At 62.7% G+C, this 111,865-nt stretch carries 113 protein-coding genes, 1 tRNA gene, 1 other RNA gene, 2 pseudogenes and 1 riboswitch (1 of these 118 cut by a window edge); of the genes and pseudogenes, 65 read left to right on the forward strand and 52 right to left on the reverse strand.

The window, feature by feature from the left end; translation table 11 throughout:
- Window positions 1-121 (reverse strand): annotated as a pseudogene (locus ASH00_RS16680) (IS3 family transposase); the annotation flags it as partial.
- A gap of 33 nt (window positions 122-154) precedes the next feature.
- On the opposite strand from ASH00_RS16680, the gene ASH00_RS09300 reads away from it, so the two are divergent.
- Genes ASH00_RS09300 through ASH00_RS09310 form a run of 3 tightly spaced genes read left to right on the forward strand, consistent with a single transcriptional unit; the run spans window position 155 to window position 1,171 of the window.
- Window positions 155-499 carry a helix-turn-helix domain-containing protein gene (locus ASH00_RS09300; RefSeq protein ID WP_056547870.1) on the forward strand — a complete coding sequence of 115 codons (345 nt, stop codon included), beginning with the start codon at window positions 155-157 and terminating at the stop codon, window positions 497-499.
- A complete protein-coding gene (locus tag ASH00_RS09305) occupies window positions 496-735 on the forward strand; it encodes a hypothetical protein (protein WP_056547874.1) in 240 nt (79 codons plus the stop codon). The genes ASH00_RS09300 and ASH00_RS09305 overlap by 4 nt, the downstream gene beginning before the upstream one ends.
- Before the next feature lie 28 nt (window positions 736-763).
- A complete protein-coding gene (locus tag ASH00_RS09310; protein ID WP_056547877.1) occupies window positions 764-1,171 on the forward strand; it encodes a hypothetical protein in 408 nt (135 codons plus the stop codon).
- 16 nt (window positions 1,172-1,187) lie between these two features.
- Here ASH00_RS09310 and ASH00_RS09315 read toward each other — a convergent pair whose 3' ends face one another.
- Window positions 1,188-2,003 (reverse strand): hypothetical protein, encoded by an 816-nt coding sequence (locus tag ASH00_RS09315; RefSeq protein WP_056547880.1) that lies wholly within the window; start codon window positions 2,001-2,003, stop codon window positions 1,188-1,190.
- 578 nt (window positions 2,004-2,581) lie between these two features.
- Here ASH00_RS09315 and ASH00_RS09320 point away from each other — a divergent pair.
- Window positions 2,582-3,055, forward strand: coding sequence for a hypothetical protein (locus ASH00_RS09320; protein WP_157359077.1), 474 nt, complete (start codon window positions 2,582-2,584; stop codon window positions 3,053-3,055).
- Between the two features lie 2 nt (window positions 3,056-3,057).
- Here the strand turns inward: ASH00_RS09320 and ASH00_RS09325 are convergent, their stop codons facing one another.
- On the reverse strand, window positions 3,058-3,300 hold the full coding sequence (locus ASH00_RS09325) for a hypothetical protein (RefSeq protein ID WP_056547886.1): 243 nt from the start codon (window positions 3,298-3,300) through the stop codon (window positions 3,058-3,060).
- 140 nt (window positions 3,301-3,440) lie between these two features.
- Between ASH00_RS09325 and ASH00_RS09330 the strand changes: the two genes are divergently transcribed.
- Window positions 3,441-3,827 (forward strand): hypothetical protein, encoded by a 387-nt coding sequence (locus ASH00_RS09330; protein WP_056547889.1) that lies wholly within the window; start codon window positions 3,441-3,443, stop codon window positions 3,825-3,827.
- A gap of 5 nt (window positions 3,828-3,832) precedes the next feature.
- Here the strand turns inward: ASH00_RS09330 and ASH00_RS09335 are convergent, their stop codons facing one another.
- The 12 genes from ASH00_RS09335 to ASH00_RS09390 all read right to left on the reverse strand — a co-directional run bounded on the left by ASH00_RS09335 (window position 3,833) and on the right by ASH00_RS09390 (window position 11,617).
- Window positions 3,833-4,768 (reverse strand): L,D-transpeptidase, encoded by a 936-nt coding sequence (locus tag ASH00_RS09335; protein WP_056547892.1) that lies wholly within the window; start codon window positions 4,766-4,768, stop codon window positions 3,833-3,835.
- A 10-nt stretch (window positions 4,769-4,778) separates the two neighbouring features.
- Complete coding sequence (locus tag ASH00_RS09340; protein ID WP_056547896.1) at window positions 4,779-5,906, reverse strand: hypothetical protein; 1,128 nt, start codon at window positions 5,904-5,906, stop codon at window positions 4,779-4,781.
- 67 nt (window positions 5,907-5,973) lie between these two features.
- On the reverse strand, window positions 5,974-6,297 hold the full coding sequence (locus ASH00_RS09345) for a glutaredoxin domain-containing protein (RefSeq protein ID WP_056547898.1): 324 nt from the start codon (window positions 6,295-6,297) through the stop codon (window positions 5,974-5,976).
- Window positions 6,298-6,421: 124 nt separating this feature from the next.
- Window positions 6,422-6,775 (reverse strand): hypothetical protein, encoded by a 354-nt coding sequence (locus ASH00_RS09350; protein ID WP_056547902.1) that lies wholly within the window; start codon window positions 6,773-6,775, stop codon window positions 6,422-6,424.
- A gap of 48 nt (window positions 6,776-6,823) precedes the next feature.
- Window positions 6,824-7,171: a hypothetical protein gene (locus ASH00_RS09355; RefSeq protein ID WP_056547905.1), complete on the reverse strand. Its 348-nt coding sequence runs from the start codon at window positions 7,169-7,171 to the stop codon at window positions 6,824-6,826.
- A gap of 39 nt (window positions 7,172-7,210) precedes the next feature.
- Window positions 7,211-7,729, reverse strand: coding sequence for a hypothetical protein (locus ASH00_RS09360; protein WP_056547908.1), 519 nt, complete (start codon window positions 7,727-7,729; stop codon window positions 7,211-7,213).
- A gap of 146 nt (window positions 7,730-7,875) precedes the next feature.
- Window positions 7,876-8,460: a hypothetical protein gene (locus tag ASH00_RS09365; RefSeq protein WP_056547910.1), complete on the reverse strand. Its 585-nt coding sequence runs from the start codon at window positions 8,458-8,460 to the stop codon at window positions 7,876-7,878.
- Between the two features lie 145 nt (window positions 8,461-8,605).
- The gene (locus ASH00_RS09370; RefSeq protein ID WP_056547913.1) at window positions 8,606-9,148 is read right to left on the reverse strand and encodes a hypothetical protein; all 543 of its coding nucleotides are present in this window, start codon (window positions 9,146-9,148) and stop codon (window positions 8,606-8,608) included.
- A 141-nt stretch (window positions 9,149-9,289) separates the two neighbouring features.
- Window positions 9,290-9,772, reverse strand: a complete 483-nt coding sequence (locus ASH00_RS09375; protein WP_056547916.1) for a hypothetical protein — start codon at window positions 9,770-9,772, stop codon at window positions 9,290-9,292.
- Window positions 9,773-9,810: 38 nt separating this feature from the next.
- Window positions 9,811-10,134 carry a hypothetical protein gene (locus ASH00_RS09380; RefSeq protein ID WP_056547919.1) on the reverse strand — a complete coding sequence of 108 codons (324 nt, stop codon included), beginning with the start codon at window positions 10,132-10,134 and terminating at the stop codon, window positions 9,811-9,813.
- 44 nt (window positions 10,135-10,178) lie between these two features.
- Window positions 10,179-10,730: a hypothetical protein gene (locus ASH00_RS09385; protein ID WP_056547921.1), complete on the reverse strand. Its 552-nt coding sequence runs from the start codon at window positions 10,728-10,730 to the stop codon at window positions 10,179-10,181.
- Between the two features lie 32 nt (window positions 10,731-10,762).
- Window positions 10,763-11,617 carry a competence protein CoiA family protein gene (locus tag ASH00_RS09390; RefSeq protein WP_056547924.1) on the reverse strand — a complete coding sequence of 285 codons (855 nt, stop codon included), beginning with the start codon at window positions 11,615-11,617 and terminating at the stop codon, window positions 10,763-10,765.
- Window positions 11,618-11,848: 231 nt separating this feature from the next.
- Between ASH00_RS09390 and ASH00_RS16685 the strand changes: the two genes are divergently transcribed.
- From ASH00_RS16685 to ASH00_RS09405, 4 genes are all read left to right on the forward strand, one after another.
- The gene (locus ASH00_RS16685; protein WP_157359078.1) at window positions 11,849-11,986 is read left to right on the forward strand and encodes a hypothetical protein; all 138 of its coding nucleotides are present in this window, start codon (window positions 11,849-11,851) and stop codon (window positions 11,984-11,986) included.
- Window positions 11,987-12,416: 430 nt separating this feature from the next.
- On the forward strand, window positions 12,417-15,125 hold the full coding sequence (locus tag ASH00_RS09395) for a DNA methyltransferase (protein WP_200954786.1): 2,709 nt from the start codon (window positions 12,417-12,419) through the stop codon (window positions 15,123-15,125).
- Complete coding sequence (locus ASH00_RS09400; RefSeq protein ID WP_056547928.1) at window positions 15,122-17,110, forward strand: DEAD/DEAH box helicase; 1,989 nt, start codon at window positions 15,122-15,124, stop codon at window positions 17,108-17,110. The genes ASH00_RS09395 and ASH00_RS09400 overlap by 4 nt, the downstream gene beginning before the upstream one ends.
- Window positions 17,107-18,303, forward strand: a complete 1,197-nt coding sequence (locus ASH00_RS09405; RefSeq protein ID WP_056547931.1) for a GIY-YIG nuclease family protein — start codon at window positions 17,107-17,109, stop codon at window positions 18,301-18,303. Before ASH00_RS09400 ends, ASH00_RS09405 begins: the two co-directional genes overlap by 4 nt.
- Window positions 18,304-18,331: 28 nt before the next feature.
- Here ASH00_RS09405 and ASH00_RS09410 read toward each other — a convergent pair whose 3' ends face one another.
- Together ASH00_RS09410 and ASH00_RS09415 are read right to left on the reverse strand one after the other, a co-directional pair.
- Window positions 18,332-19,153 (reverse strand): hypothetical protein, encoded by an 822-nt coding sequence (locus ASH00_RS09410; RefSeq protein WP_082566029.1) that lies wholly within the window; start codon window positions 19,151-19,153, stop codon window positions 18,332-18,334.
- 300 nt (window positions 19,154-19,453) lie between these two features.
- Window positions 19,454-20,830 (reverse strand): recombinase family protein, encoded by a 1,377-nt coding sequence (locus ASH00_RS09415; protein ID WP_056547935.1) that lies wholly within the window; start codon window positions 20,828-20,830, stop codon window positions 19,454-19,456.
- Window positions 20,831-21,011: 181 nt separating this feature from the next.
- Here ASH00_RS09415 and ASH00_RS09420 point away from each other — a divergent pair.
- The 16 genes and pseudogenes from ASH00_RS09420 to ASH00_RS09490 all read left to right on the forward strand — a co-directional run.
- Window positions 21,012-21,317, forward strand: a pseudogene (locus ASH00_RS09420) (CpaF family protein); the annotation flags it as partial.
- The gene (locus tag ASH00_RS09425) at window positions 21,314-22,171 is read left to right on the forward strand and encodes a type II secretion system F family protein (protein ID WP_056547939.1); all 858 of its coding nucleotides are present in this window, start codon (window positions 21,314-21,316) and stop codon (window positions 22,169-22,171) included. The pseudogene ASH00_RS09420 and the gene ASH00_RS09425, both read left to right, overlap by 4 nt.
- Window positions 22,171-23,100, forward strand: coding sequence for a type II secretion system F family protein (locus ASH00_RS09430; RefSeq protein ID WP_056547941.1), 930 nt, complete (start codon window positions 22,171-22,173; stop codon window positions 23,098-23,100). Before ASH00_RS09425 ends, ASH00_RS09430 begins: the two co-directional genes overlap by 1 nt.
- Before the next feature lie 23 nt (window positions 23,101-23,123).
- Entirely contained in the window at window positions 23,124-23,342 is a 219-nt protein-coding gene (locus ASH00_RS09435) for a hypothetical protein (RefSeq protein WP_157359079.1), read from the forward strand.
- Between the two features lie 25 nt (window positions 23,343-23,367).
- Complete coding sequence (locus ASH00_RS09440; RefSeq protein WP_056547943.1) at window positions 23,368-23,757, forward strand: TadE/TadG family type IV pilus assembly protein; 390 nt, start codon at window positions 23,368-23,370, stop codon at window positions 23,755-23,757.
- A complete protein-coding gene (locus tag ASH00_RS09445) occupies window positions 23,738-24,193 on the forward strand; it encodes a hypothetical protein (RefSeq protein ID WP_056547945.1) in 456 nt (151 codons plus the stop codon). The genes ASH00_RS09440 and ASH00_RS09445 overlap by 20 nt, the downstream gene beginning before the upstream one ends.
- Window positions 24,190-24,654 carry a pilus assembly protein TadG-related protein gene (locus ASH00_RS09450; RefSeq protein ID WP_235563254.1) on the forward strand — a complete coding sequence of 155 codons (465 nt, stop codon included), beginning with the start codon at window positions 24,190-24,192 and terminating at the stop codon, window positions 24,652-24,654. Before ASH00_RS09445 ends, ASH00_RS09450 begins: the two co-directional genes overlap by 4 nt.
- Before the next feature lie 37 nt (window positions 24,655-24,691).
- Entirely contained in the window at window positions 24,692-25,807 is a 1,116-nt protein-coding gene (prfB, locus tag ASH00_RS09455) for a peptide chain release factor 2 (protein ID WP_056547947.1), read from the forward strand.
- Window positions 25,808-25,969: 162 nt separating this feature from the next.
- Window positions 25,970-26,680: a cell division ATP-binding protein FtsE gene (ftsE, locus tag ASH00_RS09460; RefSeq protein ID WP_056547950.1), complete on the forward strand. Its 711-nt coding sequence runs from the start codon at window positions 25,970-25,972 to the stop codon at window positions 26,678-26,680.
- Entirely contained in the window at window positions 26,677-27,588 is a 912-nt protein-coding gene (ftsX, locus tag ASH00_RS09465) for a permease-like cell division protein FtsX (protein WP_056547953.1), read from the forward strand. Before ftsE ends, ftsX begins: the two co-directional genes overlap by 4 nt.
- 28 nt (window positions 27,589-27,616) lie before the next feature.
- On the forward strand, window positions 27,617-29,152 hold the full coding sequence (locus ASH00_RS09470) for a peptidoglycan DD-metalloendopeptidase family protein (protein WP_082566030.1): 1,536 nt from the start codon (window positions 27,617-27,619) through the stop codon (window positions 29,150-29,152).
- Window positions 29,153-29,280: 128 nt separating this feature from the next.
- Window positions 29,281-29,754, forward strand: a complete 474-nt coding sequence (smpB, locus tag ASH00_RS09475) for an SsrA-binding protein SmpB (protein ID WP_056547956.1) — start codon at window positions 29,281-29,283, stop codon at window positions 29,752-29,754.
- Window positions 29,751-30,122, forward strand: a complete 372-nt coding sequence (locus tag ASH00_RS09480) for a hypothetical protein (RefSeq protein WP_056547960.1) — start codon at window positions 29,751-29,753, stop codon at window positions 30,120-30,122. Before smpB ends, ASH00_RS09480 begins: the two co-directional genes overlap by 4 nt.
- Window positions 30,123-30,239: 117 nt before the next feature.
- Window positions 30,240-30,607, forward strand: a transfer-messenger RNA (tmRNA) gene (ssrA, locus tag ASH00_RS16435).
- A gap of 118 nt (window positions 30,608-30,725) precedes the next feature.
- Window positions 30,726-32,957 (forward strand): S8 family serine peptidase, encoded by a 2,232-nt coding sequence (locus ASH00_RS09485; protein WP_162252851.1) that lies wholly within the window; start codon window positions 30,726-30,728, stop codon window positions 32,955-32,957.
- A gap of 47 nt (window positions 32,958-33,004) precedes the next feature.
- A complete protein-coding gene (locus ASH00_RS09490; RefSeq protein ID WP_157359080.1) occupies window positions 33,005-33,229 on the forward strand; it encodes a hypothetical protein in 225 nt (74 codons plus the stop codon).
- A 1-nt stretch (window position 33,230) separates the two neighbouring features.
- Here ASH00_RS09490 and ASH00_RS09495 read toward each other — a convergent pair whose 3' ends face one another.
- A complete protein-coding gene (locus ASH00_RS09495) occupies window positions 33,231-34,370 on the reverse strand; it encodes an ROK family transcriptional regulator (protein ID WP_056547969.1) in 1,140 nt (379 codons plus the stop codon).
- Window positions 34,371-34,500: 130 nt separating this feature from the next.
- Between ASH00_RS09495 and ASH00_RS09500 the strand changes: the two genes are divergently transcribed.
- The 5 genes from ASH00_RS09500 to ASH00_RS09520 are packed head-to-tail and all read left to right on the forward strand — an operon-like array spanning window position 34,501 to window position 41,449.
- On the forward strand, window positions 34,501-36,660 hold the full coding sequence (locus ASH00_RS09500) for an alpha-galactosidase (RefSeq protein ID WP_056547971.1): 2,160 nt from the start codon (window positions 34,501-34,503) through the stop codon (window positions 36,658-36,660).
- A 10-nt stretch (window positions 36,661-36,670) separates the two neighbouring features.
- Window positions 36,671-37,948, forward strand: coding sequence for an ABC transporter substrate-binding protein (locus tag ASH00_RS09505; RefSeq protein WP_082566031.1), 1,278 nt, complete (start codon window positions 36,671-36,673; stop codon window positions 37,946-37,948).
- On the forward strand, window positions 37,945-38,835 hold the full coding sequence (locus tag ASH00_RS09510; RefSeq protein ID WP_056547976.1) for a carbohydrate ABC transporter permease: 891 nt from the start codon (window positions 37,945-37,947) through the stop codon (window positions 38,833-38,835). The genes ASH00_RS09505 and ASH00_RS09510 overlap by 4 nt, the downstream gene beginning before the upstream one ends.
- Complete coding sequence (locus tag ASH00_RS09515) at window positions 38,835-39,728, forward strand: carbohydrate ABC transporter permease (protein WP_056547978.1); 894 nt, start codon at window positions 38,835-38,837, stop codon at window positions 39,726-39,728. The genes ASH00_RS09510 and ASH00_RS09515 overlap by 1 nt, the downstream gene beginning before the upstream one ends.
- Window positions 39,725-41,449 (forward strand): alpha-glucosidase, encoded by a 1,725-nt coding sequence (locus tag ASH00_RS09520; RefSeq protein ID WP_056547981.1) that lies wholly within the window; start codon window positions 39,725-39,727, stop codon window positions 41,447-41,449. The genes ASH00_RS09515 and ASH00_RS09520 overlap by 4 nt, the downstream gene beginning before the upstream one ends.
- 4 nt (window positions 41,450-41,453) lie before the next feature.
- Here the strand turns inward: ASH00_RS09520 and ASH00_RS09525 are convergent, their stop codons facing one another.
- The 7 genes from ASH00_RS09525 to ASH00_RS09555 form a co-directional block, all read right to left on the reverse strand.
- Window positions 41,454-42,554 carry a carboxylate-amine ligase gene (locus tag ASH00_RS09525; RefSeq protein ID WP_056547984.1) on the reverse strand — a complete coding sequence of 367 codons (1,101 nt, stop codon included), beginning with the start codon at window positions 42,552-42,554 and terminating at the stop codon, window positions 41,454-41,456.
- Window positions 42,555-42,626: 72 nt separating this feature from the next.
- Window positions 42,627-43,025, reverse strand: a complete 399-nt coding sequence (locus tag ASH00_RS09530) for a fluoride efflux transporter FluC (RefSeq protein WP_056547989.1) — start codon at window positions 43,023-43,025, stop codon at window positions 42,627-42,629.
- Entirely contained in the window at window positions 43,022-43,420 is a 399-nt protein-coding gene (locus tag ASH00_RS09535; protein WP_056547992.1) for a fluoride efflux transporter FluC, read from the reverse strand. Before ASH00_RS09535 ends, ASH00_RS09530 begins: the two co-directional genes overlap by 4 nt.
- Entirely contained in the window at window positions 43,417-44,142 is a 726-nt protein-coding gene (locus ASH00_RS09540) for a metal-dependent transcriptional regulator (RefSeq protein ID WP_056547995.1), read from the reverse strand. Before ASH00_RS09540 ends, ASH00_RS09535 begins: the two co-directional genes overlap by 4 nt.
- A 1-nt stretch (window position 44,143) precedes the next feature.
- Window positions 44,144-45,022, reverse strand: coding sequence for a metal ABC transporter permease (locus tag ASH00_RS09545; protein WP_056547999.1), 879 nt, complete (start codon window positions 45,020-45,022; stop codon window positions 44,144-44,146).
- The gene (locus tag ASH00_RS09550; protein WP_056548002.1) at window positions 45,023-45,799 is read right to left on the reverse strand and encodes a metal ABC transporter ATP-binding protein; all 777 of its coding nucleotides are present in this window, start codon (window positions 45,797-45,799) and stop codon (window positions 45,023-45,025) included.
- Window positions 45,796-46,707 carry a metal ABC transporter substrate-binding protein gene (locus ASH00_RS09555; RefSeq protein ID WP_082566032.1) on the reverse strand — a complete coding sequence of 304 codons (912 nt, stop codon included), beginning with the start codon at window positions 46,705-46,707 and terminating at the stop codon, window positions 45,796-45,798. Before ASH00_RS09555 ends, ASH00_RS09550 begins: the two co-directional genes overlap by 4 nt.
- 152 nt (window positions 46,708-46,859) lie before the next feature.
- Between ASH00_RS09555 and ASH00_RS16880 the strand changes: the two genes are divergently transcribed.
- Window positions 46,860-47,024, forward strand: coding sequence for a hypothetical protein (locus tag ASH00_RS16880; protein ID WP_200954787.1), 165 nt, complete (start codon window positions 46,860-46,862; stop codon window positions 47,022-47,024).
- Here ASH00_RS16880 and ASH00_RS09560 read toward each other — a convergent pair.
- The 7 genes from ASH00_RS09560 to ASH00_RS09590 form a co-directional block, all read right to left on the reverse strand.
- Entirely contained in the window at window positions 47,021-47,779 is a 759-nt protein-coding gene (locus ASH00_RS09560; protein ID WP_056548005.1) for a class I SAM-dependent methyltransferase, read from the reverse strand. The genes ASH00_RS16880 and ASH00_RS09560 overlap by 4 nt on opposite strands.
- A gap of 92 nt (window positions 47,780-47,871) precedes the next feature.
- Complete coding sequence (locus tag ASH00_RS09565) at window positions 47,872-49,170, reverse strand: aminotransferase class V-fold PLP-dependent enzyme (RefSeq protein WP_082566051.1); 1,299 nt, start codon at window positions 49,168-49,170, stop codon at window positions 47,872-47,874.
- Between the two features lie 95 nt (window positions 49,171-49,265).
- A riboswitch (SAM riboswitch) is annotated at window positions 49,266-49,380 on the reverse strand.
- 68 nt (window positions 49,381-49,448) lie between these two features.
- Window positions 49,449-50,273: a histidinol-phosphatase gene (hisN, locus tag ASH00_RS09570; RefSeq protein WP_056548009.1), complete on the reverse strand. Its 825-nt coding sequence runs from the start codon at window positions 50,271-50,273 to the stop codon at window positions 49,449-49,451.
- A 210-nt stretch (window positions 50,274-50,483) separates the two neighbouring features.
- The gene (locus ASH00_RS09575) at window positions 50,484-50,687 is read right to left on the reverse strand and encodes a cold-shock protein (RefSeq protein WP_026545912.1); all 204 of its coding nucleotides are present in this window, start codon (window positions 50,685-50,687) and stop codon (window positions 50,484-50,486) included.
- Window positions 50,688-50,861: 174 nt separating this feature from the next.
- Window positions 50,862-51,983 carry a ribosome small subunit-dependent GTPase A gene (gene rsgA / locus ASH00_RS09580; protein ID WP_056548012.1) on the reverse strand — a complete coding sequence of 374 codons (1,122 nt, stop codon included), beginning with the start codon at window positions 51,981-51,983 and terminating at the stop codon, window positions 50,862-50,864.
- A complete protein-coding gene (gene aroA / locus ASH00_RS09585; protein ID WP_056548015.1) occupies window positions 51,980-53,314 on the reverse strand; it encodes a 3-phosphoshikimate 1-carboxyvinyltransferase in 1,335 nt (444 codons plus the stop codon). Before aroA ends, rsgA begins: the two co-directional genes overlap by 4 nt.
- Window positions 53,315-53,319: 5 nt before the next feature.
- On the reverse strand, window positions 53,320-53,868 hold the full coding sequence (locus ASH00_RS09590; RefSeq protein WP_056548018.1) for a DoxX family protein: 549 nt from the start codon (window positions 53,866-53,868) through the stop codon (window positions 53,320-53,322).
- Between the two features lie 308 nt (window positions 53,869-54,176).
- Here ASH00_RS09590 and ASH00_RS09595 point away from each other — a divergent pair, with 308 nt between their 5' ends.
- Window positions 54,177-54,854: a sigma-70 family RNA polymerase sigma factor gene (locus ASH00_RS09595; protein WP_235563265.1), complete on the forward strand. Its 678-nt coding sequence runs from the start codon at window positions 54,177-54,179 to the stop codon at window positions 54,852-54,854.
- Window positions 54,851-55,111 carry a mycothiol system anti-sigma-R factor gene (rsrA, locus tag ASH00_RS09600; protein ID WP_056548021.1) on the forward strand — a complete coding sequence of 87 codons (261 nt, stop codon included), beginning with the start codon at window positions 54,851-54,853 and terminating at the stop codon, window positions 55,109-55,111. Before ASH00_RS09595 ends, rsrA begins: the two co-directional genes overlap by 4 nt.
- A gap of 82 nt (window positions 55,112-55,193) precedes the next feature.
- Here rsrA and ASH00_RS17230 read toward each other — a convergent pair whose 3' ends face one another.
- The gene (locus ASH00_RS17230; RefSeq protein WP_369299106.1) at window positions 55,194-55,268 is read right to left on the reverse strand and encodes a 50S ribosomal protein bL37; all 75 of its coding nucleotides are present in this window, start codon (window positions 55,266-55,268) and stop codon (window positions 55,194-55,196) included.
- 194 nt (window positions 55,269-55,462) lie between these two features.
- Here ASH00_RS17230 and ASH00_RS09605 point away from each other — a divergent pair, with 194 nt between their 5' ends.
- Entirely contained in the window at window positions 55,463-56,434 is a 972-nt protein-coding gene (locus ASH00_RS09605) for a zinc-binding dehydrogenase (protein WP_056548024.1), read from the forward strand.
- Between the two features lie 45 nt (window positions 56,435-56,479).
- Here the strand turns inward: ASH00_RS09605 and ASH00_RS09610 are convergent, their stop codons facing one another.
- Both ASH00_RS09610 and ASH00_RS09615 read right to left on the reverse strand, forming a co-directional pair.
- Window positions 56,480-57,079 carry a GDSL-type esterase/lipase family protein gene (locus ASH00_RS09610; RefSeq protein WP_056548027.1) on the reverse strand — a complete coding sequence of 200 codons (600 nt, stop codon included), beginning with the start codon at window positions 57,077-57,079 and terminating at the stop codon, window positions 56,480-56,482.
- Between the two features lie 129 nt (window positions 57,080-57,208).
- Window positions 57,209-61,063 (reverse strand): multifunctional oxoglutarate decarboxylase/oxoglutarate dehydrogenase thiamine pyrophosphate-binding subunit/dihydrolipoyllysine-residue succinyltransferase subunit, encoded by a 3,855-nt coding sequence (locus ASH00_RS09615; protein ID WP_056548030.1) that lies wholly within the window; start codon window positions 61,061-61,063, stop codon window positions 57,209-57,211.
- Between the two features lie 233 nt (window positions 61,064-61,296).
- Here ASH00_RS09615 and ASH00_RS09620 point away from each other — a divergent pair, with 233 nt between their 5' ends.
- From ASH00_RS09620 to ASH00_RS09645, 6 genes are all read left to right on the forward strand, one after another.
- Window positions 61,297-62,745: a GuaB1 family IMP dehydrogenase-related protein gene (locus ASH00_RS09620; RefSeq protein ID WP_056548034.1), complete on the forward strand. Its 1,449-nt coding sequence runs from the start codon at window positions 61,297-61,299 to the stop codon at window positions 62,743-62,745.
- Between the two features lie 390 nt (window positions 62,746-63,135).
- On the forward strand, window positions 63,136-64,485 hold the full coding sequence (locus ASH00_RS09625; protein WP_056548350.1) for a hemolysin family protein: 1,350 nt from the start codon (window positions 63,136-63,138) through the stop codon (window positions 64,483-64,485).
- Window positions 64,482-65,582 (forward strand): hemolysin family protein, encoded by a 1,101-nt coding sequence (locus ASH00_RS09630; RefSeq protein WP_056548036.1) that lies wholly within the window; start codon window positions 64,482-64,484, stop codon window positions 65,580-65,582. Before ASH00_RS09625 ends, ASH00_RS09630 begins: the two co-directional genes overlap by 4 nt.
- 147 nt (window positions 65,583-65,729) lie before the next feature.
- Entirely contained in the window at window positions 65,730-66,701 is a 972-nt protein-coding gene (locus ASH00_RS09635; protein WP_056548038.1) for a metal ABC transporter solute-binding protein, Zn/Mn family, read from the forward strand.
- Window positions 66,702-66,745: 44 nt separating this feature from the next.
- On the forward strand, window positions 66,746-67,576 hold the full coding sequence (locus ASH00_RS09640; protein WP_200954788.1) for a metal ABC transporter ATP-binding protein: 831 nt from the start codon (window positions 66,746-66,748) through the stop codon (window positions 67,574-67,576).
- Window positions 67,573-68,454, forward strand: coding sequence for a metal ABC transporter permease (locus tag ASH00_RS09645; protein WP_056548040.1), 882 nt, complete (start codon window positions 67,573-67,575; stop codon window positions 68,452-68,454). Before ASH00_RS09640 ends, ASH00_RS09645 begins: the two co-directional genes overlap by 4 nt.
- Here ASH00_RS09645 and ASH00_RS09650 read toward each other — a convergent pair.
- Entirely contained in the window at window positions 68,451-68,882 is a 432-nt protein-coding gene (locus tag ASH00_RS09650; protein ID WP_056548042.1) for a Fur family transcriptional regulator, read from the reverse strand. The genes ASH00_RS09645 and ASH00_RS09650 overlap by 4 nt on opposite strands.
- A gap of 151 nt (window positions 68,883-69,033) precedes the next feature.
- Between ASH00_RS09650 and ASH00_RS09655 the strand changes: the two genes are divergently transcribed.
- Complete coding sequence (locus tag ASH00_RS09655; protein WP_056548043.1) at window positions 69,034-69,696, forward strand: MBL fold metallo-hydrolase; 663 nt, start codon at window positions 69,034-69,036, stop codon at window positions 69,694-69,696.
- A gap of 10 nt (window positions 69,697-69,706) precedes the next feature.
- Here the strand turns inward: ASH00_RS09655 and ASH00_RS09660 are convergent, their stop codons facing one another.
- Window positions 69,707-71,389 carry an alkaline phosphatase D family protein gene (locus ASH00_RS09660; RefSeq protein ID WP_056548044.1) on the reverse strand — a complete coding sequence of 561 codons (1,683 nt, stop codon included), beginning with the start codon at window positions 71,387-71,389 and terminating at the stop codon, window positions 69,707-69,709.
- A gap of 158 nt (window positions 71,390-71,547) precedes the next feature.
- Between ASH00_RS09660 and ASH00_RS09665 the strand changes: the two genes are divergently transcribed.
- The 3 genes from ASH00_RS09665 to ASH00_RS09675 are packed head-to-tail and all read left to right on the forward strand — an operon-like array spanning window position 71,548 to window position 73,919.
- A complete protein-coding gene (locus ASH00_RS09665) occupies window positions 71,548-72,381 on the forward strand; it encodes a sulfurtransferase (RefSeq protein ID WP_056548046.1) in 834 nt (277 codons plus the stop codon).
- A 54-nt stretch (window positions 72,382-72,435) separates the two neighbouring features.
- A complete protein-coding gene (locus tag ASH00_RS09670) occupies window positions 72,436-73,497 on the forward strand; it encodes an NAD(P)-dependent alcohol dehydrogenase (RefSeq protein ID WP_082566034.1) in 1,062 nt (353 codons plus the stop codon).
- Window positions 73,494-73,919 carry an HIT family protein gene (locus tag ASH00_RS09675; protein ID WP_056548050.1) on the forward strand — a complete coding sequence of 142 codons (426 nt, stop codon included), beginning with the start codon at window positions 73,494-73,496 and terminating at the stop codon, window positions 73,917-73,919. The genes ASH00_RS09670 and ASH00_RS09675 overlap by 4 nt, the downstream gene beginning before the upstream one ends.
- Window positions 73,920-74,000: 81 nt before the next feature.
- On the opposite strand, the gene hrpA is transcribed toward ASH00_RS09675, so the two are convergent.
- Genes hrpA through ASH00_RS09690 form a run of 3 tightly spaced genes read right to left on the reverse strand, consistent with a single transcriptional unit; the run spans window position 74,001 to window position 79,692 of the window.
- On the reverse strand, window positions 74,001-77,927 hold the full coding sequence (gene hrpA, locus ASH00_RS09680; protein WP_056548052.1) for an ATP-dependent RNA helicase HrpA: 3,927 nt from the start codon (window positions 77,925-77,927) through the stop codon (window positions 74,001-74,003).
- A gap of 37 nt (window positions 77,928-77,964) precedes the next feature.
- Window positions 77,965-78,651, reverse strand: coding sequence for a DNA alkylation repair protein (locus tag ASH00_RS09685; protein ID WP_056548054.1), 687 nt, complete (start codon window positions 78,649-78,651; stop codon window positions 77,965-77,967).
- A 33-nt stretch (window positions 78,652-78,684) separates the two neighbouring features.
- Window positions 78,685-79,692 (reverse strand): helix-turn-helix transcriptional regulator, encoded by a 1,008-nt coding sequence (locus ASH00_RS09690; protein ID WP_056548056.1) that lies wholly within the window; start codon window positions 79,690-79,692, stop codon window positions 78,685-78,687.
- A 190-nt stretch (window positions 79,693-79,882) separates the two neighbouring features.
- On the opposite strand from ASH00_RS09690, the gene ASH00_RS09695 reads away from it, so the two are divergent.
- On the forward strand, window positions 79,883-80,359 hold the full coding sequence (locus tag ASH00_RS09695; protein ID WP_327019688.1) for a DinB family protein: 477 nt from the start codon (window positions 79,883-79,885) through the stop codon (window positions 80,357-80,359).
- On the opposite strand, the gene ASH00_RS09700 is transcribed toward ASH00_RS09695, so the two are convergent.
- From ASH00_RS09700 to ASH00_RS09740, 9 genes are all read right to left on the reverse strand, one after another.
- A complete protein-coding gene (locus ASH00_RS09700; RefSeq protein WP_056548058.1) occupies window positions 80,337-80,855 on the reverse strand; it encodes a hypothetical protein in 519 nt (172 codons plus the stop codon). The two genes, ASH00_RS09695 and ASH00_RS09700, sit on opposite strands and share 23 nt — an antisense overlap.
- A gap of 8 nt (window positions 80,856-80,863) precedes the next feature.
- Window positions 80,864-82,240 carry a DUF58 domain-containing protein gene (locus ASH00_RS09705; protein ID WP_082566035.1) on the reverse strand — a complete coding sequence of 459 codons (1,377 nt, stop codon included), beginning with the start codon at window positions 82,238-82,240 and terminating at the stop codon, window positions 80,864-80,866.
- Complete coding sequence (locus tag ASH00_RS09710) at window positions 82,230-83,207, reverse strand: AAA family ATPase (RefSeq protein ID WP_056548061.1); 978 nt, start codon at window positions 83,205-83,207, stop codon at window positions 82,230-82,232. The genes ASH00_RS09705 and ASH00_RS09710 overlap by 11 nt, the downstream gene beginning before the upstream one ends.
- Window positions 83,204-83,707 (reverse strand): hypothetical protein, encoded by a 504-nt coding sequence (locus ASH00_RS09715; protein ID WP_056548063.1) that lies wholly within the window; start codon window positions 83,705-83,707, stop codon window positions 83,204-83,206. The genes ASH00_RS09710 and ASH00_RS09715 overlap by 4 nt, the downstream gene beginning before the upstream one ends.
- Entirely contained in the window at window positions 83,704-84,477 is a 774-nt protein-coding gene (locus ASH00_RS09720; RefSeq protein WP_056548064.1) for a DUF4129 domain-containing protein, read from the reverse strand. The genes ASH00_RS09715 and ASH00_RS09720 overlap by 4 nt, the downstream gene beginning before the upstream one ends.
- A gap of 78 nt (window positions 84,478-84,555) precedes the next feature.
- Window positions 84,556-84,628, reverse strand: a tRNA-Arg gene (locus tag ASH00_RS09725).
- A gap of 99 nt (window positions 84,629-84,727) precedes the next feature.
- Window positions 84,728-86,239, reverse strand: coding sequence for an FAD-dependent oxidoreductase (locus ASH00_RS09730; RefSeq protein ID WP_056548065.1), 1,512 nt, complete (start codon window positions 86,237-86,239; stop codon window positions 84,728-84,730).
- The gene (locus ASH00_RS09735) at window positions 86,240-87,109 is read right to left on the reverse strand and encodes an FAD:protein FMN transferase (protein WP_056548066.1); all 870 of its coding nucleotides are present in this window, start codon (window positions 87,107-87,109) and stop codon (window positions 86,240-86,242) included.
- Complete coding sequence (locus tag ASH00_RS09740) at window positions 87,106-87,570, reverse strand: FMN-binding protein (RefSeq protein ID WP_056548068.1); 465 nt, start codon at window positions 87,568-87,570, stop codon at window positions 87,106-87,108. Before ASH00_RS09740 ends, ASH00_RS09735 begins: the two co-directional genes overlap by 4 nt.
- Before the next feature lie 174 nt (window positions 87,571-87,744).
- Here ASH00_RS09740 and argS point away from each other — a divergent pair, with 174 nt between their 5' ends.
- From argS to ASH00_RS09785, 9 genes are all read left to right on the forward strand, one after another.
- Window positions 87,745-89,385, forward strand: coding sequence for an arginine--tRNA ligase (argS, locus tag ASH00_RS09745; protein ID WP_056548069.1), 1,641 nt, complete (start codon window positions 87,745-87,747; stop codon window positions 89,383-89,385).
- Between the two features lies 1 nt (window position 89,386).
- Entirely contained in the window at window positions 89,387-90,847 is a 1,461-nt protein-coding gene (lysA, locus tag ASH00_RS09750; protein WP_056548070.1) for a diaminopimelate decarboxylase, read from the forward strand.
- An 8-nt stretch (window positions 90,848-90,855) separates the two neighbouring features.
- The gene (locus ASH00_RS09755) at window positions 90,856-92,190 is read left to right on the forward strand and encodes a homoserine dehydrogenase (protein ID WP_056548071.1); all 1,335 of its coding nucleotides are present in this window, start codon (window positions 90,856-90,858) and stop codon (window positions 92,188-92,190) included.
- The gene (gene thrC, locus ASH00_RS09760; protein WP_056548073.1) at window positions 92,190-93,320 is read left to right on the forward strand and encodes a threonine synthase; all 1,131 of its coding nucleotides are present in this window, start codon (window positions 92,190-92,192) and stop codon (window positions 93,318-93,320) included. Before ASH00_RS09755 ends, thrC begins: the two co-directional genes overlap by 1 nt.
- Before the next feature lie 13 nt (window positions 93,321-93,333).
- The gene (gene thrB, locus ASH00_RS09765; protein WP_235563255.1) at window positions 93,334-94,284 is read left to right on the forward strand and encodes a homoserine kinase; all 951 of its coding nucleotides are present in this window, start codon (window positions 93,334-93,336) and stop codon (window positions 94,282-94,284) included.
- 350 nt (window positions 94,285-94,634) lie between these two features.
- Window positions 94,635-96,815, forward strand: coding sequence for a transcription termination factor Rho (gene rho, locus ASH00_RS09770; RefSeq protein ID WP_056548076.1), 2,181 nt, complete (start codon window positions 94,635-94,637; stop codon window positions 96,813-96,815).
- A gap of 102 nt (window positions 96,816-96,917) precedes the next feature.
- Window positions 96,918-97,994 (forward strand): peptide chain release factor 1, encoded by a 1,077-nt coding sequence (gene prfA / locus ASH00_RS09775; RefSeq protein WP_056548352.1) that lies wholly within the window; start codon window positions 96,918-96,920, stop codon window positions 97,992-97,994.
- Between the two features lie 15 nt (window positions 97,995-98,009).
- On the forward strand, window positions 98,010-98,858 hold the full coding sequence (gene prmC / locus ASH00_RS09780; protein ID WP_056548077.1) for a peptide chain release factor N(5)-glutamine methyltransferase: 849 nt from the start codon (window positions 98,010-98,012) through the stop codon (window positions 98,856-98,858).
- Window positions 98,859-98,875: 17 nt separating this feature from the next.
- Window positions 98,876-99,694 carry an L-threonylcarbamoyladenylate synthase gene (locus ASH00_RS09785; RefSeq protein ID WP_082566052.1) on the forward strand — a complete coding sequence of 273 codons (819 nt, stop codon included), beginning with the start codon at window positions 98,876-98,878 and terminating at the stop codon, window positions 99,692-99,694.
- On the opposite strand, the gene ASH00_RS09790 is transcribed toward ASH00_RS09785, so the two are convergent.
- From ASH00_RS09790 to ASH00_RS09800, 3 genes are read right to left on the reverse strand one after another with little or no spacing between them, the layout of a single operon-like run.
- Entirely contained in the window at window positions 99,645-100,589 is a 945-nt protein-coding gene (locus ASH00_RS09790; protein ID WP_056548080.1) for an NAD-dependent epimerase/dehydratase family protein, read from the reverse strand. The genes ASH00_RS09785 and ASH00_RS09790 overlap by 50 nt on opposite strands.
- Window positions 100,586-101,551, reverse strand: coding sequence for a glycosyltransferase (locus ASH00_RS09795; RefSeq protein WP_056548081.1), 966 nt, complete (start codon window positions 101,549-101,551; stop codon window positions 100,586-100,588). Before ASH00_RS09795 ends, ASH00_RS09790 begins: the two co-directional genes overlap by 4 nt.
- 3 nt (window positions 101,552-101,554) lie before the next feature.
- On the reverse strand, window positions 101,555-102,454 hold the full coding sequence (locus tag ASH00_RS09800; RefSeq protein ID WP_056548083.1) for a glycosyltransferase: 900 nt from the start codon (window positions 102,452-102,454) through the stop codon (window positions 101,555-101,557).
- A 177-nt stretch (window positions 102,455-102,631) separates the two neighbouring features.
- Here ASH00_RS09800 and ASH00_RS09805 point away from each other — a divergent pair, with 177 nt between their 5' ends.
- The 11 genes from ASH00_RS09805 to atpD form a co-directional block, all read left to right on the forward strand.
- Window positions 102,632-104,494 carry a polysaccharide biosynthesis protein gene (locus ASH00_RS09805; protein ID WP_056548085.1) on the forward strand — a complete coding sequence of 621 codons (1,863 nt, stop codon included), beginning with the start codon at window positions 102,632-102,634 and terminating at the stop codon, window positions 104,492-104,494.
- Between the two features lie 2 nt (window positions 104,495-104,496).
- Entirely contained in the window at window positions 104,497-105,504 is a 1,008-nt protein-coding gene (locus tag ASH00_RS09810; protein ID WP_056548087.1) for a UDP-phosphate glycosyltransferase, read from the forward strand.
- A 104-nt stretch (window positions 105,505-105,608) separates the two neighbouring features.
- A complete protein-coding gene (locus tag ASH00_RS09815; RefSeq protein WP_056548089.1) occupies window positions 105,609-106,106 on the forward strand; it encodes a hypothetical protein in 498 nt (165 codons plus the stop codon).
- Entirely contained in the window at window positions 106,099-106,425 is a 327-nt protein-coding gene (locus ASH00_RS09820) for a hypothetical protein (protein WP_056548091.1), read from the forward strand. The genes ASH00_RS09815 and ASH00_RS09820 overlap by 8 nt, the downstream gene beginning before the upstream one ends.
- Before the next feature lie 85 nt (window positions 106,426-106,510).
- Entirely contained in the window at window positions 106,511-107,335 is an 825-nt protein-coding gene (atpB, locus tag ASH00_RS09825; RefSeq protein ID WP_056548093.1) for a F0F1 ATP synthase subunit A, read from the forward strand.
- Between the two features lie 75 nt (window positions 107,336-107,410).
- Window positions 107,411-107,614, forward strand: coding sequence for an ATP synthase F0 subunit C (gene atpE / locus ASH00_RS09830; RefSeq protein WP_056548095.1), 204 nt, complete (start codon window positions 107,411-107,413; stop codon window positions 107,612-107,614).
- Window positions 107,615-107,664: 50 nt separating this feature from the next.
- Complete coding sequence (locus ASH00_RS09835) at window positions 107,665-108,216, forward strand: F0F1 ATP synthase subunit B (RefSeq protein ID WP_056548097.1); 552 nt, start codon at window positions 107,665-107,667, stop codon at window positions 108,214-108,216.
- On the forward strand, window positions 108,216-109,031 hold the full coding sequence (locus ASH00_RS09840) for a F0F1 ATP synthase subunit delta (protein WP_056548098.1): 816 nt from the start codon (window positions 108,216-108,218) through the stop codon (window positions 109,029-109,031). Before ASH00_RS09835 ends, ASH00_RS09840 begins: the two co-directional genes overlap by 1 nt.
- Window positions 109,032-109,137: 106 nt before the next feature.
- A complete protein-coding gene (gene atpA / locus ASH00_RS09845; protein ID WP_056548099.1) occupies window positions 109,138-110,772 on the forward strand; it encodes a F0F1 ATP synthase subunit alpha in 1,635 nt (544 codons plus the stop codon).
- Window positions 110,773-110,860: 88 nt separating this feature from the next.
- Complete coding sequence (locus ASH00_RS09850; protein ID WP_056548101.1) at window positions 110,861-111,754, forward strand: F0F1 ATP synthase subunit gamma; 894 nt, start codon at window positions 110,861-110,863, stop codon at window positions 111,752-111,754.
- 83 nt (window positions 111,755-111,837) lie between these two features.
- Window positions 111,838-111,865, forward strand: the 5' portion of a protein-coding gene (gene atpD / locus ASH00_RS09855; RefSeq protein WP_056548102.1) for a F0F1 ATP synthase subunit beta. The gene runs 1,436 nt beyond the window's last position; only the first 28 of its 1,464 coding nucleotides appear in the window; it begins with the start codon at window positions 111,838-111,840; its stop codon lies beyond the right edge, outside the window.

Here is a 111,865-nt window from a genome sequence, read left to right on the forward strand (position 1 = left end):
AGGTTGCCTCGGTGACCTGCAGCTCCTTGATGACCTCGATCATCGGCTTGCCGTCATTTAGCATTTTCTGCCCCTGCCGGACCTTCGCGACGACCTGATCCGGGGTATGCCTACGTGCCATAATCTGTGAATTTCCTCCTGCACCCATTATCGGATGCGAAACTCACACAGTCACCGGACTCCTACCCGGGGACCCAACCAGCTCGACCAAGCGATCGACACGTCGACGTCTGCCGGCAAATTTGCGCTACAGATCATCGGTGCGACGGCTGAATTCGAGCGTGCGATGATCAGTGAGAGAACCAAGAGTGCCATGGCGGGGCGGGCGCGCGGCCGGAACGGCGGCAGACCGAAAGCACTCTCTCCGAAGGCTCAGTCACGAGCCCAGGACCTCTACGACGCCGGCCACATGACTGTAAAGGAAATTGCCGCGGCCGTCGGGGTCAGCCAAGCTACCCTTTATCGAGAGCTCAATACGAAAATCGGAGCCACAAAATGAGTGCAGGTGCTGAGCAAACCCAGGCCAGCGACTTCGTCCGTGTCTACTTCCACGCAATCACCGGCTGGGAGTTGACCGACACAGGATGCAAAACATGCTGGGACGAGGTGGTCCTCATGTTCAACTCCATGTCGACGCCGGCTGAGATCCTGGCATCCCCACACGAGTGCGAGGCGGACTGGAACTGTTCACAGATCCTCGCACAGGAACTCATCGACCACCCCGAGAAGTGGTAGCCGAACCGCGGCGCCTGTCAGCACGACCATGCCCCGGCAGGATGATCGAGAGGCTGAGCGGACCCTGTACCTCGCAGTACAACAGATGCGGCGGGAACTAGAGAAGGGTGACCCGGAGTTCGCGCTCCGCATCCTCGTCGAAGTGATCCGCCAGCTTTCGGCGGCCGACGACCTGAGTGAAGCCACCCAGCCGCCTTCTATGGGGTCAGCGAAATGGGATGCGCTGATCACCGCAGCCGTGAGATATGCCTGCCGGATCAGCGGCCAGGAGACACCCGTCTGGACTCAGCCCAAACGGTTGCCCGCGGAGTGGTTCCCTTACGACTTCCGACCACTCAGCGAGGCCTGGAAAGACCTATCCCGGCGTGAGACTCCGCCAGAGTTCGCCGAGGTCCGCATTTCTATTCGCGAGCGATCACTGCACGGCGCAGGGTAGACGCTTGTGACAGGCCCTATCCGCCGATCCAACGGAAGGCGCATCCTTCCACCGTAAATCCTGCGGCATCGGCGGGCACAACGATCGTGAACTGCGGGGCGACGGATATGAAGTTGTTCGCAAGGATGTTCCCGGAGGCGTCCGAGACCTCCCAGTAGCAGTCCTCAACTTTCGGTCCCTGTGACTGCCAGGTGCCTGGCTGCGCTTCGCTGCCGATGAGGTACGAACCGGATGTGACGAACTTGCCGGTTGCCCGGTCAGCCTCAATCGCTTCCTGCTCCCTGCCGGCGGCCCTTGCCTTCTCGATGTTAGCTTGAATCTGGGCGACCTTCGGGTGCTCCGGACACAGAAGGATCGCTCCTGCGGCTTCATCGGCTTGGCCTGTGCTCACTATGTCGTCTACGGGTATCCCAACGGTGGAGGCACAAATTCCGTAGAGGTACTTGAGCGAGTCCTCCTCGGCGTCGGGGCCATAGGCGACCTCCAAGGCCTTGCGATCGTTGTCCAAAACCTCTCCGCCAGTCTGGTTGACCTCGCAGTTGTCATAGGCGACATCCCATGCTGCCTGGAAGGTGTAGTAGGTTTCGATACTCGATTCCGCCTCCGAGTAGCAGCTGTACTTGAACTGTGCCGCTTCAGGCGTGGGCGAAGGAGTAGGCGTGGGTGTGGGCGTGGCTGATCTTGTCGGCGTCGGCTTCGGTGTCGCCTTCTTCGTCGTGGGTGTGGCTGACGGCGAACTGGACGTGGATTCTGCGCTAGGAGCGGCGTCGGCGCCACATCCCGTCACGAGCAGCAGCGCAGAGAGCAGAGCAATAGAAGCCAGCTTGTTCATTGGGTCCCCCATATTCGGATGTATGGAGAGAATTCTAAGCGGAAGACGGACCTTTTCAGGACGCGCGCAGCCGGGTGATGACCCCGTAGCTGGCGGCGCGGTTCCGCCTGCCTGGCGAGGCTAAACCTGGTCACACTTGCTTGTGCGCGGCGGCTGTCGGACCGAACAGAGATCCGCGCTCCACCCCTTACACTCCTCCTATGGGGGATGGACTATTCGGTAAGAAATCATTCAACGTTCTTGTGGCTGTATGTACCGTCGTCATCCTGCTCTGCGGGGCCGTCATCCTCTACGCATCCAGCCGCGGCAATAGCCCGGAGCCGACGACTGCCGTCTCGGCTACCTCGCCCGAGACGGAGGATGAGGCAGTTCCTTCCCTTTCGCCGACTCGAACGCCGTCACATGGCAAGACAGAGCCCAGCCAGGGCACCGCGCCCCAGGCCCGTGCACCCTCACCGGCCGCGAATCCCGTGCCGGCCGTCGAGGAACCTATGACGGCACCAGCTATTGCATCGCCTTGGGCTCCCGCGCCTTCCTCAGTTCCTGCGCCACAATCACAGCCACAGCCTTCCGAGCAGGTGCGTCAACCCGACGTTGAGCCGGAGATTGTCTGCCCAACCGGCCATCTGTCTGTTTCACTCGACGAAGCCCGTCTCGGACCAAGTGGCGGCTTCCCAGGCCGCCGGCCAGTCGACATGAGCGGCGTAGTTCGAAACGATGCCAGTGTCGCCGTGGATGTCTGGTTAAGTACCGCCGTCAACGTCGTCGGGATCAATTCGGCTGGTGAGGTTGAGAAGAGTTACTGGCTCGACTTGGAATATACGCCGCCGACGGGCGACATCCGTCCCTATCAAATATCTCTAGCACCCAAGCAAGCGCTGCGATTCAGTCTCAGCGAAGTCAGCGACCACCCAGATTGGGCGAACATAAAATACTGGTTAGTCGATCCTCAACACACGCTGCTCCTTTCGCATTTCACGGAAATCAGCCTTGATTGCGACACCTCGGCCCAGATCAAAATCCTGAACGACCCGATTCCGAACCGTCCTTAGCCTCAGTCTTCGGCCAGCAGCACCCGGATCGTGTGCAGGACGAGCTCGCGCTGGCGGGTGTTCAGCCGGTTCGCGGACTCCGGCAGCACGAACGGCTCCAGCTCCCCTGTCGGCAGCCCGGCGGCCGCACGCAGCTTCGTCATGGGAATGCCCAGGGCGACCGAGAACGCCTGGAGGATTTTCTCGCTGGGTTCCTCTGGCACCGCGCGCAGGTATTTCGAGATCGACGTGTTCGAGACGACCACACCTTTCGACGCTGCAACTTCTGTGATCCGTCGGGGCGGACAGCTGCTCAGTGTTCGAATCGTTCAGCAGGTCGGACAGCGCGCTCATGGGTTAGAGCCTAGCTACCAGTCCATGCTGGTGATGCGAGTACATTCTCAGAATGGACCTTCCCGAGCACAAGCCACAAGCCACTGGGACTGCCTGGAACGAGATAGAGGCGGAGTTCGGACTGCTCACCGGAGGTGAAGTCGCCCGCCTGCTGGGTGTCAGGTTGGAAGGGCATGACGCCGCACAACTGATTAGCGTCCATCGTGGCGACGCTCTCCTTTACCCAGGCTTCCAATTCGACCTGGATGAAGGGAAAACCCTGCCTGTCATGGCTGGGCTACTAGAGGTCGCCGGCAAGTACGGCAAGACGCAAGAGGGGCTAACCCACTGGTTGTGCTCCCGCACCGGGCAGCTCATTAATGAGCGGCCAGTGGATCATCTGCACGAGCCTGAGCGGGTTCTGGAGGCGGCAGAGAACCACTACGGGGTCGAGTGGTGACGTAGTCACCGGACGGTGACCGGTGTGCCATCCGGGACGAGCTCCAGTAGCCGCGGAATGTCCCATTCGTTGGCGATAATGCAGCCTGGTGTGGCCGCGGTGTAGCCCGAGATGCTGCGGCAGTCCTCCGAGAAGGCGTGGATTGCTTGGACGGCGGTTGGCTGGTCGATGTAACCGTCGACGCTTTCGCTCTGTGCCGAGAGGGCCATCATGGGTTGGGCCGAGCAATTCTGCGAGATCGCCGTCGAGTAGCGGCCCGTGACGAAGGACCGGCCACGCGCAGTCTCATCCCCACCGCTAATGGATACGGGAAAGACGTCCAGCACGGCTGCTCCGTCGGCCACGGTGATTGTCCTGGCCGTCAGATCCACGTCGACGGTGACGTTCGAGGACTTGGTGAGGACATCGGATGCCAGGACCCAGCCGGTGGCACCATTCACGGGATCACCGGAAGAAGGCAGATTGCGCCGGGCAGGCAGGAGCACCTGCAGCCATTTGCCGTCAATGGGTCCGATGGCCGGCATCCAGGTTCGGTCCGAGCCTTCCGAATCGATGACACGGGCCGGGATCATCCCGACAGCATCCGCGCCTGGGGACACGTAGACGAGGAGTCCATCAGCCTTCGGCGCCACCAGGAGGCCGCTGTAGGGCGCTCCGTTATCTGCAGGGGCAGCCGGGAAGACAGCATCAGCGGTGATCCACCGCAACGGGGCGGTGGTCTCTTGGGGTGTGCGTTCAGAGGAGGGTGCAGGCGCCCCTCTGGCGGGCTCGGGGAGGACTTCCGGTGCCGCGGTGAGTGCCGGATTGTTGGGCTGAGCGGTGCTCACTGCGACAACCTGGGCGGTCACCTGCGTGGGCACGACCATGGCCGCTGGGCCCGTGAAGAGCACAGCGGCCATGACACCGACGGAGGTGAGACCCTTTCGGATCCCGGTCAGCATCGTGAGGTCCTTACTTGCCGCTGGTCTTGCTGTTCAGTCGACGGGCCAGGAATCCAGCACCGATAGCCGAGGCAGCCGAAACCGCACCGGAAACCAGCACGCTTGGGCCGGCGAGCAGGGCCAAGGCCAGGAATGCCGGACCGGCGAGCAAGGCGGTGGCAACCGCGCCGGATGCCAAACTCATGTCCTCTGCTTCGTTGGAGACCAGCGCTGCCTGTGGCTGAGGGCGGACCGGAGCCGGCGGGACGGATGTCTCTGTCTCAACCGTTTCAACGGTCTTGGGCACGTCCACCGTCACCTCCAGCTTGGGCTCCGGGAGCTCCTCCTCGATGGGCTCGGGCTCCACCGGCGGTTGCGGACCCGTTTTGAAAGGAACGAGGACGGCCGAGTAGTAGCCGCCGCTCTGCGTTCCGTGGACCTCGATCAGCGTCTCGCCTGGGAAATCATTGGCGAGCTCGTCGAAGTTGCTCGAGGTTCCATCGGCGGATGCGAACCGGCTCGGGTGAGGAGCGCCGTTCGCGGTGATGGCCAGTTCCTCGCCCGGGTACCAGCCCACGAGCGTCCCCCAGGTATCGCCCTCGGAGATGTACGCCGGGGTCACTTGCACCAGGACTCCCTCAGTCGCGTGCTGGGAGAGCGCACCGGTGGCGCTGAGCATGATGCCGTTGCCGACGGTATTGTATCCGGGAACTGACCACTCATAGCGGAAGGATCCGGTGTCATCAGCCACCGTTGACAGGTTAAACCTGCCTTCTGCATCTGCGATGGAGACCTGCTCGCTGGGCTCGAAACCGGAGCCATCAAGCAGCACGGGCTTCCCTACGGTCGTTTCGGCCTGCGTGATGGTGAGTTGCGGTCGGAAGCAGCCGACCCACTGTCCGTCGCTGCTGGTGGGTGCGCATCCGGGCGCCTGCGGAGGATCGAACGGATAAGTATCACCTACTGGTCCACCGTGAACGGGTGTGGGGTCGAATGGGGCGGAATCGATTGGAACGGGCACACCGTAAGTTGGTTCCAGGGGCGGGACGGGGGCACCGATTGCCATGTCGCCGGCGTGCGCCGGCATCAGGCCGGCCGAGAGCAGTGCAGCGAGGATCAGGGACGCTCCGGTGGACTTGATGACGCGGTTTGCTTTCATGATGCTTCCTGAGAGTGGTTGAACTGGCGGTAGGTCAGTAGGTGGAGGGATGCCGGGCTGTGTGGCGTTATGCGGCCAGTTCGTGCCCTCCCGTCGGGACTCGCACGACCAAGGGGTCGTTCTTGAGCTCGTTGACCTTGTTCGGGTTGAAGCCGGACCAGCTGTCGGTAATCTCACCGTTCTGATAGACCACGGTGACCGGTGCCTGCATGTAGCCCAGGTCGATGCAGAGCTGGCGATTCTCGGCCGTAGTGGCGTCCAGCTCGTTCACCAGAACGTCGGTCTTGGCGATGGCACGCTTCATGGCGTCACACTGAACGCACTGAGACTTGCTGTACATGACAACCGTCTTAGGCGACGGAAGGACGGTTAGTGAGGGGTTTTCGGTCATTCGGATTCTCCTTGGCGGATGGTAAACGCAACGCTTACGTTGCGTAATGTCAGACTATCGGGATTGCCACATCTTTGCAACATAGCTGCTGCAAAAACGCGAGGCGCAGGGACACGTGGCTGCCCTAGAGGTCCCAGGCTTCCGGTTCCTCATCGGGGCCCATTACGAAGCTGCTTGGGGTCAAATCCGCGCGCCGTGTGCGCCATGTATCTGCGCCCCGCGCTGGCTTGTCCTTCTTGGCCGTGAGGTAGCCGTATCGGTGGCGCTTGCCGTTTCGCAGAACAACCTTGCCGACGCCCACGACGTTGACGACTGTGGTCTTGCCGTTCTTCAGCGTGACGGTCACTGGGCCCACGTTGACGAGGTCCTCGAGCCCTTCAACCACCCACTCCTTGTTGTCCGCATCTGTGCAGCGCGGCTTGAAGCGGACGAAGGAGGTTTCGGTGGAGCCAGGACGCTCGATCGTTTCAGTGCTCACGGTGCTCCCACTTCGTGCAGCGGCGGACTTGCGGACGTGGACGTTGACCTACCAGGTGTGGTGGTCCTCCTCATCAGGGGCTGGCACAAAGTCGGCCGGCGGGAAATCCAGATCCGACTCATCCGCGGAAGGTGCGGCCGCAGTTGCGACAGGTGCCGGCTTATCCTCTTTGGCTCGGTACCCGTACCGCTGCAGGATGCCGTCCTTCTCGAAGCTCTTGCCGACGTCCACGATGTTGACGACTTTGGTCTTGCCGCTCTTCAGCGTGACGGTCACGGAGCCCTCGGCGACGATCTTCTCGGGGCCGAGGATTACCCATTCACCTTTGGCGGTCTTGTGGAAAGTGGCGCAGGGGGCTTCGGTGGGTGCGGGACGTTCAACGATTTCGGTGCTCAAGGTGTTCTCGCTTCGTGGGGCTTGCTAGTGGGCGGATTATTAGCGGACGGCCGGGATGACGTCGCTGGCGGATGGGAAGACGGTGAAATTTTTCGTTACTTCAGCGGCAACCTGCATGTTGCGGAAAGGGCCGTTGTCGGCCTTACCGTGAAGCGCTGCCATCAGAAGGCAGAGCAGTTCTTCCGGGGTGACACCTTGGTGCGCACTGGTGCGAGTGCAACCGACGCTGCAGGCGCCGTGCATGCGGGCTTCGTGTGTGCGGAAACTGCGACCGCCGCTAATGGCAGCGCTTTCGATGCGGCTCCCGATCTCCCGCTTGGCGTCATCGACGAGGCTGCCGGACTTTGACATAAACGCCATACCGAGCTCATCCAGTAGTGACAGCTTGGCGCCGGTGTGTTCTGTGATGCCCTCGGTCAAGGTCAACTCGACCAGCGAATCGAAGTTCTCGACTAGCTTGTCGAATTGCGCCAGCGGGGCGAGACACAGGAATTCAACGACCGCAACCCTTCGATTGGTTTTCGCTCGGCCGTTGGTCTGGGTAGTTTCGGTGCTCACGGTTTTCTCGATTTCGTTCAGTGGCGGATTGCTGGTGGTGGGTGATCCTTGGATTCAAGGGATCCCAGGCGGCAGGTGAAAGAGGAAAAGTCCTGCCGCCCAGGAACGCTTGACGCGTTCATTCCGGGCACCGCCCCGGAAGATCGTTAGGCCGCGATGGAGAGTGGTGTGACGGGCCTCTTACCCCAGCTGGGGTTTGCCGGTTCGTAGACGCAGAAGATGGTGAACCCTTCGGTCATTTCGACGGCAATCTTTCGGTTGCGGGAAGGGCCGTTGTCACCCTGGCCGGCGACTGTCGACATGAGAAGGCAGAGCAGGTCTCCTGCGTTCGGGGCCGTCTCCCCGCGGAAGGCCTGGACTGCGTATGCAGCTGCAGTGGCGATCCTCTTTCCGATCCTGACCTCGTAGTCATCGATCTCGGAGTCATCGGGTCGTGCCAGGGCGGCGGCCATGAATGCCGTGCTCTTTTCCTGCAGCAGGGTGGCCATCTCGGGAGTGCGGTCCGTGATGTCCTCGTTGTGGAGCGACTCGGTCAGGGCTCCGAAAGACTGGGTGTGGGCTACGAACTGCGCAGTCAGATCGAGCTGCACGAACTCAGCGACCGCGATGTCTGCCCGGTCGTAATCATTCTCAAGTTCGTCGAGGTACTCGGACTTATCCCATGCTTCAGCTTCAGCGTCGATCTGGGCCTGGGTGAGGGTGGAAACGAGAGTCAGGGTGGGAGCACTCATGGGGATCCGATCTGTGAGGGTGTTGCTGGCGGATGGGTTAAGCCTTCAGATTCAAGGGCTTCCAGGCAGCAGGTGAAAGAGGAGAAAAGTCCTGCTGCCCAGGAGCGTTTGAATGTTCATTTCCGGGCACCACCCCGGAAGAGAGTTAGGCCGCGATCGGAGCTGCCTCGTCTTCCGCGTCCTCCTCTTCCCAGCTGGGAGAGACCGGGCCGTAGCAATCGAACATCGTGAAGTTCTCGGTAGCCTCAGCGGCGATCTTCATGTTGCGCAGAGAGCCGCCATCGCCCTGGCCGTTCACCACCGCGATCACGAGGCAAAGCAACTCTGCTGCCGTGGGAGGAGTCTGTCCTCGCAGGGCGCGGACACCGTGTGCCACTGCAGTGTCGATGGCGGTTCCGTACTTGACCTCGTCGATCTGCTGGGCGGGCCCGTCCATGAACGTCCAGCTCAGCTTCTCTGCTCGGTGCAGCATTTTGACGGTGCGTGACGTGATTCCTTCGTCCGCGGTCGTCTCACCCCAGGCTGTGAAGGACTGCGAGAGGGCTGCGAATTTGCTGTGTGGGCCGACCTTCTCGAATTCAGCGAAGGTCATGCCTGCCAGGGGGATCAGGTCGAGCTGGTAGCCCACCTTGTCGTAGTTGAGCTCAGCTTCTGCGGCGGCCTTCAAGATCTTGGTTGAGGTGCTCATAGTGTTCCAATCTGTGGCGGATGAAAACGGTAAATCTTTCAGCGAATCGTTGCGTAATCCGCTAGGCAATATGATGCCATCATACAACATAGAAGGCAAGTCGAGGCACGTGTAACCATCTGAAGGGCCGGGTGCCGTTTCTTAGAAGATCTCCGGAAGCTCGGCGCCGACCCGGTTGCGATAGTTCGGATCCTGAAGAACGGTTCGCAGGACGGTCAGGTAGGCGGTGCGGAAATCGCTAGTTGTGCAGTTCTTCGAAATGCCTCGCAGCTCTGGGGTCGTCCAGAGACTGCCGGATGCGTGGCGGTCGGCGGCGAACGCTGCCTCTGCCTCGATCGCTTCAGTGACCACGCGGTCTACCCCTGCTGTTTGCAGTGCCTCAATGACCAGGTGGGAGGGGATAGAGGGGTCTGGGACGAATATCAGGTCTGAGCCTTCCCTGGTGTACAGGTGGCCGTGTCCGAATGCTTCCTGCACTCGGATAGCGAGGCCGTGGTCCCTCAATGGCTGGTAGACCACTCGGTTGAGGTAGCCCTGCGGCAGGGGTGTAGTAGCGAAGGCCAGCTTCATGCCGGTGAGCTCTTCTGGGTTAGCGAGGCCGTGGAAGCGTGTGTCGGTGATCATGGTGAATCTCTTTTCTACGGGTGGTGATGGTTGGCGATTTAGAAATCCATGTCGATGGACCGGAAAGCTTCCAGGGCGTGGGCCCGCCAGTTGTCCGGGTGGACACCGGCGAAGGTGAATTCGTTCGCGTACAGCCAGGTCAACCAGCGCTTACCGAAGCTTTTCGTGCGGAAGCCGGCGGCCTGGCCCGGGAGGGTGGAACAGCGGCACAGGGTGAGTACGCCGGCTTCCTCCTCGGACACGGCCCAGTAGAAAGTGCCGTCGGTGTCGCGGGTAACCCTGGATATGGTCGTACGGGTCGGTGCCGGGGGCCGGACTGTGGCCTGCCGGTTCGTGATGCGGGGCGCTGTCATGGTGTTCACGGTGCGTTCCTTCGGTCGGTGCTGCATGGCTGGGTGGTAGCGGTTCAGAAGTCGTAGTCGGTTCGAGCCTGAGCGCGCGGCCGGCGGGCTTCGGGTTTAGGCTCGGTGCCCATTGCTGCGGCTTTCCCCACGATGGACAGGCCCAGGGGGTCGGACTCACGGAGGGCCGCCGGAAGGACCAGGAAGCCCTGGGACTCGGCCTCGGTGAGGAAGTCCACGACGTCCTGCATAATCTCCGTGAAACCCAGGAACCGGCCGTCGTGCACGCCGCAGTGGTCCATGGTGTACGCCTCGGCCGTGCCGGGCTCTACCAGGGTGAGGAGCCCAGGGCCGTCGACTGCCTCGAAGCCGAGTTCGCACAGGGCGGCGGGGGCGTGCTGCTTCGTGTCTTCGTAGCGCCGGACCAATTCCCGGCGCAGGGCCGCGAGTCCGCCCCGCTGCACGCCACTGTTGGCCGAGTGGGCACCGTCGTCCAGCTTCTCGGCCGTCGTCCCTGCCTGCAGCCGACGCTGGACTGCCAGCATGGCGGCGTACACGAGATTCGTAACGGGGCAGGGGTAGGCGACGGGGCGCAGGGCGTGAGTGGTGGTGTTCATCGGTATTTGCTTTCCGGTCGTGGTTTGGAGGTTTAGGCGGCCTGTGTGGTGGGCTGCCACGCAGGGACGATCTTCTTGACGCGGCGGGTTGGTGCAGCGTCCAGTGCGCGGACGTCGGCGACGAGCTCTGCCGGGATCTCCCGCGGTCGGTCCTTGCCCGCAGCAAAGATGCGGAGCGCCTCGATGCGGATTGTGTCTGCAGTGAGCCGTATATCGGCGGTGCGGCGCCCCTCTGCGTCGTGGCCAATCTCGGCCCGGTCGATAATTCGGAGAGCTTCCCCTCCACCGAGATGGCGGCGGTCCCTGTAGATCATGACGGTGCACGGGTAGTTGTCCGGGGTGTTCTGGCAGGCCTCGAAAAGATCGATGACCCACTGCGTGAGGATGATGGTGCCGTCGCGGGCGATGTCGGCGGAGTTGATGACCCAGACGGTCCCCATGATGCCGGCGGTCTGGTGGGCGGCGTGCCGGCGAAGAACGGTCTCCTTGGCGATTGGCGAATGCTGGATCTCGATGGCGACATTTTTCTTGGACCCGATCCGCTGCACGATGGCATCGGCACGGGCACCAGGTACAGAGAATTCGTGGGCGAAGGCTGGACCGAAGACGTCGTATTGCAGGTAGCGGTGGAACTCACCAGCGGAGCCGCCTGTGGTGGCGCAGTCGTTGGCGGTTCCCGCCGCGTGGTACCAGTGCGGCCTGCAGTTGGGGGGTGAACGGAAGAAGATCGGTGCATCGCAGTGGATCTCTTCGCAGCGCAATTCGCCTGCTGCAGCCAGGTCGTGGGCTTCAGTGCCGTTCACCCGCGTCACTGATGCTGCCTGGATGTCCGTGGCGCCAGGGAGCGCGATACGTGCGGAACGATCTGCAGTCATAGTGGTGAACATGTGGAAGAATCCTTCTCTGCCTGGTGATGAAATCTGATTCCATCATACAACAAGACGCAATTTTAGGCACGCTCTGCCGGAAATTGGTTTGGGGAGTCTCCGTGGCACCAACACCTATCTACAACGTCTACTGCTCCGGCGAGGCGGATCTTCGAACAGATCGGTATTGGCGTCTAAGGTTCAACTATGAGCGGCTTGAATGATTCTCTTAGTGGCGTTGAAGGACACAATGTGAACTTGCGGCAAGCCGCCGAACCGGAGGCGGGAGGGTTGGGGCCATTCGTCCTGCCTGAATCGGCGGACGGGCTGAAAACACGGGAACGTGAGCTGGTCCTGCATATGATCCGGGTGCTGCTCGACGAGGACTGACGCTTCCTGCGTCTGTCGGAGGTGCCGCCGAGGGTGATGGACTCGGTCCATTCACATCGAAGGCGAACGTGGAGGTCCGGGAAGCTGTCTTGGCGGCCGCTCCGTCGCCGGAGCTCTATCGTTCGGCTCCGCTGCACCAGCTATTGCCGCCTACTACCCGGCCGTCACCGCTCACACTCCATTGCTGTGAGATCCTGATGGGCAATTCATTGGGCAAGAGACACGTTGCCATGATGATTTCGCGCGGGAAAGCGCCAGCACATTCACGGATAAAATTACGTGGAAGCAACGCGCCAGCCCGAAAAATTAAAAGGAGCCCAAGCGTGTTTGAATCGTGGTCGTCGGCCGACGGCGTTTCTGCCTCCCACGGAGGCCGTCGGATGCTCTCGGCGAACTGTAACGGGACCCCAAACTTGAGGAAGGCTCTTCCGTGGTGAAGCTCAACCTGAAGGCTGTCGAGGAGCGCGTTGCCCCGCTTGGCGGTCGCGAATCCTACGATCGAGAGTTCATTTTCAGCCTTTTGCTGGCGTACGGCAAACCGCAGGGTAACGTAACGCGGTTGCGTAACGGATCGCTCAATGTTGCCGGTGACCCCCAGTCCGAAGTCGCCCAGAAGAACGTCGTCTATTTCAAGGAGACAACGGGCGACCCTCTCGCGGTCATCGACGAACTGAAGACTTCACCCTTGGTCGTCAGGTACAACACACGCTTCGTGATTGTCACCGATTATTCGGAACTGCTGGCCATCGACACAAAGACCGGCGAAAACCTGATGATCCCAATCCGGGACATCGCCCAGCACTTCACATTCTTCCTGCCTTGGGCCGGAATGGAGAAAGCGCAATACGTCGCCGAGGCCCACGCGGACGTCAAGGCTGCCGAACGGATGGGCAAACTGTTCGACGAGCTGCTGGCAGCGAACCCCGCGATCTTCGATATGGCGCACGGGCGTCATGCGCTCAACGTGTTTTTTACCCGCCTCCTGTTCTGCTTCTTCGCTGAAGATACTGGCATCTTCGAGGAGGGCGCCTTCACCAACGCCGTCGGCTCGCATACTCAACTCGACGGATCAGACGTCGCTGAGTTCCTCACCGAGGTGTTCAAGGCGCTCGATACGGACGACGCCAGTGAGAAACCCTCACACCTGGCTCGGTTTCCGTACGTCAACGGCCGGTTGTTCACGATGTCCTCTGAGCACGTCGTTCCGGTTTTTACGAAGAAGGCCCGTGATCTGCTGATTGAATCGGGCAGACTCATCTGGCGCGACATCAACCCGGACATCTTCGGATCGATGTTCCAGGCGATCGTCACCCCGGGAAAGCGCAGCGACTTGGGCCAGCACTACACCTCGGTGCCGAACATCCTTAAAACCATTGAGCCGCTGTTCCTTGATGACCTTAAGGAGCAGTTTGATGCGGGGTTCGACTCCGTCAAGAAGCTTGAGGCACTGCTCGAACGAATCAGCGCGATCAAGGTTTTCGACCCTGCGTGTGGATCTGGCAACTTCCTCATCATTGCGTACAAAGAATTGCGTCGGCTCGAGCACGCGATTCTTGAACGCCTTTTCGAGATCGATCCGAAGCACCAAATGCTATACGCCGAGTCAAGGATCAGCATCGAACATTTCTATGGACTGGAGATCGACGATTTTGCCGTAGAGGTGGCAATTCTTTCCCTCTGGATCGCCAAGCACCAAATGAACGCTGAGTTCAAGGAAAAGTTCAACCTCGCCATCCCACTGATCCCCCTCAAGGAGATAGGGCAGATCCAGGCCGGAAACGCCATCACTCTCGACTGGCATGCTGTTTGCCCGAACGATGAAGCAACTGAAATCTATGTCCTAGGCAACCCGCCTTACTTGGGGAGCCGGAAGCAGTCTGCAGAGCAGAAGCGCGATCTGGCTACGATAACTGCAAAGTACAAGAGCCTCGACTATGTCTCTGCATGGCTGATCAAAGGTGCGAACTTCATACGCGGCACGGCGGCGAAGCTGGCGTTCGTCACGACAAATTCGATCACCCAAGGCGAGCAAGTCGGGATTCTTTGGCCACAGGTTCTCGGTGAAGAACTAGAAATCGACTATGCCTACACCTCCTTCAAATGGTCCAACCATGCGAAGAATGTCGCCGGAGTCACTTGCGTGGTCGTCAGCCTCCGCAACCGCTCAACTGAACCCAAATACATCTACACAGGCGACATACGTCTTAGTGCAAAACGTATCAACCCATATCTGGCTGACGCTCCGGACATCTGGATCAGCAGACGCAGCAGTCCTCTTTCTTCTTTGCCCAGGCTCGGGTTTGGCTCGATGCCGAACGATGGCGGCAACCTGATTCTCAGCGACGCAGAGAAGGAGGAACTGCTTGCAGTAGCACCGCAGGCCAGTGCATTCATCAGAGGCTTCAGCGGGGCTGATGAATTCATCAAGGGCAAGACCCGGTGGTGTCTGGTAGTTCCGGATCAAGCGGTCGAAGAAGCTTCTAAAATATCGGTAGTCGCACAGCGATTGGCAGAGGTGCGAGTACATCGCCAGAAGAGCACGGAGAAGTCGACCAGGGCAAAAGCGGCAGTGCCGAACCAATTCTACTTTTGGGCGCATCAGGACACCAACTCAATCATTGTCCCGTCAACTTCTTCAGAAAACCGAGAATATATACCGATCGGCTATCTAGATGGAGGAACCGTCGTTTCGAACCTGGCGAATGCTGCATATGACGCCGAGCCGTGGGTGTTTGCTCTTCTGACATCTGCGACTCACATGGTGTGGGCACGCGCTATAGGAGGTCAGCTGGACACTCGATTGCGCTACACGAACACTATTGTCTATAACAACTTTCCGGTCCCTCCGCTCAGGGAGTCCATAAAAGAGGATTTGACCGAAGCAGCCTTGCGTGTCCTAGACGTTCGCGAGTACCACTGCGAACAGACGCTGTCAGAGCTCTACAATCCTGATCTAATGCCTGAGGATCTTCGCGCAGCTCATGCAGCAGTCGACGCGCTGGTCGAATCGATCTATTTCAAACGTGGCTACGAGACCGATGAACAGAGGCTCTCGGACCTGTTTGCAATGTATGAGGCAATGGCCGCCGAGGCAGCTCGGGATTTACGTGAGAAGAAGACAAAGAGGGTGCGGAAATGAACACGATCAAGAAGCCGATGAACGTTGTCGACGTGACCTACGCCCGCACGAAAGCGTCTGTAAACACCGATGCTTTAGGTATGCGAGAGATGCAGCAGCGTGTGTTCGCCAGGAGAGACGCCCAGCACCTTCTTGTCAAGGCTCCGCCGGCATCAGGCAAGTCGAGAGCGCTGATGTTCGTTGCTCTCGATAAGCTCTATAACCAAGGCCGGAAGAAGGTCATCGTCGCCGTGCCTGAGCGATCCATCGGAGGCTCCTTCTCTTCGACGAAGCTCACCTCGAATGGGTTCTTCGCGGACTGGGAGATCAAAGAGGAACGCAACCTCTGTGATCCGGGTTCCTCGCAGGGCAAGGTCGGAGCATTCATCGACTTCCTAGATAGCTCGGACGCAACGCTGGTCTGCACGCATGCGACACTGCGGTTCGCGTTTGAGAAGCTCGCCCCGGAGGCGTTCAACGGCACAGTGCTGGCGATCGACGAATTCCACCATGTCTCCGCTGATACTGAAGCCAACCGCCTCGGCGCCCTCCTGCGCGAAGTCATGAACGGCTCGGACGTGCACATCGTCGCGATGACCGGCTCTTACTTTCGCGGCGACTCGGTCCCTGTGCTGTCTGCTGAGGACGAGGCACGGTTCACGCCTGTTACGTTCAACTACTATGACCAGCTCAACGGGTACGAGCACTTGCGCTCGCTCGGCATCGGACATCACTTCTACCAGGGCCGCTATACGGACGCTATCGGTGAAGTCCTGCATCTGGACAGGAAGACGATAGTTCACATTCCGAACGTCAACTCTGGCGAGTCCACCAAGGACAAGATCGAGGAAGTCGGATTTATCATCGACGCCATCGGCCATGTCGAGAGCACTGACCCCGATACCGGGATCATCAGCATTCGCCATAAAGACACCGGTGCGATACTTCGGGTCGCTGATCTCGTGGATGACACGGACCAGAAGAAACGCGCTGACACGCTCCACTATCTTTCCCGTGTCGCCTCCAAAGAGCGCGAGGGTGTGGACATCATCATCGCCCTGGGCATGGCAAAGGAAGGCTTCGACTGGCCCTTTGCCGAGCACGCCCTTACCGTCGGCTACCGCGCCTCGCTGACCGAGGTCATCCAGATCATCGGTCGTGTCACCCGCGACAGCCCCGGCAAGGAGCATGCCCAGTTCACGAACCTGATCGCTGAGCCCGACGCCACCCAGGGCGAAGTGAAGGTCTCGGTGAACAACATGCTGAAGGCCATTACAGCGTCGTTGCTGATGGAGCAGGTGCTTGCACAGAATTTCACTTTCAAGACCAAGAACACTGGTGACGATGATGTCAACCCACCGGGCGTCATTAAGATCAAGGGCTTCAAGGAGCCCTCCTCGGAGCGAGTCAAGCAGATCGTCGAGACGGACCTGAACGACCTTAAGGCCACAATCCTTCAAGATGACACCTTCGCCAAAGCGGCTGCCGGCTCGGTCGATCCCGAGACGACGAATAAGGTTCTGATCCCGAAGATCATCCGCGAGCGGTACCCCGATCTGGATGAAAACCAGGTTGAGGAGCTTCGTCAGCAGGTGGTGGTCGACTCCGTCATCAAAAACGGCGAGGTTCGCGAGGTCGGTGACAAGCGCTTCATAAAGATGTCCGAGAAGTTCGTCAACATCGATGACATCAATATCAACCTCATCGACTCGGTCAACCCCTTCCAGCGGGCCTTCGAGGTCATCTCGAAGTCCGTAACGCCGTCCGTACTGCGCATCATCCAGGACACCATCACCGCCACACGGGTGGAAGTCACGGAGGAAGAGGCTTTGGCGCTGTTCCCCAAAATTCAGAATTGGGCCAAGGTTGCAGGACGCCGACCGAACGTGCGCTCCGAAGACTCGACAGAGAAGCGGTATGCCGAGGTGTTGCTGTTCCTGCAGCGTAAAAAGCAGGAGCATCAGGCCGCCCAGCGGGCAATGGAGATGGTGGGGGAGGACACATGAGCGAGACGGAGATCATGGATTCAGGGGCTTCTGCCCGCCTTGCCAGTTTGCAAGAGCTGTTCGATGCGGATGCTGGCGAGCTCCTCGACGCACCGGAAGAGACAAAGAAGGTCACCTCAGCCGATCGGCTGGAACGCGCTTTCCTGGAAGTCGTGGAGTTCCGTCGTTCCCATGACCGCATCCCGAGTTCGACGACGCGGGAAATCGCTGAGCGAAAGCTTGGTGCCAGGCTCGATGGCATTCGCGCTAACGAGGAGAAGATTGCAGCTTTGAAGCATCTCGACGAGTTCGGGTTGTTGGAGGTCCACGAGGCTCCTGCCTCCCTTGATGACCTCCTCGCGGGGGATGAGCTGGATCTGCTTGGTGATGAATCCGGGTTGCTTGATGTCTCGGATCTACCGATACGTAAAGCACCGAATTCCCCTGACTCCGTAGCCAAGCGGAGGAAGAACGTTGACTTCGACCAGTTCGAACACCTTTTCAAGACTAAGCACGCCGAACTTGCCGAAGGCGCAGTGACTCTGGCTGCTTTCAAGGGGTTGCCGACAGTGCAGGAGGGGCGGTTCTTCGTCCTGAACGGAATCATGCTGTTCGTAGCGGAAGTTGGCGAAACCAAAACGATGATTGTCGGCGGCAAACCGGAGCCAAAGCAGCGCCTGCGGGTGATCTTCGAAAACGGCACCGAGTCCTCGATGTACCGGCAGTCCCTTTCGATACGGCTCCACGAGCAGGAAGGCCAAGCGATCGTTCGCACCGGCGTCGGAGATGACGAAATCTTTGACGCCGACAGGGAAAGCGGTCACATCTACGTACTTGAGTCGTTGAGCGACGATCCGCAGATCGCCGGGATCGAAGACCTGCATAAAATCGGGTTTTCGACCACGAGCGTGGAGCAGCGAATCAAGAACGCTGAGAAGTCGCCGACTTATCTGATGTCCCCAGTGAAGATTGTGGAGAATTACCGGACCTACAACCTGAAGCCCTCGGCCCTGGAACACCTCCTACATCGCGTTTTCGCCGAGGTGCGGCTTGACCTTACCCAAATCGATCGCAAGGGCCGCCATTACGATCCTTCGGAGTGGTTTATTGCGCCACGAAAGGTGATCAACCAGGCCATCCATATGATCATGTCCGGCGAAATCGTCAGCTACGTCTACGATGCGCAACTCAAGAAGCTCGTCGAGCGTGAATAAGCTCCGAGTTCGCTGAGAAGGACGTTTTCTACGCTCTGTCCTTCGCCCACCATAAGAATTCGGCAGCGTGCTGCTGGTGGCGGAAGCCATCACCCAAAAGAGCACGCAGCAGATTGTTGCTCCACAGGATGAGGCGTCCTTTGGTCCAGGTGGTGCTCTCGGGTGCGGGCAGTTCGAGGCCCCAGAGCGACCGGGCGATCTCCCGTTTACCTGCAACGCCGGTGTACATGAGGATTGTCAGGTACTCCTCCGGATATGCGATGCACAAGACCTTCGTGAGTAGTGACTCTTTGAAGCCCCTCATCGCATTCGGTGTGGCGTCGTTTATGAGCGCAGTAAGGCGGTCTTCCAACGCGGAGGGCGACGTGCCGCGAAGCAGATACTCGATAGTTCTGCGAACTTGGGCAGCGGCGACCTCGGTGCCCATCTCATTCCACGCTTCATTGAAGACAGACATGTTCCCTGGGTTCGCACCAACGCTCGAGTTGGCGAAGTTCTTAAGATCCTGAGGGTCCGCCGTGGGTAGACCCTCGGCGCTGAACACCCACTGGTATTTTTTCCAGTACGGCGCGACGTTTGGCACAGGTTCGGGTTCGCGCCGGAGGAAATCAGCCTTAAGTTCGTCGACCCGTGCAAGCTTCACCGGGTCGACATCCCCGGGCTTCGGGAAACGCTTCTTAATCTCGTCCAGAGTGGGCGATGATCGGGCTTGCCGGGCCGGTTCACCCCGAAGCCACTCGTCTCCGCAATTTGTGCACTTGAGCTTCTTCTGGGTCCCGGTCAAGCGTTCAGCTAGCTCCACATGTTCGTCCGTCAGACAGTTGCCGCATTCGAGGAGATCAATTGCCATGTGGACTTACCTTCCGGAGACGGGTAGATCTGCCTTCAAAACGTTAGCAGTCCTTGCCCTGACCCACACTGGGCTGCCCATTGACGGTCCCAAGTGGAGGGGCTGCCTTGCGAACGCAAAATGACCGCTGCCAAGCCCCGGTCCGCATAGAGCTTCCATGGCAGAAAATATCGCTTCCGAATGGGTTCGTTCAACGAGGACCGCGCAGGGGCTCCCTCCTGTGATCGTCAGCACGCAGGTACACGCTCGTGCCCTCACATCCATAGATCGTTCCAACGCTTGTGCAAAGCAAGAGGCCGCCTAGCTTCGCCACTCTGGTACGAGGCGAGTTTCGTCGAAGACTTTTGCACCGGTAACTATATTTCGCGGAGTGACGGTGATCTTCACAAAGACCTGGTCGAGAAGGGCTCTTTTGACGGAGGTTTCCATCTCGGGCCAGGCCGCCGCGAGCTCTGCGCCGGTCTGCCGTTGTCGGGTGCTTTTGGGTCGTGGCTGGGGGAGCGCTTCCAGTTGTTCTCTGATGGCCTTCAACCCCGTTGTCAAGGCGTCTTCGTCGATTTCATCCGCGACGAACAGTTTCGTGAGTTGTGCTTTTCGTTCTTCGAGGCGTTTGCTTTCCGCGACATATCTCGCCCGCTCTGCTTCACCCGCGTCCTCCTGTTGCTGCTCAATCGCCCTATCGAAGGCTGCAAATAGGGCGCTGGCCACAAAATCCTCTGTTGCCTTCAGATTGATCGATATGCGGCCGCAGCTTCTACTGCCCTCGTTCTTCCCACATCTGTACACGGGAGTCCGAGCGGTACCTGCGAACCCGCGCTGCAACGGGCCTCCACACTTTCCGCAGACCAGTAACCCGGAGAGAAGGTGCTTTCGTGGCCCTCCAACAGGGCGGCCCTCTGCGCGACCCTTGGCGAGCCGCTTACGCAACAAAATCGATGTCTCCTCATCGACAATCGCTTCCCACGCACCTCTCTTGGTGATGACACCGTGGTGTTCCCGATTGCCCGCAATTCGCGCCGAGCGGGCGATGCCCACGATGGTCGTAGCTCTCCAGGCAGCTCCTCTCAGCGTCGGGATGCCTCGAGAATTGAGGGAGTTGGCGATGGCGTTCAGCCCCTCACCACCAAGCACCCTTTCCGCGATCTCCTTGATCACTTCAGCTTCGTGAGGAACGATGCTGGCGTCGTTCGTATAGCCGTATACCCGCTGGCCCGGCCATCTCCCTTCTTCCGCATTGGCCCGCGCCTTCCGCAGTTGTCTCTCCGATGTTTTTTCTCGTTCAGCAGCGCCCAGGGCGCCGATGATGGTGGCCACCATACGCCCGTCCGCTGAGGCTAGGTCAACCTTTCCAGCGACGACCGATTCAATAGCCGTGCCGGTGTCATTCGAGAGCTCAATGTACTCGGCGAGCTCCCTCATATTGCGATGCAAGCGGTCCATCGCATAGACGAGGACGACATCGACGCCGCGGTCGGCCATGAGGTCGCGAAGCTTCAAATACTCGGGGCGGGTCTTAAGGCCAGAGGCGGAAATGTTGTTGTCCGCAAGCTCCTCAACTACCTCGTAGCCTTTTTCCTTTGCGTAATCCCGACAGTCCGCGAGCTGCCGAGCTACGCCGAGACCCATGGCTTCCATGTCCTTTGAGATGCGCGTGTAGATGACGGCCCGCTTGTGCATGACTTAAACCTAGGGAGAGGGGACACATATTGTGTTAGCCCAAGTGGCGTGTCGTTGCGTGCTTTACCTGGCACCGGAGCAATGAGCATTCTCCGACGTTTGTGCGTCCAAGATCACAGCGTAGAGGAACAAACTTAGGAAAAAGGGCGGGAAAGGTATACGTCTTTTGTGACGTGTCCCTGATGCGGTGACCAAGATTTGTACGCTGCCTTTATTGGCGGGCGCTAACATCTCCAGCGCGTTCGTGGTGCCGACCGTTGCCTCCTGCATCGATCTGGTGGTGCATTGCGTTCGCGAGCGATCCGGGCAGCGGCGGGTGGCGGAGATCGTTGCACTGGGGCGCCGTGTCGAGAACGGTGTGATCGAGACCTCGACCTTGTTCAAACGAACCGAAGGTGAGCTGCGTGCCACCGCGTCGAACATGCCCGCCGAGGAGAAGTTCGCCGCTGCAGGCTACACCGTCGCCTCGCTCCTGAGCCCATCATGACCGTTGCAGTCGGCGTGGCCCTGGGGGCCGGCCTGTTCCTGATCTGGTGGTCAACCTGGGCGGTGCCTCCACGTCCCGCAAGGGTCCGGCGTGGTGCCGGCAAAGTGGAGGAACTGCTCCTGCGAGCTGGCGTCGAGCGGGTATCAGCGAGCGGTCTGCTGGCAGCCAGCGGGATTGCCGCCCTCTTCGTGTTCCTCTTTGTCTTTGTCTTTACGGGTACGCCGGCCATAGCGGCCTGCTTCGCAATCTTCGGCGGGCTGTTGCCGGTCATGCTGGTCCGCTGGCGTGCGCGGAAGCGCACAGCCTCGTTGCGGGAGCTGTGGCCTGATGTCGTGGACCACCTTCGATCCGCCATCCGCGCCGGCTTGTCCCTGCCGGAAGCGCTGATGCAGTTGGGTGTGAAGGGACCGGAGGAATTACGGCCGGCTTTCCGAGAGTTTGCGGGAGATTACCGATCAGGCGGACAATTCGATCAGTCCCTCGATCGGTTGAAGGACCGGCTGGCTGATCCTGTGGCCGACCGTATCGTGGAGGCACTGCGCCTCACCCGCGAGGTCGGAGGCACCGATCTGGGCAGGCTACTGGGCACCCTCGCGGAATTCCTGCGTGACAGCGCAAGAACCCGAAGCGAGCTCGAGGCGCGCCAATCGTGGACCGTCAACGCCGCCCGGCTAGCCGTGGCAGCACCATGGATCGTGTTGGCGCTGCTCTCGACCCGTCCCGAAGCCGTCGCGGCGTACAACACACCGGGCGGTGCGGTGGTGCTCATCGGAGGACTGCTGGTCTCAGCGTTCTGTTATTGGATCATGCTGCGGATCGGCGCGTTGCCCGACGACGAGCGGGTGCTGAGCTGATGGAGTTTGCACTGGCGGCGCTCGTGGGTGCGTGTTTGGGCTCCGGGCTCTGGCTGATATTCGTCCGGCTGCCGATCATGCGTCAGCCGCGGTTCGTTGAGCGCATCGCTCCCCAACTCAAGTCCGTGGACGTGAGCTCCAGACTCCTGCATTCCCAAACCGTGACCCCCTTTGGACCGCTGGAACGAATCATCCGCCCAGTGGCGCGCGACGCCGTCACCTGGCTCAACAGGTTCAGTCCGGCGTCGTCTGTTCTCGCGCGAAGGCTGGAGCAGGCGGGCCGCACACAATCCGTCCTCGACTTCCGTGCAGAGCAGATCATCTGGGGGAGCATCGGGCTCGCGGCATCGACAACAATCCTCCTCACGTTGGCGGCCTCCGGCAGTTTCAACGTAATGCTCGCGATCCTCATCGTCTTCGGCAGCGCCGCCGGCGGCTATCTCCTGCGCGACTACCTGTTGGGCGCGCAGATAAGGAAGCGGGAGAGCCGCATCCTCGCGGAATTCCCAAGCCTCGCCGAGTTGATGGCCCTCGCCGTCAGCGCGGGCGAGAGCGCTACCGGCGCCCTGGAACGCATCTGCAGGACAGGCCACGGCGAGCTGACCAAAGAATTCGCACGCGTTCTTGCCGAGACCCGAGCCGGAACGCCCCTGATGCAGTCGCTTCAGAACTTCTCCAACCGCACTCAACTGGCGCCGCTCGTTCGGTTCGTTGACGGTATCAGTGTGGCAGTAGAGCGGGGAACCCCGCTCGCCGATGTACTCCGCGCCCAGGCTCAGGACGTAAGGGACCTCTCAAAGCGCGAACTCATGGAATCTGCCGGACGCAAGGAGATCGCCATGATGGTACCCCTCGTATTTGGCGTCTTGCCGCTCACCGTCTTGTTTGCCGTCTATCCGGGCATTGCCCTCATCAACCTCGGACTCTAACTACCTAAAAGAAAGGAACCAGCATGCGTAACCGCTTCATCGCACGCTTTCTGTTCACCACGACCCTTCTTCGAATCCGCGGGCACTTCACGCACACAGCGGACCACCCCGAGCGCGGTGACGTGCCTGGGTGGGTGATGATCACGCTGATGTCAGCCGTCCTGGTGGCCGCACTTCTGGCTATTGCCTCACCTGCGCTGGAGGGACTGTTCAACGAGGCGATCAACCGCGTCAGTCCATAACGCGGTGACTCTCCTCTCCCCGGGCATGGACAACCGGCACCGGCACCCGAATGAACGGGGCGCCGCAACGGTCGACTTCGCTCTCATCGGCGGCCTGCTGACGATCATCTTCATTGCGATCGTTCAGCTCACGCTGGTACTCCATGTGCGAAACACCCTGATCGACGCAGCCTCTTCCGGTGCTCGCTACGGCACTCTCGCCGACCGCTCACCAGCGGATGCAGCAGCGCGCACAAGTTCACTCATCGCCGACGCCATCAACAGCGCCTACGCACAGGACGTGTCCGTGAGCCGGGTCAATCGGGGCGGCTCTGCCGTCCTTCAGGTCACGGTTCGGGCTCCGATTCCCGTGATCGGGCTGATTGGTCCGTCCGGAACCATGGAGATCAGCGGACATGCTGCGCTTCCTTCCTGAGCGGGTCTGCGCAGCTTGGCAAGACAACGACGACGACGGCAGCGCAGTTCTCGAATTCACATTCCTTGGTCTGCTCCTGCTGGTGCCCCTCGTCTACCTCGTGCTGACTGTGGGCTCATTGCAGGGGGCGTCATTCGCCGTCGTTGGTGCTGCCGACCAGGCAGCCAAGGTTTTCGTTGACTCGGAAAGCCCAGAGGAGGCTTATGCCCGCGCTGAACAGGCTGTGGAGCTCGCCATCAATGATTTCGGATTCGCACCCGAAGACGCGGCGGTGACGATTACGTGCGCGGGCACCTGCCTGGAGCCCGGGTCGAGCGTCACCGTCGCCGTCGATCTGAGGGTTCCCCTGCCGCTGATCCCCACAATGCCCGGCCTCAACACGTCAGCAGCCACGGTCGATTCAAGCGCAACCCAGCTCGTGGAGCGTTTCGGATGATGTTCCCTGACCGAAAGGTGGACCAGCATGATGACGAACAGGGGCAGATCACGGTTCTGATCATCGGATACATTCTGCTTTCGCTCCTGGTGGTTGCGGTTGTCACAGCGGTTTCGGCCGTCTACATCGAGCACAAAAAGCTGCTATCGGTAGCGGACGGAGCGGCATTGAGCGCAGCCGATACTTTCTCGGTCGCCTCCATAGATTCAGGCGGCGGGGAACCGGCACCGGAACTTGAGAGCGACTCGGTCTCGCGAGCAGCAGCCGCCTACCTTGAGCGGTCGGGCGCGCCGGCGCGGTTCAACAGCCTGAACCTGGATCCGGCGACAGGAGCACCGGACTCGCGAACCGCCCGGGTGGTTCTCACCGCCGTCGTTCACCCGCCGATCGTGAACTTCCTGGTTCCAGCCGGCATCCCTATCGCCGCGACGGCTGATGCGCGGGCGGACCTGACCCGTTAGCTCCGACTGCAGGACCATGACGTAGTCTTGAAACACCATGGCAGCTATTGATTTTTCCGCGGAGATCCGCGCCCTTCGTGCAAAATACGACTCCATCGTGGCAGTGACGGACGTCGAGGCGATCCGGACGGAAATCGCCGAACTCAGCGAGCAGGCCGGCGAACCCAACCTGTGGGATGACCCTGCCGCCGCACAGCAAATAACCTCCAGGCTGTCCCACAAGCAGACCGAACTCGACCGCTTGGCCAAGCTGACCGCGCGCATTGATGACCTCGAAGTCCTCGTCGAACTGGCGCAGGATGAGGACGACGAAGAGTCTCGCGTCGAGGCCGTGAAGGAGCTAACGTCCCTGAGCAGGGCGCTGGATGACCTCGAAGTCGTCACACTTCTCGCGGGGGAGTGGGACGAACGCGAAGCCGTCGTCACCATCCGCTCGGGCGCCGGAGGAGTGGATGCCGCAGATTTTGCGGAAATGCTCCTGCGCCTGTATCTCCGCTGGGCGGAACGCCGCGGTTACCCGACTCAGGTGCTCGACACGTCCTACGCCGAAGAAGCGGGCCTCAAGTCAGCTACCTTCGAGGTCAAGGCCCCGTACGCGTTCGGCACCCTGTCCGTCGAAGCAGGTACCCACCGCTTGGTGCGTATCAGCCCCTTCGACAATCAGGGCCGGCGCCAGACCTCCTTTGCGGCGGTCGAGGTGATTCCCCTGATCGAGCAGACTGACTCCATCGACATTCCTGACAATGAGATCCGCGTTGACGTCTTCCGGTCATCCGGCCCCGGCGGCCAATCGGTCAACACCACGGACTCGGCAGTTCGGCTGACGCACATTCCCACGGGCACCGTCGTCTCCATGCAGAACGAGAAGTCGCAGATCCAGAACCGGGCCGCGGCACTGAGGGTTCTTCAGTCCCGGCTTCTCCTGCTCAAGAAGGAGCAGGAAGATGCAGAGAAGAAGGCGCATGCCGGGGACGTCAAGGCGTCCTGGGGAGACCAGATGCGGTCTTACGTACTAAACCCGTATCAGATGGTGAAGGACCTGCGCACCGAGCATGAGGTGGGCAATACGTCCGCAGTGTTCGACGGCGAGATCGATGACTTCATTGACGCGGGAATTCGCTGGCGCGCCAACAACCGCAACAGCGGAGAGTGAGCCGGCGGCGCTGTTCGGCACGATGCCGCCCGTTATGGATCTGCGACACACCGTGATGGTGCCTGCCGCAGCGCGCAACTGCTGCCTATAGTCGAGAAGGCCGGTCTCCCTTCCCCCACCCATGCCCATGTACCGGCAGTGTTATGTGGGCGCAGAGTAGTCATGATCAGATTCGAGCAAGTTACCAAGGTCTACGACCACAAATCGAAGCCGGCACTGGACAGTGTCAGCCTTGATGTCGACCGTGACGAGTTCGTTTTTTTGGTCGGCGCATCCGGCTCCGGTAAGTCGACGTTCATCCGCCTGGTGCTCAAGGAAGACCGGGCAACCCGCGGCGCTGTGTACGTGGCCGGCCAGAACGTCGCCAATATCCCGAGTTGGCGCGTTCCGCGACTGAGGCGCGGTATCGGCGTCGTCTTCCAGGATTTCCGGCTGCTGCCCAACAAATCCGTGTTCGCTAACGTGGCTTTTGCCATGCAGGTCATCGGAAAGAGCCGGGCCGTGATCCGTGAAACCGTCCCGGAAGTGCTGAAGACGGTGGGCCTCGAAGGCAAGAACAACCGCATGCCGCATGAACTTTCCGGCGGCGAGCAGCAGCGTGTGGCTATTGCCCGCGCGATCGTGAACAAGCCCGGAATCCTGCTTGCCGACGAGCCCACCGGGAACCTGGACCCGACCACCTCCATGGGCATCATGAAGGTGCTCGACAAGATCAACCAGAACGGCACCACAGTGGTGATGGCAACCCACGACGACGACATAGTGAACACCATGCGCAAGCGCGTGGTTGAACTTCGGGACGGCTCCGTGGTCCGCGACGATGCGCAGGGCATCTACATCGGAGAAACGACGACGACGGCGGCTGCCGGATGAGATTCGCTTTCGTTCTCGGGGAGATCGCTTCAGGGATGCGACGAAACCTCGTGATGGTGGTTTCGGTGGTGCTGGTCACTTTCATCTCGCTCACCTTCGTGGGCGCGGCGGGGCTGCTGCAGCTGCAGATCAACCAGATGAAGGGGTACTGGTATGACCGAGTGCAGGTGGCCGTGTTTCTCTGCGTTGAGAACTCCACCTCGGAGAGCTGCGCATCAGGCCCCGTCACTGATGAGCAGCGCAGCGCCATTGAAGCGAAACTGAACTCGCCCGAACTGAGTACTTATGTGGACACAGTGGAGTACGAGTCGCAGGATCAGGCGCTTGTCCACTTCCGTGAACAGCTCGCAAACTCGCCGATCGTGGAGGCCGTGACGGCCGATCAGCTTCCGGAGTCCTTCCGCGTTGGTCTCGTCGACCCGGAAAAGTACGAGGTCATCAGCGAGGCTTTCTCCTCTGAACCAGGGGTGGATATCGTTAGCGACCAACGCGAGTATCTCGAGGAGATCTTCGGCTACATCAATATCGCCTCGCTCGTCGCCTTGGGTATTGCCGTAGTGATGAGCGTTGGTGCCATCCTGCTGGTTGCAACCACAATTCGTCTCTCGGCGTTCAGCCGAAGACGGGAGACGGGCATCATGCGTCTGGTCGGCGCAAGTAAGGCGATCATCCAGCTCCCCTTCGTTCTTGAGGGAGTCATCGCCGCCATTCTGGGAGCTGCCATCGCTTCGGGGACGCTCTGGGCTGTTCTGCGCTACGGCGGGGAATGGCTGTCACGGGAGTATCCGCAGATGGGCTTCATCTCCACGCAGGAGCTTCTGCTCGTGGTTCCTGCACTGTTCCTCCTGGGTGCATTGCTGGCAGGCGCTTCATCGCTCCTAACCCTCAGACGCTACTTGAAGGTTTAGGGTAGGTTCTTGTGAGAAATGAGACTGTATGCGCAGCGTGAACTTATGTTCGCTTCATTGGATTCCCCGCCCACCGGCGTTCAAGACGCTGACTGCTCTGTCGCTGGCCGCCGTGGCCGGTCTGACGTTGACGTTGAGCGGTCCCGTCCACGCTGATCAGCTCGAGGACCGCAAGTCCGCCCTAGAGGAGCAGATCGCTGAAGTTCAGCAGTCGATCGAGTACCTCGACGAGGACATCACTGAAACCATCGCCCAGCTGAAGGTGTACCAGGGTCAGCTCCCGGGTGCGCAGCAGTCGCTTGCGGATGCGCAGGGTCGCGTTGAAGCAGCAACGAGCGAGGTCAACGCCCTCGCGCAGCGGGTGCAGTTGGCGCAGGAAACCAAGAACAAGATCACCGAACAGCTGAAGCAGGACGAAGCCGAGATGGCTGAAACCCGGAAGGTGATCGGCCAGATCGCGACGCAGGCGTACAAGAGCGGGGGAGTGCCGACTGGCCTCTCGCTGATGCTTGGGAGCAACGGTTCTGATGGCTTCGCATCCATGGAGCTCGTGGAGCAGGCACTCCGTAACCAGAATTCCGCCCTCGAGCGCATGGCGCAGCAAAACGCCACCAACGTGAACTCGCAGGCGCGGCTGGTCGCGGTTGAAGAGGAGATCGTTGACCTGAAGGCGAAGGCCGAGGCGGCACTCGCGGCGGAACAGGTTGCCAGGGATGAAGCCGCTGCCGAGAAGGCAAAGGTCGACAAACTCATCTCCGACACGTCAACGCTGTCCGAGAAGCTGCAGAAGCAGAAGCCGGTGATCGAGGCAAAGCTCGCCGAAGTCGAAGAGGCGCACCAGCAGGTCGTGGTCGACATAGCGGAACGCCAACGCAGGCTGATCGAAGAAGCCCGCAAGCGGGAAGAGGCCAGGCTCAAGGCCGAGGCCGAGGAGCGGGCACGAATCGAGAATGAGCGACGCGCAGCGGCGGCAGCGGAGGCCAACCGCCGCGCGGCAGCAGAGGCAGCGGAGGCAAACAGGCGTGCAGCGGAAGCAGCGGCAGCCGCCAATCGCCCGAAACCGCCGCCCGTCGTCGTGCCTGCCCCGGTAGTCCCGAAGCCGGTTGCGCCCGTGATTGTTCCGCCGCCGGCGTCCAGCCCATCGGCTTTCGGGCTGCGTTCTCCCGTGAGCGGCCCGATCACCTCCGGCTACGGCTGGCGTCCCACTCCGTTGGGCACCATCGATTTCAATGGCTCCGGCGGCTACACCCACACCGGAATCGACTATGGGGTGACCTGCGGAACACCGCTGTATGCCCCGGCGGCCGGCGAAGTCTGGTACGCCGATTCCAACGCCCTTCCAGGGGCCGGCAACCGGATCGTGCTGAATCACGGCGTGGTCGGAGGCAACGCGCTGGCTACCAACTTCTACCACTTGGCGAGCTACCTGGTGGGCCCCGGGCAGCGCGTGAGTGCAGGCCAGCTGATCGGTTACACCGGCACCACCGGGAACTCGAACGGCTGTCACTTGCACTTCGAGACCGTACTCAACGGCAGTCTGGTTGATCCGATGGGTCTGCTTTAGCACTGCGATGCGGTGAACGGCAGCCGGCTGTGGACAACCACAGCGCAGGGCCAGCCTAACGCCGTAGACTAGGACGCGTTGCTCGTCTACAGTCTTGAAGCGCACCGCACTATTGAAGGAGTTGAACCGTGCCCAAGGAAAGTGGCCGTAAGGTAGTGGCCACCAATCGGAAGGCCCGGCACGACTACCAGGTGCTGGACACCTATGAGGCGGGAATCGCCCTCCAGGGTACTGAGGTGAAGTCCCTCAGGGCCGGTCGGGCGTCCCTGGTTGACGGGTTCGCAATCTTCTACAACGACGAGCTGTGGCTCGAGGGCATTCACATTCCCGAGTACACGCAGGGCAGTTGGACCAACCACGCTGCGCGCCGTCGCCGTAAGCTGCTTCTGCATCGCGAAGAGCTCACGAAAATCTCCCACAAGATCCGCGAAAGCGGCTTCACTATCGTCCCCTTGCAGCTGTATTTCCTCAATGGACGCGCGAAGGTGGAGATTGGTATTGCCCGCGGTAAGCGGGAGTATGACAAGCGCCAGACGCTGCGTGAGCAGCAGGACAGCCGCGAAGCACAGCGCGCCATGCGGGAACGGAATCTCGGCGCATGAGCGATGTCTTCTGGGATGCCCAGGAACCCGACGAGGCCGAGGAAGAGTCCGAGCTCAAGTACAAGCGCCCCTGGTGGGTGACGGTCGGTGCGATCGTGAACCTGCTGTTGCTGTTCGCCGTAGTTCCAGCAGGATTCCTGTCGCTGATTCCGTTCTTTTTCCTGATTTACGTGTACTTTGCGCAGATCCTGGTGTGGATCTCTCCGATTCTGCTCCTGCTCAACATTGCCGTATTTTGGTGGAGCTTCCGTCGAAAACAGGCGGCGACGACGGCGCTGGCCGCTTTGGGATTGGCATTCGTGGCCGTCTCCTTCGTTGTCCTGATGCTATGGCAGGCGCAGATCGTCATCCTTGGAATCAGGTTCTAGCATCCGCTGCCGGTTTTCGGCACTTCCGGAATGATTCGGGCAGTGGTTGCGTTAGACTAAGTAGCCCGGAGCAATTCGGGGGACAGCGAGTGAAATCGCTGCTTGAAAATTGAACATGGGGATGACAGGTTTCGACGATGTTAGTCGCGACAGGTGAAGCGGGCCGAGGATACAGAGTTATCTCGTAAACGCTCTCTGTAAAACAATAAGTGCCGAACAAAAGCGCACTGACTTCGCTCTCGCTGCCTAAGCAGCCGAGCTAGTCCGTCAGCCCGGGTACGCTCTCGACCCGGATCCTGGCGTCATTTAGAGGGCCACTGCCCTTGGTTCTCGTTGCAGGAACCAAGGGGACTCTTATGCAACTGAGCTTGGCAGCCACTTGTTTGCATGATGGCTGAAGCTGAGAAAAACCGACGCAAACTGCGCCCGGAGAAGCCCTGACTACACTGCATCGGACGCGGGTTCAATTCCCGCCATCTCCACTGACTAAGCCCCGGTTCGCCGGGGCTTTTTCTCTGCCTTCCGCAGCATTCAGTCCTGCTGATCGGAAAGATGTCCACAGGTTCATCACGGCAGGCAGCGTGTTTCTGTACGTTTGACTTCATGCCGTCCTGCTTCACAACCGCCTGGATCCATCTGCCTTTCCTACGCTCCGGCTCTCGCGCTCTCCTTCCCGCCGCGATGACGACGGCGATTGCCTGTTCCCTGATGGTCGCGCCGTCGGCCGGTGCTTCCTCCATCAGGACGAAGGTCCTCCCCGATGAGGTCGTGGCGGCCCCCGCCACGGCAGGATCGGAGGCGACGGGATCCACCGGGCGCTTCATCATCACCTTCGAGGACGGTCCGGCTGCGGTGCGAGGCGCCAAGGGGAACGCGTTTGGTCGCCTGGCGAAGGATCTCGGCCTGTCCGTCAGGGAACTCCGGGAGGCGGCGGACGGCACCGTGGTGGTCAAAGCCGACGGTGAAGTATCAACCGTGGCTGCGGATGACATTGTCGCGGCACTCAACGAACTGCCAGGCATTGTGCATGCCCAGGAGGACGTGCTCATGCGCCCGCTTGCAGGGGTCAACGACCCCGGCTTCAGGGACCAGTGGAACCTGCTCGCGGAGTCGGCAGGCCTCCGTGTCCCGGCTGCGTGGGACCGGTCAACGGGGGCCGGGGAGACAATCGCCATCCTGGACACCGGAATCACCGCCCACACTGATCTGGACTCCAACGTGCTTCCCGGCTATGACTTCGTTGCTGATCCCGTGATCGCTGTTGACGGCGACGGGCGTGACGCCGACCCTAGCGATCCAGGTGATGCGTGCCTGGACCCGGAACCTGGTGCGCAGTCGACCGAATCATCGTGGCACGGCACGCACGTGGCGGGTATCGCAGCCGCACTGGGCAACAACAGCAAGGGAGTGGCCGGAGTGGCCTACGGGGCCAAGGTCCTCCCCGTGCGCGTGATGGGAGCCTGCGGGGGGCTCCTCAGCGACACCGCTGACGCCATCAGGTGGGCCGCGGGCGGCACGGTGGCCTGGACCGAGAACGGAATCTTCCACACGCTTCCGGCGAACTACAACCCCGCCAGGGTCATCAACATGAGCCTGGGATCAGAGGAAGTTTGCAGTCCGTATCTGCAGCACGCCATCGACTTCGCGGTCCAACAAGGGTCCGTCGTCATCGCTGCGGCGGGCAATGAAACCCAGCCCGCAGCCAACGTGATGCCGGCAAACTGCAACAACGTAATCACCGTTGGTGCTACCAGCCGAGCCGGCAACCACGCCAGTTACAGCAACTTCGGCCCGGAGGTGGACGTCAGTGCGCCGGGCGGAGACGGCAGCACCGGAGCTGAAAATATCCTCTCCACCATGAACAGCGGAAGGACAGCACCGGTGGCTGAGGCCTACGGGTACATGCAGGGAACGTCCATGGCTGCACCGCATGTAGCCGGCGTCGCAGCGCTCATGCTTTCGGTCAACCCGGCGTTGAGCCCGGCAGACATCGAACAGATCCTCGCTGATTCCACCCGGCCGCTGGCCCGCGCCTGCGCCAACGGCTGCGGCACCGGTATTGTCGACGCCAACGCGGCCGTATGGTGGGCGGCAGGTTTCCCACCGTCTATCCGCAGTTCTGCCGACGTCGTCGCCGCTGACCCGGCGGGCACGCTCTGGAACTATCCATCGAACGGAAAGGGAGGGTTCGTCCAGCGGGCAAGGATCGGCAGCGGGTGGTCCGCGCTGAAGAATGGCTTCGTCACTGATTGGAACCAGGACGGGGTGCTTGACCTGGTTGCGCAGTGGAAGGATGGGCGGCTGACGCACTATGCCGGAATAGCCAGCGGAGGGTTCCGGCCGGCGCAGACCATCGGCAACGGCTGGGGCGACTACTTTGTGACGGTCGGCAAATGGCGCTCCGGAGATCGGTATCCGGGCATCGTTGCCTATGATCCGCAGGGCGCACTGTGGCACTACCCGAACCCGTCAGGCGGCGCGCTCGGCCCGCGGACACGCATCGGTACCGGGTGGAAGGGCCTCCACCTGACCATGACTGATTTCGACGGCGACTCCCGCATGGACATCCTCGCGAAGAAGGCTGACGGAAAGCTCATCCAGTACCGTTCCAACGGAACAGGTCAGTTCTTGTCAGAATCCCGCAGGACGATCGGCACGGGATGGCAGAGTGTCGGCTCCATGGCCTCGCTCCCGGGGTTCGGACAGTCCGGCCGGCAAGGTTTGATGACCCGGCTCACCGACGGCCGGCTCGCCTATTACCCGTTCGCGAGCGGACGGTGGGGAGCACGCACAATTGTCGGATCCGGCTGGAGCGACTACAACCTATTCCGCTGATTCGACACACGAACCATCTCAAGGACCCTCGAACGTAGACTGAACACGTGAGTTCGATGAACGGCCGCCCGTCGTGGCTGCCCCCGCTTCCGCCTCCGCACCGCGGCCGTGCGCTGATCGCGGTCGGTATGGTGCTCGTCATCGCGACCTTCATATACATCTTCATCATGAGTTACGTCGGTGGAACGCACACGCTGTACACGCTGCTTCCGTTGGCAACTGGACTGATCTGCCTCATCGTAGGCCTCATCAGGCGCAACGAGGGGCGGTAAGTCAGCGCGTCGGCCCAAGGATCGAGCTCTGGATCGCCACCGCTGCGGCGCCTCGAGCCCACTGACCGAAGTCGGTTGGTTCACGAGCAAGGTGGACCGGGGCGGCTTCGGGGTCCCGGTGAATACGTATGGACGCCGTAATTTCCTCGGATGCAATGTCGGCGAAAGCTGCGCCCTCACCGGACAGGATCACCAAATTCACCATGGTGAGGTTGGCTACCGCAGCAATGAGCACACCTAGGGCAGCGCCTGCGTTCTTCACCACCAGCGAGGCGAGCCTTTCCCCGCTTCGCGCCCGTTGCAGGACCTCGTCGTACGTGCACTCCTCTTCGGTGGCCATTCGCACCTGGCCACTGATGGCCGTCATGGTGAGCACAGCCCCAGCGCACCCGCGGTGACCTTCCTGGCACAGTGGGCCGGCGGAGTCCACGGGGTAATGCCCCACGAGGCCCAGCCCGGCATCCACGGGGGCAATGACCCGGTCATTGATCACCAGGCCGTAGCCCACGCCCGCCCCCACGGTAAGCACCGCAAAGTTGCTGATACCCCTGCCTGCCCCGAACCATTGCTCACCCACGGTGAGGGCAACGACGTCGTTCTCCACGGTGACCGGAATGCCGGTTCGCTCCTGAACCAGGGAACCGAGCGGCACATCGCGCCAATGCAGAAAGGGTGCCCGCAGCACCGTGCCGTCGTCGCTCACCTTGCCGCCGATGCTGATCCCGATGCCGTCCGCCACCTGGCCCTCGTTCAGCCTGCCGACCACGGAGACGATCGCTTCAACGACGTCGGCGACAGCGTGGGTGACGAGCGGTTCCTCGGCAGCGGCAACTGTCTGGCACCGCAGGTCCGTTGCCACACCGGACGCGGCGGCGCCGGTGAGTTTGATCCCGATGAACCGGTGCGTGCCGCCCGGCACCTCGAGTGGCCTGGTGGGACGACCGACTCCGCCTTCGATTACTTCGCGTCCCTCCTGCAGAATTCCGGCTTCGATCAACGGTTTGCTCAGGCGCGTCAGGCTCGCCACAGAGAGGCCAAGACGCCGCGACAATTCGCCCCGGGACAGCGGACCGCCGATCAGGACCTCCCTGGCAAGCAGACGGGAGGGGCTGTCAGGAGAAAGGGACGCGACCACGTTCATTAGCGTACCTTTCACCGTAGAGTAGTTTTCGTAACGAAAATATAGCTGGTGTTTCTGGATCCGTAACACACGAATCCGGAGACGGATGTGACGATTGACACTTACTTATTTCTGAGATAAAAATTATTGCATGCATTCATCACGTCCCCTCCATCTTGCCCGCGGCGGCACCAGCGTCATCGTCGACACCTCCACCGCCGGGCTGCCGTCCATCCTGTACTGGGGGCCGGCGCTCGGTGAATGCCCGGCTGCCGAGCTGGCGGCGCTTGCCTCGGCCTCCGTTCCGCAGCGGGTATCCGGGAGTATTGACACCCCTGCGCGTCTCACGCTGATCCCGCAGGAGTCCTACGGCTGGCAGGGCACTCCGGGGTTCACCGGACAACGCGGCGGCGGATTCCTGACCCCTGCCTTCCAGGTGACAAACTTGACCGCCGGCGAAAACGAACTCACCATCACGGCGAACGACGACGACGCCGGCCTCGCCCTCAATGTACAGCTCACCCTCACGGAAGCAGGACTCCTGCGCCAGCGGCTTGCGGTGACAAACACCGGCGCGAATGAGTATGAGGTGCGTTCCCTCCTCGCCTTTTTCCCCCTTCCCGACACTGCGCAGGAAGTCCTCGACCACACGGGGCGCCATCTGCGCGAACGAGCACCTCAGCGACACAACCTGACCACGGGTTCGTATCACCGCGAGAGCAGGCGCGGCCGCCCCGGTGCAGACGCAACCGTTCTCGTTGCAGCAGGGGAGAGGGCATTCGGCTTCGAACGCGGGCGCGTGCATGCGGTGCATACGGCCTGGAGCGGGAACCACCAGTACATTGTGGAGCAGACCCCGTCCGGCGATCGATTCCTCGCGTGCGGCGAGCTCCTGCTGCCCCAGGAAATGTCGCTGGCTCCCGGCGCCACCTACGCGGCTCCGGATGCGTTCGGTTCCTGGGGCGATGGGCTTAATGAACTTGCGTCCCGCTTCCACACCGAGTTCCGCGGCCGGCCGGAACACCCCGGCCGGCCGCGGCCGGTCACGCTCAATACCTGGGAAGCCGTTTACTTCGATCACAACCTTCCCACTCTGAAGGCGCTTGCGGACAGGGCTGCCCGGGCGGGCATCGAACGCTATGTGCTCGACGACGGCTGGTTCAGCGGCCGCCGTGATGACACCGCGGGTCTGGGAGACTGGTTCATTGATGAAACAGTGTGGCCGGATGGCCTTTCCCCGCTGATCGATCACGTGCGCTCCCTGGGGATGGAGTTCGGGCTCTGGTTCGAACCGGAGATGGTAAACCCGGACTCGAAGCTTGCCCGCGATCACCCGGAGTGGATCATCCAGACGCGGGGACGGCTGCCGGTCGCCGCCCGCCAGCAGCAGGTGCTCAACCTGGCGATCCCGGAAGCGTACGACTACGTCCTGACCTGCATCGATGATGTGCTCAGAACCAATGACATCGCCTATATCAAGTGGGACCATAACCGCGACCTGCTGGAAGCCGCAGACGCGACGAGCGGTGCCGCCGTCGTTCATTCGAATGTGGTGGCCGTCTACCGGCTCATGACCGAGCTGAAGGAACGTCATCCAAGGCTGGAGATCGAGTCCTGCGCGTCAGGCGGCGCACGCGTGGACATGGGGATCCTGCGTCACACCGACCGCATCTGGACGAGTGACTGCATCGACCCCATCGAACGGCTGGTCAACCAGAAACACACCGGGCTCCTGGTTCCACCGGAGCTGATGGGCATGCACGTGGGCGGTCCCCGATCCCATTCAACCGGACGCACACACGCCCTCTCATTCCGTGCCGCTACAGCGATCTTCGGTCACTTCGGCGTGGAATGGGACATCTCCAACCTCACGGCCGAAGAACTTGGCCGGCTCGGTTCCTGGATCGATCTCCACAAACGCTGGCGAGATGTCCTCCACACCGGGACGACCCTGCACGCGGATCTCCCGGACCCGTCAATGGACCTGCGTGGCGTTGTTGCGCGCGACAAGCGAAGCGCCCTGTACGGCTACTCGCTCACGGGTTCGAGCGCGTCCTACCCGCCCGGCCGAATCACCTTTCCCGGGCTTGATCCCACGACTACCTACAGCATCACACCGGCTGCTTTCGACTACGAGGACCAGGGCCAATCCGGCCTTGCCTGGGTCGAAACCGCCCGCAACGGCGCACCCCTTGCCATGAGCGGCCGGCTTCTGGGCGCACTCGGCGTCCAGGCGCCCGTACTTTTCCCCGAGCAGTCCGTCCTCATCGAAGTCCGGGCACAGACACCAGAGCTAGACCACACACCCTAAGGAGATATTCGTGAAGCATTCCGCTACACGAAGGAAACTGGCGGCGGCCTCATCGGCGGCCGCGCTGGCAGCGTTGACGCTGTCCGGCTGCACTCCCGCCAGCGGGAATGACGACGTCGTCACGCTCGATTTCTTTCAGTTCAAACCCGAGGCGGTGGGCAACTTCGAGGAAATCATCGCTGATTTCGAAGCTGCCAACCCCGATATCGACGTAGTCCAGAACCATGTCCCGGACGCCGACACGGCAATCCGCACGCTACTGGTCAAGAACAAGACACCGGATGTGCTGACGCTGAATGCAAACGGGAACTATGGACTGCTCGCCGAGGCCTGCGTCTTCGCCGACCTGACGGACATGCCCTCCGCGCAGACGGTCCTTCCCGCGGTGCAGGACATTGTGCAGGAGCTCGGAAGCTGCGACGGCTCGGAGATCAACGCGCTACCTTTCGCGAACAACGCAAGCGGGATCATCTATAACAAGGACATGTTCGAGGAGTACGGTGCCGAGGTGCCGGGAACGTGGGATGAACTGGTGGCGCTCGCCGACATGTTCGAGGCTAACGGCGTTACCCCTTTCTACACGACGCTGAAGGACGGCTGGACCGTCAGCCCCGCTTTCGTGAACCTTGGCGGGGCCCTCCAGCCGGTAGGTTTCTACGACGCGCTGCGGCAGGACGAGACGTCCTTCTCTGCTGAGTACGAAGAAGCCATGGAAAAGGTTTCAAAACTGTTCTCCTATGGTCAGGAAAACTCGCCCAGCAGGGACTACAACGCAGGGAACGCAGCTTTCGCCAATGGGGAATCCGCCATGTACCTGCAGGGCAGCTACGCCATACCGCCCATCCGAGCCGCGAACCCCGACGTCAACATCGGCACGTTTCCCTACCCGGCCACCAACGATCCGCAGGACACGGTCGTGGTTTCAGGTGTCGATGTCGGACTTTCAATTGGACGAGACACTGAGCATCCGGAAGAAGCACGCCGCTTCGTCGAGTTCATGATGTCACCGGACATCGTCGAACGGTACTCGGAAGCACAGAGCACCTTCTCGCCGCTGAGTGAAAGCCCCTCCAACACGGATCCCGCCCTCGAAGGGCTGGCCCCGTACTTCGAGAGCGGCCGAATCATTGGATTCATCGACCACCAGATCCCGCCCAGCCTTCCCCTGCCGGCCTACCTCCAGGAATTTGTCCTCAGTGGAAACACGGAGAGCTTCCTCGCGAAGATGGACAGTGAATGGGACAAGATTGCCGAGCGTACCATCACCCGTGAGGAGGCACGATCATGAGCTCTCCCACCCTGGCGCGGCCTGCGAAGAAGCTGCCACGCGCTTTCTACATCATGGTTCTGCCGGCATTCGCGCTCTTCCTGATTTTTCATACCGTACCGGTGCTGACCGGCATCTACTACAGCTTCACTAACTACGCCGGCTACGGAGAATGGTCCTTCATCGGGCTCAGCAACTACATCAACCTGTTCCGTGATGAACGGATCCTGAACGCTTATGGCTTCACTTTTCTGTTCGCCATTGTTTCCACCGTCGCAGTGAACATCATCGCCCTGTCGGTGGCCATGGCACTGAACAGCCGGATCAAGTTCAAGACGGGATTCCGCGGGATTTTCTTCATCCCCAACATCCTCTCGATCCTGATCGTCGGGTATGTCTTCAACTACCTTTTCTCCAACTCCGTGCCGGCCATCGCCGAAGCGCTCGGAATCAATGCGCTCACGAGCAGCATCCTGGCCAGCGGGGATACAGCGTGGATCGGCGTCGTCATCCTCTCGGTCTGGCAGGCAGCGGCCTTCAACATCATCATTTACCTGGCCGGTCTGCAGACCATTCCCGGTGAGCTCTACGAAGCGGCGTCGCTTGACGGCGCCTCAGCCTGGAAGCAGTTCAGCACCATTACCTTTCCCCTGATCGGTGCGTTCTTCACCATCAACATGGTCCTGTCGCTGAAGAACTTCCTCCAGGTCTTCGACCAGATCATCTCCCTGACCGGAGGCGGACCGGGGACGTCCACGGAGTCGATTTCCGTGCTCATTTACCGGGGTGGATTCCAGGGTGGCGAATACGGATACCAAACCGCCAACGCAGTGATCTACCTGTTCGTCATCATTGCCATCTCGTTCATCCAGCTGCGCATCCTGCAGCGTAGGGAGGCCTCGTTCTAATGACTGCAACTGCCTACTCCGCCGAGCGAAGTACCCTCGGGAATGACGGACGCGATTCACGCGTCCACCGTCCCGACCGGCGGCAGATCAACTGGTGGCTGACCGCGCTGGTAGCAGTGCTCTCACTGACGATCTTCATTCCGCTCTACTTCACGGTGGTAACTGCCCTTAAGACCCCCGATGAGCTGGGTGGTTCCGGATTCGGGCTGCCGGACACTCCGGCCTGGAGCAATTTCGCCGAGGCCTGGACCCTGACCGACTTCCCGCAGGCGCTCATGAACAGCGCGCTGATTACAGTGGGGGCAGTGCTGCTGACGCTGCTCACCAACTCCATGGTGGCTTATGCGATTGCCCGCAACATGCACCGGAAGCTCTTCAAGGGGCTGTACTTCTACTTCATCGCAGCGCTCTTTGTACCCTTCCCGATCATCATGCTTCCGGTGGTGAAGGAGACTGCGCTTCTCGGGCTGGACAATCAGATCGGCCTGATCCTGCTCTATACGGTGTACGGCCTCTCCTTCAATATCTTCGTCTACGTCGCGTACATTCGGTCCATCCCGATGGAGCTCGAAGAAGCGGCGATCACCGACGGCGCCAGCACCTGGACGGTCTTCTGGAAGGTTATCTTCCCGCTTCTTGGTCCGATGAACGCCACGGTCGGCATTCTCACCTGCCTGTGGGCCTGGAACGACTTCATGCTGCCGCTGGTCATACTCTCCGACCCGTCGGCTCAAACCCTGCCCCTGGCCCAGTACGTCTTCCAGGGCCAGTTCAACACCAACTATTCCGTGGCGTTCGCCTCCTACCTGATGGCCATGGCGCCACTGCTTCTGGTGTACCTCTTCGCACAGCGATGGGTTATCTCCGGTGTGATGAGAGGATCAACCAAATGAGCACCACCAACAGTCCTGAAACCGAACCCGCCTGGTGGACCGGCGCCGTCGTCTATCAGGTCTACCCGCGCAGCTTCGCCGACTCCAACGGAGACGGAATCGGGGACCTTGGCGGGATCATCAGCAAACTCGACCATCTCGCGGAACTCGGCGTGGACGTCCTGTGGCTCTCCCCGATCTACTCCTCGCCGCAGCATGACAACGGCTATGACATCAGCGATTACCGCCGAATCGACCCGACCTTCGGCACGCTCGAGCAATTCGACGAGCTCCTTGAGGGCGTGCACCGGCGCGGGATGAAGCTGGTGATGGATCTCGTGGTAAACCACACATCGAACGAGCACCCGTGGTTCGTGGAGTCGGCGTCGTCGACCGACAACCCCAAGCGGGACTGGTACTGGTGGCGGGACGCACGGGAGGGCTTCGATGCCGGGGAGAAGGGCGCCGAGCCGAGCAACTGGGGCTCGGCGTTCAGCGGTCCGGCCTGGACACTGGATCCCGCCACGAACCAGTACTATTTGCACCTCTTCGCACCCGAGCAGCCGGACCTGAACTGGGAGAACCCGGAGGTACGCCAGGCTGTCTACGAGATGATGAACTGGTGGGTCGACCGGGGAGTGGACGGTTTCCGGATGGACGTCATCAATTTCATCTCCAAGGACCCTGCGCTGCCGGACGGCCCGGTGCAGCCCGGGAAACTGTGGGGCGACGGCTCCCAGTATTTCGTGTCCGGACCCCGCATCCATGATTATCTGCAGGAAATGCACCGCGAGGTCTTCGAGGGGCGGAAAGCCGAGCTCATCACGGTCGGCGAGATGCCAGGTGTCACCATCGACGAGGCGAAGCTCTTCACTGATCCGGCCCGCCGCGAGGTTGACATGGTTTTCCAGTTCGAGCACGTCGGCCTCGATCACGGGCCAGGCGGCAAGTGGGACTACAAGGGACTGGACCTTCGTGATCTCAAGACCTCATGGAACCGCTGGCAGAAGGGACTGGCAGGTACAGGCTGGAACAGCCTGTACCTGAACAATCACGACCAACCGCGCCTGGTCTCCCGGTTCGGCAATGACGAGGCTTTCCGCTACGAATCGGCCACCCTGTGGGCCGCGTTGCTCCATCTGCACCGCGGGACGCCGTATGTCTACCAGGGCGAGGAGATCGGCATGACCAACGCTCCGTTCGAAAGCGTTAAGGACTTCCGGGACATCGAGTCCATCAACCACTTCTACGAGGCCACCGGACCGCTGGGCCACGAACCAGAGGAAGTGCTGCAAAACCTGCGCATCATGAGCCGGGACAATGCCCGTACGCCAGTGCAGTGGACGGCGGGGGAGCAGGCAGGCTTCACAAGAGGCACGCCCTGGATTGCGGTCAACCCGAATTATCCGATGGTCAATGCGGACACGGACCGCGCAGCCGAACACTCGGTATTCCGGTTCTACCAGCAGCTCATCGAACTGCGGCACAAGGACGAAACAGTCCGCCTCGGCGAATTTGCGATGCTCGCTGAGGACCATCCAACGCTCTACGCCTTCACCCGCACGCTGAACGGCGCGTCGCTCCTCATTGTCGGCAACGTCTCGGGTGACACGCTGAGCCTGCCCGAAGACTCAGAGCTAGGGGATCGGGTCAGCGGCGGAACACTGATCCTCGGCAATTACGACGGCGATCCCACACCTGAGCTTCGACCCTGGGAAGTGCGGATCCTCCGTACTGACTGAACGTTCAGCGTTCGGCGATCAGCGTTTCGGTGTAAAGGTCAATCAGCCCGGTGACACCGCTTTGTTCCATTGCGCGGCGCTGGCGGACAGCGCCGGTACCGCGCTCCCACACCGTCTTGAGGCCGGTTTCAATCCAGTGGGAATCGCCCGCGTCCTCCAGTGCCGTGCCGACGTACTCGAGCAGGCGGTCCAGCTGTTCACGGACGGGCGTCAGCTTTCCGGTCAGTGGATTGACGACGACGTCGCTCAGCCCCTGGCGCGCGGCCTGCCACTGTGCCGCATCCAGCAACTCGGCGTCGGGATCCGGATACGGCGTGCCGTTCAGGGCATCGCTGACCGCTGTGCTGACGAGGCCGCGCACCAGACCGGCGATGAGCACGGAGTCCTGCGCCTCCAGCTGTGCGTCTGCTGTGCGAACCTCCAGGGTGGGGTAGCTGTCGGAGAGCCGGGCAACCCAAGTGAGAACCCCGCGGTCGATGATGACGCCGGTATCAACGAGGCGTTCGATCCGGCGCTCGTACTCCGCAGCATCCGCGAAAATCGGTGGAATGCCCTGTACCGGCCAACGACGGTAGTGCACCGTCCGCCAGCTGGAGAAGCCGCTGTCCCGGTCAAGCCAGAACGGAGAGTTTGTGCTCAACGCAGTGATGATGGGAAGCCAGGGTCGGATCCGGTTGAGCGCCTGTACACCGGTTTCCTTGTCCGGGATGGACACGTGCACATGAAGCCCGTTAACGAACTGGTCCGCTACGATCCCGCGGGCGCTCGATTTCAGTTCGTGGTAGCGCTGTTTATCAGTGAGCTCGGGGTACCCCTCCTGGATGCGGGGAGCCGTTGCCGATCCGCTGGCCCGAACTCCTGACTTCCGCGCCGCTGCCGCCAGTTGCCGCCGGAAATTCAGCAGCGATTCCTCCGCTTCGGTGAGCGTATGGCACACCGGCGTTGCGGTTTCGATCTGGCAGCTCAGCAATTCGCGTTGGATATCCTCGCCGCTGACTGCGCCGCCGGATTCGAGAAGTGCCTGGACGTCCGCTGCATTGAAGACGGGCAACCCCGATTCGGGATGGAGCAGGAGGTACTCTTCTTCGATTCCCAGCGTGGTCATGGAGCGCCTTTCGATGCGTTCACGGATCCACCCCAGTCTAGTCAGCCAGCTTTGTACTTGTGTTTTCCTGCGTCATACAGCGCCGGTCAACAGAAGTCCCAGCGATGCCGCGGCCAGCCCGCATCCGGTATGTGCAAGCACATGAACGACGGCGGCCACCCGCCTCCTGCCCCGCCACAGGAGAACAGCCGCGACAGTGAAGGTGCTGAACGTGGTGAACCCACCGGCCAGTCCCGCACTGAGCGCGGTGTAGACGGGGCTACTGAGTGCAGAGTTCAGCAGCAGTCCCCAAAGGACGCCGATTCCACCCGATCCAAGAATGTTGACCACCAGCGTTCCCACGGGAAAGGGCGGCACCAGCGAAGACGGTTGCCGCCGTCGTGCACGGAGCGCTTCATACGCTGTGTCGACGGCGAAGCGGAGCAGCGCGCCGACCATTCCTCCAAGGCCCACCAGAGCCGCAGTCATCATGGCGCCCGCCTCTGCCCGACGATGATTCCGGCGGCAGCGGCCGATACACCGAGCGCGAGCGACAACGCGACGTACGGCACCATCAGCGCCGGCTCGATCACCGCGGCAAGCGAAACCGCGGAGAAGGTTGTGAATGACCCAAGGAGGCCGGGCCCCAACCCCGCCCGCAACTCCCGCGGCCCGCGGGTTCCTGCCCAGCGCGCGGTCAGCCAGCCAAGCAGGAAACTTCCACCCGCATTGATCGCGAGCGTGGTCCAGGGGAACGCGCCGGGCGGCTCGGGAAAGAGCAGGCCGAGCAGATATCGTGCCTCGGTTCCTGCGAAGCCTCCCATGGCGACGGCGGCCCATACCTTCCAGCCGAGAGGTGCAGGAAGGGCATCCGGTTGAGCGGTCATGGCACCAAGCTACAGCCGGCGTGTCGGCCCACTGACTCGACCCAGATGGCCCCGGTGAGTTCCTTACCGAAGCTGAAGTCCCGCGCACCGGTCCCGGTGCCGACGCGCGCCCGAAGCGGACCGCCGAAGGGAGTCCTCCCCAGTACCTCCACCGGAGAACCAATACCAATGTCTTCGGCCGCCAGGAACCTCAAGAGCTGTGGGTCCTCATCGCTGATCCGGGTAACCCGTCCGGAGTGGCCATCGTCGAAGCTGTCCAAGGGTAATGCGTCGGGAAGGGTGATCGCCCCCGCGGCCGTCGGAATCGGATCACCGTGCGGGTCAACGGAAGGGAAGCCTAGCCGGGCGTCGAGCCGGTCGATGAAGGTATCGGAGACAGTATGCTCCAGCAGTTCCGCCTCATCATGGACTTCGTCCCAGCGGTAATCGAGATCGCGTACCAGGAACGTCTCGATCAGCCGGTGCCGCCGAACCATGGCCAGGGCCAGGCGCCGACCGTCAGCAGTGAGTTCGACGGGCCGGTACGGTGTGTGGTTCACCAGCCCGAGCTCGGCCAGTTTCCGGATCATCTCGGAGACCGACGAGTTGGCAACCGACAGCCGGGCGGCGAGCCGCGATGATGTCACGGGCTCATCATGCCACTCAGAGAGCGCGTAGATGGTCTTCACATAGTCCTGGACACTTGAGGATTCGCTGCCGGGTGTGCTCACTTTCGACGCCATGTCAGACAGCCTGCCTTGCCGGTGAACCGGCCCGCCGGCGTCGCTGTCTCAGTTGTGCGATGAGGCCAGTCCGAGGCGCCGCGATGTAGGCAACTGAAAACGCGAGTGCCTGCGCAAGTACAACTGCGGCTCCGGTTGAGATGTCGAGATAGTAGCTCGCGTAGATGCCGGAGACCGCGGCGGTCGTAGTGATCAGAACAGCGAGTATCAGCATCCGGTCAAAACTGCGTGTCAGCAAGAAAGCAGTGGCGCCAGGCGTGATCAGCATGGCCACGACGAGGATGATACCGACAGCCTGCAGCCCCACCACCACGCTGAGGGCGAGCAATCCCAACAGGAGCGCACCCAGCGCTTTGGTGTTGAGCCCGATGACGTGTGCATGCGTGCGGTCGAAGGCGAGCAGCGTCAGATCCCGCCGCTTGACCAGCACGATCACCAGGGTCAACGCACCAAGGATCAGAACCTGCCATAGCTCACCGTCCGTGACACCGAGAACGTTGCCGAAGAGGATGTGCATAAGGTCCACTTGCGAGGGCGTTCGCGAAATGATGGCCAGTCCCACGGCGAAAAGAGCGGTGAACACCACACCGATCACGGTGTCGGACTTCAGCCTGGTGGTCGACTTCACAGCTCCGATCAGCGCAACGGCACCGGCACCGAAAATGAAGGCGCCGATCGAGAACGGAACACCGACGATGTAGGCGAGCGCGACCCCGGGCAGCACTGCATGGGAAACGGCATCACCCATCAGTGACCAGCCCATCAGGATGAGCCAGCAGGATAGAACCGAGGCGACTACGGCAGCCGCCAGCGTCACCAGCAGGGCGCGGGTCAGGAACCCGTATTGCAGCGGTTCGAGGAGGAACGCGATGGGATCCATCTAGGCTCCCGCCCGGGTAGGCGCCGCCGCAGAGTCAAGAGTGCCTGCAGGCCCGAACGCGCGCGCGAGGTTGGCATGGGTGAGCACATTCTCGGGGGTTCCTTCGGCAAGGATCCGTTGGTGCAGGAGGATTGCGCGGTCGCACAGTCGGGGCAGGCCGGCGAGGTCGTGGGTGGACACCAGCACCGTCCGGCCTTCATTCTTCAGTTCGCGGAGGAGCTCCACGAGGGTGGCCTCGCTGCCCTTGTCCACGCCTGCGAATGGTTCATCGAGGAGAAGGAGCCGGGCGTCCTGGGCGATTCCGCGGGCAACGAAGGCGCGCTTCTTCTGCCCGCCGGAGAGTTCCCCGATCTGCCGGTTGCGAAGCTCTATCAACCCGACCCGCTCCAGTGCCTCGGCCACCGCGGCGCGATCAGTCCGTGAGGGATGCCGCAACGGACCCATGTGAGCGTACCGCCCCATCATGACGACATCGGCGACGGAGACAGGGAAGTCCCAATCCACGTCCTCGGCCTGCGGAACATAGGCCACGAGCTTGCCTTTGCGGGCTGCCGTGGACGTTCGGCCGAAGAGCGAGAGCGTTCCCTGCTGCGCCGTCACCAACCCCATGAGGCACTTGAAGAGGGTCGATTTTCCTGAGCCGTTCACCCCGATCAGTCCGCAGATTTGGGCGCGGTCAATGGTGAAGCTCACGCTGTGGAGCGCAGTCACGTCTCCATAGTGGACGCCCAAACCTTCGACGGCGATGGCCGGCTGTTCGCCGGTAGTCAGGATCATCGGGTCAGTCCTTCAATGATGAGGTCGATGTCGTGTTGGAGCAGGTCGAGGAACGTGGGGACCGGTCCGTTCCCCTCTGACAGCGAGTCCACATAGAGCGGACCGGCCAATTCAGCGCCGGTGCTTCGTGCAACCTGCTGCTGCGCGGACGGATTGACGGTGGACTCGCAGAAGACTGTGGGCACGTTGTGCTTCTGAACGAAGGAGATGACGTCGCTGATCTGCCGGGGGGTTCCCTCGGTGTCGGAATTGACAGGCCAGATGAAGGCTTCTTTGATTCCGGCGTCCCGCGCGAGGTAGGAGAATGCCCCCTCACACGTGACCAGAGCCGGCGTGGCAGCGCCTGTTGTGAACGCATCCTTTAGAGCGGTCAGCATGCCCTGGAGTTCCCGCTTCAAGCCGGCGCCGTTGGCTTGGTAGTCTCCGGAATGTGCGGGATCAAGCTCTGACAGTGCCGTAACAATGTTGTCTACGTACGTTTGCGCCGCCTTCGGGGACATCCAGGCATGGGGGTTGGGCAGTCCCTGGTAATCGCCGGAACGGATGTCAACGGGTTCCACGCCTTCGGAAAGCACCACGTGCGGCGCATCGATGGACAGGACGAAACGTTCGAACCAGCGCTCCAGGCCCAGGCCGTTGTCAAGGACGAGATCCGCGTCCTGCGCCTTGACGAGGTCTGAGGGAGTGGGGTCGTAGCCGTGGATTTCGGTTCCGATCTTGGTGATCGATTCAACCCGGATATGCTCACCTGCCACCGAGCGTGTGAGGTCCGCGAGAACGGAAAAGGTCGTCAGTACAACAGGCCGCGGGTCCTTCTGTGAACTGGTCCGCTCCACAAGTGGGGTGCCGCAGCCTGCAAGCACCAACGTTGTCAGGATGAGGAATACCTGAATCCGAAGTTTCGGCATACCGAAAATATAGCCCGATCACGCTGCTGCCGCCACTGCTCCTGTGCAGCCGGAGCCACGGCACTCGACAGGAGAGCAATCGACAGGGCATGGTGGGCCTAACGGTATGTTGCCGGCAGGGCACGGCGGGACCACTATAAGGAGGTCGGGTTATGAGCGAAGAACCACAACACGAGGAAGTGCCGCGCGAGCACTCTGAACAGCCGGCAGAGGGGGATCGCGCTCAGAATCCCGCCGACACAGGCACTCACTCACAGGACCCGGCTGAGGGTGCAGATTCCGGGCCGGAAACGAACGGGACGGACGCTGAGGGCTAAAGCCGGCCGGCCCGCCAGCAGTAGGTAAGGTACGGCAGCTCGAGGACTGCGTCCGGCTGGTGCCCCAAGTGATCGTGCAGATACCACGACAGATTGTTTTCCACCTTGGCGCGCACACCGGCTGATGCGTTCTGGTAGTAGGTGCGGGAGCGCGCAAGTTCCACGATGTCCGAGACCGGAAGAACCTGCGTCCATGGAACGACCCTTGACTCCGGCTCCGAAAAGCGCGGACCAAGCATAGGGCGGTAGCTTGGCCGGAAAACGTCTCCGGCATGCATGATGCGGGAGAGTCGGTGTATCCAGGCAACGCTGACGTCCAGCTGATTCCAGACGAGAGCGAATCTTCCCCCCGGCGCCAACACACGTGCGGCCTCCTGGCTTGCCGCAGCAGGATCACACCAGTGCCAGGCCTGGGCGATTGTGAGTACATCAGCGCTCGCTGTTGCGAGTCCCGATGCCTCGGCAGTTCCCTGCACTCTGGCTACGCGCGGGAGTTGTTGTCCGAGGACTGCAAGCATGTCCAGGGATGGGTCAACAGCTGTCACCTCCGGGCAGCGGCGGATGAGCTCCCGGGTGAACTTGCCGGTGCCGGCGCCAACGTCTGCTGCGCGCAACGCTCCGGCGGGTATGAGCCAGTCCACGCTGTCTTGGGGATAACCGGGACGCACGCGCTCGTAGCGGTCACTTTCCTGCAGGTAGCCCCGCGCCAATTCACGACGGCGGTGCTCGGCGAGGCGCGGACCTCCAACACCCATGTTGGCAACTCCTCGCATGACGGGTACGGAACCCGTCAATTAAAGCACCCGGTTGGAGGCAGCGTCGTGCCGAGGAAGTGCGGTCGCAGCGCTCAGTCGGTTGTGCAGGGCGCGGCGCCGGCAGTTCCCGGCGTGGGGGGAGCCCAGTCAGGGAAAGGGCGGGTCTCCACCGCGGGCACCCAGCGCCCGGCGTCGACCGCATAGTCAGTGCCCAGTCCATCCCGAAGAAGCGAGCGCAAACCGGTCAACAGCCTGTCGACGTCGTCCTGCCGTGATCCGAGCCCGAAACTCGCCCGCAGCGAACCCGACGGCAGGCCCAGCCGCTTCAACAGCGGATGAGCGCAAAACTTCCCGTCCCGCAGTCCAACCCCGTGTTCTGCGGACAGATATGCGGCGACCAGCCCGGCGTCGTAACCGTGGACAGAGAAGTTCACTACGCCGATCGCATCGGTGCTGTCAGCGAAGATGCGGTGAACTGCTATGCCGGGAAGGTTGGAGAGCCCTTCCACGAGGGCATCCCGCAGCTCTGATTCATGCGCAAGCCAGGCCGGTTCATCCAACCCAGCGATGGCCTCTGTTGCCTTCGCCAGCGCAGCCGCACCGAGCACATTCGGTGACCCGCCCTCATGGCGCGCGGAACCGGTTGCCCAGGACACCGAGTCCACTTTCACAGTCTTCACTGCGCCGCCTCCGGCGAGGTGGGGCCTTCCGGAATCGAGCCAGTCGCCTCTACCGACCAGGACGCCCGCGCCGAAAGGCGCATACAGTTTGTGGCCCGAGAAGGCCGCGTAGTCGATACCGTCGCGGAGCAGATCCAACCGCCGGTGGGGAGCGAGCTGAGCCGCGTCGACGACGATCCGCGCGCCGTGCGCATGAGCCGCCGCTGCGAACCGGTCGATGGGCAGAACTTCTCCGGTGACATTCGATGCACCGGTTACAGCAAGCAGGCTGATTTCTCCGGATGCCAATTCCTCTTCCACAGCGGCGAGGGTTTCCTCGATGGTTCCCGCGGCGACCAGCCCGCGATGGGGAAGCTGCAGCCAGGGCAGCAGATTGGCATGGTGTTCCAGGTCGAGGTAGAGAACCTCACCGTCCTCCGGCAGGCATCCAGCCAGGAGGTTCAGCGAATCGGTGGTGTTACGGGTGAAGATGACCGCATCATCTTCCCGGCCGCCGACGAAGTTCCGTACAGTCCTTCGTGCGTTCTCGTAGAGCGAGGTGGAGATCTGCGACGCGTACCCGGCGCCCCGGTGCACACTCGCATAGTAGGGAAGAACGCTCTGCACATAGTCATTGACCTGCTGCAGCGCCGGCGTTGAAGCGGCATAGTCCAGGTTGACGTAACGGACGGCAGTACCGTCAACCAGCGGCGCCTGCAGCTCAGCGCCCATCACGGACGCCAGCGGTGCAGCGGAAAGTTTGTTCTCGAGAAGTGCGTTGCTCACAGTAGGTACCCCACGTAGGTTCAGGGGACCTACTTCACCAGGCCCCGCGCTTGCCGAACCACGTTCTGGCCCGGCCAGGTCGTCACCCGGGGCACCCCGCCGCGGAAGGAGGGTTGCCGGCCAGCAAACCGGGGTTTAACGCTGGCACTCGTGACCTAGGAACAGACTAAAGCAGGCAGGGAATATCCGGTCCTTGTGTTACGCGTTGGTGTTAAGCGACCACGTCAGACGCCGGTACCTTCCTGAAGCAGATCGTCCAGCGAGGGGTTCAGTCGCTTCAGGACATCATTGTGAAGTGTGCTGTTGGTTGCCAGCGCGTTGCCTCCGAAGGGTCCGTCTGAGCCTTCGAGTGACGTGAAGCGACCGCCGGCTTCCGTGACGATGGGTACCAGCGCGGCCATGTCATACAGGTTCAGCTCAGGTTCGCAGGCGATGTCCACAGCGCCTTCGGCGACGAGGCAGTAGGACCAGAAGTCACCGTAGGCGCGTGTGCGCCACACGGATTCGGTGAGCGATACGAATTCGTCAAAGTTGCCGCGCTCTTTCCAGCCGGACAGGTTCGAGTAGGAGAGCGAGGCGTCTTCCAGCCGGGATACGCTCGAAACCCGGAGCCGGCTGGCTGCCGCGAGAGACTTACCCATGAACGCACCGGTGCCCGTTGCAGCCCACCAACGCTTTCCGAGCGCGGGGGCGCTCACAACACCGACGACAGGCCGGCCCTCGTCCACCAATGCAATGAGGGTAGCCCATACCGGTACGCCGCGGACGAAGTTCTTGGTTCCGTCAATAGGATCGATGATCCAGCGCCGCGAGCCGGCGCCGCTGCTGCCGTACTCCTCACCGAGTACGGCATCGCGCGGACGCGCACGCGAGAGTTGCCCGCGGATAGCCTCTTCCGCCGATTTGTCCGCATCCGTGACCGGGGTGAAGTCCGGCTTGGTTTCGACCGCCAGATCCAGCGCCTTGAACCGGGACATGGTCTGGTCGTCTACGGAGTCGGCCATTACATGGGCAAGGCGGAGGTCATCGTTGTAGCTCTGGAGGTTCATACTTTCAACCTATATGGTCAGGGTGCACAGATGCGGGAGGTCCCGAAGCGGACGCGCTCAACGCTGGATTACGATCGGTTCACGCACGCACAGGAACGGTGTCATTGAACGGTGTGCTGTTAAACGTAAGAAAGGGGACACCGGCCGAAGCCGATGTCCCCTTTCTTGGAGCGCTAAATCTTGAAGCGCTGAAACTTAGAGAACTGAGACTTAGAGAACGGAGATGTTCTCAGCCTGGGGGCCCTTGGGGCCCTGGGTGGTCTCGAAGCTGACCTTCTGGTTCTCCTCAAGCGAGCGGAAGCCGCCGGAGTTGATTGCGGAGAAGTGAGCGAAAACGTCAGCGCCGCCGTCGTCAGGAGCGATGAATCCAAAGCCCTTTTCAGCGTTGAACCACTTGACTGTACCTGTTGCCATTTTTTTATTCCTTGAGTGTGAGGATCCCCCCGTACTTCGGGGTTCCTGTCGCGGTGTTCATTTCGCCTGCAAAAAAAGCTTTCGAACTCCGGAGAGAAATCAAGGCTTAACATTCGTGCGCAACACAACAACTCCGTTCAGTCTAGCAGGCAATCGGCGCCGTAGTCACATCACTCACTGCATCCCCAGCTCCTTGGCACCCTGGGAAGGTTCGACGCCCGCCCCGAGAAGCCGGCGCAGCGAAGACAGGCGCACCGGACCGGATTCGCCGGCAGCGCCCGACGCAACCCAGCCGTCCAGCCCGCAGTTGACGGCGGCGGCATCGTGGCGGCAGCCCCGCTCGCAGTCCTCGGTGCCGGGTGCAAGATCCGGGAAGGCGGCGAGGATGCGGTCGGCCTCGACATGGGCAAGGCCGAAGGAACGAATGCCCGGAGTGTCGATAATCCACGTACCGGGTGCTGAGTCTGCGCCTTTGAGGGCATAAGCCGATGAGGAGGTATGGCGCCCTCGCCCGGTGACCGCGTTCACTCCGCCCGTCGCCCGATTGGCTCCGGTGAGCGCGTTCACCAGCGTCGACTTGCCCACGCCGGAGTGACCGAGCAGTACGCTCACTCTGCCGTCCAAAAGCTCTTTCAACTGCTCGACGGCGCCGGGCGCGAGGAGCGCTGAGGCGCCGGTAGCGGATGTGGTTTCCACCGCGTCCGGTGTGGACGCAGTCTGGCTGGTGATGATGAGCAGGTCAAGATGTTCGTAGTTCGCCAGCAGATCCGACGGATCCTTCAGGTCTGCTTTGGTGACACAGAGGAGGGGCTGAATACCGGCGTCGTAGGCGGCAACCAGCGCGCGGTCGATGAACCCCGTGCGCGGCTCCGGATTCGCCGCCGCAACCACGATCACCAGTTGGTCGGCGTTGGCAACCACAGCGCGTTCCACCGGATCGGTGTCATCCGCGCTGCGGCGAAGCAGCGTGCGTCTTTCCTGAATCCGGACCAGCCGGGCGAGAGTGTCCGGTTCACCGCTCACATCTCCCACCAGCGCCACCAGATCTCCGGCGACGACGGGGGACCGCCTGAGTTCCCGTGCCCGGGCGGCAATGACAACCCGCTCGGCGTTGGTGTCCTCATCCACAACCGCGGTATAGCGTCCGCGGTCCACCGTGATGATTCGTCCGGTCACCGCATCTTCATGAGCCGGACGGTCCTTCGTGCGTGGCCGGGAACCCTTCTTGTTCGGCCGGATCCGAACATCGGATTCATCCCAGGAAGCGGTCCCGCGGCGCGACCCGGCGGATGTCACCGAGAGCCGCTCGGACCAGCGGTGGCAGCGAGTGCCTTCCACAGCTCGGGGAACTGGGGCATGGTCTTGCCGGTGGTCGCAATGTTCTCAATCTCCACGCCGTCCACCGCGAGCCCCAGGATGGCGCCGGCCGTGGCCATCCGATGATCCTCATAGGTGTGGAAAGGACCGCCGTGCAGCGGAGCCGGGCGTATGACCAGGCCGTCAACCGTTTCCTCTACATCACCGCCAAGGCGGGTGATCTCCGCGACGAGGGCGGCGAGCCGGTCAGTCTCGTGCCCGCGCAGGTGTCCAATGCCCGACAAAGCCGACGGTGTCCGGGCGAGCGCGCACAGGGCAGCGGCGGTCGGCGCCAGCTCGCTGGTGTCGGCCAACTCGGCGCCGGTGATCGTCCCGGTGCCGCGGACCACCAGAGTGGAGTCATCGGTCAGCTCAACCTCCGCGCCCAGCAGGGGTAGTATGGTCAGCCACTTCGCTCCGACCTGAGTGGTTTCCGAAGGCCAGTGCGGCACACGCACGGTGCCGCCGGTAGCGAGGGCGGCGGCGAGGAACGGGCCGGCATTGGAGAGGTCAGGCTCGATGCGCACATCGAACGCGCTGATGGTTCCGGGCTCCACCCGCCACGAGTTCGGAATGGAATCGTCGACGACCACGCCGGCCTCCCGCAGCACTGCAACCGTCATGGCGATGTGGTCAAGGCTCGGCACCGGCTTGCCCACATGCTGCAGGTTGAGGCCCTCCGTGAAGCGGGCGCCAACGAGCAGCAGCGCAGAGACAAACTGGGACGAGGCGCTCGCGTCTATCACCAGCGTGCCGCCCTCTACCGCTCCGGTTCCTGCGACCGTGAGGGGCAGGGAGCCGTCGTCGTTCTCCAGCTGCACTCCAAGTTCCCGGAGAGCACTGATGACAGCGCCCATCGGGCGTTTGCGGGCGTGAGGGTCGCCGTCGAAGGAGGTGCGTCCCGCACGAAGCGCCGCCAGTGGGGGAACAAAGCGCATGACCGTGCCGGCCAGCCCACAGTCCACGCTCGCATCCCCGGACGCGTCGGGCGGAATCGGCGTAACGAGAAGGTCAGGCCCATACGTGCCGTCGCCGTCGACCTCCTCCACCGTGGAACCCAGCGACCGGAGGGCTTCCACCATCAACAGGGAATCCCGCGAGTGTAGCGGTGCGCGCAGCCTGCTCGGGCCGTCCGCAAGCGCAGCGAGAATGAGGTACCGGTTGGTCAATGACTTCGACGCCGGTACCTCCACTGTTGCGTCGATGGGACCGGATGCGTGCGGTGCCGGCCAAAAAGATGTGGCGGACGGTGCGGCGGACAGCGCGCTCATGCTCCTTAGCTGCCCGTGACTTCCGAAGCGGTCTTGCGTACAGCTTTCTCCGCCTTCTTGATGTTCTTGCGGGTGTCATGGCTGAGCGCCAGGGCATTACGGCGCGCGTCCTCGGCGAAATGCTCTGCACGCCAGGCCCAGCTCGGCCGGCCGTTGGTGTCCACCGCGGCGAGCAGCACAGCACCGATCAGCGACAGGTTCTTGAGGAGCTGGTTGCGGCGGTCCTTGCGGGCCTTCGACGTGGACGAGTCCGCGCTGTTGAACTCAACAACGGCGTTCAGCGTGGATGTGGCGACCAGCACCAGGGCGCAGACGCGGGAAAAGCGCCCGATTCCCAGCAGAACCGCCGCACCGAGGTGGGCAGCGCCGAGCACCTTCGCAACACGCTGTTCGTTGCTCGTTGCCGAGGCCGTTGCGGGCACCGCCTTGTTGATGCGGTCAAGGGTGGGACGAAGGGCGGTAGCGGTGGCCTCGGTATTCCGGAGGCGGTCAATGCCCGTGAGGACGAAGCTGCTGGCAAGCAATGGGCGGGCGAATACGCGAACAAGGGTCACAATGCCTCCTGGCTTCCAGCACCGTGGGCGGCACCGGATCTACTTGGCGAACAAAGTCAGTTACAACCGTGGATGAATGTGTCTAGTTTTGCACTTTTGGCGGACCGAGGCGATCCGGCCGCGGCGTGTGCACCGGAATATTCACCTGCTGCCCATGGTTGGAGATACATGAACACGCAGTAAACGGATACGAGGAGCAGATGGGCACAGCAACATCGGTGCGGGGCCACATCCCGCGCATCCACATTGATGCGCCGGCCGGTCCGGCGCAGCGCCGGCAAACCCGCGGACGCGTAGACTTTGCAGCAATGAATACCACAGCCGCGGCGGGGCCCACCCCAGCCGAAGACGAGGAACTGGACCTGTCCACCGAATCCGTTGCTGACCGCACGGCGAGGTTCGAGCGGGACGCCATGCAGTACGTGGACCAATTGTATTCGGCTGCCATGAGAATGGCCCGTAATCCGGCAGACGCGGAAGACCTGGTTCAGGAGGCCTACACCAAGGCATTCTCCGCGTTCCACCAGTACAAGCCGGGAACCAACCTGAAGGCGTGGCTGTACCGCATCCTCACCAACACCTATATCAACCTGTACCGCAAGCGGCAGCGGGAACCCCTGCAGTCCCACTCGGACACCATCGAGGACTGGCAGTTGGCGAAGGCAGCGGAGCACACGTCCCTCGGCCTGCGTTCGGCCGAGGTGGAGGCGCTGGATCATCTTCCGGACTCCGATGTGAAGCAGGCCCTGCAGGCAATTCCGGAGGAGTTCCGGCTGGCAGTCTACTTCTCGGACGTCGAAGGCTTCGCATACAAGGAAATTTCAGAAATCATGAACACCCCGATCGGTACCGTCATGTCACGGCTGCACCGAGGACGCAAGCTCCTCCGCGAGTCGCTGTCCGAGTATGCGCATGAGCGCGGCATGGGTAGTTCGGTACGCGCGTCCACCGCTGATGGTGGAACTACACAGGAGGGCGGAAAATGAGCGACTGCCATAGTCTCGGCAACTGCGATGACACGCGGATCGAGCGGCTCTACGAATACCTCGACGGCGCCCTTTCGCACGCAGACCTCGTCGAGATCAAAGATCATCTTGAGGATTGCCCGGAATGCGCGCAGGAACACGATCTGGAATGCCTGATCCGGTCAGTGGTGAAGCGCTCCTGTACGGAGGTTGCACCGGCGAAGCTGAAGGCCAGCATCCTCGACCGCATCAGCCAGATCAAAACAGTGGATCATTAGGCCGGGCGGCCGGTGTGACCATAGCAAACAGAAAAGCCCCCGCACGCGTGCGGGGGCTTTTCTGTTTGCTACGACCGTGATGTCAGGTGTTGGGGCGCTTACCGTGGTTAGCGCCGCCGCGCTTGCGATCACGGCGCTTGCGTGCACGCTTGCTCATGGCTGCCTCCTTATGTTGCCTGTTGTGGCTTTGCCGATCGACCACATGGGTCCGGACTGCCCTCCAGTCTCCCACACGCAGGCGGCACGAACCTAAACGTGAAAGGCCGGCTCTCCGCGATCTGCGTGCTCCGCAGCACCTGCCTAGGATGGAGCGGAACGTTTTTTAGCCGGCCAGTAGCGAAGGAGCGCAGAATGCGCGCAGTGTATGCCGAGTCAGTGTCCGCTCAATCCCCGCTCGACGGCCTGCGGATGGGTGAGCTCCCCGAACCCGAGCCACCGACAGGTTTCCGGAGGGTCCGCGTCCGTGCCTCAGCCCTGAACCACCACGATCTCTGGTCACTGCGCGGCATTGGCCTTGGCGAGGACAAATTGCCCATGATTCTGGGCTGCGACGGCGCGGGAGTGGACGACGGCGGCAACGAGGTGATCGTGCACAGTGTCATTTCCGCTTCCGGTTGGCAGGGCGACGAGACCCTTGACCCCCGCCGTTCACTACTGTCGGAAAGTTATCCGGGCACCATGGCGGACTTCGTGTGGGTGCCGGAGCGGAACCTCGTACCCAAACCTGCGGACCTCAGTTTCGAGGAGGCCGCATGCCTGCCGACTTCCTGGCTGACGGCGTACCGGATGCTGTTCACCACGTCGCCGGCAGCACCGGGCTCGACCATCCTCGTGCAGGGCGCCGGGGGAGGGGTTTCCACCGCGCTCATCGCGCTGGCGCGCGGGGCGGGCTACCGGGTATGGGTTACCAGCCGCAGCGCCGGGAAACAGGACCGGGCGAGGAAGCTCGGCGCACACGAAGTGTTCGACGCCGGTGCCCGCCTCCCGGAGCGGGTGGACGTGGTGTTCGATTCCGTTGGGGAAGCCACCTGGGCGCACTCCCTGAAAGCGCTGAAGCCGGGCGGCGCTGTGGTCACCTGCGGTGCTACGAGCGGCCCCGCTCCGTCAGCGGACCTCAACCGTGTGTTTTTTCTGCAGCTGCGTGTCCTGGGTTCCACGATGGGGACCCGGAACGAGCTGGAACGCCTCGCACGGTTCCTTGCGGTAACCGGCGTGCGCCCGGTCATCGACTCGGTGCATCGGCTGGAGGACGCACGGGCAGGCTTCGAGCGCATGGCAGCCGGAGAGGTTTTCGGCAAGGTGGTCTTCGACCACGGGGTGTAGGCGCGCGCTGCCTGCGGAGTCATAATCCTGAGAGTGTCTGATGAATCAGGCGGGCGCGGGAATCTCCAGCCACTGGAACCAGCCGCGGTGCAGGACAAGCCAGGCCATCAGGCCGTAGCCTGACTGCCCTGGTCCGCCACCGTTGGCAGCGAGGTCCGAGCGCCACTGTTCGTGCGCGTGCAGGGGAGTGAAAGTGTCCACATAGACATGCTTTCGTCGGGTGGTCACGTCAGCGAACGCCGCTGAGAGGTCAGCGAGCCTGCGGTTGCGCTCGGCGTCCAGCCCGGGCGGCGGTCCAACAACGAGCACCTTGATGCTCATGTGTGCTGCGCCGTCGAGAATGTTGGCAAGGTTGAGCCGGCTGCGTGCCGTTGAAAGGTCGAGGTCGAGGTCCCGGTCCGAAAGCGCAATCAGCAGCCGGTTCTCGGTATTCTCCGAGAACCTGCGGGAAGCTTCTTCCAACCAACGTGCCGCCAGCGCTTCCGTGCCCTCGCCGGGCGCAGCAAGACTGAACGTTTCCAGCGTTGCGTTATCCGGCGTTGTTCGCGCCAGCACCCGGCCCAGCCAACCGAGCGCGCGTGGATCACCGAGTCCTGCCAGCAGCTCGTCTCCCACAGCGGCAAGCCTTATTCTGCGTTGTTCCACGTTTTCCCTCTGGTTGCTTGTCGGGTTGTTACTCGTCGGGCCGTCAAGCCGCGGCTGCGACCTGGTGCGGGGAACGCCAATGGGCAGGGTCCCGACAGGCCCTGCCCATTGTACGTTCGGGCTGAAGGCTCAGGGATTGCGGTCAAAAGCCTTCTTGATGAGGATTTCCTGCTCCACCGCGTGGTGCTTCGCGGATCCGGTAGCTGTCGAGGCTGAAGCGGGACGGGAGGCCAGACGCAGCCCGCGGTCCAGGTGCTGGGGAAGATTCAGGCCGATGAAGGGCCACGGTCCCTGGTTGGCCGGTTCGTCCTGCGCCCACATCAGGTCCGCATTGGGGTAGGCAGCAATCGCGGATTTGATCGCATCGACCGGGAGCGGCGCCAGCTGCTCAACCCGCAGAATGGCGGTGGAAGTGTCGTCCGCCTTCTGCCGCGCTGCTGCCAGGTCATAGTAGAGCCGACCGGATACCAGCAGGACCCGCGTGACGTCCGACGGGTTGAGCCCCGCGGTGTCCTCGATGACCGGCTTGAAGCTGCCCTGCGTGAAGTCCTCGACGGCGCTCGCTGCAGCCTTGAGCCGCAGCAGCTGTTTCGGCGTGAAAATCACGAGAGGCTTGCGGGGGCGGGTGTAGGCCTGTCGCCGCAGCAGGTGGAAGTGCGATGCCGCCGTCGTAGGGTTGGCAACCACCATGTTGTCCTCAGCGCACATTTGCAGGAAACGCTCGATGCGCGCCGACGAATGGTCCGGTCCCTGTCCCTCATAACCGTGCGGCAGCATCAGCACCAGCGACGAACGCTGGCCCCATTTTTGCTCGGCAGAGGAGATGAACTCGTCGATGATGGTCTGCGCGCCGTTGACGAAGTCGCCGAACTGCGCTTCCCACAGCACCAGCGCGTCAGGGCGTTCCACCGAGTAGCCGTACTCGAAGCCCATGGCCGCATACTCTGACAGTAGGGAGTCATAGATCCAGAACTTGGCCTGTCCCTCACTGAGTTCACCAAGCGGTAGCCACTCGTTGCCATTGGCGCGGTCGTGGAACACTGCGTGCCGCTGCACGAACGTCCCACGACGGGAGTCCTGCCCGGCAAGGCGCACGGGGACGCCCTCCATGAGCAGCGACCCGAACGCTGCGATCTCGCCGAAGCCCCAGTCGATTCCGCCTTCGCGGGACATCTGCTCGCGTTTTTCAAGCAGGGCCTTGAGCTTGGGGTGGACCGTAAAGCCCTCCGGGAAGGCAAGGTGCGCCTTGCCGATGTGCGCGAGCGTCTCCGCCGTGATTGCCGTGCTTGCCGGGGCTCCGACACTGTTGTCTCCGCGTTGCGCGATAGGGCGCTCGATGTCGGAGACGGCCGCTGCATCCTTGGTGACTACCGGGATGGGGGAGGTTTGAGCCGCATGGGTCTCAGCGAAGACCCGCTCCAGCCGTTCCTGGTAGTCGCGCAGAGCCTGCTCGGCTTCTTCCTGGCTGATGTCGCCCCGACCGATGAGGGCCTCGGTGTACAGCTTGCGCACCGAACGCTTCGCCTCAATCAGGTTGTACATCATTGGCTGGGTCATCGAGGGGTCGTCGCCCTCATTGTGACCGCGCCGGCGGTAGCACACCATGTCGATAACGACGTCCTTGTTGAACCGTTGGCGGAACTGGTAGGCGAGCTGGGCTACGCGGACCACGGCCTCCGGATCATCACCGTTTACGTGGAAGATCGGTGCCTGCACCATCTTTGCCACGTCCGTGGAGTAGACCGACGAGCGGGATGCTGTGGGCGAGGTGGTGAAGCCGACCTGGTTATTGACGATGATGTGAATAGTTCCACCGGTGCGGTACCCGCGCAGTTGGGAGAGGTTCAGCGTTTCCGCCACCACTCCCTGGCCTGCAAAGGCGGCGTCGCCGTGAACCAGGATGGGCAGGACAGGGAAGGTATCTCCCTGGTCCAGGCGGTCCTGTTTGGCGCGGACAATGCCCTCAAGCACCGAGTCAACAGCCTCGAGGTGTGACGGGTTGGCCGCAAGGTAAACTTTGGTCTCGTTGCCGCTGTCCGAGGTGTAGGTGCCCTCCGTTCCGAGGTGGTACTTCACGTCACCGGAACCCTGGACCGAGCGCGGATCCTGTGTACCCTCAAACTCCCGGAAAACCTGGGCGTAGGTCTTGCCGGCGATGTTGGTGAGGACGTTCAGGCGTCCGCGGTGCGCCATGCCGATCGCGACCTCATCAAGGCCGTCGTCTGCGGCGTCGGAAAGGATTGCGTCCAATAGCGGAATAAGCGACTCACCGCCCTCGAGCGAGAACCGCTTCTGGCCGACGAACTTTGTCTGCAGGAAGGTTTCAAACGCCTCAGCGGCATTCAGGCGGTGGAGGACGCGCAGCTGTTCCTCACGGCTGGGCTTGGAGTATGAATGCTCAAGCTCGTCCTGGAACCACTGGCGTTCCTCAGGGTCCTGAATGTGCATGTATTCAATACCGGTGGTCCTGCAGTAAGCGTCCCGGAGCACACCGAGGATGGTGCGGAACTTGAGGGCAGGCTTGCCGCCGAAGCCGCCGGTCGGCCATTCGCGGTCGAGGTCCCACAGCGTAAGTCCATGGGTACGTACATCGAGATCCGCGTGCTTGCGCTGCACGTACTCCAGCGGATTGGTGTCCGCCATGAGGTGTCCGCGTACGCGGTAGGCATGGATGAGCTGCTGGATTCGGGCAACTTTGTTGATCTCATCCATGGGATCAACCTGAATATCTGCGCTCCAGCGGACGGGCTCGTACGGAATACGCAGCGCTTCAAAGATCTCATCGTAGAAGTTCTGCTCGCCCAGGAGAAGTTGGTGCACGATCCGCAGGAACTCACCGCTGCCCGCACCCTGGATGACCCGGTGGTCATAGGTGGAGGTCAGGGTGATTGTCTTGCTGATGGCGTGCTGGGCAAGTGTCTTTTCGCTGGCGCCCTGGAAGGCCGCCGGGTACTCCAGTGCGCCGGCTCCGATGATGCAGGCCTGCCCCTTGGAGAGCCTCGGGACCGAGTGCACGGTCCCGATTCCTCCCGGGTTGGTAAGGGAAACGGTAGTGCCGGCGTAGTCGTCCGCACCGAGCTTGCCCCCGCGCGCCCGCTTGACGAGATCTTCGTAAGAGTGCCAGAACTCGGAGAAGTTGAGCGTCTCCGCCTTTTTGATGTTGGGCACCACCAGCAGCCTGCTGCCGTCCGGACGAGGCATGTCGATAGCCAGACCGAAGTTCACATGAGCCGGTTGCACGGCGGCCGGCTTGCCGTCCACGATGTCGTAATACACGTTCTGCGACGGGAACTGGGCAAGCGCGCGGATGATCGCGTATCCGATGATGTGGGTGAAGGAGACCTTGCCGCCCCGCGCGCGCTCCAGATGGTTATTAATCACGACGCGGTTGTCGATGAGCAGCTTCGCCGGAATGGCACGCACGCTGGTGGCGGTGGGCACCGTAAGGCTGGCGTCCATGTTGGTGGCGATCGCCTTGGCGGGCCCGCGAAGCACCGTGACTGAGTCTTCGTCCATCTCGGGGTTCAGCTCGGACTTCGGGAGCTGGGCGGGAATGGGAGCCTTTTCCTGCTTGGTTTCGGTCTTCGGTTCAGCCTTAGCGGCCGGCTTGGCGTCACCCGACGGCTTAGCCGCGGCTGCCGGCTCACCTGAGTTCTTGTTCTTTGATTCTTCCTTGGGCACCGGGGGCATTCCGGACTCCTGGCTTGCAGCGGGGGATTCCCCCGACGCCTTCGGAGCATCCTGTTCCGCCTGGACGACGGGTATCTCCCGCGTAGGCGGATTTGGGTCCGAACCGGGCGAACGCTTGGCTGAATGCCGCCCGTTGTCTGAGCCGGTGTTGTCCGACTCGAACGATTCGAAAAGGCTCCACCACTTCTTGTCTACCGAGTTTCGGTCCTGCTGGAATTGCTCATAGAGCTCATCCACAAGCCATTCGTTCCCGCCGAATTCTTCCGGTAGACGGTGGTTGGGTTGTTGTGGCACTTGTTATACGCCCTCTTCCATGAGTTGCCCTTTGGCCCAAAAAGATCCGCAGAGGGTTCCAATCGGCGCTCGCCTGACCCTGTTGACCTGCCCTTCAGTCTAATGACAGTTTCAGGCAACAAGCCAATCTCCGGGGCTTACCCCCGCGTAGCTTTTCCAATGGCTCGCCATGTACCCGGACAGGTGCCGGATTCGGCATACACTCGCTTGTGTAACCGACTGCAGGAGCTCCCGTGCGTTTCATCAACACGCCCTCAACCGACCTTACCTATTCGGACGTTTTCCTCGTTCCGTCCTCATCCGAAGTGATCTCACGGTTCGACGTCGATCTCGCGAGCGACGACGGAACGGGAACCACCATCCCTCTGGTCGTTGCGAACATGACGGCCGTTACCGGTCGCCGCATGGTGGAAACCGTGGCCAGGCGCGGCGGACTGGCCGTACTGCCACAGGACATCCCCACGAAGGTCATCAGCGAAGTCACCGGATGGGTCAAGCAGCGCGATCTCGTCTTCGAAACCCCGCTGAAGCTGCAGCCCGGGAACACTGTGATTGATGCGCTGCACCTGATCAATAAGCGCGCCCATGGCTCCGTGATGGTCGTCGACGACGCCAACCGTTGCGTGGGAATGGTCCGCGCAGCTGACTGCGAGGGAGTGGACCGGTTCGCCTCGCTGGAGTCGGTGATGCGGAGTGCGCTCACGCTCGACGCCTCGCGTTTCTCCCAGGATCGCGACACCGCGCTGCAGCAGGCCTTCGAAGAACTCGATGCTGCCGGCGCGTCCCTCGCGGCAGTCACGCGGGACGGACAGCTGGCGGGTGTTATCACGCGCAAAGGGGCACTGCGCTCCACGATCTACCAGCCGGCCACGGACAACGAGGGGCGCCTGCGCGTCGCAGCGGCGGTCGGAATCAATGGAGATGTCGCCGCCAAGGCAGCCGAACTGCTTGCTGCCGGCGTGGACGTGCTGGTGGTGGACACTGCCCATGGTCACCAGCGCAAGATGCTGGATGCGCTCAAGGCTGTCGCGTCCCTCGATCCATCCGTGCCGGTGGTCGCCGGCAACGTGGTCAGCGCCGACGGCGTTCGCGACCTCGTCGAAGCAGGCGCGTCGATCATTAAGGTAGGTGTCGGTCCGGGGGCCATGTGTACCACCCGGATGATGACCGCGGTTGGTCGTCCGCAGTTTTCTGCCGTCCGCGAATGTGCGCAGGCGGCCGCAGAGCTGGGTGCGCATGTCTGGGCGGACGGTGGAGTCCGATACCCGCGGGATGTCGCCCTGGCGCTGGCTGCCGGGGCCAGCCAGGTAATGATCGGATCCTGGTTCGCCGGTACCTACGAAAGCCCCGGGGACCTGCAGACGGACAGCCAGGGCCGACAGTACAAGGAGAGCTTCGGCATGGCCTCCGCCCGCGCAGTGCAGAACCGGACGCAGCGCGATGACGTCTTTGCGCGGGCACGCAAGGGCTTGTTCGAGGAGGGCATCTCGACCTCGACGATGTACCTCGACCCTGCCCGCCCCGGTGTGGAGGACCTGCTGGACATGATCACTGCCGGCGTCCGCAGTTCAATGACCTACGCGGGCGCGCGCTCCCTCGCTGAATTCCGCGAACGCGCCATTGTCGGCGTGCAGTCGGCGGCGGGTTATGAGGAAGGCCGCCCGCTGCAGCAGAGCTGGTAAAACTACGACGGCGGCACTGCCCGTTTCCGTGTCAGCTGCGGTGCTGTTGCTGTAAACTGGAAACCTTATGGACAGTCCTTCTAGGGGCCGGACCATGGCGCGCACGCAGCGACAGTCAGCATTGATCCGACGCGCAGCGCAGCCATCCAGTGCCGGCAATCCCCGTCTCCATGCCCATCACCTACCCCCTTCGCGGTCCGCGGTAAGCGGACCAGCTGCAGTTAGTGCGGCCGGCGCGGTTACCGTCCCTCTAGGAGAGCCCACGTGCGGGACTTCCCCGTCGACGGACGTCACCCAGCTGGACGACTCCTCCGAACCGGCGGAACCTCCGAAACCCGGCGCGCCGGTTGGAACCGGCGCATCCAGGCTCACCCTGGCGGTGATCAGCTAATGGAGTGGTTTTACCTGACCATCGGCCTGCTGCTGATCCTCGGCACCGGCTTCTTCGTCGCCGTCGAGTTTGCGCTCGTCGCACTGGATCAGACCTACGTCCAGCGGGCAGTCGACGAGGGCGACAAGCGCGCGGAGCCGCTGCTTCGTTGCCTCAAGTCGCTTTCCACCCAGCTTTCCAGCTGTCAGCTGGGCATCACGCTGACCACCTTGCTGACCGGTTACGTCATGGAGCCGTCAGTGGGGCGTCTTCTCGAGTCGCCATTGGCTGCCCTCGGTGTCCCGGACACCGCGCGGTCTTCGATCTCACTTATCCTCGCGATGGTCCTGGCGACGCTGCTCTCGATGCTCATCGGTGAGCTGGTGCCCAAGAACATGGCAATATCCCTGCCCTTCAAAGTCGGCAGGGCACTCGCACGACCGCAACTCCTCTTCACGGCAATCTTCAAACCCGCGATCGTTGTCCTCAATGGTTTCTCCAACCGGGTCCTCCACCTGTTCGGCCTGGAAGCGAAAGAGGAGATTTCGGGAGCGCGGTCACCGTCAGAGCTGTCCTCACTCGTGCGCCGGTCGGCAGAAATGGGAACCCTGGATCAGGGCACAGCGAACTTCCTCGCTCGCACCTTCAGCTTCTCCGAGCGCACTGCAGCGGACGTCATGACGCCGCGGATCCGGATGGCAACCATCGAATCCGACGAGACCGTGGCAGACGTGGTTGATTTGGCTCGCAGGACCGGATACTCCCGGTTCCCGCTGATCGGGGAATCGCCGGATGACATCCGCGGCGTGGTGCACGTCAAGAAGGCGGTCGCCGTGCCGCGGTCCAGACGTGCCGAACTGCCGGCCGGCACCATCATGACCGACGTGCTCCGAGTTCCCGAGACGGTGCATCTTGATTCCCTGCTCAGCGAGCTCCGGGAGGCCAACCTGCAGCTCGCTGTGGTGCTGGACGAGTATGGCGGCACGGCTGGTGTGGTCACGCTTGAAGACCTGGTCGAGGAGATCGTCGGCGAGGTGGCAGATGAACACGACAAGCTCAAGCCCGGTGTACTGCAAAGCGCCGCCGGGAACTGGTTCTTCCCCGGAATCATGCGCCCGGACGAAGTCAGCGACCAGGTCCCGCACCTGTCGGTGCCCGATGAAGCAGGTTATGAGACGGTCGGCGGTTTCATGATGTCTGTCCTGGGCCGGATCGCCGAGGTCGGTGACCGGGTGGAGGTGCCCGGTGGAATCCTCGAGGTGGAACGCATGGATGGGCGCCGCATTGACCGCATCAGCTTCCTCCCGGTCGAGCCCGCGGAATCCGGGCAGTCCGGCGACGGCGCCTCGTCAGTAGGGGGCATCCGATGAGCGACTGGGCAGGAATTCTTTGGCTGGTCCTTCTGTTGATCGGCAATGCGTTCTTCGTCGGTGCGGAATTCGCGATCATGAGCGCACGCCGGAGCCAGATCGAACCGCTCGCGGAGGAGGGGTCCAAGCGGGCGCGCACTACGCTCTGGGCGATGGAACACGTCTCGCTCATGCTTGCCTGCGCGCAGCTGGGCATCACCGTATGTTCGCTGCTCATTCTTCAGGTGGCCGAGCCTGCCATCCACCATCTGATGGTGGTACCGCTTGAGGCGATCGGTCTGCCGGGAGGCCTTGCGGACGGCATTGCATTCGGTATCGCGCTGGCGCTCGTGACGTTCCTGCATGTGACGTTCGGTGAAATGGTGCCGAAGAACATTTCGGTATCGGTAGCTGACAAGGCTGCCCTGCTCCTCGCGCCGCCGCTCGTTATGGTAGCGAAGGTTGTGCACCCGGTGATTTCCAGCCTGAACTGGACCGCCAACCACATCCTGCGCGCCCTGCGCATCGAGCCGAAGGATGAGGTGACCTCGTCCTTCACGTTGGAAGAGGTGCAGTCCATTGTGCAGGAATCGACGCGCCACGGGCTCGTGGATGACGACGCCGGGCTGATCAGCAGCGCACTGGAGTTTTCAGGGCAGACAGCAGGGACAGTCATGGTCCCGTTGGATGAGTTGGTTACCCTCGGAACCGATTCCACTCCCGAGGAGTTTGAGCGGGCGGTCGGCCGCACCGGGTTCTCCCGTTTTGTGCTGGTGGATGAACTCGGCAATCTCACCGGCTATATGCACTTGAAAGATGTCATGTCCATGCCGGAACAGGCGTACGCCAGGCCCATTACGGAAAACAAGGTTCGTGCGCTTGCGAACCTGAGCATGGACGATGAGATCGAGGACGCGCTGGCCACCATGCAGCGCACTGGATCCCACCTTGCTCGTGTAATGACGCAGGACGGCCAGGCGCGCGGTGTTCTCTTTCTGGAGGACGTCATCGAGCAGTTGATTGGCGAAATCCGCGATGCTACGCAGAACCAGGGGTTGAGGAGAACCGGCGAATCGCTTCAGGAAGGCTTCAGCCTCGGCACCACAGAAGCACGCTAGGCGAGCGCTTCGGCTCCCTACTCCTGCGAGCGGGCTGCACCGGAGCGGGCTGCACCGGAGCGAAATGCGAATGATTCGCGTTTAGGTTAGAGTTGGTCCATCCACTTGAACCGCTTTGCTATCCCCTGGAACAGATCGAGGACCTTCATGCGCAGCATTTCCGCGCGAACGACGGCGGCGCTCACCGCTGTAGCCCTTTTTCCGCTGGCTCTGGCCGGCTGCGGACAGGACGCCGGCAGCGCCGGAGAGGCGGCAGAGTCGGGAGCCCTGCAAGTTGTGACCTCCACGAATGTCTACGGCAGCATCGTTGAAACCGTGGGAGGCCAGAACGTCGAGGTAACGGCGATCGTCAACAGCCTTAGCCAGGATCCGCACTCCTATGAGGCGACAGTGCAGGACAAACTCGCTGTGTCCAAAGCTGACCTGCTGGTGGAAAACGGCGGAGGTTATGATCCCTTCCTTCACCAGCTCGCCGACTCGGTGGAAATGGATCATGACTACGTGCTCAGCGCCGTCGGGATTTCGGGCGTAGCTCCCGAGGATGAAGCCCACGCGGAGGAGGAGGCGCACTCGGAGGACGAGCATGACCACGGATCCTTCAACGAACACGTCTGGTACAACCTCGATGCCATGGCAGACCTTGCTGATGCTATCGGGGAAAAGCTCGCTGAGTTGGACCCGGCTAATGCAGACACCTATGAGAGCAACGCGGACACGTTCGCAGAGGAAATCGCAGGGCTGCAGGGCCAGGCCGAGGCCCTGGCCTCGGAGGCGGACGGTAGGACCGTGGCCGCAACCGAACCTGTTCCCGCCTACCTGCTGGAGGCCGCCGGGCTGAAGGATGCCACCCCCGCCGATTACACGGAGGCCATCGAGGAGGGGGCCGATGTGCCCGTGGCGGCGCTGAACGAGATGCAGGAACTCGTTCAGAGCCGGTCCGTTGCCTTCCTGGCCTACAACGAGCAAACCGAAGGCCCGCAGACACAGGCGGTCCGAAGTACCGCCGAGGCCGCGTCCGTGCCGGTCGTTCAGTTCACTGAGACGCTTCCGGAGGGCGAGGATTACCTCTCCTGGATGAGCGCCAACGTCGAGAACATCGCTGAAGCCCTGAAGTCCTGACAGAATTGGCCAAGACCCTCCCTCCCACGGCTTTAGGAAACTTCATGGTCACCGACGACGACGGCGATGCTGCCGCTCACCCTGTGGTGAGCCTGCGCTCAGCCTCGCTCTCTTTTGGTCGCCGGAGCCTGTGGCATGACCTGGAGCTGGACATCCGGCCAGGTGAGTTCCTCGCTGTGCTTGGTCCCAACGGGTCGGGGAAAACCAGCTTGCTGCGGGTTCTCCTGGGCTTGCAGGAGTTGGACTCGGGGACAGCCACCGTGAACGGCCACGCACTGCACCGTGGAAGCCGGGCATTCGGTTACATACCGCAGCAGAAGTCATTCGCGCCGGAGACCCCCCTGCGTGCGAGGGACCTGGTGGGGTTGGGAGTGGACGGGCACCGCTGGGGTTTTCGCCGAGGCGGCGCAACCTACCGGCGAACCGTGGATGCCCTCCTGGAAAAGGTGGGCGCGTCGTCGTATGCGGATGCGCCGGTCGGGCGACTGTCCGGCGGCGAGCAGCAGCGCCTGCGTGCCGCGCAGGCGCTGGCTACCGACCCGCAGGTACTGCTGTGCGATGAACCGTTGCTTTCACTGGACCTCCACCACCAACAGGCGGTGAGCCGGCTCATCAATGATCAATGCCGTAAGCACAACACCGCCGTTGTCTTCGTGACGCATGAGATCAATCCGATCATCGATTATGTTGACCGCGTCCTCTATCTGGCAGGCGGACAGTTCCGCGTGGGCAGGCCACAGGACGTGATGACCAGCGAAGTGCTGTCCGACCTCTACGACAGCAGGGTGGACGTCATCCACAACAACGGCCGCATTGTTGTCGTGGGCCTGCCGGATGCAACCACCCACCACCACGCGGAAGTAGCGCAGCCATGACGTTCGAGGAGATGCTCCAGGCCGTTTTCACGTTCGACAACTACAGCGAACTCCTGCCGCTGGTGCAAAATTCGATCTGGGCCGGCGCAGTGCTGGGCCTGCTGGGCGGCCTGATCGGCACCTTCGTAATGATGCGGGACCTTGCCTTCGCAGTTCACGGCATTGCCGAACTCTCCTTCGCCGGAGCTGCCTTCGCACTGCTGATCGGGGCCAATGTGGTGTTCGGCTCGCTGATCGGCTCAGTGATCGCTGCGCTCCTGCTTGGACTGATGGGCATCCGGGCACGCGACCGTAACTCGATCATCGGCGTCATCATGCCGTTCGGGCTCGGATTGGGCATCCTGTTTTTGGCCCTTTACGAGGGCAGGGCGGCCAACAAGTTCGGTCTGCTCACGGGGCAGATCGTCTCAGTTGACCAGGTTCAACTGACGCTCCTGGCAGGCTGTGCCGTCGTCGTCATGGTTGCCCTTGGCGCCATCTGGCGTCCGCTGACCTTTGCCAGTGTGGACCCCGATCTTGCAGAGGCACGCGGTGTGCCGGTGCGCGGTCTCTCGCTGGTCTTCATGTTCCTGCTTGGAGTCTCCGTGGCGCTGTCCATCCAGGTGGTGGGCGCCCTGCTGGTGCTCGCGCTGCTGATCACTCCCGCTGCGGCAGCGCTCAAGGTCACCTCGTCACCGCGGCTGGTGGTGCTGTTGAGCGTCGCATTCGCGTGCACATCGGTGGTTGGTGGGATCCTGCTGGCGCTCGGTGGACGGATCCCCATCAGTCCCTACGTGACCACCATTTCCTTCGTGATCTACCTGGTGTGCAGAGCTATCAGCTGGCGTCGCGCACAGAAGGCGACGGCGTCGGAATCCCGGGCCGTCCAGCCCGCCTAAGCCTTTGCGGCGCTGCACTCCGGACACAGCCCGTAAATCTCAACCGTGTGCGCAACTTCGGTGTACCCGTGCTCCTGCGCCATGCGGGCAGCCCACTGCTCGACCGCCGGCGCTTCGATTTCCACTGCCCGTCCACACCTGCGGCAGAGCAGGTGATGGTGGTGATGTTCGACGGCGCACCGGCGGTAAACAGCCTCTCCCTCGCCGTTCCGCAGCACATCCACCAGGCCGTCGTCGGCCATTGACTGAAGGATCCGGTAGGCGGTTGCCAGCGAGACCGACTCGCCGCGCTCGTGCATTTTGCGGTAGAGCTCCTGAGTGCTGACGAAGTCGTCCAGCTCATCGAGGGTTGCGCTGACTGCCCGGCGCTGCCGTGTGACGCGCTGTTCCGAGCCCTTGCGTGTTGGTTGGCCTGCTTCAGCTGGCATGTCCGCTTAGGTCACCTCACTCTCGGAATCTGCAGTGGATTTCCGGACCGATGCTCCGGATTGAACCCGGGTCAAGGGTAGCACCGGCCGTTGTCCCTATCGGTTGCGCGGAACCGGAGACGGAGCGTCGCGACGGCGGTAGTGTGGGCGCATGTTGCTCACCAAGTACACCCACGCGTGCGTCCGGGTCGAGAAGGACGGGACAGCTCTTGTCCTGGATCCCGGGAACTTCTCCGAAGTCGAGGAGGCAGTGTCCGGCGCAGCGGCGGTCCTGATTACCCATGAACACGCCGACCACTTCGACAGGGAACGAATCAGCGCTGCCGTCCGCGCCGACTCACTACTGGAGGTGTATGCACCCCAGGGCGTCGCTGCCCAGTTGAGGGAGGCGCTGGACGATGACGGCGCGGCCGCGCGCGTGCACTCAGTGGAACCGGAGCGCAGCTACACCATCGCCGGCTTCACGGTGCAGACCTTCGGCGGACAACACGCCCTCATCCATCCGCACATCCCGGTGGTGAGGAACATCGGCTACCTGATTAACGGTGCCCTCTACCACCCGGGCGATTCGTTCATCGTTCCTCACGGCGTGCAGGTGCAGACGCTCCTCGTGCCGGTTCACGCGCCGTGGTCGAAGACGGCTGAGGTGATCGATTTCGTCACCTCAGTCCGCGCAGAGAGGGCGCACCAGATTCATGACGCACTGCTGAACGGGACCGGACTGGCGATGGTCGAGGGGCACGTCTCCCGGCTGGGGAAGCACTACGGGACGGACTTCGAGCACCTGGATCCAGGCCGGAGCGTCGAGCTCTGAGCCTCGGGCATCATCCATCCGGCGACTTCCGGGATTCCGGGCTGCGCGGTGAAACGGTGTAGGTTGCAACTTCCTTCAGCTGCGGAGCGCGCGGATCGCCGTCAGTGGCACCGGTTGCCCAGCGCAGGTTCAACCCGTCGTCGGTGTCTTCAAGAACCGCCAGGTTGTTGTCGAACCAGGGACCCCTGATGCTCTTCCAGGAGAAGGGCGGCTTCGGCACCTTCACGGAACGGGCAGCCAGTGCTCCCACGGGACCCGCGACGCCGTAGGACATCACCACTGTGGCAAAGCGCAGAGCGCGGGGGAGCGGGTTGCGGATCGGGGAACACACGGCCTGGATGATCCGGCTGCCCGAGGACCGTTCAACCTCTGCTATGTAGGAAAAGTGCACGTCACCGGAGAGGAAGGTCACGGTTTCGGGTGCCGGCCCGCGCTTGCCGTCAGCAACCTCGGTCGCGAGGTCCGCGACCACCTTGAAGCTGCGCTGGAACGCGCCCCAGTGCTCAAGGTCCAGTGCCTGCCGCAGCGCCTCGCCGATCCGCGACCCCCGCTTTCCCCAGGCACCCTCTGCCAGGGCTTCGTCCCACGACTCGATATGGTGCAGCCCGCGCGGAAGGAGGAACGGAAGCGAGGTCGCAATGATCAAATGCCGCACTCCGCCCCGGAAGTGTTCGTCCAGCCACGCGAGTTCGGCATCATCCAGAAGTGAGCGCCGCCCGGGATCGAGCACGCGTGCCGCACGTGAATCGACAGTGATGATCCGAACGTCCCCGATGTCCCGGCAATAGCTCCAGCGGTAGCTGGTCGGCTCGGCGTCCGCCCGTTCGGCGAAGGCTTCGAGGTCCGCGGTGAGATCGAGTTCGTCAGGGCCCTGATGGGCGCGGATTCTCTGCCAGAGAATGTCGTCGGCGCGTCCAACCGGAGAAAGGTTTCCGAGGTGCTGATATACCCAGTAGGAGGCGAGTCCGGCAACGATGCGGCCCTGCCACCAGGAGGTGCCGTGCATTTTCTCCCGCCACGTGAGGGAGGCATTCCAGTCGTCGCGGATGTCATGGTCGTCGAACATCATCGCGCTGGGAACGCTGGAGAGCAGCCAGCGGTTGGCGTCGTCGGACCAGGCGAGTTTGTACAGGTGGGCATACTCTTCGTAGTCCTTCAGTTCCTCACCCGGCGGATCATCAAGGGAGCGCCGTGAACGGATGAAGTCCTGCATCTCCTTACTCGTGGAATCCGCATAGACCTGATCGCCGAGGAAGGCGATCAGATCGGGGCGGGCACCGTCGTCGTTGTTGTGGGCCTGATGCAGGGCGAAGGCGCGCAGCGCGTCGACGCCGTGGCCGGCGTTGCCGAGCGCGTCATGCGGGACGCTGGTCCGGCATGAGCCGAAGGCGAGGCGCAGCCGCCCCTGAGGATGAAGGGTACGGATGGACGGTGCAGGGAATTCAGAGGCAGGTTCCGGCCACGCGCGCTCGCCGGCTATGTCCAGTGTGTACTCCACGGTGGTGCCCGGCGGAAGATGCTCCGCCTCGACCAGCGCATAGTGATGACCATGGACGCCGAACGTGGCAGCGGTCCACGTCTTTCCATCCGCGCGCAACTCGACCGTGCAGGCTGCACTGGTTTCCATCCATAGCGTCGCCGAGGTTTCATCGACATACCGGAGCATGGGACCGAGCACCAGTGAAGCTGTCATTACCCTTTTGTACCCCGTGATGCCCTTCAGGACCAGAGCCCTGCCAGCTTGGCCACCAGGGTGCGCCGCCGGCTTGGAGGGGACCGCGGAGCTGTGGTGAACTTGGCTCACACCTGTGACCGGTGTGCCACCGGTCACACATTCATAAGGAGATCTTCATGGAGACTCTGATGGACGTGCAGGCGCTGCGAAACCGGATGACCTCCGGTCAGCAGACCGTCCTGCTGGATGTTCGCTGGACGCTGGGCAACCCCCACGGTCACGAGCAGTACCGATCAGCTCACATTCCCGGCGCCGTCTACGTTGACCTTGAAACGCAGCTGTGCTCCAGTCCATCAGCAGCGGAGGGACGGCACCCGCTGCCGGAACCGGCCGCGCTCGAGGAGGCGGCCCGTCAGTGGGGCATCAACGACGGCGATGTGGTTGTTGCCTATGACGACACGGGGAACCTTTCGGCAGCACGCCTCTGGTGGCTGCTTCGCGATGCGGGCCTCACCAGCGTCTATCTACTCGATGGCGGACTGAATGCGTGGCAGGCGGCCGGGTATGAGACGGAGCGGGGCGAGGAGCAGCACTGCCTGGGCGAAGTCACCCTGAGTTCCGGACACATGCCGGTCCTGACGACGGCCGACGGCGTTCTCGCTCTGGCTGGGAACGGCGTGCTGCTTGATGCCCGGGCGTCTGAACGCTTTCGGGGCGAGACCGAGCCGGTCGATGCGAAGGCCGGGCACATTCCCGGTGCCTCCAGCGCTCCCACCTCCGAAAACCTGACACCGGAGAAAACTTTCCTTCCGCCGGCGGAACTGCGCCGGCGCTTTGCTGCATTGGGCATTACCGAGACAGCAGAGGTTGGCGTCTATTGCGGATCCGGTATCACTGCTGCGCACGAGATCGCTGCGCTTGAGGTTGCCGGCTATCAGGCGGCGCTTTACCCCGGCTCATGGTCGCAGTGGTCCCAGCGTGCGGATCTGCCGGTGGCCACCGGTCCCTGATCCTGCACCGGACGGGCTCGGTTGCAGGCGTTCGGCCGTGAGAGAGTAGCCGTTATGAGCATCGCACACGCCTACGCTGCCACCTCGGCCGCCAGCGGACTGGGACGCACAACCGTCGAACGCAGGGAACCTGAGCACGACGACGTCGAAATCGCCATCGAATACTGCGGACTATGCCACTCGGATGTCCATGCAGCCCGCAGCGAATGGGGCACTGCCCGCTACCCCCTGGTGCCCGGCCACGAGATTGTAGGCCGGGTCACCCGGGTTGGGGAGTCCGTGACGTCCTTTGCGGTCGGCGCCAGGGTGGGAGTCGGCTGCATGGTGGACTCATGCCGCGAATGCGAGAGCTGTATGGACGGGCTGGAGCAGTACTGCGTCAACGGAATGACGGCTACCTACGGCACACCGGATCGAAGGCGCGACGGTGAAGTCACCCAGGGCGGCTACTCGACCTCGATTGTCGTGAATGAGGGCTACGTTCTCCGGATACCAGAGTCCATGGACCCTGCCGCCGCTGCGCCGCTGCTCTGTGCCGGCATCACCACCTTCTCGCCGCTGAACCACTTCGGCGTGGAGAAAGGTGACGCTGTCGGCGTCGTCGGGCTCGGTGGCCTCGGACATCTGGCGGTGAAGATCGCCAAGGCGATGGGGGCGGAGGTGACGGTCTTCACCACCTCGTCCGGCAAGGTGGACGCCGCACGCGAACTGGGAGCGGATCACGTGGTGTTGTCCAGGGATGCGAATGCCATGGCAGCCGTTGCCAACACGCTCGACGTCGTCATCGATACGGTGGCGGCGCCGCACGAGTTGAACCCCCTGATCCGCGCACTTCGCCTGGACGGTGCCCTGTTCCAGCTCGGGCTGCCGGCGGACCCGATGCCCGCCGTCGACCCGGGACTGCTGGTCCGGAAGAGACGCAAGTACGCGGGCTCACTCATCGGCGGTATCGCAGAAACCCAGGAGATGCTTGATTTTTGCGCCGAGCACCAGGTGGCATCGGATATAGAACTCGTTTCTGCTGACCAGCTCAACTCCGCGTATGACCGCATGGTTGCAGGCGACGTGAAGTACCGCTTCGTGCTTGATGCCGGATCCCTGAAGGAGGACTTATGAGCACGCTGTTCACCAGGATCATCGCCGGGGAAATCCCGGGTCGCTTCGTCTGGAAGGACGAGGACGTGGTGGCGTTCCTGACCATAGAGCCCATCACTGACGGGCACCTCATGGTGGTGCCGCGCCACGAGGTTGCGCACTGGGTGGACCTGGACCCGGACCTGCTCGGCAAGGTCATGGATGTGGCGCAGAAAATTGCCAAAGTTCAGGAGTCAGCCTTTCACGCCCGGCGCATCGGAGTGCTCATGGAGGGCTACGAAATTCCGCACGTGCATGTGCACATCTGGCCGACGCAGAGCCCGGCTGACTTTGACGTACACAACGTGGACCATAATCCCGATCCGGCGAAGCTCGACGAAAATGCGGAACGGCTCCGCGCGGGCCTGCGAAGCGCAGGGTTCGGCGACAACGTCCCTGACTGAACCCGCAACCGAAAGTTTGTGCAGCTTCCGCGGGTTCCAAGCGTCCGGAACCCGCCGGAGCTGCGCAAAATTTCCCGGTTCTCAGGCGGCGAGTGCTTCTCCCAAGGCTGTCCGGATGCGCTTCTCGGAGACCGAGTAGGCGGTTCCCAACTCCTGGGCGAACAGGCTGATCCGGAGTTCCTCGAGCATCCAGCGAACCCGTCGTAACGCCGGCGGCACGGGCCGTCCGTGTGGAGCCACTGCAGCCACGGCGTCGTCGTACTCGTCTTCCAGGCGCTGCACTGCTGCGGTATTCACGCCGTCGCGCTGGACGTTGGTCTCCAGTTTCTCGAGCCGCCTTTCGATGCCGGCAAGATACCGCGGCAGATGGGTCAGTTGCGCGTATCCGGTCGTTGCGACAAAACCGGGGAAGACGAGCTGCTCAAGCTGGCTCTTCACATCGTTGAGTGCGGTGATGAGCGCCAGACTCGTGGTGCCTTTCAGTCGCTTTTCGATCCTGCGTGCACTTGCGAGGATCTTCTCAACCGTTGCCGTAACGATGAACACTGTATCGATGAGTTCGGCGCGGACGTTCTCGTACAGCGCATCGAACTCGCTGACGGTCCACGGCAGCTCCTCGGGCGTGAGCTTGTCGATGGCCGCGATGGCGCAGTCCTCAATCAGCGCCGCGACACTGCCGTGTGGATTCTGGCTGAACGTGAGCTTCTCGGCGTTGCTCAGGTGCTCAAGGACGTAGCGCGCGGGGCTAGGAACCCGCAGCGCAAGCAGGCGGATAACGCCCGCCCGCATGGCAGCTGCCTGCCCGGCGGCGTCGGGGAAAACCCTGAGTCCGACAGCGTTATCCTCAGCTACGAGCGCGGGATACCCGGTCACCCGGTGACCGCCGACAAGCCTGGAAACGTCCCGCGGGATGGTTCCGAAAGTCCACGCGGTTGCGCCGCTGACCTCCTTGATGCCTGGTGTGGCCGCTGGCGACGCTGACGGTGACGACGACGGCGCTGCCTCCTGCTTTCGGCTTGCTGCCTGCGAGATCCGCTGAACAGATCCAGGGGTGGCCCCGAGTGATTCAGCGATTGCCCGCCGGGTCTGCGCGGCAAGCCGCTCCTGGAGCGCCTGCAGATCCTTGTCTTCATCCAGAATGCGTCCGTTCCCGTCCACCACCTCGAAGCTCATCAAGAGGTGCGGCGGCAGGGCATTACGGTTCCAGGATCCGGGGGGAATGATGTGTCCCTTCAACCTGCGCAGGGCCAGTTCCAGCGATGGCTCAAGTGCGTCCCTGCCCGGATCGAAATCGGCGTGCAGGGCATCGACGGCGCTCCGTGCAACGTCGGGTGCGGGAATGAAATTCTTGCGCACCTGCTTGGGCAGCGATTTGATGAGCGCGGCAACCAGTTCGACGCGCAACCCGGGAATCTGCCACTGGAAAGGGGCAGGCTCCAGTTGGTTCAGGAACAGGATGGGCACCTGCACCGTGACGCCGTCCGAGGCACCCGGGATGTTGGGGGAGAACTCGTAACGGAGCGGCAGGTCAAAGCCCTGCTGGTGCCATGTCTTCGGAAATGCCGTCTCGTCAAGGTCGGCATCGCGGCTGAGCAGTTCCTCGGGCTTGAAGTCCAGCAGATCCGGATGGTCCTGGCGTGCCTGCTTCCACCATTTGTCGAAGTGGCGCTCGGACACCACATCCTGCCCCACGCGGGCATCGTAGAAGGCAAACAGTGTTTCGTCGTCCACCATGAGGTCGCGGCGGCGCATCCGGTTTTCCATCTCTTCGATCTCGGCGATGCGCGCCTTGTTGCGGTGGAAGAACTTGTGATGGGTGCGCCAGTCGCCCTCCACCAGGGCATGGCGAATGAAGAGCTCACGGGCCAGCTCCCTGTCGATGCGGCCATAGTTGATGCGCCGCTGGGGCACAATCGGTACGCCGTAGAGGGTGACCTTCTCATAGGCCATGACCGAGCCCATTTTGCGGGACCAATGGGGCTCGCTATAGCTGCGCTTCACCAGATCCGGCGCCACCTCCTCGGCCCAGAGAGGATCAAACGCTGCCACCACACGCGCCCATAGCCGGGAAGTTTCCACCAGCTCCGCGGCCATCACCCAATCGGGGCTCTTCTTGAACAGCGCACTGCCCGGGAAAATGGCAAAGCGGGTGCCGCGCGCGCCTGAGTATTCGCGCTTGCGCTGATCGTAGAGGCCAATGTGGCTGAGCAGGCCGGACAGCATGCTGATGTGGATCGCATCATGGCGGCCAACCGGATCCACTTCGCTGGGAGCCAGTGTGATCCCTAGCGGCTTCGCGAGCTGCCGCAGCTGAGCGAAGAGATCCTGCCACTCGCGTACGCGCAGGTAATTGATGAATTCGTTGCGGCACAATTTTCTGAACTGGGTGGAGGACAGTTCCTTCTGCTGCCCCTGCAGGTACCGCCACAGGTTGAGGTATCCCGTGAAGTCTGACTTCTCATCCGCAAACCGGCGGTGTTTTTCGGTTGCACTCTGGAGCTTCGCAGCCTGGTCCGGCTGCGGCCGCTCCCTCGGGTCCTGGATGGTAAGTGCCGCAGCCAGGACCATGACCTCTTTGGTGCAGCCGCGGCGCCCGGCCTCAACGATCATGCGCCCGAGCCGCGGATCAACGGGCAGTTGGGCCAGTTGCCGACCCACCGGCGAGATGCTGCCGTCCGCGCTAAGCGCGCCGAGCTCGCGAAGGAGCGTGACGCCGTCGTTGATTGCTTTCGAGTCCGGTGGCTCCACGAAGGGGAAGGCTGCGACGTCCTTCGGGCCGCGGGTCACTCCCATGGCCGTCATTTGAAGGATGACCGCAGCGAGATTGGTACGGAGAATTTCCGGATCCGTGAAGGGGCGTCTGGATTCGAAGTCCTCCTCGGAGTAGAGGCGGATCGCTATGCCGTCGGATACGCGGCCACAGCGGCCGGACCGCTGGTTCGCAGAGGCCTGCGACACCCGCTCAATAGGCAGCCGCTGCACCTTGGTACGGTGCGAATACCGGGAAATGCGGGCGGTTCCGGTATCAATGACGTACTTGATCCCGGGAACGGTCAGTGAAGTTTCGGCGACATTGGTAGCGAGGACAATGCGCCGTCCCGTCCCGCCCGGCTTGAAGACCTGGTGCTGCTCCTGCAGGGAGAGGCGGGCAAAGAGGGGCAGGATCTCCGTGCCACGAAGCCGCGGGTTCACCTGCACGCGCGCGCGGAGTGCATCGGCTGCATCCCGGATCTCGCGCTCGCCGGAAAAGAAGACCAGGATGTCGCCGGGCGCTTCACGGGCAAGCTCGTCAACGGCGTCGCACACAGCGTCCAGCGGGTCGCGGTCTTCCTCAAGCTCGTCCTGTGCGCCGAACTCAGCGTCAGACCCTGTGTCACCGGCGGGTTGGCTGAGCGGGCGGTAACGAATCTCCACCGGGTAGGTCCGCCCGGACACCTCGATGATAGGCGCTGGCTGTTTATCCGGCGCTGCCTCATCAGCGGCGAAGTGCTTCGCAAAGCGCTCCGGATCGATGGTGGCTGAGGTGATGATGAGCTTCAGGTCGGGGCGCTTGGGCAGGATGCGCTTGAGGTAGCCCAGAATGAAGTCGATGTTGAGGCTGCGCTCATGGGCCTCGTCGATGATGATGGTGCTGTACTTCTTCAACAGCTTGTCATGCTGGATCTCGGCGAGCAGGATGCCGTCCGTCATCAGTTTGATGCGCGTGCTCCTGCCCACCTCGCCGGTGAACCGGACCTGGTAGCCAACCTCCTCCCCGAGCTTGACGTCCAACTCCTCGGCGATGCGTTCGGCAACGGTGCGGGCTGCCAGGCGGCGCGGCTGGGTATGGCCGATCATTCCGGACCGGCCAAGGCCGAGCTCCAGGCACATCTTGGGAATCTGCGTGGTTTTTCCCGAGCCCGTTTCGCCGGCGATGATGGTGACCTGGTTCGCTGCGATGGCAGCCATGATGTCTGCCCGCCGTTCCGAGACCGGGAGCTGGGCAGGGTAAGTGATTGTCAGCGACATGATTACTTCAAAGTTTACTCGGAGCCATCCGGCAGCCCTATCCGGCCTCCTGTCGACGCACCATCTCGTTGATCCATGCGGGTGCGAACGGCGAGGTGCAGCCGGGGGAGGTCGGGTAGTCCTTCAGGACCTCCAGCCGCTCGCCGATCTCCAGCGCCCTGGTGCGGTGTTCGGGGTGTGCGATCCCGATCTGGGCCAGGCAGGTATTCATGGCCCACTGCAGGCGGTCGGGTGCGTTCTTCATCTCCGTCTCGATGACATCCAGAAGACCCGGCAGGTCAAGCCCATCGGGGTTCTTCGCCACCCGGTCCGCGGTCAGCGCCCAGCCTGCGCCGGCGACCACCGGATCCGGATCAGCAAACCAGGTGAGGCGCAGATCCTCCGCGTGCGGATTCTTCTTCACCACGTAGCTGATGAGCCAGTCCTCGACTTTGGGTGCGCGTGCCGTGCGCAGCATCGCATCCAGCTCATCCGGTCGGAGTGTTTTGGGGCGGCAGATCAGAATCGCGAGGAGCCTCGCTGCGGTGTCGTCTGTCTCCCAGAGCTGAGAGGCCAGCACCTCCTGCGTCTTCAGGCGCTTGGCGAGCGCACGCAGCTTGCTGAGGTTCACTCCGTGGTCATCGCCGTGCCTGAGGTTCACCGCGCGCATCTTCGGGTCCTCGAGCGCGGCAAGCTCGGCCATTACCTCATCGACCGTCGTCTCCGCGTGCTCTGCTTCAACCATGGTGGTCTCCTGTCCTTGTGTGCCGGATCCAGCCTATGACGAACGTGAAACTGGTCCATGACCGTCACCGGGCGCCGTGGCGTGGGCGGTGGGTCCGGCCGCGTGGATCAGCCGCGCGGCAACAGTGAGGGCGTGTTCCTGAAGTGCGAGAGGTTCGAGGATGTCAAAATCGAAGCCCAGAGCGGCGACATGCATCAGTGGCCAATCGAGCGAATCTGCGCCGAACCGCATCATGGTGCGTCCGGCGTCGTCCTCGAGTTCCGCGATATTGGGCGGGACCAACTGGCTGACATCTGCAACAGGGGCGTGAATCCGAACCACCACGTCATGACTATACGGCGAACGTGTGATGGATTTCTGTACGTAGGCGGCAAGATCGCTGGCAGGAAGGGGACGTCCGGGAAATCTGTCCCGCGGCGAGGGGACGCTCCGGCACCGGTCCACGCGGAACGTCCGCCAGTCCTGCCGGCCGGTGTCCCACGCCACGAGATACCACCGGCGGCCGGTGTCCACCAGGCGAACCGGCTCAACGACCCGGCGGGAAGATTCACCATCATGGCGTTCATACCGGAAGACCACCACCCGACGCTCCGTAATGGCGGCTGAGAAAGCAGTGAGCACTTCCGGATTGACCGGTGTGCTGACCGCAGCCATCCGGGTGACGGCGGTGCGCAGTCCGGCGAACTTCGGCCGTAGCCTGCCGGGAAGGACCTGTTCCAACTTGGTGAGGGCCCTCACCGACGCTTCACCGAGGCCCGAGACAGGACTCGCTGTGACGGCACTCAAGCCGATGGCAACGGCGAGGGCTTCGTCATCATCGAGGAGCAGCGGAGGCAGTTGGGCACCCGCGCCCAACTGGTATCCGCCGGCGATGCCCGGGGAAGCGTGAATAGGGTAACCGAGAGTGCGCAGCTTGCCGATGTCCCTGCGGACGGTGCGCTCGGTGACGGACATCCGTTCCGCGAGGGCAGGCCCAGTCCACTCGCGCCGGAGTTGAAGCAGGGAAAGAAGCTGCAGCAGCCGCGCCGAGGTTTCCAACATGACACCACGGTACCGATCCATGCGGACAGTTGCTGTCCGCAATGCTTTCTACACTGAAATGGTCCCCACGCGCGGAAGGAAATACCAATGGACATTCGCAGGGAACTGACCGACCAGCTTCAATGGCACTGGAAGAATCACGCGCGGCCACGATTGGAAGGGCTGGGATGACGAGTACTTCTGGGAGCCCGTGCCCGGTAGCTGGAGCGTGGGACCGCGCGGCACGGGCACAGCACCGCTGCAGGTCGGCAGCGGAGACTATACGATCGACTTTGCCGTTCCTGAACCGGCGCCGGCTCCAGTCACCACCATTGCCTGGCGGCTTGGCCACATCCTGGTCGGCGTGCTGGGAGGGCGGCTGGAGTCGCACTTCGGCGGTGTGCCGGTCAGCTACGAAACGTATGAGTATCCGGGTACAGCTGTCGCGGCTCTCGAACAATTGGACGGCATGTACGCGCACTGGCACAGTGCTGTGTCCGCACTCTCACCCGATGCCCTGGAGCGGCCGGTGGGACCTGCCGAAGGTCCGTTTGCAGAGGCTCCCATGGCTGCGCTCATACAGCACATCAACCGTGAGATGATCCATCATCTTGCCGAGATCGCGCTGCTGCGGGACCTTTGGGCGCATGGACTTGGCAGGAATGCTAGCTTCGCCGCAACGTCCTGACCAGCCAGAACGTCCACGCTGCCAGGACAATGCAGGCGATAGTGACGAGCACCGGTTGAGTTCCGGCGTCCTGCACGAGCAGGGCGACGGCCGCCGCCGGCTGCACAAGCATCTGAATCTTCCCGGCGCGAACAAGGAACTTCAGCGCCGCCGCTGTGCTCAGGTCGGTCCGTCGCGGGATGCCGAGCAGCAGGGCGTAACACACGAAAAGCAGATGGATTCCGGCGGCATAAGGGAAGACCGCCCAGGATCCACTCGGAACGATCGCCGCATAGCTGCCCACGATCAACAGGAGTGATCCAAGAGGTAGCAGGACGAATGGAACCAGCACCGAAGCCGCGAAGAAAGCCAGCGGCAGAAGTACCAGGGCAGTGTTCTGCCATAGCGACAGACCGAGCACTGCAGACAGTGCGAAGGCGAAGATCCGCAGCCAACCCGCCGAAAATGAGGGGCCGATATTCAGCGATCGGTCGGCCTCCGGCGGGCGTGTACTCAACCTGCCACTCATACCGGTCCGCCTACCGCGGACCGGTAGCTCCCGGTCGGCCGACGCAGCGACGCCAACCCCGTTTCGAGGGGAAGTTGTCCGGGAATCGAGTCCAACGCGCCGCCCGCGTCGATCGATCCTCCGCCGCGGTAGCCAAGAACCGCCATCCCGGACGCCGCCAGAGCATTCATCACTTCGCGGCGTCTTAGCAGCACGAGGCGCGAGGCCCGGCGGCCGGAAGGGGAAACGGCGCTGCCTTCCAGCGCTGGAAGAATGTCCACACCGATGACCCGGTGACCTGCCGCCTGCCACAACCGCATGAGTCTCGCCGGTTCCTCGTCAGTAAACGTGCTCATCACGTAGATGAGGGAACCTGCCGGCGCGCCGGGATCGCGTGAGGACTGCTCGGGCCGTCCGGACGCCGTCATCAGGGCGAGCTGGGTGCGGATCAGCTCAAGCTGCCGGTGCCCGCCCGTGGCCCGCACGGGCCAATGCCTGGCGGAGAGATCGTTCAGCCCTACCCGGTCACCCGCAGCAAGATAGGACGCGGCGAGCAGTGTTGCTGCTTCCCGCGCGAGGTGGAGCGAGCTGAGCGCGTTCACAGGTTCAGTGCGCAGCGGGAACCAGGCGCGGAGCCGGGCGGGATAGTCGTGTGCCGTATCCAGAACGAGGTGGATGCCCGCTTCGGAGCGGGCGTAGGAGCGGCGGACGAAGAGGCGGTCTTCATTCGCTGACTGGCGGGCCGTTGCCCGCCAGTCAATGCGTCGCAGCTGGTCCCCGGGACGGAACTCGTCAATGCTCCGAAGCTCCCCGCCGTCTCCGATGCTTCGAGAGGTATGCTCGCCGGTGCGGCCCTGCAGACGGTGAGGCAGCGGAAGCAGCCTGGCTTCGCGGACCCGCGGCAGAACGGTCAGCCGCACGGGCTCAAGCTCCCGGGCCTCCTGACGCATGACGCCGTCAAGGGTCAGCGCGGCCGCTCCGACCGTGAGCACCCTCGCTCGGCCTGACCGCGGAACGGGAACCGAAACAGCGAATGGCCCGCCGAGAAGCACAAGGGCGGAGACAGCTGGACCTCCGGCGGCAGCGGCCTGAATCAGCGCGATGCCGCTTGGACCGCCGGAGGCCACGCGGAAGGTGCGGCGTCCCTCGTCGGACTCTCCAGGGTCCGGCTCGATCCCGAACGTCGTTGCCTCCATACCAGCGGAGGATGGTGCCTGCCGGGCCGGCGGCGGCCGGAGTGCGCTCCACCCTGAGGCGGCGGCAAAAGCGAGGGGAAGACCAAGCACGACGACGTCTGGCCGGCCCATGAACAGCCCGACGACGACGCACACCATCATGGTGATCGAGGCGAGACTCCACTGACCTCCGGGGCGGAAGCCGCCCTTACCGCTCATGGGCCGACGCGGTGGTTGGAGTAGCCACCCGGTCCACAACTTCTGCAACGACGTCCACTGCCCGTATGCCGCGTGCCCATGAACCGGGCGTCAGGGTCAACCGGTGTGCAAGTACGGGTTTGGTTCCCAGCTTGATGTCCTCGGGAAGGACAAACGCCCGGCCGTCCATCAGCGCCAGCGCACGCCCCAGCAGGACCAGCGCCTGTGAACCGCGAGGGGAGGCCCCGACATCGACGGCATCGTGCGAGCGGGTCGCGGCGGTGACCCGTACCGCATAGTCAATGACGTCGGGATCGACGTCAACGCGGTTGACCGCCCCTTGAAGCTCCAGGAGTTCGCCGGGATCCAGCACGGTGCGTACTGTGGTGGCCTCCGTGCCCCGGGCGAGGCGGCGGCGAATGATGTCCTGCTCGGCCGACGGCTGCGGATAGCCGACGTCGACACGGATGAGGAACCGGTCCAGCTGCGCCTCGGGTAAGGGATAAGTGCCCTCGAACTCAATCGGATTAGCAGTGGCGAATACGTGGAATGGCTGATCGAGGACAAGGGTGCGGCCCTCGACCGACACCTGGGCTTCGGCCATGGCTTCCAGGAGTGCTGATTGCGTCTTGGGTGAGGTGCGGTTGATCTCGTCCGCCAGCAGCAGATTGGTGAAGACGGGACCGGGCACGAAGTCGAACCGGCGTTCCGCCGGGTCGAAGATGGAGGAACCCGTGACGTCGGAGGGCAGCAGGTCCGGTGTGCACTGCAGTCGTCGGAATTCCAGTCCCAAAGCCTGCGCCATGGTTTTTGCGGCGAGCGTCTTGCCGAGTCCGGGCAGGTCCTCGAACAAGACATGCCCGCCTGCGAGAACCGCTCCAAGTGCGAGTTTGAGCGTGGTGTCCATTCCCGCCACCACGGTTCCGATCTCGCTTAGGACGTTCCCGCAGCGAGCTGCGGCTTCTTCAGGCGGGAGGCCTCGCATCATAGGTAATCCTTCGGTGTTTGGGGGACCTGGTGGGAATCGGGCAGCTGGCCCGGATCCGCCAGGACCAGCTGCTCCAGCTGGTCCATTGCAGCGTCGAACACACCTGTGTCAATCACGGCTGACGGGTTCGTTCCCCGCCGGGCAGCGAGAAGGGTACCAAGCGCTCCTCCAATGGTGGAAGGGTCCATCCGCCGCGATTCAAGCACTTGAGCTGCCACGTCGGCCAATTGGTTGACCGCGCGCGCACCCAGCCCGGATCGGGAGCCGGACAGGGAAAATTCGAGTGCCTGCACCTCGGCCAAACCTTTCGACCGCGGCGGCGTGCTCAAGGCAGGCAGGCGATCGGCGTCAAGGTTGTCAAGGATGCCGTTCACCGCACCGGCCATGAATGCCGCTGTCACCAGGACCGCGGCGTGCGCAGGATCGACGGTGAGGAAGATCGAGGACGCGAGGGCGAGCACCACGAGCAGGGCGGTTACCCGCCACTGTCCCGCGGTCACGGGTAATCCCTTCGTATCGAAGGACGGAGCGTTGCCCGGCCGGGATGGCGAGCTGCCGGATCGTGGCTACTGACAGCCGCACTGATGGCAGCGAGGCTCGTCCGTGCGCTATCAAGGTCTTCTTCAGTCATCCGGGCGCCGGCGTTGACGCCGAACCGGGCCCGGTCATAGAGGCGACGCAGAACAGCGACGTGGGCCGCCGGTGCGCTGAAAGCCGTGAGTACCCGTCCGGCGTATTCCGACGTCGTTTCCTGGCGTATTCGCGGCAGGCCGGCAGTCGAAGTTGCGCGCTCAAGGGCGAGCCAGCAGGCAACCACCGCGTTCCTCGAATCCGCCGGCCCGTGCAGTTCTGCTTCGGCGCGCGCGAGACCGTCGACGACGACGCCCCGGTCAGCCTCCGGGCTCCCGGCAGCGCTGGAATCATGCACGTAGTCAACCTGGTCCGCGTACGGCAACCTCTCGCGGCGAAGGGATGCCAGGAAGGAAACCAGGTAGAAGGTGCAGACGAGCAGAACGATCGTGAAGATCACAACAGGCAGCGAGGAACCCGTTGCATCAGGAAGCTCCTGCGACTCGTCCTGTGCAGACTCCGTGCTGGAGGGGGTGGGCTCAGCGGTGGGAAGAAGGGCGCCATTGTTCAGCTCCAGATCAGGGGCAACAGCGCTGAGAGGGCCAACGAAACCGGCCGCGATCACGACAAGGAGCAGGGTCAGGATGCCGAGAAGCAGGAGAGGTTCGGCGCGCACTACGGCGAATCTGCGCACCTGCATCAAGGCCTCCCGCGTAACTCGTCCGTGGGATCAGTCTAGGTGGTGCGCTCTGGCCGGGAGCCCGGCAGCTACGAAAAGTGCCCTCGATAGGATTCGAACCTACGACCTTCTGCTCCGGAGGCAGACGCTCTATCCCCTGAGCTACGAGGGCACGGCCAACCGGTGTCAACCGCTGGTCGAAAGGGACTTATGAAGCTTAGCAGGGAAAAGTTGGCGGAACGAAACCCCTGCCGGCAGTGCCGGAAAAGCGCTAGTAACCGAGGAAAGCGTCGGTTCGGATGGACCTGCCGCCGGCGTCGCGGATGACGGGTTTGGCCCGCGCGAGAGTACTCGGGGAACCCGACAGATAGACGCGCCGCCGGCCAAGGTCCGGAACAAGGGAGCGCAGTTCATCGGCGCTGGGGAAGCTTCCGCCACCATGCGTCCAGGCAGCGGGCAGTGGTCCCGGATCTCCGGGACAGAACAGCACCACCCGGAAGTTGACCAGCTCATCGACATAGCCGAGCTCGTCCGGCGCGCTCACAGCATAGATGAGGATGATGTCGCGTTCTGCTCCTCCAGGCGAGCGCAGTTGGCTGAGGAACGGCGTGACGCCGATACCTCCTGCGAACAGCATCAGCGGCACTGACGGATCGGCAGGAAGGAGGAAGTCACCCGCAACACTCGTCGCATCGACCTGAGCACCGGGCCTGAGATTCAGCAGTGCTGCCTTGAAGGAACTGGGCGGGTCCGAGAGGCGCAGGCCAAAACGTACCGTTCCGTCGTCGGGCGCTGAACTGATACTGAAGATGCGGCGGAAGCCGCGCCGGTCCGCCCGCGCATGCGGAAGGGTGAGTTCCATGTACTGGCCGGGTTCGAACCGGACGGGTTTGTCCGGAATGAAGGAGACCTCCGCGCTGGTCGGGGTCAACTGCCGCGATCCCTCAAAACGCAGGCGGATGCGCCGCCGCTGGCCCATGCCGAAAGCGACGGCGTTTCCGATCAGCAGGGCGTACTCCGGCCCGAGGAACACCGGCGGGATACTGATCTGCAGCGCCAGTACTACTGCCACGACGCCCGCAACGAGCAACTGCTGCCAGCGCCGGGGCGGGAGGGTCAGCGGTTCGGTCAGCATGAAACCGAGCAGGAAAAGCACGGGGTACGACACAGAGACCAACTGCAGGGCAGCGGCAGGATCAGTGCCGCCGGCGGCGAGGCGCACCACCAGGATGCCGACGGCGAGGACGATGAAGACGGCTCCCATCGGAAGTTTCCGCGTCCGGTAGAGGATCAGGAGCGTGGCGAGGAGCACGAGCGGCAGCATGGCGGGATTGGCTGCCCACCAGGCTGCGGCGCCAAGGCCCAGCAGCGTTACCGCCACTGCTCCGAACGCGGCCGGATTGAAGATGTGCCGCCCGCGGACGGCGATGAGGTATTTCGACGCGGACGCCAGGAGTCCCGCCAGCGCAATTCCGGCCACACCGCTGGCGTCGTCAGAGGGGAACATCACGAAAAAGAGCAGCAGGCCGGTGATGACTGAGGATTCCGTGTGCGGGCGCGCACGAAGCATCATCGCCATGACGCGCGTGCCGCCCCACGAGGTGATAACAGCGGTGGCGAGGGTCACGCCGAGTTCCGCCGGTGTGAAGGCAAGAAGTCCGAGGGCAGAGAGGACAAACGCGTACGCCGCCAGGATCAGCAGCAGGATCAGTACGAGCCGATACATGGTGGCGCGGCCGAGGAACGTGTCGAGCCTGCTAAGCCACTTCAGCCGTCCGGCCATCTAGAACAACGCTCCTGCCAGGGATAGGGAATACTGCGCGCGTCCCTCGGAGCTGATCAGGACGTAGTCGAAGTCGAACTCGGCCAGCAGCACCTCGGGTGGAACAAGGAAAAGGGCAGTGGCGAGAGCGTCCGCAATCATCGCGTCGCCAGCCAGTACCCAGGTAGCCACCACTGTATCCACGCATTGCCCGGTTGTGGCATCAAGGACATGGTGCAGGCCGTCCGCCCAGCGGCGGCGGTTGGACGCGGATGCGCACAGCGCGCGGTCCTGGAGGTCCACCACGCCGATCGCCGAATCAGCGGTGTACGGGTGCTCCAGGGCGACCCGCAGCGGCGTGGGTCCCCGGTGCAGCATGTCCCCGCCGGCGTCAATGGTGTGCTCCGGGTAGCCGGCGTCGTGCAGTGCTCTGGACACGAGGTCAACGAGTTGTCCTTTACCGGCCGCGCCGACATCCAGGGTCACCGGGCGCTCGGACCGGATCGTGCTCCCGCTCCACTCGAACTGCTCGTCCCAGACAGCAGCCGGCACAGGGCCGCCGCACGGCACAAAGGAGTAGCCGGCGTCGTACCCCAGTTGTTCAAGGGACCGTCCCACCAGGGGAGACATGGCGCCATTCGTGAGGCGGTAGAGCATCCGGTAGAGATCGCCCAGCGCCTCACCGGACGGCGGAAGGGTGATGCTGCCGCCCCCGGCGAGCGCCGCAACAAGTGAGTCGGGTCGAAAACGGGAGTAGACGGCGTCGTACTGTTCAACGGCAAGGACGATGACGGCGAGCGCGTCCGCCGACAACTCCGCAGGGGTGTCGATGTGCCAAGCGGTGCCAATGGCGTCGAAGCTGAACCGCTGCCACTGGCCCGCGGGGCTCACTGTGCGGCTTCGCCCTTGATCTGCTCGATGGCGTCGCTGAATCCGCCGCTGGTCAGGGATGATCCGGACACTTTGTCAACGTTCAATTCACTGAGCGGCATTCCGACGACTTGTTCCGCGATGCCGCTGCTGAATTTGCCCTGGTAGAGCTCCGTGGTGGGATTGCTCGGCATCGGCTCTGTCTGTACGTCGCTGACACTGCCCGATGCAAGCGTGACCGTTACTCCGATCTCCTCCTCACCACCCGGGGTCTGGTAGGAGCCGGTGGCCGAGTACGTGCCGTCGGCGTAGTCGCCGGTTGCGGACCCCGCGGTGTCCGGTTCTGCCGCGTTGGCGGCATCCCCACCTGCGCCCGGTGCCGGCGTCGGGCTGGCAGCACAGGCAGCCGACCCCAGGAGGGAAAGGGCAGCCAGCCCCGTCAGGGCCCAGCGCTGGTATGGCTTTTTTACGGCGGGGGTCACAGAATCTCCTTGGTTTCAGACGCAGTTGGGGGCGGTCTACGCTCGAAGTACAACGCTAGCGAACTTGATTCGGTTCAGTGCGGTCCTCCGGATGGGCCGCGGTGCGGATGAACCCCGAATAAGGCGTCCGTCACAGAATCCGGGGGATTAGACCCGCGCCGTTATGCTGGATGAGTGACTCCCGAAGAACTCTCCTCCGCAATCTCTTCATGCCTGAAAGACGCCGTAGCCGCCGGCGAGATCGATGTGGAGCTGCCCTCGGACGTGCGGGTTGAGCGGCCCAAGAGCCGCGAGCATGGGGACTGGGCCACCAATATCGCGCTGCAGCTGTCGAAGAAGGCCGGAATGAACCCGCGCGCGTTTGCGGAACTCCTCAAGGGCCGCCTGGAGGGGCTCGACGGCGTTGCTTCTGTGGAGATCGCGGGTCCGGGGTTCCTCAACATCCGTGTCGACGCCGCTGCAGCCGGGGAATTGGCCCGGAGCATCGTTGAGGCGGGCACGGTTTACGGCACCAACGCCGCGCTCGCAGGCCACGTGATCAACATGGAGTTTGTCTCCGCGAACCCCACCGGACCCCTGCATCTGGCCCACACCCGCTGGGCTGCCCTCGGTGACTCCCTTGCGCGCGTGCTGATCGCGAGCGGTGCGGAGGTCACCAAGGAGTACTACATCAACGATGCCGGTACCCAGATGAACAACTTTGCCGCGTCCGTGCTGGCTTCCGTCAAGGGCCGGCCGACGCCGGAGGGTGGCTACCCGGGTGAGTACATTACCGACCTCGGACGCACCGTGCTCGCTGAGCGCCCCGAGGTCGCGGACCTGCCCGACGACGAAGCGTTGCCTGTGATCCGGGACATTGCTTACCGCGCGCAGATGGATGACATCAAGGAGACCCTGGCGGCCTTCCGTGTCCACTTCGATGTCTACTTCTCCGAAACAGGTCTGCACTCCGGCGGAGCTGTGGAACAGGCCGTGGACCGGTTGCGCGAGCAGGGCCACGTGTTCGACGACGGCGGTGCGGTCTGGCTGCGCACCACCGATTTTGGCGATGACAAGGACCGCGTCCTCATCCGCGCCAACGGCGAGCCGACGTACTTCGCTTCAGATGCCGCGTACTACCTTTCAAAGAAGGACCGCGGTTTCACCGAGAAGATCTATCTGCTCGGTGCCGATCACCACGGTTACATCGGCCGCCTGAAGGCCATCGCCGCCTGCGCCGGAGACAACATGGACACCAATATCGAGGTGCTCATCGGACAGATGGTTTCGGTGAATGGTGCCCGGCTGTCCAAGCGCGCCGGAAACATCATTGAACTCCGCGATCTCCTCGACTGGCTGGGAGCGGACGCGCTGCGGTACTCGCTCGGCAGGTCTCCCGCTGATTCGGCGATGTCCCTGGATCCGGAGCTGCTGAAGAAGAACACCAACGAAAACCCGGTGTTCTACGTGCAGTACGCCCACGCCCGAACCTGCGCCGTGGCACGCAACGCTGCCGCCGCCGGAGTTGACCGCTCGGCGTTTGACGCCGGTGCTCTCGACCAGCCGGCGGACAGCGAGCTGCTTGCCCACCTCGGTTCCTATCCGGCCGTTGTGGCGCAGGCCGCGAAGTTCCGTGAGCCGCATCGGGTTGCACGGCATCTCGAGGTCATTGCCGGTGCGTATCACCGCTGGTATGACGCCTGCCGCGTGACGCCTTTGGGCGATGAGCCGGTCACTGACACCAACCGCACCCGGCTCTGGCTGAATGACGCCGTGACGCAGGTGCTCGCCAACGGCCTCGATCTGCTGGGCGTCTCCGCGCCGGAACGGATGTAGCGTGCCCGCCTCACCTCTGGCTCCCGGCTGGCTTACCTACCCGGCTGACGCCAACGAGCTCAACCCGGCGTTGTGGGCATCCACGGTCACCAGGACGCGAAGCGGCGCCGTGTCCGTGGACGGTGTTTCTGTGACCGAACTCGCTGAGAAGTTCGGCACCCCTGTGTACGTGGTCTCGGAAACAGATTTCCGCACCCGGGCAAGGAATTTCCGGGAGGCGTTCAACGCTGCGTTCCGCGACCTGTGCGGGGGAGTAGACGTCTACTACGCGGGCAAATCGTTCCTCTGTTCGGAGGTGGCCCACTGGGTATCGGAGGAGGGCCTGCGCCTGGACACCGCGTCCGGCGGTGAGATGGCGGTCGCGCTCCGCGCGGGCCTGCAGGGACGCCAACTCGCGCTGCACGGCAATAACAAATCCGACGCCGAGCTGAACCGTGCGCTCGATCTCGAGGTCGGCCGCATCGTGGTTGACAGCCTCGATGAGCTGCAGCGGGTCGGCGCGCTCGCCCAGGCCCGCGGCGCCACCGCGAATGTCATGCTCCGGCTCACTCCAGGCGTGCACGCGCACACGCATGAATTCATTGCCACCGCGCACGAAGACCAGAAGTTCGGGCTGTCGCTGGCGCCGTCGTCGTCGGGCACGGAATCACCAGCGGCGCAAGCCGTAGCTGCGGCACTGGACCACCCATGCATCCGCCTGCTCGGAGTGCACAGCCATATCGGGTCGCAGATCTTCGAGTCCGCAGGGTTCGAGCTGGCGGCGCGCCGCCTCCTGGGCTTCCTCGCCGAGGTCCGGGACCGTCACGGCGTCGAACTGAAGGAACTCGATCTGGGCGGGGGCTACGGCATCGCCTACACCGAGGAAGACACCCCGCGCTCACCCGCAGCCATCGCCCAGGCAATGGCCGCCGTCGTCGGTGAGGCGTGCGCTGCGCACGGTCTGCGGGCGCCGCGGATCTCGATCGAGCCCGGCCGCGCCATCGCGGGACCAAGCACCTTCACCCTGTATACCGCCGGCACCACCAAGACGGTGCAGGCGGACGTCGACGGCGCCTCCCACCCCCGCCGCTACGTCTCAGTTGACGGCGGAATGAGTGACAACGCTCGCCCGGTGCTGTACGACGCCGACTACTCGGCTGTGGTTGCCTCACGCACCTCCGCCGCGGAGCCGGTGCTCTCGCGCGTTGTCGGGAAGCACTGCGAAAGCGGTGACATCGTGGTGCGCAGCGTCTACCTGCCCGGCGACACCACGCATGGGGACCTGCTTGCGGTGCCGGGAACAGGCGCCTACTGCTGGTCGCTGGCCAGTAACTACAACTACCTCACCCGCCCGCCTGTGGTTGCAGTGAAGGACGGCGAAGCACGCATCATCGTCCGCGGCGAAACCGAAGAAGACCTCCTCTCGCGCGACGTGCTGCGCGGGACGGGAAACGACCGAGCAACTCTGGAAGCAGGAGCCTGATCGACTTGATGAATGCCCCCCACACCACCGTTTCCGAGGGCACACTGCGTGTGGCCCTGCTGGGCTGCGGAAACGTCGGTTCGCAGGTTGCGCGGATCCTCCTCGAGGACGCCGACAACCTGGCCGCCCGCATTGGTGCGCGCCTGGAGCTCACCGGCATTGCGGTGCGATCCATCGACGCACCCCGTGAGGCCGAGCTCCCCAGAGAGCTGTTCACCACTGATGCGGAATCCCTGGTGGAGGGAGCGGACATCGTCATTGAGCTCATGGGCGGAATTGAACCGGCCCGCACCCTGATCCTGCGGGCGATCGACCACGGAGCCACCGTGGTCACCGGCAACAAGGCACTGCTCGCCCAGGACGGGCCCACCCTCTACGAGCGCGCCGACGCGGCGCACGTCCAGCTGTCCTACGAGGCCGCCGTCGCCGGAGCCATTCCCATTCTCCGCCCGATCCGCGACAGCCTCTCGGGAGACCGCATCACGCGCGTCCTCGGTATTGTCAACGGGACCACGAACTACATCCTGGACCAGATGGACTCCACCGGTGCCCAGTTCGCCGATGCACTGGCCGACGCGCAGCGCCTCGGTTACGCCGAGGCCGATCCCACAGCGGACATCGAGGGACATGACGCCGCGGCCAAAGCGGCGATCCTCGCCTCCCTGTCCTTCCACACGCGCTTCGCGCTGGAAAACGTGCACTGCCAGGGCATCACCTCCGTCTCGGCTGAGGACATCTCCGCGGCCAAGGACGCCGGCTACGTCATCAAACTGCTCGCCATTGCGGAGCTGCTGAAGGATGAAGCGGGCGACGACGGCGTCAGCGTCCGCGTGCACCCCACCCTCCTGCCGCGTGAACATCCACTCGCCGCGGTGCGCGGAGCGTTCAACGCGGTCTTCGTCGAAGCGGAGAACGCCGGCGAGCTCATGTTCTATGGCCAGGGAGCCGGCGGAACACCGACCGCCTCCGCCGTCCTCGGAGATGTGGTCAGCGCCGCCCGCCGTATGGTGCTTGGCGGCCCGGGCCGAACCGAAACAACGACGGGCCACGTCCCTGCGCTCAGCATCGACATGGTGAATACGAGCTATTACATCGGCCTGGACGTGGCGGACCAGCCCGGCGTGCTCGCTCGGATCGCGCAACTCTTCGCCGAGCACGGCGTCTCGATCGAGACCATGCGGCAGACTATCCACCCGGCAAACGACGGCGGGGCGGCGAGCGCGGAACTGCGCATCGTCACACACCGGGCCACCGAATCTGCGCTGGCAACAACTGTGAAACATATCCAGGACCTGGACGTCATCAATGCAGTGACCTCCGTCCTCCGAGTAGAGGGACTCTGATGGCTCACCAATGGCGCGGGGTAATCCGCGAGTACGCTGACCGTTTGCCGGTGACGGAGTCCACGCGCGTGATCACGCTGGGTGAAGGCGGAACGCCGCTGGTGCACGCACCGGCGTTGTCGGAGCTCACCGGTTGCAGCGTGTACCTGAAGGTCGAGGGGATGAACCCGACCGGTTCCTTCAAGGACCGGGGCATGACCATGGCCATCACCGCGGCTGTTGAAGCCGGAGCGAAGGCCGTCGTGTGCGCCTCCACGGGCAACACTTCGGCCTCCGCTGCGGCTTACGCAACGCAGGCCGGTCTGACCTGCGCGGTATTGGTGCCGGACGGCAAGATCGCCATGGGCAAACTCAGCCAGGCCATAGCCCACGGCGCAGAGCTGTTGCAGGTGCACGGCAACTTCGACAACTGCCTCGATGTGGCCCGGAAACTGGCGGAGTCCTACCCGGTGTTCCTCGTGAATTCCGTGAACCCTGCCCGCATCGAGGGCCAGAAGACAGCCGCCTTCGAGGTTGTTGATTCCCTTGGTGACGCCCCCGACTATCACCTGCTGCCTGTGGGCAATGCGGGAAACATCACCGCCTACTGGAAGGGCTATAAGGAGTACTCGCAGCCCTATACCTCTCCCACAGCAGGGGAATTGCCTGCGGTATCGACTCGCACCCCCATCATGTGGGGCTTCCAGGCCGAAGGGGCATCGCCGCTTGTGAAGGGCTACCCCGTGACTGAGCCGGACACCATCGCCACCGCCATCCGCATCGGCAATCCGGCGTCCTGGGACCAGGCCATCACCGCGCGGGATGAATCGGGCGGGCTCATCGAGGCGGTGACCGATGAGGAGATCCTCGAAGCGCACCGCTGGCTTTCATCCCGTGAGGGCGTCTTCGTGGAACCGGCGTCAGCCGCCGGCGTTGCGGGCCTGATCAAGAAGCACGTAGCCGGAGACGTCCCGGAGGGCAAGACCATCGTCATTACAGTCACGGGGCATGGCCTCAAGGACCCGCAGTGGGCGCTCAAGGCGGCGGACGGTTCCGACGTCGAGCCCACCAAGGTCGACTTCGACGTCGTCAGCGTTGCAGGCGCGCTGGGCCTGGCGGACTCGCACGTGGGCCAGCCGGCAGATGCTTAGCGGAGCGCCGGCCATGACTGAGGCCGTGGTGGCGTCCGGGCAGGAGGTATCGGTAGAAGTTCCCGCAACCAGCGCTAACCTCGGCCCGGGTTTCGACAGCCTCGGGCTGGCCGTGACGCTCTACGATTCCATCCGTGTCCGGACCACCGAAACCGGCACAACGGCGGTGACCGTCACCGGGGAAGGCGAAGAGTCCCTGCCGCGGGACGAAACGCATCTGGTCGCAGCAACCATCCTCGGCACGCTGGAGCGCGCAGGGTTCGCCAGCCCCGGTCTGGAGATCGAGACGCGGAACGTGATTCCCCATGGCAGGGGCCTCGGGTCTTCGGCAGCGGCAATCGTCTCCTCCGTTTTGGCGGCCAACGCGATTCTTCCCGAGTCCGCCCGGATGGATGCGCGCGCTGTGCTGCAACTGTGCTCCACGCTCGAGGGGCACCCGGACAATGTGGCACCGGCGCTGCTGGGTTCACTCGCGGTCTCGTGGGAAACCGGTCGTGCCTACCAGAGCACCATCCTCCCTGTGCATCCTGATGTAGTGCCTGTTGTCGCCATTCCAGCCAGCGAACTGTCGACAGAGGCAGCGCGTGCCCTGTTGCCCGCTTCCGTACCGCATAACAGCGCGTCATCCAACGCCGGCCGCGCCGCCCTGCTGGTGCACGCCATGACACACTCGCCGGAATTTCTCTTTGACGGGACCAGGGACCTGCTGCATCAGGATTACCGCGCCCAGGCCATGCTGCACAGTGCCACACTGATGCGGGCATTGCGATCCGAGGGCTTCGCCTCGGTGATCTCCGGCGCCGGGCCTACGGTAATGACGCTTGCCGTGGGGGAGGAGCAGGCAGCCGCGGTCATCGAGGCGGTCCAGCGCATCGTCCTCGGTGCGGATGAGGGTATTGACTGGCGTGTTCTACGGCTGAACGTGGACACAGAAGGTGCTAAAGTGAAGGTGCACCAACGGTAATTGCCTGCTTGAATCGTTGACGTTCATGACTCACCGATCTTACGAAGACAGTTCCGTATTCAGATGTGCTTCTGTTGATCTGGCCGTCATCTTTGTGACCGTCGTGAAACTGCCTGTGTGTCAGCAGTGGCTCAATCTCAGGTGTACCTCCCAGAACCTGATGCGGCAGTACGTCACATCGTGACGGCTACGCACTGGGGCTCGAGGTCTCCAGCACGCTCGGCCACGCCGGAAAGCATCCGGCCAGCACCGAAACCTTAGCTTCCAACTCTTCTGACTTGGCGGCGGGCAAACCAAAACCGCGATCCACATCAGAGATGGATCGCCCGACGAGGGGGAAGGAATCCTTCGTGACTCAAACCACTGACCTGCCGACAGGCGTGGATACCCAAGCCGCCGAAACGAACGGCGCACCAGCTTCCAAGAGTTCCGGGCTTGCCGGATTGAAGCTCGCCCAGCTGCAGGCGCTTGCCGGTCAGCTTGGTATCACCGTAGGTTCGCGGATGCGCAAGGGTGACCTCGTGGCTGCAATCTCCGACCACCAGCGCGGCTCGGCAGTGGCAGACCGCCCCAAGGCGACGTCTGCACAGGCTCCGGCACACGAGAATGCATCGTCTTCGTCAGGCAACGCTGCTGCGCAGAACGGCGCCGGTACTGCATCGCAGGAGCAGGCAGCTGAGCCTGCCGAGCGGCAAACCCGCACCCGCAACCGTAATAGGCGGGCGGGAAGCGACGGCGTCGTAAAGACGGAGCAGGCTGCCCCTGACAGTGCGCAGGGCAATCAGGCTGTGGGCTCCGCGGCCGAGTCCGAGGGCGGGGCCGCCCAAGAGAATTCCGGAGCTGATTCGGAAACTCCGGATCGAGGCCGCCGCAGCCGGGACGGGCGCCGTGGGCGACGCACCGAGTCTGAGGCACAGGGCAGTGCGCAAGCATCTGAGACCGACGGTGCCGAGCAGGGCGCGCAGCAGAATGCTGAGAACTCCGAGGGTGCGGATAGCCAGGGCGAGCGGCGCAATGACCGCCGCGACCGCAACCGCGACCGCGACCGCAACGAGCGACGCTCCAATGACGATCGCCGTTCAACCGAAGACAACCGCGATAACCAGAACGACCGGGACAACCGGAATGATCGCGGAGACCGTGACAACCGTGGTGACCGTGGTGACCGTGACAACCGTGGCGACCGGGACAACCGGAATGACCGTGACCGGGACAACCGCGGCGACCGCGACGAAGGCAACAGCCGCAACCGGCGCAACCGTAACCGCAACAACCGCGAGGATGACCGCAACAACCGTTTCCGCGACCGCAACGAGCGACGTCGGGGACGCAGCAACCAGAACCCGGATGTCGACGACGTCGAGGTCACCGATGACGATGTTCTGCTGCCCGTCGCAGGCATCCTGGACGTCCTCGAGAACTACGCATTCGTGCGCACCTCCGGTTACCTGCCAGGAGCCAACGACGTTTACGTCTCTCTTGCCCAGGTCAAGAAGTACGGGCTGCGCAAGGGCGATGCCGTAGTCGGTGCCATCCGTGCGCCGCGCGAGGGCGAGAGCCAGAGCAGCACCCGCCAGAAGTTCAACGCGCTCGTCCGGTTGACCTCCATCAACGGCAAGAACCCTGAAGAGCTGAAGGACCGCGTGGACTTCGCGAAGCTCGTTCCGCTCTACCCCTCCGAGCGACTGCGGCTGGAGACCGAGCCCAAGAAGATCGGTCCCCGCGTCATTGACCTGGTGGCGCCGATCGGCAAGGGCCAGCGTGGACTCATCGTGTCGCCTCCGAAGGCCGGCAAGACCCTGATCCTGCAGGCTATTGCCAACGCCATCACGGTGAACAACCCGGAAGTGCACCTCATGATGGTGCTCGTGGACGAACGTCCCGAGGAAGTCACCGACATGCAGCGCACGGTCAAGGGTGAGGTTATCGCCTCTACCTTCGATCGCCCGGCTGACGACCACACGACCGTTGCCGAACTCTCGATCGAGCGCGCCAAGCGCCTCGTCGAGATGGGAATGGACGTCGTCGTGCTCCTTGACTCGATGACCCGCCTGGGACGCGCCTACAACCTGGCAGCACCTGCCTCGGGCCGTATTCTCTCCGGCGGTGTCGACTCGGCGGCCCTGTACCCGCCGAAGCGCTTCTTCGGTGCAGCCCGCAATATCGAGAACGGCGGCTCGCTGACCATTCTCGCCACTGCGTTGGTGGAGACCGGTTCGAAGATGGATGAAGTGATCTTCGAAGAGTTCAAGGGCACCGGCAACATGGAACTGCGACTGTCCCGCAACCTCGCGGACAAGCGCATCTTCCCCGCGGTCGATGTCAACGCATCGGGTACCCGGCGCGAGGAGAACCTACTCTCGCCGGACGAGGTCAAGATCATGTGGAAGCTTCGCAGGGTCCTTTCCGGACTGGAGCAGCAGCAGGCACTCGAGCTGCTCACCAACAAGATCCGGGAGACGCAGTCGAACGTCGAGTTCCTCATGCAGGTCCAGAAGACCACGCTTGGATCAAAAAGCGACAACGATTAGTTGAGTAGCCGTTCGAGACATGCCTGCCGGCATGTCTCGAACGGCTTTGCGCGTTAAGCCACCCACCACCGCTCGAATCCGATACTGAAGGTTGTGTCCGCCATGTTTGAGTCCATTCAGGGCCTGCTCGATGAGCACGCCGAGCTGCAGGTCCGGCTGTCTGATCCGGCCGTCCACACAGACCAGTCCCTGGCGCGCAAGCTTGGCCGACGCTATGCCGAACTCAGCGGCATCGTGGAAGCGCACACACGGTGGCAGGCCCTGGAAGATGATCTTGAAGCCGCCCGTGAGATGGCCGAGGACCCTGAATTCGCTGCCGAGATCCCCGAGCTTGAGCAACAGTTGGCTGCCGCGCAGGAACGTCTGCGACGGCTGCTGATCCCGCGTGATCCCAACGACTCCCGCAACGTCATCATCGAGGTCAAGGGAGGCGAAGGAGGAGACGAAGCCGCGCTGTTTGCCGGCGATCTCCTCCGGATGTACACCCGGTACGCCGAATCCCGCGGCTGGAAGACCGAGCTCATTTCCGCCAATGAATCCGATCTCGGCGGGTACAAGGATGTCCAGATGGCCATCAAGGGATCATCGAATGACCCTGCCGAAGGCGTGTACGCGCGGTTGAAGTTCGAGGGCGGAGTTCACCGGGTGCAGCGCGTTCCGGTCACGGAGTCGCAGGGGCGGATTCACACCTCGGCAGCCGGAGTACTGGTACTACCCGAGGTTGATGAGCCCGAAGAGGTGGAAATCAGTCAGAACGACCTCAAGATTGACGTCTACCGGTCGTCCGGGCCCGGCGGCCAGTCGGTGAACACCACGGACTCCGCCGTGCGCATCACCCACCTTCCCACCGGCATCGTCGTCGCCATGCAGAACGAGAAATCCCAGCTGCAGAACCGCGAGGCAGCCATGCGCGTGCTGCGCTCTCGCATCCTCGCTGCCAAGCAGGAAGAGATCGACGCGGCGAACTCTGACATCCGCAAGTCCCAGGTGCGCACTATGGACCGGTCAGAGCGGATCCGCACCTACAACTTCCCCGAAAACCGCATCGCTGATCACCGCACGGGCTACAAGGCGTACAACCTCGACGCCGTCATGAATGGTGAGCTCGAACCGGTAGTACAGTCCGCCATCGAACTGGACGAACAGACCCGGCTCGACGCCATCGGCGACGACGCGTAGGAGGGTCGGCACAGCATGGAGTCGCTAGCGGATGCCCTGCGCGAAGCTGCGTCCACGCTGGCCGAGGCGGGTGTGCCGAGTCCGAGGGTCGACGCGGAACTCCTCGCCGCGCACCTCATGGCTGAGAGTGTGGGTCGGGTGCGTGCTCTCGCCTTGATCGGGGCTGCGGTGCCGGAGGGGTACGGCGAACTCGTTGCCGAGCGGGCCCAGCGGGTGCCGCTTCAACACATCACGGGCATTGCGTACTTCCGCGGTCTGGAGGTTGCAGTGGGACCTGGCGTCTTCATACCACGCCCGGAGACGGAGGCGGTTGCCCAGCTTGCCATTGATGCGGCGCTGGGTATCTCCGGGGCACGCGTGGCGGACCTTGGAACCGGGTCCGGCGCCATAGCAGGCTCGATTGCGCAGGAGGTGCCCGACGCGGACGTTTATGCGGTTGAACTGAGCGACCTGGCGTTGGCATGGGCGGAGCGCAATTTGAAGCCGCACGGTGTCACCCTGGTCAACGGCGACTATGCCACGGCGCTCAGCGAACTGAACGGAACGTTCGACGTCGTCGTATCTAATCCTCCCTACATCCCAACCGATGCGGTTCCTCGCGACCCCGAAGTTGCTGAACACGACCCGGAGATTGCACTGTACGGGGGGAGCGCCGACGGGCTGCGGCTACCCCTGGCCGCTGCAGTTGCCGCCGTGCGCCTCCTGAAGCCCGGCGGTTATTTCGTGATGGAACACGCCGAGGTGCAGGCAGAAGCACTGATGCGGATACTGGGCGCAGACCCGTCGTGGAAGACTGTCTGCACACACCAGGACCTTGCTGAGCGGGATCGTGCAACATCGGCAATTCGAACCGATGTGCTGTAAATGAAAGGATGGCTGGCGTGAGTGCCACCTTCGATTGCTCCGACTCCACCGAACGCAGTGAGGGAATTGCGCGTGCCCAACGTGCGCTTGCCGCAAAGCAGTGCGTGGTGATTCCCACCGACACCGTGTACGGCATTGCCGCGGATGCCTTCATACCGCAAGCCGTTGCCACGCTGCTCGCATCCAAGGGCCGCGGCCGCAGCATGCCGCCGCCGGTTCTCATTCCACGCCTCCAGACAATGGACGGGCTGGCAACCGACATCAGCCTTGAAGCCCGCAGGCTCGCCGAGGAGTTCTGGCCGGGCGGCCTCACCCTCATCTGTCATGCCCAGCCTTCGCTCACCTGGGACCTCGGCGACACGTTCGGCACTGTGGCCCTTCGCATGCCGAACGACCGCGTTGCGTTGGACCTCCTGATCCTGACGGGTCCGCTCGCCGTCTCCTCGGCGAACCGCACCGGGCAGCCGGCGGCTGCTACCGCGGCTGATGCCTATGCCCAGCTGGGAGACGCGGTGGAGGTCTACCTTGAAGACGGTGCACGCTCAGCCGACGCCGGTGCGTCCACCATCGTCGATACCACCGGAGATCTGCCCGTTGTGGTTCGCGAGGGCGTGATTTCGTTCGAAGAGCTGCGCGCTGTGGTTCCCGGGGTCGTACGTGGAATCGCCGATGACGACGCCGGTGCAGAGGACGGGAGCGCGGAAGAAGAACGGGGCACGAAACAAGAAGAGGGCCCGGAAGAAGCGGCGGGTTCGCCGGACGCGACGCCCGCGGGGAGCCAGCCCCCTAGCGAGGACCGCGTCGACGAGCCCCGGCCTCCTCAAGGATCGAACTGACGCGGACAGGAAGGGCGATGCCCTGCCCGGCAACCCAGCCGGCAACCTGATCCTGGCCGAACCACATCAGCTCGACCCGCCGGATCGACCCGTGTAGACGTTCCTTCAGAAGTGCGGAGACCCCGTATCCCGTGCGCAGGATGAGCCGGCAGAGAAATGCAGGAAGAACCAGGGGAGTGCCGCCGGTGGCCTCGAGCACCGACCGCACGGTCATCCCTTCCCAGGGCTGCAGGACAATGCGCGGCACCTCACCCTCATGCAGGCCGACCGTCCGGATCAGTTCAGCGAGGGCATCGACCGAGGAGACCGGGCTGGGTGCGGTGCCGGGTGAGGCGACGGATGCGAGCGGTGAGGCAGCGAGCCGGGCCAGTGCCGTCGTCGTCGGCCGTTCAAGGCCCTGAACGGAGGTGGCGCGCACCGAGACAATCTCAAGCGTGGTGAAGGGGCCGAGTCCAAGTGCCTGCTCCCCAAGCGCCTTGCTTCGAGAATAGGGGGAAAAGGGTGCAGTGTCCGGCGATTCGTCGAGGACCGGACGGTGCCCCTGCACGGCCGCGCTGCTGACGTGCACCAGCCGATGAACCCCCGCCGCGGCGCACGCGCGTGCAAGCAGCACAGGGAGCAGAGCGTTGGCGCCGGTCAGCTCCGGTGAGCCGGGACTGCGCGGTGCGGCGGCGCCTGCCGCATTGATCACCACGGTGCAACCGGTGAGTTCAGCCGCCAGGCGGTCCACGATGGCGGCCTGCCGGTCAGCCTCTGCGAGTACCTGTGCCGGTGTGTCTGCTGACGAGGTAACGCGCGGTGCCCGGACAGGCCGTGCTTCCTCGCCCGCGTCGGTAAGGGCCCTCAGGACTGCGCTCCCGACGAAGCCGCTGCCTCCGACAACGGACCAGATCATGAGGCAGCGCCCGTTGCCCGGGGAGTCAGCGCCGGCATCGGCAGCCAGTCAGGATCCCTCAGAACGAAGCGCGACTCGCGCCACCCGTGCCACACGGAACCGATACCAGAGAGGGTGTGCTCGACAGCGATCAGCCGTACCAGTTCCTTCGCTGCGGTGAGGGCCGTCCCAAGTGCGAATCCGACGCGGTTGAACTTTCCGTATTCCATTAGATACCTCGCGAGATGCCCACGGTTACGCATTCCGCAGTAGCGTCCCAGGTTGCTCGAATCGTTCAGGTGGCGCAGGCCGAGGTCGATCTGCTTCTGCGGGCGGGCCTTCCGCAGCACGAATTCGTCAATGTAGACAACTGGCTCCCGCTGGGAGATGAGCCAACCGTATGTGGTGTCATCGCCGTTGATGAAGAACCGCGGGTCAGGCAGTCCCACCTCGCGGACAACGTCCGCATGCAGGAGAACACCCTCGAAGCACGCCACATTGGTCCGGAAAACCGGAGAATGTGCAAAAACGTTGCCGGGAACCGGGAAATGCACGCCGAGGAATGCGTTGAAGCGGTGCTGCCAGAAGAAAGGTTCACCGGTGTGGTCCAGACGCCGGCCATGCAAACACCGGTACTGCTGCAGCCACGGGCCGAAGGCTGCCAGCGCGCCCGGGAGGACTTCGACGTCGTCGTCCATCAGCCACAGCCAGGTAGCGCCGTCGGCCAGCGCGCGCTCAACACCGGCGGAAAAGCCGCCGGACCCGCCGGCATTGTCCGTCAACCGGTGTACGGTCAGCGGCACCGGAAACGAGGCCGCCGCCGCTTCCAGCACTTCTCCGGTGGAGTCGGTGCTGGCGTTATCAACGACGACGACGGCGGCAGGCGCCGGTGCGAGCCGCCCCAGCGAATCCAGCAGTCGGCTCAGATAATCGGCGCGGTTGAAGGTGGTCACCACCACGGTGACGGACGGCTGGGCAGTCATCAATCAGAACCCGAAGTCCGAAGGAGGGCCGAAGCTTCGCCCACGCATTCCTGCAGCGTAGGCGCGGGCCCAGGAAGCGAGTCCGCGGATGTCACCGCGGCGGACGTAGTGCACCGGGTAGCCCACCACGTCCGCGACGAAGGAACGCACACGGATGTACCGCCGCGTGAGATGCCCGCGGTTCCGGAAGAAGTAGAAGCGCTTGAAGGGTGTTTCCGGAACCAGCACATGGAGCCGGTCGCCGATCACGTGCTGCACTTCAGCCCATCCCGGCGGGTGGCTGAGCGCGACGGTTGTGACCGTACCGAAGGGGATGCCGGCGCGGCGGAGCCTAAGCATGAAGTCAGTTTCATCGCCACGGATGAACAGGCGTAGATCCGGCAACCCGACCCGGAAAAAGACGTCGCTGCGGATCAGCGCGCCGTTGAAGAACTGCGCAATGTCCGGGATGAAGCCAAGGTTCTCCACCTGATCCCGATCGTGGGTGGTGCGCCCCTGGACGCGAAAGGGGAAGGAGAGCCGGGTGGAATCGGTCGGTGCGACGATCAGGGGTACAACGACGTCCAGTTTCCTCGAGCGGGCGGCTTCCAGCAGGCTGCGCAGCACTGTGGTGTCCTCAGGATGGGCGTCGTCGTCCATGATCCAGATCCACTCGGCGCCGCTCGCCATTGCGGAAAGAATGGCGAGGGAGAAACCGCCGGCGCCGCCCAGATTGGTTGCGGACCGGATGTAGTTCACGGGAGCGCTGGATTGTTCAGCCAGGGCAGAGACGTCCTGTGTGCCCGAGTCAACCAGTGCCACAGATGCGATCGGGTGATCTTGCCGTGCTAGAGCTTCGAGGAGTGTCTGTACGTCATCCGGTCTGTCGAAAGTCACTGCCGCTACAGCCACGGTTTCCTGCAAAACGGTCCTTTCGGCTAGCCTCCGCAACGCTCAGCTCGCGGTGATCGGTCACAGGGAGCACGCATCAGTCGGGCTAGTATTCTCGGGTAGGGAAAGTCTATTACACGGCCCGGACGGCTTTTTCGCGCCGGATCGAAGGGGGCGTGATGCTACGCCAACCGCCCATCCAAAGGAATCATGACACAGACGGATAACCAGAATTCCGCGGCTCGCGTGAATCGGGACGACTCCGCCGGCAGGACGGACAAGCCGGCCCTGTGGTTGTGGTCCCAGTACGCCTTTGATTCGTTCGCGTGGATTGTTGCTGTCTTCCTGGCCGTGATCCTTCGCCTGGAGCTGCTGGTCACCCAGATCAATGTGCCGGGTGCAGTCGTCTTCTGCGCCGTTGCCGTGATTTCCCAGTTGGTTGTCGGCATGAGCTTCGCCCTCTACCGGGGACGCTATGCGTTCGGCAGTTTCCATGAAGCGCGCCTGCTGGTGATCGTGACGGTAATTGTTTCTGTGATCCTGCTGCTGGTGAGTATCGCTTTCATCAGCGTCATCCAGATCCCACGCAGCGTGGCCATTATCGCTTTCCCTTTTGCCTGTATCTTCATGGCGTCAACCCGCTATCTCAAGCGCATGTATGTAGAGAGCAAGGCCAAACCCGGCGACGACGCGCAGCGGACCCTGATCTATGGCGCAGGCTTCCTCGGCAAATCATTGGTGACCCGGATGATGCAGGATCGGGAGTCCCCCTACTTTCCTGTGGGTCTGATTGATGATGATCCAGCCAAGAAACACTTGCGGCTCGCCACCGTTCCGGTACTTGGTCGCCTTGAAGATCTGCCCGAGATGGCGCGGCGCACCCGTGCGACCGCCCTCGTCATTGCGTTTTCCGATGTTGAAGCTGCGCAGGTGAGGCGCGTTTCGGACCTCGTCGCCGGGCTCAATATGCGCGTACTCGTGCTGCCGCCGCTGCGCGAGATGCTCGCCGGAGACGGAGATAAGGGACTCACCGATTTCCGCGAAGTGGCGGTGGAGGATTTGATCGGCCGGCGTCCGGTGGATATCCGCGCTGACGAGGTGGCGGGCTACATCGCCGGCAGGCGGGTTCTGGTGACCGGTGCGGGCGGTTCCATCGGCTCCGAGCTGTGCCGCCAGATCGCAGAGTTCGGGCCGGCGGAACTCATCATGCTTGATCGTGACGAAACGGGACTGCAGACCACCCAGATCTCCCTGACAGGGAGGGGACTGCTGACGGGCAGGGACACCGTTCTTGCCGACATCCGGGAAGCAGACACGCTGCGCGCGATCTTCGTGGACCGCAAACCTGAGGTGGTTTTCCACGCGGCGGCGCTCAAGCATGTTTCCCTGCTTGAGCAGTACCCGGAAGAAGCGTGGAAGACCAACGTTCTTGGCACGCTCAACGTGCTGCGGGCAGCCGAAGCGGCCGGTGTCAGCAACTTCGTAAACATCTCCACGGACAAGGCTGCCAATCCCACCAGCGTTCTCGGCCACTCGAAGCGCGTCGCTGAGAAATTGACGGCCTGGACAGCCGGTGCGGCGGGCGCAAGGTACGTGTCCGTCCGCTTCGGCAACGTTATTGGTAGCCGCGGATCGATGCTGCCGCTCTTCACTGAGCAGATCAGGGTGGGCGGACCGATCACCGTCACAGACCCGGAAGTGACCCGCTTCTTCATGACCATCCCGGAAGCCTGCCAGCTCGTCATTCAGGCGGGAGCAATCGGCAGCGGAGGGGAAGTCCTGATCCTCGACATGGGGGAGCCGGTGAAAATTCTGGATGTGGCCCAGCGGATGATCGCAATGTCCGGGAAAGACATCGAAATAGTCTTCACCGGCCTGCGCAAAGGCGAGAAACTGCACGAAGACCTTGTGGGAATAGACGAGGACGACGCCCGCCCCCTCCACCCCAAGATTTCGCACACCCGGGTAGCGGCCCTTGATCCGGGCATGCTCGACCTGCGTGACTGGAAGGTCAAGGGCGGCATCGAAACCTATTCGGAGGGCATGCAACCCCCCGCTGAAAAAGGCGCCTGATCATGCTGCTCTGGGTTGTTGTCGGTTCGTCGCTGCTGCTCAGTCTGGTTCTGCCCTGGGGACTGAAACCGATCCTGCAGAAGCTGGGCGTGCTCGACATCCCCAATGAACGGTCCTCCCACAACTCGGTGGTTATTCGGGGAGTCGGCATTACCGTCGCGGTGGGTATCGCCGTCGGGCTTGTTCTGTCCCTGCTGACGGGTCTGGTCCCGGTTGACCGTTCAGTGGTGCTCATCGTCCTGGCCATGCTGTCGGCGGCGGCCGTCCTCGGCTGGATCGAAGACTATCGGGGTCTGTCGATCCGGCTCCGTGCGCTGATCCAGTTGACGATCGGAGCAGTCGGAACCACTGCTCTTGCATGGACGATCGGGCAATCCTACTGGTGGGTGCCGATTGGCGCGCTTGCAGTGGCCGCCTACGTGAATGCCGCCAATTTCATGGACGGCATCAACGGTATCTCCGGCCTCCATGGCGTCCTGGTGGGCGTGTTCTACTCGGTAGCCGGCATGCTCGTGGGCCAGTTCTGGCTTACAGTTGCTGGACTTGTGGTTGCTGCAGCTTTCGCTGGATTCCTGCCCTGGAACCTTGGGCGGGGTTTTGTTTTCCTCGGCGACGTCGGCAGTTATCTGCTGGGCGCGTCCATCGCCGGCATGGCGGTCGCCGGCTTGCTGGCGGGCGTTTACCTCGAGTACCTGCTGTCTCCTGTGCTGATCTATCTGGCCGACACCTTCATCACCTTCCTTCGGCGAGTGAGAGCGGGGGATCGCTGGTACGCCTCGCATCGCGAGCATGTCTACCAGCGTTTGACCGACGTCGGACTAACCCACGTGCAGTCAGCGCTTGTGGTCACCGCGTGCTCTGCACTGGTCGGTGCGGCCGGATTTGTCCTCGCTACGGCACCGGCACCACTGGCGATTGCCTGCTCAGTGTTTGCGGCCGCCGTCGTCGCGCTGTACGTCTACTTGCCGAGACTTCTTTCGCGACGACGGTTGATTCCGGCTGACGGTTGAGTAAGGCAACTTAAAGCGAGACCAATTTCTATCTGCTGTAGAATTTCAAGGACCGGTCGGGCGGAGACGCCGGCCCAACCCAGCCCCTCGATGGACGGAACCCCATGAGCACACCCGACGCCTCGCGCGCCCGTGTGCTCCGCGCCTCGGTATCAGGTCCCACTGAGTCCCTATGGTTGCGGATCCTGCTGCGTTGCCTCGCAGTCACGGGGGCGGTGCTGGCCATCACCACCGCCATCGCATTCGCGATTAACGGGGGGAGCGGGGCCGCGAGCGTGCTCTTCGGCTACGCCGTGGTGGCACTCTTCTTCGGGCTTAGCCTGCTCATCGGCCATTTCGTCGGTCGGTCGAATCCCAGCGGCGCCCTCGGAATCTTCATGGTCACCTACGCCATCAAGGTGGTCGGCTTTGCCGCTGTCCTCTTCTTCGTCGGTGTCCCCCCGTGGCTGGAACGCACCTGGTTCTTCGGCGCAGCCGTGGGAGCAGTAGTTCTTTGGCAGATTGTCGAGGTCACCGTTTTTGCCAAGGCGCGCCACCAGCTCTACAACAACTTGGACGACGGCCGGGCCTCCGGATCACAGGCGGTCGACGGACATGCGTAAAGACGCTACAGGTACCGGTCCAGGCTCCGGCAATGACCGTCCACAGCCGGACGCACGTGGGCGGTACGGCGATGCCGGATATAACGCCGGTCTGGCGGTTTTCAGCTACATCATTGGCGGGATCCTCGTCTGGAGTTTGATAGGCTGGGGGCTGGACAATCTCCTGGGAACGCGTTGGCTCGTGCTCGCCGGAGGCCTCTTGGGTGCAGTGGGCGGTTTTTACCTCTCCCACAAGCACAACCTCACCCGCTCCAACACTTCCGGTCCTGGCTCGATGCCGGAGCGCAGGCGCGGTCCGGAGGAAAGTTCCCGGGAATGATGTCCCATAACTTCATGCGTCGGAGCAGTAATGCTGTGCCCGATCCAACTACGCCCAACGATGGACACTGCAGAGAGGAAACGCGTTGATCGCGCTTGCGCTCCCCGCTCAAACCACGACTGAAGAGGGCTTCGTCCCACCCAGCGTCGAGGATGCCCACCATCCGGATATCCTCCCGTGGGGGGACCCTTACGGCGTCTGGTTCGACCCAGGCTTCGGCAAGCAGATGCTGATGATCATTCTTTCGGTGATTCTCATCGGAACTTTCTTCTACATCGCATCCCGCAAGGGTCAGCTGGTGCCGGGCAAGATGCAGTTCCTCGGAGAAGCCGCGTACGGATTCGTCCGCAACTCCATCGGCAAGGACATCATCGGCGGCCGTGACTTCATGAAATATGTGCCGTGGTTGTTCACGGCTTTCTTCTTCATCCTGGTCAACAACATCTTCGGCGCTGTGCCGGTACTGCAGCTTCCAAGCTTCTCGCACCCGGCTAGTGCCTATGCGATTGCCGCCATCTTCTACATACTCTGGATCGCGGTAGGCCTCAAGAAGCACGGCCTCAGATACCTGAAGCTGTCAGTCGTGCCGTCGGGTGTGCCGTGGTACATCATGCCGCTGGTGGTGCCGATCGAGATCATCTCGAACTTCCTGGTTCGTCCGGTTACCCACTCCCTTCGTTTGTTCGCAACCATGCTGGCAGGTCACCTCATCGTGATGCTCGCCGGCAGTGCAATCGAATTCATGACCCTGTCCGGCAACATCCTCCTGCAGGGAACCGGAGTTCTGGTTCTCGGCGGTGCCGTCGCCATGTACATGCTCGAAGCTTTGATCATGGTCCTGCAGGCGTACGTTTTCACGCTGCTGGCCGCGATCTACATCGAGGGCGCTCTTCATGCGGACGCCCACTAACACGTAACAAAGTCTTCCCCGCTGGGGATGATCCCAACCAACCTGCCGCATAGCCGGCATCTTGAAAGGAATAAAATGGACGGCAATCTGAACCTCGTAGGTTACGGTCTCTCCGCAATCGGCGGTGGTATCGGTGTGGGCCTCGTGTTCGCCGCGTACATCAACGGTGTCGCTCGTCAGCCGGAAGCGCAGCGCGTACTGCAGCCGATCGCATTCCTTGGTCTGGCACTGACCGAAGCCCTCGCCATCCTTGGCCTGGTCTTCGCCTTCGTTCTCTAGAAGAGTCGCTGGTCAACCAAACGGACTAGTTGTAGAAAGACGGGTGAAACATGGGTAGCGCAGTCATCATCGCCGCCGAGAATCCGCTGTTTCCAAATATTTGGGAACTGCTGGTAACGGTCGCGGGCTTCGCTGTACTGATGTACATCGTTATCAAGTTCGTCATGCCGGCGTTTGAAAAGACGTTCGCAGAGCGAACTGAGGCGATCGAAGGCGGAATCGCCAAGGCAGAGGCCGCACAGGCTGAGGCCAACGCGGCACGCGAGGAGTACAAGCAGCAGCTGGTCGACGCTCGCACCGAGGCGAACCGCATCCGCGAGGAAGCACGTGCTGAGGGCGCCCAGATCCTGGCTGAGCTCAAGGAGAAGGCAGTCGCCGAGGCGAACCGCATCTCCGCGCAGGCTGAGGCACAAATCGAGGCCGACCGCCAGGCAGCTGCTGTCTCACTGCGGGCTGACGTCGGAACCCTTGCCACTGACCTGGCCAGCCGAATTGTCGGCGAGTCCCTGGCCGATGACGCGCGCTCTGCACGCGTTGTCGACCGCTTCCTCGCTGACCTGGAGGCGCAGTCCGCTACCCAGAGCGCAGGTGCAGCCAAATAATGGCAGGCGTATCAAGCCAGTCCCTCACGGCGGCGCGGCAGGAACTTGAGCCTCGTCTCGGCACAGCATCGCTGACGCTGGCCGAGGAATTGTTCGGTGTGCTGGACACACTCGATTCGAACGCCGGGCTCCGCCGCGCCGTCACTGACCCAAATCGCGACGGCGAGCAGAAGGTTGCTCTGTCCACGCGGTTGTTCGCTGGACGGATTTCGCCGGAGGCGTCGGACATCGTTCGCGACCTCGTCGCCCGTCGCTGGGCCAAGCCCCGCGACATCGGTGACGCACTTGAAGCGCTTGCCGCAACCGTCGCCATTGCGGTGGCCGAAAACAGGGGACAGGGAATCCGAGGGCTCGAGGGACTTGAGAATGATCTCTTCTCATTCCTGAGCGTCGTTGGCTCGAACCACGATCTGCAGCGCGCATTGTCTGAACCCCAGGCAGAAGGATCAGCGAAAGTGGCCCTTGCGCTGAAGCTCGTTCCCTCGGCCGGGGATGAAGCCAGGCTTCTGATCCGTCAGGCGGTTCTGTCGCCGCGTGGCCTGAGGCCGTCGGCGTTGGTTGAACGCTTTGTCGAGCTTGTTGCACTGCGCCAGGAACGCTGGATTGCTACCGTCAGCGTTACCCGTCCGCTGTCGGACGAGCAGTTGGCCCGGCTCCAAGCAGGGCTGAATGCGCTCTACGGGCGAGACCTCAAGGTCAATGTCAGCGTGGATCCGTCCCTCGTGGGCGGCGTTCGCGTGAAGGTGGGAGACGAAGTGGTTGACGCCACGGCGGTAACCCGTCTGTCCGAACTCCGTCGAAAGATGGCCGTTTAGCTGCGGACAAGGCAACGCTGAAGCTCGCGGGCTTCGACTACAGACGAAAACAAAACGGTCACCGCTTACCGGCGGTGGTCACAACACAGGAGAGCAGGGACTGCAGATGGCCGAATTGACCATCAACGCCGACGACGTCCGTAATGCGTTGAACGAGTTCGCGGCGTCCTACGAACCGGGAAACGCGGAGCGGGTCGAAGTTGGCCGCGTAACATCCGCAAGCGACGGCATCGCCAGGGTAGAGGGACTTCCCTCCGTCATGGCAAACGAGCTGCTGCGTTTCGAAGACGGCACGCTGGGCCTCGCCCAGAACCTCGACACCCGTGAAATCGGTGTCGTTGTCCTCGGTGACTACACCGGTATCGAAGAAGGTCAGGAAGTACACCGGACCGGAGAGATTCTTTCCGTTCCCGTGGGCGACGCCTTCCTTGGCCGTGTGGTTGACCCCCTTGGGCAGCCGATCGACGATCTCGGTGAGATTAAGGCCGAGGCGCGTCGTGCACTTGAGCTCCAGGCGCCGGGCGTAACGCAGCGCAAGTCGGTGCACGAGCCGATGCAGACCGGCCTCAAGGCGATCGACGCCATGATCCCGATCGGCCGCGGACAGCGCCAGCTCATCATCGGTGACCGCCAGACCGGCAAGACGGCCATCGCCGTCGACACCATCATCAACCAGAAGGCCAACTGGGCATCCGGGGACGTGCAGAAGCAGGTCCGCTGCATCTACGTCGCCATCGGCCAGAAGGCTTCGACCATCGCGGCCGTTCGCCAGACGCTGGAGGACAAGGGCGCCCTGGAGTACACCACCATCGTGGCGTCGCCTGCCTCGGACCCGGCCGGCTTCAAGTACCTTGCTCCCTACGCGGGTTCAGCCATCGGCCAGCACTGGATGTACGGCGGCAAGCACGTACTGATCATCTTTGATGATCTCTCCAAGCAGGCTGAGGCCTACCGCGCGGTGTCGCTGCTGCTGCGCCGCCCGCCAGGACGCGAAGCCTACCCGGGCGACGTGTTCTACCTGCACTCCCGCTTGCTGGAGCGTTGCGCGAAGCTCTCGGACGAGTTGGGCGCGGGTTCGATGACCGGCCTTCCGTTGGTCGAAACCAAGGCGAACGATGTGTCGGCCTACATCCCGACCAACGTCATCTCCATTACTGATGGTCAGATCTTCCTTCAGTCAGACCTGTTCAACGCCAACCAGCGGCCCGCCGTTGATGTCGGTGTGTCCGTCTCCCGCGTGGGCGGTGCCGCGCAGGTGAAGGCGATGAAGAAGGTTTCGGGTACGTTGAAACTCGATCTCGCCCAGTACCGTGACATGCAGGCGTTCGCCATGTTCGCTTCGGACCTGGACGCTGCCTCCCGTCAGCAGCTGACCCGCGGGGCACGCCTCATGGAGTTGCTGAAGCAGGGCCAGTACGCGCCGTTCCCCATGGAGGAGCAGGTCGTTTCGATCTGGGCCGGCACCAACGGGTACCTTGACGATGTACCGGTTGAGGACATCCGCAAGTTCGAGTCCCAGTTCCTGGAGCACCTGCGCCACAAGTCCTCAGTGCTGACAACGCTGGCGCAGACCAATAAGCTCGAAGACTCCACTGTGGATGAGCTCAAGTCCCACATCACGGACTTCAAGCAGGGGTTCTTCGGCGAAGGTCATGATGGTCTTGTCGCAGGCCACGAGGAACACAGCCCCCTCGATGAGGGCTCCGTGGACCAGGAAAAGATCGTCAAGCAGAAGCGCTAACGGCGCGGGCGTTCGCGCGCACCCCGCGCGAACGCCCGATGCCTGAGCCGTAGTGCCTTTCGCAGGGACTACGAAGGAAAGGACAAGTATGGGAGCCCAGATCCGGGTCTACCGCCAGAAGATCGTGTCGACGACGTCGATGCGGAAGATCTTCAAGGCGATGGAACTGATCGCCACCTCTCGCATTGGCAAGGCACGCGCCCGCGTGTCATCGTCACTGCCTTATGCCAATGCCATCACCCGTGCGGTTTCGGCTGTTGCGTCGCAGTCCGAGATTGATCACCCACTGACGACCGAGCCGGAGCAGATCCGGCGGGCGGCAGTGCTCATCATGACCTCGGACAGAGGCCTGGCGGGCTCCTATTCGGCCACTGTGCTGAAGCAGGCGGAAGCTCTCCTTGAGCTTCTCCGCGAGGAGGGTAAGGAAGTCAAGACCTATCTGATCGGCCGGAAAGCCCAGGCGTACTTTGATTTCCGCGGTCGTCCCTACGAGCAGGTCTGGACGGGCGGCACGGATGCGCCCGAGTTCGAGACCGCGCGTGAGGTTGGCGCCGTGCTTCTGGAGCAGTTCGGAACCGACTTCGAGGACGGTGGTGTTGACGAGATCCACGTCGTCTACACGCGTTTCCGTTCGATGGTCACCCAGGAACCGACGGTCATTCGTCTTCTGCCGCTTGAGGTTGTCGAAGAGGAAGCAGCGAGCGAGTCGGACATCCTTCCGCTGTACGAGTACGAGCCGGAACCCGAAAGAGTTCTTGATGCGCTGCTTCCGCGGTACATCGAGTCCCGGATCTTCGCAGCGCTGCTTCAGGCGGCTGCGAGCGAGCTCGCGGCACGCCAGCGTGCCATGAAGTCGGCGGGCGACAACGCGACCGAACTGATCAAAAAGTACACGCGCCTTCGCAACACCGCCCGCCAGGCGGAAATCACGCAGGAGCTTTCGGAGATCGTGGCAGGTGCGGACGCACTAAGCGCGTCCTGACCCCCCCGGCCTCCGCGGACCCCACGGGGTTCCCAACCGCACTACCATTAGCACCACGCCATCTACTGAATGAAGTGAGAGAGATGACTGCCCAGACTGTTGAGAACAGTA

Origin of the sequence: Arthrobacter sp. Soil782, assembly GCF_001428435.1 — a bacterium.
In the GTDB taxonomy this organism is placed as follows: Bacteria; Actinomycetota; Actinomycetes; order Actinomycetales; family Micrococcaceae; genus Arthrobacter_D; species Arthrobacter_D parietis.

What these genes read in the sequence shown, in the direction of transcription:
- ASH00_RS09690 (WP_056548056.1), bottom strand. Translation starts at nt 79,692, where the DNA reads ATGTTGGAAACCTCGGCGCGGCTGCTGCAGCTTCTTTCCCTGCTTCAA.
- ASH00_RS09530 (WP_056547989.1), bottom strand. Translation starts at nt 43,025, where the DNA reads ATGATGACTGCGGCTCTGGTGGGCCTTGGAGGAATGGTCGGCGCGCTG.
- ASH00_RS09525 (WP_056547984.1), bottom strand. Translation starts at nt 42,554, where the DNA reads ATGACCACGCTGGGAATCGAAGAAGAGTACCTCCTGCTCCATCCCGAA.
- ASH00_RS09300 (WP_056547870.1), top strand. Translation starts at nt 155, where the DNA reads ATGCGAAACTCACACAGTCACCGGACTCCTACCCGGGGACCCAACCAG.
- ASH00_RS09415 (WP_056547935.1), bottom strand. Translation starts at nt 20,830, where the DNA reads ATGCACAAGCGGGCCGTCATCTACACGCGCATCTCAAAGGACATGGAA.
- ASH00_RS09850 (WP_056548101.1), top strand. Translation starts at nt 110,861, where the DNA reads ATGGGAGCCCAGATCCGGGTCTACCGCCAGAAGATCGTGTCGACGACG.
- ASH00_RS09810 (WP_056548087.1), top strand. Translation starts at nt 104,497, where the DNA reads ATGCTGCTCTGGGTTGTTGTCGGTTCGTCGCTGCTGCTCAGTCTGGTT.
- ASH00_RS09330 (WP_056547889.1), top strand. Translation starts at nt 3,441, where the DNA reads ATGGACCTTCCCGAGCACAAGCCACAAGCCACTGGGACTGCCTGGAAC.
- ASH00_RS09375 (WP_056547916.1), bottom strand. Translation starts at nt 9,772, where the DNA reads ATGATCACCGACACACGCTTCCACGGCCTCGCTAACCCAGAAGAGCTC.
- thrB (WP_235563255.1), top strand. Translation starts at nt 93,334, where the DNA reads ATGACTGAGGCCGTGGTGGCGTCCGGGCAGGAGGTATCGGTAGAAGTT.
- ASH00_RS16880 (WP_200954787.1), top strand. Translation starts at nt 46,860, where the DNA reads ATGAGCGAAGAACCACAACACGAGGAAGTGCCGCGCGAGCACTCTGAA.
- hrpA (WP_056548052.1), bottom strand. Translation starts at nt 77,927, where the DNA reads ATGTCGCTGACAATCACTTACCCTGCCCAGCTCCCGGTCTCGGAACGG.
- ASH00_RS09635 (WP_056548038.1), top strand. Translation starts at nt 65,730, where the DNA reads ATGCGCAGCATTTCCGCGCGAACGACGGCGGCGCTCACCGCTGTAGCC.
- ASH00_RS09650 (WP_056548042.1), bottom strand. Translation starts at nt 68,882, where the DNA reads ATGCCAGCTGAAGCAGGCCAACCAACACGCAAGGGCTCGGAACAGCGC.
- ASH00_RS09685 (WP_056548054.1), bottom strand. Translation starts at nt 78,651, where the DNA reads ATGGTTGAAGCAGAGCACGCGGAGACGACGGTCGATGAGGTAATGGCC.
- ASH00_RS09805 (WP_056548085.1), top strand. Translation starts at nt 102,632, where the DNA reads ATGACACAGACGGATAACCAGAATTCCGCGGCTCGCGTGAATCGGGAC.
- ASH00_RS09670 (WP_082566034.1), top strand. Translation starts at nt 72,436, where the DNA reads ATGAGCATCGCACACGCCTACGCTGCCACCTCGGCCGCCAGCGGACTG.
- ASH00_RS09435 (WP_157359079.1), top strand. Translation starts at nt 23,124, where the DNA reads ATGCGTAACCGCTTCATCGCACGCTTTCTGTTCACCACGACCCTTCTT.
- ASH00_RS09345 (WP_056547898.1), bottom strand. Translation starts at nt 6,297, where the DNA reads ATGACCGAAAACCCCTCACTAACCGTCCTTCCGTCGCCTAAGACGGTT.
- ASH00_RS09510 (WP_056547976.1), top strand. Translation starts at nt 37,945, where the DNA reads ATGAGCTCTCCCACCCTGGCGCGGCCTGCGAAGAAGCTGCCACGCGCT.
- ASH00_RS09535 (WP_056547992.1), bottom strand. Translation starts at nt 43,420, where the DNA reads ATGACCGCTCAACCGGATGCCCTTCCTGCACCTCTCGGCTGGAAGGTA.
- ASH00_RS09470 (WP_082566030.1), top strand. Translation starts at nt 27,617, where the DNA reads ATGCGCAGCGTGAACTTATGTTCGCTTCATTGGATTCCCCGCCCACCG.
- atpA (WP_056548099.1), top strand. Translation starts at nt 109,138, where the DNA reads ATGGCCGAATTGACCATCAACGCCGACGACGTCCGTAATGCGTTGAAC.
- ASH00_RS09790 (WP_056548080.1), bottom strand. Translation starts at nt 100,589, where the DNA reads ATGATCTGGTCCGTTGTCGGAGGCAGCGGCTTCGTCGGGAGCGCAGTC.
- ASH00_RS09665 (WP_056548046.1), top strand. Translation starts at nt 71,548, where the DNA reads ATGGAGACTCTGATGGACGTGCAGGCGCTGCGAAACCGGATGACCTCC.
- ASH00_RS09430 (WP_056547941.1), top strand. Translation starts at nt 22,171, where the DNA reads ATGGAGTTTGCACTGGCGGCGCTCGTGGGTGCGTGTTTGGGCTCCGGG.
- ASH00_RS09820 (WP_056548091.1), top strand. Translation starts at nt 106,099, where the DNA reads ATGCGTAAAGACGCTACAGGTACCGGTCCAGGCTCCGGCAATGACCGT.
- ASH00_RS09545 (WP_056547999.1), bottom strand. Translation starts at nt 45,022, where the DNA reads ATGGATCCCATCGCGTTCCTCCTCGAACCGCTGCAATACGGGTTCCTG.
- ASH00_RS09520 (WP_056547981.1), top strand. Translation starts at nt 39,725, where the DNA reads ATGAGCACCACCAACAGTCCTGAAACCGAACCCGCCTGGTGGACCGGC.
- aroA (WP_056548015.1), bottom strand. Translation starts at nt 53,314, where the DNA reads ATGAGCGCGCTGTCCGCCGCACCGTCCGCCACATCTTTTTGGCCGGCA.
- ASH00_RS09515 (WP_056547978.1), top strand. Translation starts at nt 38,835, where the DNA reads ATGACTGCAACTGCCTACTCCGCCGAGCGAAGTACCCTCGGGAATGAC.
- ASH00_RS09400 (WP_056547928.1), top strand. Translation starts at nt 15,122, where the DNA reads ATGAACACGATCAAGAAGCCGATGAACGTTGTCGACGTGACCTACGCC.
- ASH00_RS09720 (WP_056548064.1), bottom strand. Translation starts at nt 84,477, where the DNA reads ATGCAGGTGCGCAGATTCGCCGTAGTGCGCGCCGAACCTCTCCTGCTT.
- ASH00_RS09315 (WP_056547880.1), bottom strand. Translation starts at nt 2,003, where the DNA reads ATGAACAAGCTGGCTTCTATTGCTCTGCTCTCTGCGCTGCTGCTCGTG.
- ASH00_RS09605 (WP_056548024.1), top strand. Translation starts at nt 55,463, where the DNA reads ATGCGCGCAGTGTATGCCGAGTCAGTGTCCGCTCAATCCCCGCTCGAC.
- prfB (WP_056547947.1), top strand. Translation starts at nt 24,692, where the DNA reads ATGGCAGCTATTGATTTTTCCGCGGAGATCCGCGCCCTTCGTGCAAAA.
- ftsE (WP_056547950.1), top strand. Translation starts at nt 25,970, where the DNA reads ATGATCAGATTCGAGCAAGTTACCAAGGTCTACGACCACAAATCGAAG.
- ASH00_RS09795 (WP_056548081.1), bottom strand. Translation starts at nt 101,551, where the DNA reads ATGACTGCCCAGCCGTCCGTCACCGTGGTGGTGACCACCTTCAACCGC.
- ASH00_RS09500 (WP_056547971.1), top strand. Translation starts at nt 34,501, where the DNA reads ATGCATTCATCACGTCCCCTCCATCTTGCCCGCGGCGGCACCAGCGTC.
- ftsX (WP_056547953.1), top strand. Translation starts at nt 26,677, where the DNA reads ATGAGATTCGCTTTCGTTCTCGGGGAGATCGCTTCAGGGATGCGACGA.
- ASH00_RS09305 (WP_056547874.1), top strand. Translation starts at nt 496, where the DNA reads ATGAGTGCAGGTGCTGAGCAAACCCAGGCCAGCGACTTCGTCCGTGTC.
- ASH00_RS09655 (WP_056548043.1), top strand. Translation starts at nt 69,034, where the DNA reads ATGTTGCTCACCAAGTACACCCACGCGTGCGTCCGGGTCGAGAAGGAC.
- ASH00_RS09480 (WP_056547960.1), top strand. Translation starts at nt 29,751, where the DNA reads ATGAGCGATGTCTTCTGGGATGCCCAGGAACCCGACGAGGCCGAGGAA.
- ASH00_RS09485 (WP_162252851.1), top strand. Translation starts at nt 30,726, where the DNA reads ATGCCGTCCTGCTTCACAACCGCCTGGATCCATCTGCCTTTCCTACGC.
- ASH00_RS09560 (WP_056548005.1), bottom strand. Translation starts at nt 47,779, where the DNA reads ATGGGTGTTGGAGGTCCGCGCCTCGCCGAGCACCGCCGTCGTGAATTG.
- prmC (WP_056548077.1), top strand. Translation starts at nt 98,010, where the DNA reads ATGGAGTCGCTAGCGGATGCCCTGCGCGAAGCTGCGTCCACGCTGGCC.
- ASH00_RS09540 (WP_056547995.1), bottom strand. Translation starts at nt 44,142, where the DNA reads ATGGCGTCGAAAGTGAGCACACCCGGCAGCGAATCCTCAAGTGTCCAG.
- ASH00_RS09815 (WP_056548089.1), top strand. Translation starts at nt 105,609, where the DNA reads ATGAGCACACCCGACGCCTCGCGCGCCCGTGTGCTCCGCGCCTCGGTA.
- ASH00_RS09390 (WP_056547924.1), bottom strand. Translation starts at nt 11,617, where the DNA reads ATGTTCACCACTATGACTGCAGATCGTTCCGCACGTATCGCGCTCCCT.
- ASH00_RS09640 (WP_200954788.1), top strand. Translation starts at nt 66,746, where the DNA reads ATGGTCACCGACGACGACGGCGATGCTGCCGCTCACCCTGTGGTGAGC.
- prfA (WP_056548352.1), top strand. Translation starts at nt 96,918, where the DNA reads ATGTTTGAGTCCATTCAGGGCCTGCTCGATGAGCACGCCGAGCTGCAG.
- ASH00_RS09565 (WP_082566051.1), bottom strand. Translation starts at nt 49,170, where the DNA reads ATGGGCGCTGAGCTGCAGGCGCCGCTGGTTGACGGTACTGCCGTCCGT.
- ASH00_RS09440 (WP_056547943.1), top strand. Translation starts at nt 23,368, where the DNA reads ATGGACAACCGGCACCGGCACCCGAATGAACGGGGCGCCGCAACGGTC.
- ASH00_RS09710 (WP_056548061.1), bottom strand. Translation starts at nt 83,207, where the DNA reads ATGATGCGAGGCCTCCCGCCTGAAGAAGCCGCAGCTCGCTGCGGGAAC.
- ASH00_RS09625 (WP_056548350.1), top strand. Translation starts at nt 63,136, where the DNA reads ATGGAGTGGTTTTACCTGACCATCGGCCTGCTGCTGATCCTCGGCACC.
- ASH00_RS09310 (WP_056547877.1), top strand. Translation starts at nt 764, where the DNA reads ATGCCCCGGCAGGATGATCGAGAGGCTGAGCGGACCCTGTACCTCGCA.
- ASH00_RS09425 (WP_056547939.1), top strand. Translation starts at nt 21,314, where the DNA reads ATGACCGTTGCAGTCGGCGTGGCCCTGGGGGCCGGCCTGTTCCTGATC.
- ASH00_RS09755 (WP_056548071.1), top strand. Translation starts at nt 90,856, where the DNA reads ATGAATGCCCCCCACACCACCGTTTCCGAGGGCACACTGCGTGTGGCC.
- ASH00_RS09595 (WP_235563265.1), top strand. Translation starts at nt 54,177, where the DNA reads ATGAATACCACAGCCGCGGCGGGGCCCACCCCAGCCGAAGACGAGGAA.
- ASH00_RS09660 (WP_056548044.1), bottom strand. Translation starts at nt 71,389, where the DNA reads ATGACAGCTTCACTGGTGCTCGGTCCCATGCTCCGGTATGTCGATGAA.
- ASH00_RS09385 (WP_056547921.1), bottom strand. Translation starts at nt 10,730, where the DNA reads ATGAACACCACCACTCACGCCCTGCGCCCCGTCGCCTACCCCTGCCCC.
- ASH00_RS09835 (WP_056548097.1), top strand. Translation starts at nt 107,665, where the DNA reads ATGGGTAGCGCAGTCATCATCGCCGCCGAGAATCCGCTGTTTCCAAAT.
- ASH00_RS09575 (WP_026545912.1), bottom strand. Translation starts at nt 50,687, where the DNA reads ATGGCAACAGGTACAGTCAAGTGGTTCAACGCTGAAAAGGGCTTTGGA.
- ASH00_RS09445 (WP_056547945.1), top strand. Translation starts at nt 23,738, where the DNA reads ATGCTGCGCTTCCTTCCTGAGCGGGTCTGCGCAGCTTGGCAAGACAAC.
- ASH00_RS09495 (WP_056547969.1), bottom strand. Translation starts at nt 34,370, where the DNA reads ATGAACGTGGTCGCGTCCCTTTCTCCTGACAGCCCCTCCCGTCTGCTT.
- atpE (WP_056548095.1), top strand. Translation starts at nt 107,411, where the DNA reads ATGGACGGCAATCTGAACCTCGTAGGTTACGGTCTCTCCGCAATCGGC.
- ASH00_RS09630 (WP_056548036.1), top strand. Translation starts at nt 64,482, where the DNA reads ATGAGCGACTGGGCAGGAATTCTTTGGCTGGTCCTTCTGTTGATCGGC.
- rsrA (WP_056548021.1), top strand. Translation starts at nt 54,851, where the DNA reads ATGAGCGACTGCCATAGTCTCGGCAACTGCGATGACACGCGGATCGAG.
- ASH00_RS09335 (WP_056547892.1), bottom strand. Translation starts at nt 4,768, where the DNA reads ATGCTGACCGGGATCCGAAAGGGTCTCACCTCCGTCGGTGTCATGGCC.
- ASH00_RS09550 (WP_056548002.1), bottom strand. Translation starts at nt 45,799, where the DNA reads ATGATCCTGACTACCGGCGAACAGCCGGCCATCGCCGTCGAAGGTTTG.
- ASH00_RS09705 (WP_082566035.1), bottom strand. Translation starts at nt 82,240, where the DNA reads ATGAGCGGTAAGGGCGGCTTCCGCCCCGGAGGTCAGTGGAGTCTCGCC.
- ASH00_RS09365 (WP_056547910.1), bottom strand. Translation starts at nt 8,460, where the DNA reads ATGAGTGCTCCCACCCTGACTCTCGTTTCCACCCTCACCCAGGCCCAG.
- thrC (WP_056548073.1), top strand. Translation starts at nt 92,190, where the DNA reads ATGGCTCACCAATGGCGCGGGGTAATCCGCGAGTACGCTGACCGTTTG.
- ASH00_RS09370 (WP_056547913.1), bottom strand. Translation starts at nt 9,148, where the DNA reads ATGAGCACCTCAACCAAGATCTTGAAGGCCGCCGCAGAAGCTGAGCTC.
- ASH00_RS09840 (WP_056548098.1), top strand. Translation starts at nt 108,216, where the DNA reads ATGGCAGGCGTATCAAGCCAGTCCCTCACGGCGGCGCGGCAGGAACTT.
- hisN (WP_056548009.1), bottom strand. Translation starts at nt 50,273, where the DNA reads ATGAACCTCCAGAGCTACAACGATGACCTCCGCCTTGCCCATGTAATG.
- ASH00_RS09555 (WP_082566032.1), bottom strand. Translation starts at nt 46,707, where the DNA reads ATGCCGAAACTTCGGATTCAGGTATTCCTCATCCTGACAACGTTGGTG.
- ASH00_RS09340 (WP_056547896.1), bottom strand. Translation starts at nt 5,906, where the DNA reads ATGAAAGCAAACCGCGTCATCAAGTCCACCGGAGCGTCCCTGATCCTC.
- ASH00_RS09410 (WP_082566029.1), bottom strand. Translation starts at nt 19,153, where the DNA reads ATGGCAATTGATCTCCTCGAATGCGGCAACTGTCTGACGGACGAACAT.
- ASH00_RS09645 (WP_056548040.1), top strand. Translation starts at nt 67,573, where the DNA reads ATGACGTTCGAGGAGATGCTCCAGGCCGTTTTCACGTTCGACAACTAC.
- ASH00_RS09730 (WP_056548065.1), bottom strand. Translation starts at nt 86,239, where the DNA reads ATGGCCGGACGGCTGAAGTGGCTTAGCAGGCTCGACACGTTCCTCGGC.
- ASH00_RS09405 (WP_056547931.1), top strand. Translation starts at nt 17,107, where the DNA reads ATGAGCGAGACGGAGATCATGGATTCAGGGGCTTCTGCCCGCCTTGCC.
- ASH00_RS09675 (WP_056548050.1), top strand. Translation starts at nt 73,494, where the DNA reads ATGAGCACGCTGTTCACCAGGATCATCGCCGGGGAAATCCCGGGTCGC.
- ASH00_RS09450 (WP_235563254.1), top strand. Translation starts at nt 24,190, where the DNA reads ATGATGTTCCCTGACCGAAAGGTGGACCAGCATGATGACGAACAGGGG.